100 protein-coding genes and 1 tRNA gene (2 of these 101 running past the window's edge) are annotated in these 115,343 nt (G+C 61.8%); 43 read left to right on the top strand and 58 right to left on the bottom strand.

All coding sequences use genetic code 11. The features are described 5' to 3' along the window. Together BGK68_RS14025 and BGK68_RS14020 are read right to left on the bottom strand one after the other, a co-directional pair. Positions 1-821, bottom strand: the 5' portion of a protein-coding gene (locus BGK68_RS14025; protein WP_198937206.1) for a DMT family transporter. 76 nt of this gene lie to the left of the window's left edge; the window shows 821 of its 897 coding nt (coding positions 1-821); its start codon is at positions 819-821; its stop codon lies off the left edge, out of view. Between the two features lie 25 nt (positions 822-846). Continuing rightward, positions 847-2,250, bottom strand: coding sequence for an MFS transporter (locus BGK68_RS14020; protein WP_075257611.1), 1,404 nt, complete (start codon positions 2,248-2,250; stop codon positions 847-849). Positions 2,251-2,399: 149 nt separating this feature from the next. Here BGK68_RS14020 and BGK68_RS14015 point away from each other — a divergent pair, with 149 nt between their 5' ends. Beyond that, positions 2,400-4,247 (top strand): chorismate-binding protein, encoded by a 1,848-nt coding sequence (locus BGK68_RS14015; RefSeq protein WP_075257610.1) that lies wholly within the window; start codon positions 2,400-2,402, stop codon positions 4,245-4,247. A gap of 84 nt (positions 4,248-4,331) precedes the next feature. On the opposite strand, the gene BGK68_RS14010 is transcribed toward BGK68_RS14015, so the two are convergent. The 5 genes from BGK68_RS14010 to BGK68_RS13990 all read right to left on the bottom strand — a co-directional run bounded on the left by BGK68_RS14010 (position 4,332) and on the right by BGK68_RS13990 (position 14,782). After that, positions 4,332-5,855: an efflux transporter outer membrane subunit gene (locus BGK68_RS14010; RefSeq protein WP_075257609.1), complete on the bottom strand. Its 1,524-nt coding sequence runs from the start codon at positions 5,853-5,855 to the stop codon at positions 4,332-4,334. A gap of 22 nt (positions 5,856-5,877) precedes the next feature. Further along, complete coding sequence (locus BGK68_RS14005) at positions 5,878-9,114, bottom strand: efflux RND transporter permease subunit (RefSeq protein ID WP_075257608.1); 3,237 nt, start codon at positions 9,112-9,114, stop codon at positions 5,878-5,880. 12 nt (positions 9,115-9,126) lie between these two features. Then, positions 9,127-12,273 (bottom strand): MdtB/MuxB family multidrug efflux RND transporter permease subunit, encoded by a 3,147-nt coding sequence (locus BGK68_RS14000; RefSeq protein ID WP_075257607.1) that lies wholly within the window; start codon positions 12,271-12,273, stop codon positions 9,127-9,129. 12 nt (positions 12,274-12,285) lie between these two features. Further along, positions 12,286-13,848, bottom strand: coding sequence for an MdtA/MuxA family multidrug efflux RND transporter periplasmic adaptor subunit (locus tag BGK68_RS13995; protein WP_075257606.1), 1,563 nt, complete (start codon positions 13,846-13,848; stop codon positions 12,286-12,288). A 394-nt stretch (positions 13,849-14,242) separates the two neighbouring features. Beyond that, positions 14,243-14,782: a Spy/CpxP family protein refolding chaperone gene (locus BGK68_RS13990; RefSeq protein WP_075257605.1), complete on the bottom strand. Its 540-nt coding sequence runs from the start codon at positions 14,780-14,782 to the stop codon at positions 14,243-14,245. 236 nt (positions 14,783-15,018) lie between these two features. Here BGK68_RS13990 and BGK68_RS13985 point away from each other — a divergent pair, with 236 nt between their 5' ends. Both BGK68_RS13985 and BGK68_RS13980 read left to right on the top strand, forming a co-directional pair. Continuing rightward, positions 15,019-15,756 carry a response regulator gene (locus tag BGK68_RS13985; RefSeq protein ID WP_198937205.1) on the top strand — a complete coding sequence of 246 codons (738 nt, stop codon included), beginning with the start codon at positions 15,019-15,021 and terminating at the stop codon, positions 15,754-15,756. Further along, positions 15,753-17,141 carry an ATP-binding protein gene (locus BGK68_RS13980; protein WP_075257603.1) on the top strand — a complete coding sequence of 463 codons (1,389 nt, stop codon included), beginning with the start codon at positions 15,753-15,755 and terminating at the stop codon, positions 17,139-17,141. Before BGK68_RS13985 ends, BGK68_RS13980 begins: the two co-directional genes overlap by 4 nt. 78 nt (positions 17,142-17,219) lie before the next feature. On the opposite strand, the gene trpS is transcribed toward BGK68_RS13980, so the two are convergent. The 3 genes from trpS to BGK68_RS13965 all read right to left on the bottom strand — a co-directional run bounded on the left by trpS (position 17,220) and on the right by BGK68_RS13965 (position 19,494). Beyond that, entirely contained in the window at positions 17,220-18,254 is a 1,035-nt protein-coding gene (trpS, locus tag BGK68_RS13975) for a tryptophan--tRNA ligase (protein WP_013233532.1), read from the bottom strand. Between the two features lie 270 nt (positions 18,255-18,524). Beyond that, positions 18,525-19,088 (bottom strand): glycine zipper family protein, encoded by a 564-nt coding sequence (locus BGK68_RS13970; RefSeq protein ID WP_069373559.1) that lies wholly within the window; start codon positions 19,086-19,088, stop codon positions 18,525-18,527. A gap of 76 nt (positions 19,089-19,164) precedes the next feature. After that, entirely contained in the window at positions 19,165-19,494 is a 330-nt protein-coding gene (locus tag BGK68_RS13965) for a hypothetical protein (RefSeq protein WP_075257602.1), read from the bottom strand. A 347-nt stretch (positions 19,495-19,841) separates the two neighbouring features. On the opposite strand from BGK68_RS13965, the gene BGK68_RS13960 reads away from it, so the two are divergent. Then, on the top strand, positions 19,842-20,279 hold the full coding sequence (locus tag BGK68_RS13960) for a hypothetical protein (protein WP_075257601.1): 438 nt from the start codon (positions 19,842-19,844) through the stop codon (positions 20,277-20,279). A gap of 119 nt (positions 20,280-20,398) precedes the next feature. Here the strand turns inward: BGK68_RS13960 and fumC are convergent, their stop codons facing one another. The 8 genes from fumC to rpsP form a co-directional block, all read right to left on the bottom strand. After that, the gene (fumC, locus tag BGK68_RS13955) at positions 20,399-21,787 is read right to left on the bottom strand and encodes a class II fumarate hydratase (RefSeq protein WP_075257600.1); all 1,389 of its coding nucleotides are present in this window, start codon (positions 21,785-21,787) and stop codon (positions 20,399-20,401) included. A 224-nt stretch (positions 21,788-22,011) separates the two neighbouring features. Then, the gene (locus BGK68_RS13950; protein WP_075257599.1) at positions 22,012-22,362 is read right to left on the bottom strand and encodes a DUF3579 domain-containing protein; all 351 of its coding nucleotides are present in this window, start codon (positions 22,360-22,362) and stop codon (positions 22,012-22,014) included. A gap of 327 nt (positions 22,363-22,689) precedes the next feature. Next, entirely contained in the window at positions 22,690-23,649 is a 960-nt protein-coding gene (locus BGK68_RS13945; RefSeq protein ID WP_075257598.1) for a CobD/CbiB family protein, read from the bottom strand. A 163-nt stretch (positions 23,650-23,812) separates the two neighbouring features. Continuing rightward, entirely contained in the window at positions 23,813-24,484 is a 672-nt protein-coding gene (locus BGK68_RS13940; protein WP_075257597.1) for a CoA pyrophosphatase, read from the bottom strand. Between the two features lie 106 nt (positions 24,485-24,590). Continuing rightward, the gene (gene rplS, locus BGK68_RS13935) at positions 24,591-24,974 is read right to left on the bottom strand and encodes a 50S ribosomal protein L19 (RefSeq protein WP_008327243.1); all 384 of its coding nucleotides are present in this window, start codon (positions 24,972-24,974) and stop codon (positions 24,591-24,593) included. Positions 24,975-25,139: 165 nt separating this feature from the next. After that, positions 25,140-25,913: a tRNA (guanosine(37)-N1)-methyltransferase TrmD gene (gene trmD, locus BGK68_RS13930; protein ID WP_075257596.1), complete on the bottom strand. Its 774-nt coding sequence runs from the start codon at positions 25,911-25,913 to the stop codon at positions 25,140-25,142. A gap of 84 nt (positions 25,914-25,997) precedes the next feature. Further along, positions 25,998-26,618, bottom strand: a complete 621-nt coding sequence (gene rimM, locus BGK68_RS13925) for a ribosome maturation factor RimM (RefSeq protein ID WP_075257595.1) — start codon at positions 26,616-26,618, stop codon at positions 25,998-26,000. Positions 26,619-26,688: 70 nt separating this feature from the next. Next, complete coding sequence (gene rpsP, locus BGK68_RS13920; RefSeq protein ID WP_075257594.1) at positions 26,689-26,943, bottom strand: 30S ribosomal protein S16; 255 nt, start codon at positions 26,941-26,943, stop codon at positions 26,689-26,691. A gap of 312 nt (positions 26,944-27,255) precedes the next feature. On the opposite strand from rpsP, the gene BGK68_RS13915 reads away from it, so the two are divergent. Next, on the top strand, positions 27,256-27,678 hold the full coding sequence (locus BGK68_RS13915) for an NINE protein (protein WP_083657810.1): 423 nt from the start codon (positions 27,256-27,258) through the stop codon (positions 27,676-27,678). Between the two features lie 81 nt (positions 27,679-27,759). On the opposite strand, the gene BGK68_RS13910 is transcribed toward BGK68_RS13915, so the two are convergent. The 11 genes from BGK68_RS13910 to BGK68_RS13860 all read right to left on the bottom strand — a co-directional run bounded on the left by BGK68_RS13910 (position 27,760) and on the right by BGK68_RS13860 (position 38,767). Continuing rightward, the gene (locus BGK68_RS13910) at positions 27,760-29,544 is read right to left on the bottom strand and encodes an acyl-CoA dehydrogenase (RefSeq protein ID WP_075257593.1); all 1,785 of its coding nucleotides are present in this window, start codon (positions 29,542-29,544) and stop codon (positions 27,760-27,762) included. Between the two features lie 95 nt (positions 29,545-29,639). Next, positions 29,640-30,569 carry an electron transfer flavoprotein subunit alpha/FixB family protein gene (locus tag BGK68_RS13905; protein ID WP_075257592.1) on the bottom strand — a complete coding sequence of 310 codons (930 nt, stop codon included), beginning with the start codon at positions 30,567-30,569 and terminating at the stop codon, positions 29,640-29,642. A gap of 2 nt (positions 30,570-30,571) precedes the next feature. Then, entirely contained in the window at positions 30,572-31,327 is a 756-nt protein-coding gene (locus tag BGK68_RS13900; RefSeq protein WP_075257591.1) for an electron transfer flavoprotein subunit beta/FixA family protein, read from the bottom strand. A gap of 220 nt (positions 31,328-31,547) precedes the next feature. Next, the gene (locus tag BGK68_RS13895) at positions 31,548-32,507 is read right to left on the bottom strand and encodes a 2-hydroxyacid dehydrogenase (RefSeq protein ID WP_075257590.1); all 960 of its coding nucleotides are present in this window, start codon (positions 32,505-32,507) and stop codon (positions 31,548-31,550) included. 163 nt (positions 32,508-32,670) lie between these two features. Next, complete coding sequence (locus BGK68_RS13890; protein ID WP_075257589.1) at positions 32,671-33,612, bottom strand: sugar kinase; 942 nt, start codon at positions 33,610-33,612, stop codon at positions 32,671-32,673. An 11-nt stretch (positions 33,613-33,623) separates the two neighbouring features. Beyond that, positions 33,624-34,367 (bottom strand): sugar phosphate isomerase/epimerase family protein, encoded by a 744-nt coding sequence (locus BGK68_RS13885; protein ID WP_075257588.1) that lies wholly within the window; start codon positions 34,365-34,367, stop codon positions 33,624-33,626. Then, positions 34,364-35,098 carry an amino acid ABC transporter ATP-binding protein gene (locus BGK68_RS13880; RefSeq protein WP_013233516.1) on the bottom strand — a complete coding sequence of 245 codons (735 nt, stop codon included), beginning with the start codon at positions 35,096-35,098 and terminating at the stop codon, positions 34,364-34,366. Before BGK68_RS13880 ends, BGK68_RS13885 begins: the two co-directional genes overlap by 4 nt. Then, a complete protein-coding gene (locus BGK68_RS13875; RefSeq protein ID WP_075257587.1) occupies positions 35,085-35,735 on the bottom strand; it encodes an amino acid ABC transporter permease in 651 nt (216 codons plus the stop codon). The genes BGK68_RS13880 and BGK68_RS13875 overlap by 14 nt, the downstream gene beginning before the upstream one ends. Beyond that, positions 35,735-36,430 (bottom strand): amino acid ABC transporter permease, encoded by a 696-nt coding sequence (locus tag BGK68_RS13870; protein WP_013233514.1) that lies wholly within the window; start codon positions 36,428-36,430, stop codon positions 35,735-35,737. The genes BGK68_RS13875 and BGK68_RS13870 overlap by 1 nt, the downstream gene beginning before the upstream one ends. 119 nt (positions 36,431-36,549) lie before the next feature. Beyond that, positions 36,550-37,353 (bottom strand): transporter substrate-binding domain-containing protein, encoded by an 804-nt coding sequence (locus BGK68_RS13865; RefSeq protein WP_075257586.1) that lies wholly within the window; start codon positions 37,351-37,353, stop codon positions 36,550-36,552. 313 nt (positions 37,354-37,666) lie between these two features. Next, positions 37,667-38,767, bottom strand: a complete 1,101-nt coding sequence (locus BGK68_RS13860; RefSeq protein ID WP_198937204.1) for a LacI family DNA-binding transcriptional regulator — start codon at positions 38,765-38,767, stop codon at positions 37,667-37,669. A gap of 282 nt (positions 38,768-39,049) precedes the next feature. Here BGK68_RS13860 and BGK68_RS13855 point away from each other — a divergent pair, with 282 nt between their 5' ends. The 8 genes from BGK68_RS13855 (at position 39,050) to BGK68_RS13820 (ending at position 47,491) form a co-directional block, all read left to right on the top strand. Continuing rightward, positions 39,050-41,185: a TonB-dependent siderophore receptor gene (locus BGK68_RS13855; protein WP_075257584.1), complete on the top strand. Its 2,136-nt coding sequence runs from the start codon at positions 39,050-39,052 to the stop codon at positions 41,183-41,185. Positions 41,186-41,277: 92 nt separating this feature from the next. Beyond that, a complete protein-coding gene (gene mchS3, locus BGK68_RS13850; protein ID WP_075257583.1) occupies positions 41,278-41,718 on the top strand; it encodes an MchS3 family protein in 441 nt (146 codons plus the stop codon). Between the two features lie 417 nt (positions 41,719-42,135). Next, positions 42,136-43,320 (top strand): acyl-CoA dehydrogenase family protein, encoded by a 1,185-nt coding sequence (locus BGK68_RS13845; protein WP_075257582.1) that lies wholly within the window; start codon positions 42,136-42,138, stop codon positions 43,318-43,320. Between the two features lie 114 nt (positions 43,321-43,434). Next, complete coding sequence (locus BGK68_RS13840; protein WP_075257581.1) at positions 43,435-44,394, top strand: ABC transporter substrate-binding protein; 960 nt, start codon at positions 43,435-43,437, stop codon at positions 44,392-44,394. Between the two features lie 3 nt (positions 44,395-44,397). Beyond that, complete coding sequence (locus tag BGK68_RS13835) at positions 44,398-45,195, top strand: ABC transporter ATP-binding protein (protein WP_075257580.1); 798 nt, start codon at positions 44,398-44,400, stop codon at positions 45,193-45,195. Next, positions 45,192-46,010, top strand: a complete 819-nt coding sequence (locus BGK68_RS13830) for an ABC transporter permease (protein ID WP_075257579.1) — start codon at positions 45,192-45,194, stop codon at positions 46,008-46,010. Before BGK68_RS13835 ends, BGK68_RS13830 begins: the two co-directional genes overlap by 4 nt. Positions 46,011-46,075: 65 nt before the next feature. Continuing rightward, on the top strand, positions 46,076-46,639 hold the full coding sequence (locus BGK68_RS13825; protein WP_075257578.1) for a nuclear transport factor 2 family protein: 564 nt from the start codon (positions 46,076-46,078) through the stop codon (positions 46,637-46,639). A gap of 39 nt (positions 46,640-46,678) precedes the next feature. Then, positions 46,679-47,491 (top strand): alpha/beta fold hydrolase, encoded by an 813-nt coding sequence (locus tag BGK68_RS13820; RefSeq protein ID WP_143433205.1) that lies wholly within the window; start codon positions 46,679-46,681, stop codon positions 47,489-47,491. Positions 47,492-47,524: 33 nt separating this feature from the next. On the opposite strand, the gene BGK68_RS13815 is transcribed toward BGK68_RS13820, so the two are convergent. The 3 genes from BGK68_RS13815 to BGK68_RS13805 all read right to left on the bottom strand — a co-directional run bounded on the left by BGK68_RS13815 (position 47,525) and on the right by BGK68_RS13805 (position 49,923). Continuing rightward, positions 47,525-47,848, bottom strand: a complete 324-nt coding sequence (locus BGK68_RS13815) for an antibiotic biosynthesis monooxygenase family protein (RefSeq protein ID WP_075257576.1) — start codon at positions 47,846-47,848, stop codon at positions 47,525-47,527. A 114-nt stretch (positions 47,849-47,962) separates the two neighbouring features. After that, on the bottom strand, positions 47,963-48,892 hold the full coding sequence (locus tag BGK68_RS13810) for a quinone oxidoreductase family protein (RefSeq protein WP_075257575.1): 930 nt from the start codon (positions 48,890-48,892) through the stop codon (positions 47,963-47,965). A gap of 110 nt (positions 48,893-49,002) precedes the next feature. Continuing rightward, positions 49,003-49,923 (bottom strand): LysR family transcriptional regulator, encoded by a 921-nt coding sequence (locus BGK68_RS13805; RefSeq protein WP_075259829.1) that lies wholly within the window; start codon positions 49,921-49,923, stop codon positions 49,003-49,005. A gap of 240 nt (positions 49,924-50,163) precedes the next feature. Between BGK68_RS13805 and BGK68_RS13800 the strand changes: the two genes are divergently transcribed. Further along, positions 50,164-50,664, top strand: coding sequence for a flavin reductase (locus BGK68_RS13800; RefSeq protein WP_075257574.1), 501 nt, complete (start codon positions 50,164-50,166; stop codon positions 50,662-50,664). A 34-nt stretch (positions 50,665-50,698) separates the two neighbouring features. On the opposite strand, the gene BGK68_RS13795 is transcribed toward BGK68_RS13800, so the two are convergent. The 7 genes from BGK68_RS13795 to BGK68_RS13765 form a co-directional block, all read right to left on the bottom strand. Next, positions 50,699-51,913, bottom strand: a complete 1,215-nt coding sequence (locus BGK68_RS13795) for a Fic family protein (protein WP_158035455.1) — start codon at positions 51,911-51,913, stop codon at positions 50,699-50,701. Between the two features lie 245 nt (positions 51,914-52,158). Then, on the bottom strand, positions 52,159-52,386 hold the full coding sequence (locus BGK68_RS13790; RefSeq protein WP_075257572.1) for a formate dehydrogenase subunit delta: 228 nt from the start codon (positions 52,384-52,386) through the stop codon (positions 52,159-52,161). 74 nt (positions 52,387-52,460) lie between these two features. Further along, positions 52,461-53,303 (bottom strand): formate dehydrogenase accessory sulfurtransferase FdhD, encoded by an 843-nt coding sequence (gene fdhD / locus BGK68_RS13785; protein ID WP_075257571.1) that lies wholly within the window; start codon positions 53,301-53,303, stop codon positions 52,461-52,463. Between the two features lie 73 nt (positions 53,304-53,376). Beyond that, positions 53,377-56,250, bottom strand: coding sequence for a formate dehydrogenase subunit alpha (gene fdhF, locus BGK68_RS13780; protein ID WP_075257570.1), 2,874 nt, complete (start codon positions 56,248-56,250; stop codon positions 53,377-53,379). Positions 56,251-56,310: 60 nt separating this feature from the next. Then, a complete protein-coding gene (locus BGK68_RS13775) occupies positions 56,311-57,873 on the bottom strand; it encodes a formate dehydrogenase beta subunit (protein WP_075257569.1) in 1,563 nt (520 codons plus the stop codon). Next, entirely contained in the window at positions 57,873-58,349 is a 477-nt protein-coding gene (locus BGK68_RS13770) for a formate dehydrogenase subunit gamma (protein WP_075257568.1), read from the bottom strand. The genes BGK68_RS13775 and BGK68_RS13770 overlap by 1 nt, the downstream gene beginning before the upstream one ends. A 515-nt stretch (positions 58,350-58,864) precedes the next feature. After that, entirely contained in the window at positions 58,865-60,511 is a 1,647-nt protein-coding gene (locus BGK68_RS13765) for an OFA family MFS transporter (protein ID WP_075257567.1), read from the bottom strand. Positions 60,512-60,736: 225 nt separating this feature from the next. Between BGK68_RS13765 and BGK68_RS13760 the strand changes: the two genes are divergently transcribed. Beyond that, a complete protein-coding gene (locus tag BGK68_RS13760; RefSeq protein WP_075257566.1) occupies positions 60,737-61,804 on the top strand; it encodes a substrate-binding domain-containing protein in 1,068 nt (355 codons plus the stop codon). A 119-nt stretch (positions 61,805-61,923) separates the two neighbouring features. After that, complete coding sequence (locus BGK68_RS13755) at positions 61,924-62,835, top strand: LysR substrate-binding domain-containing protein (protein WP_075257565.1); 912 nt, start codon at positions 61,924-61,926, stop codon at positions 62,833-62,835. A gap of 196 nt (positions 62,836-63,031) precedes the next feature. Here the strand turns inward: BGK68_RS13755 and BGK68_RS13750 are convergent, their stop codons facing one another. Then, complete coding sequence (locus tag BGK68_RS13750; RefSeq protein ID WP_075257564.1) at positions 63,032-63,946, bottom strand: LysR family transcriptional regulator; 915 nt, start codon at positions 63,944-63,946, stop codon at positions 63,032-63,034. A gap of 171 nt (positions 63,947-64,117) precedes the next feature. Between BGK68_RS13750 and BGK68_RS13745 the strand changes: the two genes are divergently transcribed. The 10 genes from BGK68_RS13745 (at position 64,118) to BGK68_RS13700 (ending at position 71,701) form a co-directional block, all read left to right on the top strand. Next, positions 64,118-65,056 (top strand): D-hexose-6-phosphate mutarotase, encoded by a 939-nt coding sequence (locus BGK68_RS13745; protein ID WP_075257563.1) that lies wholly within the window; start codon positions 64,118-64,120, stop codon positions 65,054-65,056. A gap of 223 nt (positions 65,057-65,279) precedes the next feature. Continuing rightward, the gene (locus tag BGK68_RS13740) at positions 65,280-66,359 is read left to right on the top strand and encodes a tartrate dehydrogenase (RefSeq protein ID WP_075257562.1); all 1,080 of its coding nucleotides are present in this window, start codon (positions 65,280-65,282) and stop codon (positions 66,357-66,359) included. A gap of 314 nt (positions 66,360-66,673) precedes the next feature. After that, positions 66,674-67,102: a surface-adhesin E family protein gene (locus BGK68_RS13730; RefSeq protein ID WP_407645687.1), complete on the top strand. Its 429-nt coding sequence runs from the start codon at positions 66,674-66,676 to the stop codon at positions 67,100-67,102. Between the two features lie 78 nt (positions 67,103-67,180). Continuing rightward, positions 67,181-67,265, top strand: a tRNA-Leu gene (locus BGK68_RS13725). A 136-nt stretch (positions 67,266-67,401) separates the two neighbouring features. Then, the gene (locus BGK68_RS27505) at positions 67,402-67,758 is read left to right on the top strand and encodes a hypothetical protein (RefSeq protein WP_141107057.1); all 357 of its coding nucleotides are present in this window, start codon (positions 67,402-67,404) and stop codon (positions 67,756-67,758) included. 65 nt (positions 67,759-67,823) lie between these two features. After that, on the top strand, positions 67,824-68,120 hold the full coding sequence (locus BGK68_RS13720) for a hypothetical protein (protein WP_075257560.1): 297 nt from the start codon (positions 67,824-67,826) through the stop codon (positions 68,118-68,120). Between the two features lie 137 nt (positions 68,121-68,257). After that, positions 68,258-69,124, top strand: a complete 867-nt coding sequence (locus tag BGK68_RS13715) for a hypothetical protein (RefSeq protein WP_143433050.1) — start codon at positions 68,258-68,260, stop codon at positions 69,122-69,124. Further along, positions 69,114-69,548 (top strand): hypothetical protein, encoded by a 435-nt coding sequence (locus tag BGK68_RS13710; RefSeq protein WP_075257558.1) that lies wholly within the window; start codon positions 69,114-69,116, stop codon positions 69,546-69,548. Before BGK68_RS13715 ends, BGK68_RS13710 begins: the two co-directional genes overlap by 11 nt. A 109-nt stretch (positions 69,549-69,657) precedes the next feature. Then, positions 69,658-71,472, top strand: coding sequence for a MobA/MobL family protein (locus BGK68_RS13705; protein WP_075257557.1), 1,815 nt, complete (start codon positions 69,658-69,660; stop codon positions 71,470-71,472). A gap of 7 nt (positions 71,473-71,479) precedes the next feature. After that, a complete protein-coding gene (locus BGK68_RS13700; protein WP_075257556.1) occupies positions 71,480-71,701 on the top strand; it encodes a hypothetical protein in 222 nt (73 codons plus the stop codon). Here the strand turns inward: BGK68_RS13700 and BGK68_RS13695 are convergent. Both BGK68_RS13695 and BGK68_RS13690 read right to left on the bottom strand, forming a co-directional pair. Next, positions 71,690-72,466, bottom strand: coding sequence for an IS3 family transposase (locus BGK68_RS13695; RefSeq protein ID WP_075255802.1), 777 nt, complete (start codon positions 72,464-72,466; stop codon positions 71,690-71,692). The two genes, BGK68_RS13700 and BGK68_RS13695, sit on opposite strands and share 12 nt — an antisense overlap. 41 nt (positions 72,467-72,507) lie before the next feature. Then, a complete protein-coding gene (locus BGK68_RS13690) occupies positions 72,508-72,822 on the bottom strand; it encodes a transposase (RefSeq protein ID WP_017455550.1) in 315 nt (104 codons plus the stop codon). Positions 72,823-72,960: 138 nt separating this feature from the next. On the opposite strand from BGK68_RS13690, the gene BGK68_RS13685 reads away from it, so the two are divergent. Further along, positions 72,961-73,899, top strand: a complete 939-nt coding sequence (locus tag BGK68_RS13685) for a hypothetical protein (RefSeq protein ID WP_075257555.1) — start codon at positions 72,961-72,963, stop codon at positions 73,897-73,899. 84 nt (positions 73,900-73,983) lie between these two features. Here the strand turns inward: BGK68_RS13685 and BGK68_RS27500 are convergent, their stop codons facing one another. From BGK68_RS27500 to BGK68_RS13670, 5 genes are all read right to left on the bottom strand, one after another. After that, a complete protein-coding gene (locus tag BGK68_RS27500; RefSeq protein ID WP_143433049.1) occupies positions 73,984-74,286 on the bottom strand; it encodes a hypothetical protein in 303 nt (100 codons plus the stop codon). A 20-nt stretch (positions 74,287-74,306) separates the two neighbouring features. After that, positions 74,307-74,711 (bottom strand): hypothetical protein, encoded by a 405-nt coding sequence (locus BGK68_RS27495; protein WP_143433048.1) that lies wholly within the window; start codon positions 74,709-74,711, stop codon positions 74,307-74,309. A 124-nt stretch (positions 74,712-74,835) separates the two neighbouring features. Then, positions 74,836-75,408, bottom strand: a complete 573-nt coding sequence (locus BGK68_RS13680; protein WP_075259828.1) for a 3'-5' exonuclease — start codon at positions 75,406-75,408, stop codon at positions 74,836-74,838. A gap of 175 nt (positions 75,409-75,583) precedes the next feature. Further along, the gene (locus BGK68_RS13675; protein WP_075257554.1) at positions 75,584-75,841 is read right to left on the bottom strand and encodes a hypothetical protein; all 258 of its coding nucleotides are present in this window, start codon (positions 75,839-75,841) and stop codon (positions 75,584-75,586) included. Positions 75,842-75,843: 2 nt separating this feature from the next. Beyond that, positions 75,844-76,941 (bottom strand): site-specific integrase, encoded by a 1,098-nt coding sequence (locus BGK68_RS13670; RefSeq protein WP_083657809.1) that lies wholly within the window; start codon positions 76,939-76,941, stop codon positions 75,844-75,846. Positions 76,942-77,325: 384 nt separating this feature from the next. Between BGK68_RS13670 and BGK68_RS13665 the strand changes: the two genes are divergently transcribed. Genes BGK68_RS13665 through BGK68_RS13655 form a run of 3 tightly spaced genes read left to right on the top strand, consistent with a single transcriptional unit; the run spans position 77,326 to position 79,505 of the window. Then, positions 77,326-77,583, top strand: coding sequence for a hypothetical protein (locus BGK68_RS13665; RefSeq protein ID WP_143433046.1), 258 nt, complete (start codon positions 77,326-77,328; stop codon positions 77,581-77,583). A 33-nt stretch (positions 77,584-77,616) separates the two neighbouring features. Next, the gene (locus BGK68_RS13660) at positions 77,617-78,621 is read left to right on the top strand and encodes a DUF2515 family protein (protein WP_075257552.1); all 1,005 of its coding nucleotides are present in this window, start codon (positions 77,617-77,619) and stop codon (positions 78,619-78,621) included. Positions 78,622-78,653: 32 nt separating this feature from the next. Continuing rightward, complete coding sequence (locus tag BGK68_RS13655; RefSeq protein ID WP_233149314.1) at positions 78,654-79,505, top strand: hypothetical protein; 852 nt, start codon at positions 78,654-78,656, stop codon at positions 79,503-79,505. Between the two features lie 507 nt (positions 79,506-80,012). Here the strand turns inward: BGK68_RS13655 and BGK68_RS13650 are convergent. Continuing rightward, complete coding sequence (locus BGK68_RS13650) at positions 80,013-80,921, bottom strand: LysR family transcriptional regulator (RefSeq protein WP_083657808.1); 909 nt, start codon at positions 80,919-80,921, stop codon at positions 80,013-80,015. A gap of 103 nt (positions 80,922-81,024) precedes the next feature. Between BGK68_RS13650 and BGK68_RS13645 the strand changes: the two genes are divergently transcribed. The 3 genes from BGK68_RS13645 to BGK68_RS28610 all read left to right on the top strand — a co-directional run bounded on the left by BGK68_RS13645 (position 81,025) and on the right by BGK68_RS28610 (position 85,187). Next, positions 81,025-81,813, top strand: coding sequence for a substrate-binding domain-containing protein (locus BGK68_RS13645; protein ID WP_075257549.1), 789 nt, complete (start codon positions 81,025-81,027; stop codon positions 81,811-81,813). 38 nt (positions 81,814-81,851) lie between these two features. After that, complete coding sequence (gene tcuC, locus BGK68_RS13640; protein WP_075257548.1) at positions 81,852-83,150, top strand: MFS transporter; 1,299 nt, start codon at positions 81,852-81,854, stop codon at positions 83,148-83,150. Between the two features lie 408 nt (positions 83,151-83,558). Further along, positions 83,559-85,187, top strand: coding sequence for a methyl-accepting chemotaxis protein (locus BGK68_RS28610; RefSeq protein WP_075257547.1), 1,629 nt, complete (start codon positions 83,559-83,561; stop codon positions 85,185-85,187). A 52-nt stretch (positions 85,188-85,239) separates the two neighbouring features. On the opposite strand, the gene BGK68_RS13630 is transcribed toward BGK68_RS28610, so the two are convergent. The 5 genes from BGK68_RS13630 to gshA all read right to left on the bottom strand — a co-directional run bounded on the left by BGK68_RS13630 (position 85,240) and on the right by gshA (position 94,334). Then, on the bottom strand, positions 85,240-85,713 hold the full coding sequence (locus tag BGK68_RS13630; RefSeq protein WP_075257546.1) for a hypothetical protein: 474 nt from the start codon (positions 85,711-85,713) through the stop codon (positions 85,240-85,242). 131 nt (positions 85,714-85,844) lie between these two features. Then, positions 85,845-87,620: a dihydrolipoyl dehydrogenase gene (gene lpdA / locus BGK68_RS13625; protein ID WP_075257545.1), complete on the bottom strand. Its 1,776-nt coding sequence runs from the start codon at positions 87,618-87,620 to the stop codon at positions 85,845-85,847. 30 nt (positions 87,621-87,650) lie between these two features. After that, complete coding sequence (gene aceF, locus BGK68_RS13620; RefSeq protein WP_075257544.1) at positions 87,651-89,318, bottom strand: dihydrolipoyllysine-residue acetyltransferase; 1,668 nt, start codon at positions 89,316-89,318, stop codon at positions 87,651-87,653. A gap of 164 nt (positions 89,319-89,482) precedes the next feature. Beyond that, on the bottom strand, positions 89,483-92,179 hold the full coding sequence (gene aceE / locus BGK68_RS13615) for a pyruvate dehydrogenase (acetyl-transferring), homodimeric type (RefSeq protein WP_075257543.1): 2,697 nt from the start codon (positions 92,177-92,179) through the stop codon (positions 89,483-89,485). A 559-nt stretch (positions 92,180-92,738) separates the two neighbouring features. After that, positions 92,739-94,334 (bottom strand): glutamate--cysteine ligase, encoded by a 1,596-nt coding sequence (gene gshA / locus BGK68_RS13610; protein WP_075257542.1) that lies wholly within the window; start codon positions 94,332-94,334, stop codon positions 92,739-92,741. Positions 94,335-94,598: 264 nt separating this feature from the next. On the opposite strand from gshA, the gene folD reads away from it, so the two are divergent. Both folD and BGK68_RS13600 read left to right on the top strand, forming a co-directional pair. Then, positions 94,599-95,444, top strand: a complete 846-nt coding sequence (gene folD, locus BGK68_RS13605; RefSeq protein ID WP_075257541.1) for a bifunctional methylenetetrahydrofolate dehydrogenase/methenyltetrahydrofolate cyclohydrolase FolD — start codon at positions 94,599-94,601, stop codon at positions 95,442-95,444. Between the two features lie 69 nt (positions 95,445-95,513). After that, complete coding sequence (locus BGK68_RS13600; RefSeq protein ID WP_075257540.1) at positions 95,514-97,589, top strand: M3 family metallopeptidase; 2,076 nt, start codon at positions 95,514-95,516, stop codon at positions 97,587-97,589. 107 nt (positions 97,590-97,696) lie between these two features. On the opposite strand, the gene BGK68_RS13595 is transcribed toward BGK68_RS13600, so the two are convergent. Together BGK68_RS13595 and BGK68_RS13590 are read right to left on the bottom strand one after the other, a co-directional pair. Continuing rightward, complete coding sequence (locus tag BGK68_RS13595) at positions 97,697-98,467, bottom strand: hypothetical protein (RefSeq protein WP_233149313.1); 771 nt, start codon at positions 98,465-98,467, stop codon at positions 97,697-97,699. A gap of 81 nt (positions 98,468-98,548) precedes the next feature. Beyond that, on the bottom strand, positions 98,549-99,550 hold the full coding sequence (locus BGK68_RS13590; protein ID WP_075257538.1) for a DUF2515 family protein: 1,002 nt from the start codon (positions 99,548-99,550) through the stop codon (positions 98,549-98,551). A 277-nt stretch (positions 99,551-99,827) separates the two neighbouring features. On the opposite strand from BGK68_RS13590, the gene BGK68_RS13585 reads away from it, so the two are divergent. The 7 genes from BGK68_RS13585 to BGK68_RS13550 all read left to right on the top strand — a co-directional run bounded on the left by BGK68_RS13585 (position 99,828) and on the right by BGK68_RS13550 (position 108,282). After that, the gene (locus tag BGK68_RS13585; RefSeq protein WP_075259826.1) at positions 99,828-100,247 is read left to right on the top strand and encodes a DNA polymerase III subunit chi; all 420 of its coding nucleotides are present in this window, start codon (positions 99,828-99,830) and stop codon (positions 100,245-100,247) included. A 30-nt stretch (positions 100,248-100,277) separates the two neighbouring features. Then, positions 100,278-100,718 (top strand): hypothetical protein, encoded by a 441-nt coding sequence (locus BGK68_RS13580; protein WP_075257537.1) that lies wholly within the window; start codon positions 100,278-100,280, stop codon positions 100,716-100,718. 192 nt (positions 100,719-100,910) lie between these two features. Continuing rightward, positions 100,911-102,221, top strand: coding sequence for a D-amino acid dehydrogenase (locus tag BGK68_RS13575; protein ID WP_075257536.1), 1,311 nt, complete (start codon positions 100,911-100,913; stop codon positions 102,219-102,221). 443 nt (positions 102,222-102,664) lie between these two features. Beyond that, entirely contained in the window at positions 102,665-104,035 is a 1,371-nt protein-coding gene (gene ltrA / locus BGK68_RS13565) for a group II intron reverse transcriptase/maturase (RefSeq protein ID WP_075257535.1), read from the top strand. A 380-nt stretch (positions 104,036-104,415) separates the two neighbouring features. Beyond that, positions 104,416-105,315 carry a lipid A hydroxylase LpxO gene (gene lpxO / locus BGK68_RS13560; protein ID WP_013233465.1) on the top strand — a complete coding sequence of 300 codons (900 nt, stop codon included), beginning with the start codon at positions 104,416-104,418 and terminating at the stop codon, positions 105,313-105,315. Positions 105,316-105,816: 501 nt separating this feature from the next. After that, complete coding sequence (locus BGK68_RS13555) at positions 105,817-106,896, top strand: GGDEF domain-containing protein (protein WP_198937203.1); 1,080 nt, start codon at positions 105,817-105,819, stop codon at positions 106,894-106,896. 315 nt (positions 106,897-107,211) lie between these two features. Continuing rightward, on the top strand, positions 107,212-108,282 hold the full coding sequence (locus BGK68_RS13550) for an asparaginase (protein WP_075257534.1): 1,071 nt from the start codon (positions 107,212-107,214) through the stop codon (positions 108,280-108,282). Between the two features lie 204 nt (positions 108,283-108,486). On the opposite strand, the gene BGK68_RS13545 is transcribed toward BGK68_RS13550, so the two are convergent. Then, positions 108,487-110,808 carry an FdhF/YdeP family oxidoreductase gene (locus BGK68_RS13545; RefSeq protein WP_075257533.1) on the bottom strand — a complete coding sequence of 774 codons (2,322 nt, stop codon included), beginning with the start codon at positions 110,806-110,808 and terminating at the stop codon, positions 108,487-108,489. A 167-nt stretch (positions 110,809-110,975) separates the two neighbouring features. Further along, a complete protein-coding gene (locus tag BGK68_RS13540) occupies positions 110,976-112,361 on the bottom strand; it encodes a YihY/virulence factor BrkB family protein (protein ID WP_233149312.1) in 1,386 nt (461 codons plus the stop codon). Between the two features lie 301 nt (positions 112,362-112,662). On the opposite strand from BGK68_RS13540, the gene BGK68_RS13535 reads away from it, so the two are divergent. Continuing rightward, the gene (locus BGK68_RS13535) at positions 112,663-114,096 is read left to right on the top strand and encodes an NAD-dependent succinate-semialdehyde dehydrogenase (protein WP_075257532.1); all 1,434 of its coding nucleotides are present in this window, start codon (positions 112,663-112,665) and stop codon (positions 114,094-114,096) included. A 113-nt stretch (positions 114,097-114,209) separates the two neighbouring features. Here BGK68_RS13535 and BGK68_RS13530 read toward each other — a convergent pair whose 3' ends face one another. Further along, positions 114,210-115,343, bottom strand: partial view of a DNA translocase FtsK gene (locus BGK68_RS13530; RefSeq protein WP_075257531.1) — the end only. The gene runs 1,845 nt beyond the window's last position; 1,134 of the gene's 2,979 nt are visible here — the last part of the coding sequence; its start codon lies beyond the right edge, outside the window; the stop codon is at positions 114,210-114,212.

The raw sequence follows: 115,343 nt of genomic DNA, 5'->3' as shown, positions 1-115,343 counted from the left end.
CCGCCCACGGCATGGTAGCCATGCAATTGCTCACCCAGCGCCAGCACGGCAATGATGACAGTAAATACCGGCATCAGGTTCACGAAGATGGCGCAGCGGCTCGCCCCCAGATACGCCACGCCGCGCATCCACAGGAACTGCGAAATGATGGAAGCGGCAATGCCGGCATAGAGCAGGATGGGCAGGTTCTCGCGCGTGAGCGGCGAGTGATGGCCCAGCACGAAACCGGGAAACAGCAGCACCACCGCCATGAGCACCTGCATGTACAGCAACTGCCAAGTCCGCAGCGGCAAGGCCCAGCGGCGCAGCATCACGCCATACAGGCCATAGGCGATGGTGGCCAGCAGCATGAGCAGGTCGCCCGTGACCACGCCCTGTTCGAACAGCGCCAGCGGATGGCCGCGCCCGATCAGCACCGCCAGGCCCAGTAGCGAAAGAATACCGCCGCCCAGGGTGCCCACGGTGGGCGGTTCGGACAGCAGCTTGATGCTCAGCACGAGGGTCAGCAGCGGCATGAGCGAAGCGATGATGCCCATGCTGGTGGCCGAGGCCGTGGCGGCGGCGAAGTAGGCCAGGCTCTGGAACAGCACCATGCCCAGCAGCGCGAGCACCACGATCTTGCCCAGATGAGGCCGGATCTGCGCGCGTGCGGCCCAGGTCTGGCGCGCCAGGAAAGGCGACATCAGCAGCGCCGCCAGTACCCAGCGATAGAAGGAGATGTCTTCCGGCGCAATGACGCTGGCCGACATCTTGCTGATGACGGTATTGCCGGCCCAGATCAGCACCGCGCCGAGGGGAAACCAGAGGTGTTTATAGTGCATCGTTATCCTCAATGTTCTGTAGAACTCAGGCTGGACGGCTCTCGTCGCGCCCGGCCATCTCGGCCCCGGCGTCATGCGGCAGCTGGCGCAGCATCAGCAGCGCGCAGGCCGCCACCGCCCCCACCACCAGGAAGGCCGGCCAGAAATCCTGCGCCACCAGCGTGGCATGGCCCTGGATTTCGTTGGACATCTGCAAGGCAAACCCGGCCAGCACCACGCCCATGCCGATGGACAGCTGCTGGGCCACGCTGGCCATGCTGGTGGCCTGGCTCAGGCGCAGCTTGTCCACATCGGCGTAGGAGATGGCATTGAGGCTGGTGAACTGCAGGGAGCGGAAGCAGCCGCCGATCAACAGGATCACCACCATCAGCAGGTAAGGCGTCTGCGGCGTGAAGGTGGCGATGGCCCACAGGCCCAGCACGCCCAGCGCGCCATTGACCAGCAGCACGCGACGGAAACCGTAGCGGCGCAGGAAACGCGCGGCGATGGTCTTCATGAACATGGCCCCCGCCGCCGAGGCGCAGGTCAGCATGCCTGAATGGAAGGGCGTATAGCCAAAGCCCAGTTGCAGCATCAGCGGCAACAGGAAGGGAATGGCGCCGATGCCCACGCGATAGAAGGAACCGCCGAAGACGCCCGCGCGCAAGGTGGGAATCTTCAGCAGCGCCAGGTCGATCAGCGGCGCGCTGGCGCGGCGCGCATGCCAGACATAGCCCGCCAGGAAGGCCACGCCCGTCAGCACGCAGGCCAGCGCCACCTCGCCGGAGACCAGATGGCGTCCTGCCGTGGCCAGTCCCATCATCAGCAGCGAGCAACCCAGCGCCGAGAGCAGGAAGCCCTTCAGGTCCAGCGGCGCGACCTGCTCGGCCTTGAGGTCGGGGATGAAGCGCGTGGCCAGGTAGAGGCCGAGGATGCTGATGGGGATGTTGATGAAGAAGATCCAGCGCCAGTGGAAATAGGTGGTGATGAAGCCGCCCAGCGGCGGCCCCAGCACGGGACCGAACAGGGCCGGAATGGTCAGGTAGGACAAGGCCTTGACCAGGTTGACCTTTTCCACGCTGCGCAGGATCACCAGCCGCCCGACCGGCACCATCATGGCGCCGCCCATGCCCTGCAGGAAGCGGGCCGCCACGAATTGCGGCAGGGTCGAGGAGACGCCGCACAGTATCGAGCCCAGCATGAAGACGCAGATGGCCGAGCGGAAGATGGTGAGCGAGCCGAAGCGGTCCGCCATCCAGCCCGAGATCGGGATGAACACGGCCAGGCTGACCAGGTAGGAAGTCAGCGCCAGCTTGAGCGAAATGGGATCGACGTTCATGTCCAGCGCCAGCGCTGGCAGGGAAGTCGAGATGACGGTGGAATCCATCTGTTCCATGAACAGCGCACAGGCGACGATCAGGGGAATGATGAAGGTGCGTGGGATAGGCATGGGCAAAGGTGTGGATGAAGCCGCGATGGCGGCCTGCAGCGCAAATGACCGGCATTGCAGAACGCCCGGCAAGCCTTCAAGTATACCTTTTACGCTATCATGCTGCCGGCGGCCGTCCTGGCCGCCGCTCTCATCGCTGCCCACGCTTCATGAACGATTGCTTCGCCCTCCTCGACGACCACCAGGCCAGCCCGGCCGACCCGCGCTCGCGCCTCTATACCGGGCACGTGCGCACGCTCTGCTGCACCGATGCGGCGGGCTTTGCGGGCCTGCTGGACGAGATGCAGGCAGCCCTGTGCGGTGGCCTGCACGCCGTGGCGCTGTGGAGCTATGAACTGGGCGCGGCGCTGCAGGGCTTGCCGCATCATCGGTTGCAAGGGCCATTGGCGCGCGTGCTGCTGTTTGCCCGCTGCGAGCGCCTGGCCGCTGCCGAGGTCGATGCCTGGCTGGCCGCATCGTGTCAGGCGGACGGTGCCGATATGTTCACGTCAGGCGGCATCGCCAACCTGCGCAGCAGCGTGGACGAAGCCGCCTTCAGCGCGGCCATCGCCCGCATCCGCGACTACATCGCCGCCGGCGACACCTACCAGGTCAACTACACGTATCGCCTGCATGGCGACGTCCACGGCGACGCCATCGGCCTGTATCGCCGTCTGCGCGCGCGTCAGCCGGTGCCGTATGGCGCGCTGGTGCGCGATGAGCTGGGCGGCATGGTGCTGTCGTGTTCACCGGAGCTGTTCGTCTCGCACCAGCAGGGCGTGCTCAAGGCCAAGCCCATGAAGGGCACCGCGCGCGCCGTGCCACCCGAGCAGGAAGGTGCAGAAACGGTCAACGCGCAACGCGCCCTGGCGCTGGCCGCCGATGAAAAGAACCGGGCCGAGAACCTGATGATCGTCGACCTGCTGCGCAATGACCTGGGCCGCGTGGCCGTGCCGGGCTCGGTGCAGGTGCCGCATCTGTTCGACGTGCGCCGCTATGGGCAGGTGCTGCAGATGACCTCCACCATCCGCGCCCGCCTGCGCGAGGACGCCACGCTGGCCGACACCATCAACGCGCTCTACCCCTGCGGCTCCATCACCGGCGCCCCCAAGCGCCGCACCATGGAAATCATCCACGAACTCGAGAGCGAGCCGCGCGGACTCTACACCGGCGCCATCGGCTGGTTCGACGCGCCCCGCGCAGGCGGCCCGGCCATCGGCGACTTCTGCCTGTCAGTACCGATCCGCACACTGGAGCTGCAAGCGCCGCACGCAGGCCTGCGCAAAGCGGTCATGGGGGTAGGCGCCGGGATCGTCCATGACAGCCAGGCCGCTGCGGAATTTGCCGAATGCCAGCTGAAGTCCTCCTTCCTGACCGGTCTGGAAAAAGACTTCGGCCTCTTTGAAACCCTGCACGCCAGTCAACAGGGCTGCCGCCATCTGGATTTGCACCTGCAACGCCTGCAAGGCTCGGCCGCTGCGCTGGGTTTCCCTTACGACGAAGCAGCGATCCGCCAGCAACTGGCCGCCACCTGCACTGGCCTGCCCGCCGATACGGCGCATCGTCTGCGCCTGGCGCTGGATGCGCAGGGCCGCATCACTATCCAGCACGCAGCGCTGACGCCATTGGCGGGACCGGTCAAGATCTTCCTGGCCGAGACCGCCACCGACAGCCACGACCTCTTCCTGCGCCACAAGAGCACGCGCCGCGCCCGCTACGACGCTGCCTGGAAAGAGGCCGAACAGCGCGGCGGCTTCGACATGCTCTTCTTCAATGAACGGGATGAATTGACCGAAGGCGGACGCAGCAATGTCTTCGTCAGGATCGCTGGCCGCTGGTGCACGCCGCCCCTCCCCTCGGGCGTGCTGCCGGGCGTGATGCGGCGGGTGCTGCTGGCCGATCCCGCCTGGGATGCAGTGGAAGCCGTGATCACCCGCGCCGACCTGCTGGCGGCGCAGGAGATCGTGGTCTGCAATGCCTTGCGGGGAGCGCTGCCGGCTGTGCTGGTGAGGCCCTAGTTACTTCTTGGCTACCCTTTTGTTACGCTTCATTCACGCGTAACTTGCTTACCGATTACTCAACTCAACTCAACTCAACGCAACTCAACGCAGCGCGGCATTCTCTTTCAGTGCTTTGGCTTTTTCTGCACTTTGCTGTTGCAGCGGCCCCAGGTCGTCCAGGCTGTGCTCGTCCCAGCCCCCGCCCAGCGCCTTGGCCAGCAGCACGCTGGCGGCCATGCGGCGGTTGAGGATGTTCAGCGAGGTCAGCTCGGCCGACAGCGCCGTGGCCTGGGCGGTGATGACATTGACGTAACTGACGGTACCCGCCTTGTACTGGTTGTTCACCAGCGTCACCGCCTGGCGCGCGGCCTGCAGCGCCTCACCCTGCACCGCTGCTTCCTGCTCCAGGATGCGCAGCGCGGCCAGGTTGTCTTCCACTTCCTGGAAGGCGGTCAACACGGTTTGCTTGTAGGTGGCCACGGTGCCGTCATAGGTGGCGATGGCCTGGTCGGTAGCCGCAGCGCGCGCGCCGCCATCGAAGATGCTCTGCGCCAGTTGCGGTCCCAGTGACCAGACGCGGCCCGGCAGCGTGAACCAGTCAGCGAAGCTGGAGCTTTGGTAGCCGCCCGACGCTGACAAGGTCAGGCTGGGAAAATACGCCGCCTTGGCCACACCGATCTTGGCATTGGCCGAGGCCACCCGGCGCTCGGCAGCGGCCACATCGGGACGGCGTTCCAGCAGCATCGAGGGAAGGCCCTGCGGCACCGGTGGCGCAACGGCCGCCAGCGGAGCGCGCGGCAGCGCGAATTGCGCCGGTGTCTTGCCCACCAGCAGCGCGATGGCGTGCTCGACCTGGGCGCGGGTAACACCATTGTCCAGCGCCGAGGCCTGGGCCGATTTCAATTGCGTCTGCGCCTGGATCACGTCGGACTTGGCCACCATGCCGGCGGCATACTGGTTCTGCGCCACCTGCAAGGAACGCTCGTAAGCCTGCACCGTCTCTTCCAGCAATTGCTGCTGGGCGTCCAGCACGCGCAGTTGCAGGTAGTTCTGCGCCACCTGTGCCTGTGCCGACAGGCGCGCTGCGGCCAGGTCCGCCGCACTGGCCTGGGCGCTGGCCTGGCTGGATTCGACATCGCGCCGCACCTTGCCCCAGATATCCGCCTCCCAGGCAGCGGTCAGCGAGAAGGTATAGGAATTGCGCACGCTCCCCGCGCTGCTGCCCGAGGCAGCGCTCGAGGAAGACGAGCCTGCCGACCCCGAGCTCCCCCGCGACGCCCCGGCCGAGGCCGACAGCGTGGGCGAATAGGCCGAGCGCGAACTTTGCACCAGCGCCACGGCGCTGCGGAAATTGGCTTCGGCCAGGGCCAGGTTCTGGTTGGAGATATCCACCTGGGCCACCAGGGCATTCAATTGCGGATCGCCGAACATCTCCCACCACTTGCCATCGGCCACCAGGTCGCGCGGCTGGGCCGGCTTCCAGTTCTGGCCTTCCTTGAAGACGGCAGGTCCCGTGTCCATCTGCGGGCGCACGTAGTCGGGGCCGACCGAGCAGGCGGCCAAGGCCAGGCTGGCCACCAGCACCGCCAGCAGGGGCTTGAGTTTGAAGAGGTCTTGTTGCGTCATGCGTTTCTCCATCACGGCAGCTTCAGGCGGCCGAGGTTTCTGTCTTGTTCTTGCGGCCGAAGCGGCGCTTGCTCCAGCTGCTCAGGCGTTCCATGTAGAGGTACACCACCGGTGTCGTATAGAGCGTGAGCAACTGGCTCACCACCAGCCCGCCGACGATGGAAATGCCCAGCGGCTGACGCAGCTCTGCGCCGTCACCATGGCCGATGGCCAAGGGGATCGCGCCCAGGAGCGCCGCCATGGTGGTCATCATGATGGGGCGGAAGCGTAGCTTGCAGGCCTCGAAGATGGCGTCGCGCGGCGACATGCCGCGATTGCGTTCGGCATCGATGGCGAAGTCCACCATCATGATGGCGTTCTTCTTGACGATGCCGATGAGCAGGATCACTCCGATCAAGGCGATGAGACTGAAGTCGGTCCCCGTCACCATCAGCGCCAGCAGCGCCCCCACGCCTGCCGAGGGCAGCGTGGAGATGATGGTGATGGGGTGGATCAGGCTTTCATAGAGGATGCCCAGCACGATATACACGGCCAGCAAGGCGGTGAGGATCAGCAGCGGCTGGCTGGACGTGGACGACTGGAAGGCATTGGCCGTGCCGGCAAAGGTGCCCAGCACATTGGTGGGCACGCCCAGTTGCGCCATGGCGCGGTCGATGGCCGCCGTGGCCTGCGACAACGAGACCCCTTCAGCCAGGTTGAAGGACAGCGTGGACGCCACGAACTGTCCCTCGTGGCTGACCGACAAGGAGGTGGTGGTCGGCTCGAAACGCGAGAAGGCCGCCAGTGGGATCTGCCGTGACGGTGCGGTGGAGATGGTCTGGGCCAGGCCGGTATTGGCGTTCAACTTGCCCGAGGCCGACAGCGCCGGCGGCGTGGACAGGCTGGAAGTAGTCGGCGAGAGGTTGGAAGAACCGGCCAGGCTGACATAGGTATCGCGCAGGGTTTCCGGGCTCTGCCAGTATTGCGGCGCAGCTTCCATCACGACGTGGTACTGGTTCATGCCGCTGTAGATGGTCGAGATCTGGCGCTGCCCGAAGAGGTCAGACAGAGTGGAATCGATCAACTGCGGCGTGACGCCTGCGCGCATGGCGGTCTCGCGGTCGATGGTCAGCGTGGTCTGCAGGCCGTTGTCCTGCTGGTCGGTGCTGATGTCTTCCAGCTCCTTGAGGTTGGACAGGGCCAGGCGGATCTTGGGCTCCCAGATGCGCAAGAGGCCCACGTCATCGGACTTGAGGGAGTATTCATATTGCGAATCGCTCTGCCGCGCGCCGATGCGGATATCCTGCACCGGCACCAGGAACACCCGCGCACCAGCCACCTTGGCGGTCTTGATGCGCAGGCGCGCCACCACCTTGTCGGCACTGTCCTTGCGTTCGCTCAGCGGCTTCAGGGTCACATACATGAAGCCGCCATTGCGCCGCTGCCCGCCGGTGAAGGCCACCACATCGGAGACGGCCGGATCGGCCCGGACAATGTCGATGAATTCATTGAGCTTGGTGCGCATGGCCTGGAAGGAAATCGCCTGGTCGCCACGGATGCCGCCCACCAGCCGGCCGGTGTCCTGCTGCGGGAAGAAACCCTTGGGAATGGCCTTGTACAGGTACACGTTCAGGGCGATGGTGGCCAAGAGGATCAGCATCATCAAGGGCGCCGCCCGCAGCGCCCAGGCCAGCGTGCGCTGATAGGCCAGCAGCATGTCGTCGAAGATGGCCGCGCTCTGGTCGGCGATCTTCTGCAGCCAGGGATGGCGGCGCTGGCGACGCGCTTCGTCAGCGGCGGGATCATGGCGCAGCAACTGCGCGCACATCATCGGCGTGGTGGTCAGCGAAACCACCAGCGAGACCAGGATGGCCACCGACAAGGTGATGGCGAACTCGCGGAAGAGCCGACCGACTATCCCTTCCATCATCAGGATGGGAATGAACACGGCAATGAGTGAAATGCTCATGGACAGCACCGTGAAGCCCACCTCGCGCGCGCCCAGCAAGGCGGCCTTGTAGGGCTTCATGCCCGACTCGATGTGGCGCGAGATGTTTTCCAGCACCACGATGGCGTCATCGACCACGAAGCCGGTGGCGATGGTCAGCGCCATGAGCGAGAGATTGTCCAGGCTGAAGCCGGCCAGATACATCACGCCAAAAGTGCCGATCAGCGAGACCGGCACCGCCACCGCCGGGATCAGCGTGGCGCGTGCATTGCGCAGGAACAGGAACACCACCATGATCACCAGCGCCACCGAGAGGATCAAGGTGAACTCGGTTTCCTTCAACGAGGCGCGGATGGTGGGGGTGCGGTCCAGCACCACCTTCATGTCGATGGCCGAGGGAATCGAGGCCTGCAACTGCGGCAATAGCTCGCGCACGTTATCGACGGTGTCGATGATGTTGGCGCCGGGCTGGCGATTGATGATGATCAGCACCGAGGGCTTGCCATTGGACGAACCGGCATTGCGCACATCAGCCACCGAATCGCGCACCTCGGCCACATCCTGCACCCGCACCGGCGTGCCGTTGCGGTAGGAGACGATCAGCGGCGCATATTCAGCGGCGGTCTTGGCCTGGTCATTGGCGTAGATCTGCCAGTTGCGGTCCTGGTCTTCCAGCAGGCCCTTGGGACGATTGGCATTGGTGGCCGCCACGGCGGTGCGCACGTCGGCGGTGCCGATACCGTACTTGTTGAGCGCGGTCGGATTCAACTCGATGCGCACCGCCGGCTGCGAGCTGCCGCCCACGCTGACCTGCCCTACCCCGCGCACCTGCGAGAGCTTCTGCGCCACGATGCTGTCGGCGGCGTCATACATCTGGCCCTGGGTCATGGTGTCGGAGGTCATGGCCAGGATCAGGATGGGCGCGTCCGCCGGATTGACCTTGCGATAGGTCGGATTGCTCGGCATGCCAGTGGGCAGCAGGTTGCGCGCCGCATTGAGCGCGGCCTGCACGTCGCGGGCGGCGCCGTCGATGTCGCGACTCAGGTCGAACTGCAAGGTGATGCGGGTGGAGTTCTGCGAGCTGGTCGAGGTCATCTCGGTCACGCCCGCAATCGCCCCCATGGCGCGTTCCAGCGGCGTGGCGACGGTCGCGGCCATGGTCTCGGGACTGGCCCCGGGCATCGAGGCCGAGATCGAGATGGTCGGATAGTCCACCTGCGGCAGCGGCGACACCGGCAGCAGGCGGAAGGCCACGATGCCGGCCAGGGCGATGCCGATGGTCAGCAGCGTGGTGGCAATGGGCCGCTGGATGAAGGGAAGCGAGATATTCATGCGTCGATCCGCTTACACCGCCGGCGGCAGGGCGGCCGGCTTGCCTTCGTCATCATCGCCGCCCGGCCCTGGCTCACGCTGGCCGAAGCGCGCGCGCAGGCGGCGACCCAGGCTGTCGAAACCGAGGTAGATCACCGGTGTGGTGAACAGCGTCAGCACCTGCGACACCAGCAAGCCGCCCACCATGGTGATGCCCAGCGGCTGGCGCAGCTCGGAGCCCACACCGGTCCCCAGCATCAGCGGCAGCGCGCCCAGCAAGGCCGCCATGGTGGTCATCAGGATGGGACGAAAGCGTAGCAGGCAGGCCTGGTAGATCGCCTCGCGCGGGCTCTTGCCCTGGCGCCGCTCGGCTTCCAGCGCAAAGTCGATCATCATGATGGCGTTCTTCTTGACGATGCCGATCAGCAGGATGATGCCGATGATGCCGATGATGCCCAGGTCGGTGCCCGAGATCATCAGCGAGAGCAAGGCCCCGACCCCTGCCGAGGGCAGCGTGGAGAGGATGGTGATGGGATGGATGTAGCTCTCATAGAGCACGCCCAGCACGATGTACATCGTCACGATGGCCGCCAGGATCAGCCACAGCGTATTGGACAGCGACGCCTGGAAGGCCAGCGCCGCGCCCTGGAAGTTGGTGACGGTGGAGGCCGGCATGCCGATCTCTTCTTCGGCGGCCTTGATGGCCTTGACCGCCTGGCCCAATGACGCGCCCTTGGCCAGGTTGAACGACACGGTGGCCGCCGGGAACTGGCCGATGTGGTTCACCACCAGCGGCGCGGTGCGTTCGGTCACCGTGGCAATCGACGACAAGGGGACCTTGCCGCCGCCGGAGGTGACCAGGTAGATGCTGTCCAGCGCTGCCGGGCCGTGCTGGAACTCGGGCTTGACTTCCATCACCACGCGGTACTGGTTGGATTGGGTATAGATGGTGGAAATGAGGCGCTGGCCGAAGGCGTTGTAGAGCGCATTGTCGATGGCCGCGGTGGTAATACCCAGGCGCGAGGCGGCATTGCGGTCGATCTCGATGTAGGCCTGCAAACCCTGGTCTTGCAGGTTGGTGGCCACATCGGCCAACTCGCTCTGTTGTTGCAGCCGGGCGATCAGCTTGGGCACCCAGGTGCTCAGCACAGCGGGATCGGCGTCTTCCAGCGTGAACTGGTATTGCGTGCGCGAGACGCTATCCTCGATGGTCAGGTCCTGCACCGGTTGCATGTAGAGCGTGATGCCCGGCACCTCAGCGGCCAGCTTGGCTTGCAGCCGGCGGATCACGTCCGGGGCCGAGACGTCGCGCGTTTCATGGGGCTTGAGGTTGATGAGCATGCGGCCACTGTTCAGGGTAGCGTTGGCGCCATCCACGCCGATGAAGGAGGTCAGGCTCTCCACGGCCGGGTCTTGCAGCACGACCTTGGCCAGTTGCTGCTGCTTCTCGGCCATGGCGGAAAACGAGATCGATTGCGTGGCCTCGGAAATCCCCTGGATGACGCCGGTGTCCTGCAAGGGGAAGAACCCCTTGGGCACGAACACGTACAGCAACACCGTCAAGCCCAGCGTGGCCGCGGCCACCAGCAGTGTCAGCTTCTGGCGCGCCAGCACCCATTGCAGCATGACGCCATAGCGGGCAATGATGCGGTCGAAGAACTGCTGGCTCTTGTGATAGAACCAGCCTTGCTGTTCTTCCGGCTGATGGCGCAGCAGGCGCGCACACATCATGGGCGTGAGCGTGAGCGAGACCACTGCCGAGATCAGGATGGACACGGCCAGCGTGACCGCGAATTCATGGAACAGGCGGCCCACCACGTCGCCCATGAAGAGCAAGGGAATGAGCACGGCGATCAACGAAAAGGTCAGCGAGATGATGGTGAAGCCGATCTGTTCGGCCCCCTTCAGCGCGGCCTGCATGGGCTTCATGCCCTCTTCGATGTAGCGCGAGATGTTCTCGATCATCACGATGGCGTCATCGACCACGAAGCCGGTGGCAATGGTCAGCGCCATGAGCGTGAGGTTGTTGATCGAGAAGCCGGCCAGATACATGATGGCAAAGGTCCCCACCAGCGAGAGCGGCACCGCCACGCTGGGGATGAGGGTGGCCGGCACATTGCGCAGGAAGACGAAGATCACCATCACCACCAGCGCCACCGAGAGCAGCAGCTCGAACTTCACATCGTCCACCGAGGCGCGGATGGTGGTGGTGCGGTCGGTCAGGATGCGGACATCGATAGCGCCCGGCAGGCTGGCCTGCAGCTGCGGCAGGATCTTCTTGATGCTGTCGACCACGGCGATCACGTTGGCGCCGGGCTGGCGCTGGATGTTCACGATCACCGCCGGCTGGGTATTGGCCCAGGCGCCCAGGCGCACGTTTTCGGCCCCATCGACCACATCGGCCACATCCGAGACGCGGATGGGCGCGCCATTCTTGTAGGCGATGATCAGATTGCGGTATTCATCGGCAGAACGCAGCTGGTCATTGGCATCGATGGTGGAGGCGCGCGTGGGACCGTCGAAGCTGCCCTTGGCCTGGTTGACGTTGGCGTTGCCGATGGCGGTGCGCACATCATCCAGGTTCAGGCCCAGCGCTGCCACGGCGCGCGGATTCAACTGCATGCGCACAGCCGGGCGCTGGCCGCCCGACAGGCTCACCAGGCCCACCCCGGACAGCTGCGAGATCTTCTGGGCGATACGGGTATCGATCAGGTCTTGCACCTTGGGCAGGGGCATGGTGCTGGAGGTCACCGCCAGCGTGATGATGGGTGTATCAGCCGGGTTGACCTTGCTGTAGACCGGCGGCATCGGCAGGTCCGAGGGCAGGAGGTTGCTGCCGGCATTGATGGCGGCCTGCACTTCCTGTTCGGCGATGTCCAGGCTCAGGTCGAGGTTGAATTGCAGCGTGATCACCGAGGCCCCGCCGGAACTGGTGGAGGACATCTGCTTCAAGCCTGGCATCTGGCCGAACTGGCGTTCCAGCGGCGCGGTGACCGAGGAGGTCATCACATCGGGACTGGCGCCGGGATAGAGCGTGACCACCTGGATGGTCGGGTAATCGACTTCGGGCAGGGCCGACAACGGCAAGAGCCGGTAGGCCACGATGCCCACCAGCAGGATCGCCAGCATCAGCAAGGATGTGGCGACCGGCCGCAGGATGAACTGGCGCGAGGGATTCATGCGTGGCCCTGGTTATTTGGCGGCATTGCCACTGCCGTTGCCATTGCCGGCGGCTTCACGCTGGCGGCGCAGCTCCATCATCTTCTGGCGGCGCTGGTCTTCGGGCAGCTTCTTGATCTCTTCGCCGAATTCGCCGGCGTCGATGCGCTTGTTGAGTTCGGCCCAGCGCTTCTGGCGCTCTTCCGGGCTCATGCCGCCCTGAGCGCCCTGCCCTGCATCACCGCCAGCGCCAGCCTGCGCACCCTGATTGCCCTGGCCGCGCTTGCCATGGCGGCGTTCGGGATTCTCGGTGGTGAGCTTGTTGGCCGGATCATCCGCACCGCCTCGCGCCACCGCTTCCACCTTCGCGCCTTCACGCAGACGGTCGATGCCATCGATGACCACGGTCTCGCCCGCACTCACGCCATCGGTGATGACGGTCAGGTCATCCTGCACTGGACCGGTCTTGACCGGCCGCACAGTGACGCTGCTGTCGTCCTTGACCACGTAGACGAACAGGCCCTTGGCGCCGCGCTGGATGGCTGCCGTGGGAATGACGGTGGCGCCCTGCTCGGTGTTGAGCTGCAGGCGGATATTGACGAACTGGCTGGGGAAGAGCGCGTAATCGGTATTGGGGAACTGGGCCTTGAGCTTGACCGTGCCGGTGGTGGCGTCGACCACGTTGTCGATGGTCAGCAGCACGCCATCGGCCAGCTTGTTCTTCTGCTCACGGTCCCAGGCCTGGGCCGGCAGCTTGCGGCCGCTCTGCAGTTGCTGCAAGACCTTGGGGATATTGTCTTCGGGGATGCTGAAGATGGCCGTGATCGGCTGCAACTGGGTGATGATGACCAGGCCGTTGGTATCGCTGGTGGTGACGTTGTTGCCCACGTCGGCCTGACGCAGACCCAGGCGGCCGCTGATGGGCGCGGTCACGCGGGTGAAGGAAAGCTGCAGGCGGGCGCTGGCCACGTTGCCTTCGTCGGCCTTGACCGTGCCTTCGTATTGCTTGACCAGGGCGGCCTGGGTATCGACCTGCTGGCTGGCGATCGAGTCCTGCGCCAGCAGGGTCTGGTAGCGCTTCAGGTCCAGCCGGGCCGAAGCCAGCAAGGCGCGGTCGCGCGCCAGTTGGCCTTCGGCCTGAGTCAGCGCCGCCTGCAGCGCGCGCGGATCAATCTCGGCCAGCAGGTCGCCGGCCTTGACGACCTGGCCTTCCTTGTAGTGCAGCTTCATCAATTGGCCATCCACGCGCGCCCGCACGGTAGCGGTGGCCGTGGGCGTGACCGCACCCAGGCCGTTGAGGAAGACATTGACGTCTTGCAGACGCGCCTTGGCCACGCCCACCGGCATGGTCTGCGCGCCGAAGGCGCCGGGACCACCCGGACGGCGTGCACCCGCTCCCCCCGGACCCGGACGGCCACCCAGCCCGCCCATGGCCGCCATCTGCTCTTGTTCTGCCTTCTTCTTGGACCACATCTTGTAGCCGCCACCGGCCGCCAGCGCCGCCACCAGCACCCAGAACCACCAGCGGCGCAGGATGCTGCCCCGGGCGGATGGGTTGGAGGGAGATGGCGGGTGGGGATTGGGAGTATTTGTCATGTCAGGGAAACCAGTGGACCGATCACGTCATCAAGTCATCACGTCAACGGGCCGCCACCATGGCGGCCCGCCAGAATTTGTCTGCTGTATCTGCTTGCCTGCTCGCAGCGCCGGGAGCAACCCGAAAGCCTAAGGGATGGCAGCGCCCCAATCGGGTCGGGCCGCCGCCGTTATTCTCTCCGAACAGGCTGACGGGCGTGCAACATTGTCAGCATGCCGCCCAGCATCCAGGCTGGCACGCAGTGTACCCAGCTATTGCGTGTATTGCACGATGTGCCAGCCAGAACAAACGGGAACAGCCTTGCGCGGGTTACGCAAGGCTGCGGGGTGACACTGCCCGAGACGCCGGCATCGGGCATGCGCCGGCGTGAGAGCATCTCCTGCCGGACCTGGATCAGTTGGCCGGAGGAGCAACCGGAGCCGGGTTGCCGTCATGGGGCGGGCCCTTGCGATCACCACGACGCATGTGCTCCATCTTTTCCCAGCGATGGCGTTCCATCTTGGCGTGCTCGGCGTCGAAGATCTTCTGCTGTTCCGGCGACAGGGTGGCGTAGAAGTCCTTGGTGGCGGCGATACGCTGTTCGGCGAAGGCTTCACGCTTGCGCATCATGTCCAGTTGCTTGTCCAGGCGTTCCGGGGTGGACAGCTTGGCCCATTCGTCCTTGTCGGGACGGCCAGCCTGGTCGAACGGGGCCGGTTTGGTCTTGTCCAGGAAGAGCTTCCAGGCGGCTTCCTGGGAAGCGGTGATCTTGAGCTTGTCGTGCAGCTCGGCCTGGTGCTTGGCGCGCATCTGCTCGAACTTGGCGACCTGCTGGGGGCTGGGCGGATGGCCTTGCGGGCCGCCCGGGGGCATCTGGGCGAAGGCCGACAGGGTCACGGCGCTGATGCTCACGGCGGCGATGCCGGAGAGGATACGGTTCTTGATTGTCAACATGGCTTGCTCCTTTCAGGGGTGATGCTCTGTAATGCGTTGGACGGCGACATGCCGTCTTGGCACGGTTCCCATTAAACCGGCGGCGTGTATCGGGGATTTTTCCGCTGTGGCGTCATTTGTATCGTTTTGTATATACGCAGGCCGCCCAGGTATCGTTTTATTTCTACCCCGCGCCTTGTAAAGACCCGATACAAATCCACCCTGCACGCCCGGACAAGTTCGGCATAATGCGACCCATGGATACAAATACTCACATCCTCGTCGTCGATGACGACCGCGACATCCGCACCCTGCTGGCCGAATACCTGGACAGCAACGGCCTGCGCACGCTCACCGCCACCAATGGCAGCGAAATGCGCCGCGTGCTGGAAGAGTCGCGGGTAGACCTGATCGTGCTGGACCTGACCCTGCCCGGCGAAGATGGGCTCACGCTCTGCCGCAACCTGCGCGCCAGCTCATCCGTACCGGTCATCATGCTGACCGCGCGTGGCGAGCCGCTGGACCGCATCCTGGGGCTGGAGATGGGCGCCGATGATTACCTGGCCAAGCCCTTCGAACCACGCGAGCTGTTTGCCCGCATCCGCAGCGTCCTGCGCCGCACCCAGGCCTTGCCGCCCAACATGGCCCAGCCGGACGTGGCCACCATGCGCTTTGCCGGCTGGACCCTGGAGCTGACCGCGCGCCACCTGATAAACAAGGATGGCGTGGTAGTGGCCTTGTCGGGCGCGGAGTTCCGCTTGCTCAAGGTCTTCCTCGACCATCCCAACCGGGTGCTCAACCGCGACCAGTTGCTGGAACTGACCCAGGGCCGCGAATCCGATCCCTTCGACCGCTCGGTGGATATCCAGATCAGCCGCCTGCGCCAGAAGCTGGGCGATGATGCACGCACCCCCACCATCATCAAGACCGTGCGCAACGAGGGTTATGTCCTGGCCACCACTGTCACCACGGAAGGCGCGGGTCGCTCGGCATGAAGAATTTCCTGGGCTCCATCGGCAACCGCATCTTCTTCCTGCTCCTGGGCGGGATCGTGGTGGCGGTGTTCGCCACCAACTGGCTGGCCAGCAACGAACGCCGCAACACCCTGCGCGAGCTGCGCTTCCAGCACCTGGCCGACCGCGTCGAACAGATCGTCCAGGCGGTAGACCACATCCCCCCGGCGCAGCGCCCCATCGTGCTGCAGGCCGCCAGCAACTTCGGTTTCGAGGCGCGCATGGTGGAGGACATGAACGACGCCATCGGCCCCGATGCCAGTCCCAGTCCCAGCACCAGCCCCTTGACCGAGATGCTGCAGGCGCGCCTGGGCGAAGACCGCAAGATCGCCGTGCAGCGCGAGAGCGAATGCCCGCCCCTGCGCATCGATGACGTCCGCGCGCCGCGTCGTGATACCTGCCGCGTCATCTACATCAGCCTGCACGACCAGGCGCTGATGCGCCTGCGCCTGCACCAGCCGGGCGAGCCTCCTGCCCTGCGCGAACGTGGCGGGCCGGCCAGCCTGTTCGGACTGCAATACATCCTGCTGTTCCTGGTATTGATCGCCATGCTGGCCTGGCTGGTGGCGCGTATGGCCACCCGTCCCATCCGCCAGCTGGCGCAAGCGGCCTCGCGCCTGGGCAGCGACATCGACCACGCCCCGCTGGCCGAAACCGGACCGACCGAGATCCGCCAGGCGGCCCACGCCTTCAATGCCATGCAGGCGCGCATCCGCCGCCAGATCCAGCATCGCACCCACATGCTGGCGGCCATCACGCATGACCTGCAGACACCGTTGACGCGCATGCGGCTGCGGCTGGAAAAGGTCAGCGATCCTGGCTTGCAGCAGAAGCTCATCGATGACCTGGGCGTCATGCACGGGATGGTGCGCGAGGGGCTGGACCTGGCGCGCAGCATGGATTCATCGGAGAAGATCCAGGCGCTGGACATCGATTCCCTGCTCGACAGCGTCTGCGCCGACGCCGCCGATGCCGGCCAGGACGTGGCCCTGCAAGGCAGCACCCGCGCCTTCGTGATGGCCCAGCCGGGGGCCTTGCGGCGCTGCCTGACCAACCTCATCGACAATGCCTGCAAGTATGGCAAGTGCGCCCGCGTCTCCATCGCACTGGAACAGCAGAAGATCGCCATCCGCATCCGTGATCAGGGACCGGGCATTCCGGAGAGCGAGCTGGATGCGGTCTTCGAGCCCTTCTATCGGCTGGAAGCCTCGCGCTCCCGCGATACCGGCGGTACCGGCCTGGGGCTGACCATTGCGCTCAACATCGCCGAGAACCACCAGGGGCAGCTGCGCCTGCGCAACCTGCCCGAGGGCGGGCTGGAAGTCTTGCTGGAACTGCCGCAGATGACGCCCGCCAGGAACCGCTGAGCGCTTTCACGCCGGCATGAAAAAACCGCCGCATCCCCTGTCGGGATGCGGCGGTTTTCATTGATCGGTCAAGCTGACTTAGCCGAAATAGTTCAGACCTAGCGCAGCATTGACTTCCGACATGGTCTGCGCGGCCACGGCGCTGGCGCGCTCGGTGCCCCGCTTCAAGATGGCCAGCACTTCACCGCGGTCCTTGGCGAACTCTTCGCGGCGGGTGCGGATGGGTTCCAGCATTTCCTGCAGGATGCCTTCCAGGCGGCGCTTGACCACGCTGTCGCCCAGGCCGCCACGGGTGTAATGGGCCTTGAGTTCGGCCACGGCGTCGCGGTCAGGGTCGAAGGCATCCAGGAAGGTGAAGACCACATTGCCCTCGACCTGGCCGGGATCATCCACGCGCAGGTGGTTGGGGTCGGTGTACATGCGGTGCACGGCCTGCTTGATCTCGGCCGGCGTGGCACCCAGCGCGATGGAGTTGCCCAGTGACTTGCTCATCTTGGCCTTGCCATCGATGCCGGGCAGGCGGCCGGTTTCGGAGAGCACTTCCTTGCATTCGACCAGCACTTCGCGGTCCACGGTAGCGTTGAATTTGCGCACCAGTTCATTGGTCTGCTCGATCATCGGCAACTGGTCGCTGCCCACCGGCACCAGTTGGCCCTTGAAGGCGGTGATGTCGGCCGCCTGGCTGACCGGATAGGTCAGGAAGCCGGCCGGAATATCACGCTCGAAGCCGCGCAGGCGGATCTCTTCCTTGATGGTCGGGTTGCGCTCCAGGCGCGAGACCGTCACCAGGTTCAGCAGCACCATCGACAGTTCATACAGTTCGCGCACCTGGGACTGGATGAAGATGGTCGACTTCTCAGGATCGATGCCCACGGCCAGATAGTCCAGCGCCACTTCGAGGACGTTGTCGGTGACCTTCTGGTGGCGTCCCACGTTGTCGGTCATGGCCTGGGTATCGGCCAGCAGCAGGAACTGGCGCGAGGTCTCCTGCAGCGCCACGCGCGACTTGAGCGAGCCGATGTAGTGGCCCAGATGCAAGGGGCCGGTGGGACGGTCGCCGGTGAGAACGACGGGCAAGGTGCTGGAGGTGGAGCTAGTGGCGTTCGAAGACATGGTCATTCCTGATCGTTAATCTCTGGAATGCCGCCGCTCCCGACGCTGAAGAAACAATGCCGCCGGAACCGGCGGCATCATGGTCACATGGTCAAGCTGTGTGAAAACGGGCCGCCTCGTTCAGGCGCGCCACCAATGCTGGGTTTTCGCAAGTTGATTTTTTCGGAAAAGCATGGCGGCGAGTATAGCACCGACAGCGCACCGGCAGCGCGCCATGTTGCGCCGTATAAGAAAAAACCGCCTGCAAGGAGGCGGTTTGGACGCGCGGACTCAGTAAGCGCCCGGCGGGGGGCCGTAATACACCGGTGGCGGGCCGTAATAGCCCGGGGGCGGCGGCGGTGCGTAATAGTAGTAACGCGGATGGTAGGTATAGACGGTGGTGGTCTGCACCGGCTGCTGGACCTGGTTGCCCTTGCTGTACATGCATTGGGTATAGGTCATGTCGTAGCGCTGCTGCATGGAGTAATTGCCACCTGCCGCGGCATTGCTGCCGGCGGCGCTGCCCACCAGCAGGCCACCACCTGCGCCGATGGCGGCACCCGCACCGGCATTGCCTGAGGCGGCGCCGATGAGCGCGCCGGCCACCGCGCCGACGGCGGTGCCCACGGCGGCGCTGTTGGCGGCATTGTTCTGCGTCTGCGCCGCCTGGCCACCGATGGCGTCCTGGGCGTATTGCTGGCATTGCTGCTGGTCGGCGCGGAACTGCTCATAGCTCTTGCCCTTGCCGGGCATGGCCATCACCGAAGGGCCGGTGGGCACGCTCACGCAGCCGCCCAGCGCCACCATCGCGCCCAGGGCGCAGACCGTCGCGGCGCGCTTGTTGATCGGATTCATGGTGCTTCCTTTGCGCCACCGGCGAGGTGGCATCGGGTTGATACGGAGACTGGCGGTACGGAAGAACTGCCCGGCCTCACGGCGGCGGCCCGCCCGGCCCGGACGGGTTGGTATTGGGAACCACCTTCATCCACTGGCTGGGGCAGCTCTGCACGTAGGGATAGTAGGCGCGCGATTCCTGGCAGTAATACCAGTAATCCTGGCGCGGTTGCTCGATATAGACCGGCGGCGGTACGCGCTCGACATAGACCGGTGGCGGGTAGTAAAAAACAGGCGGCGGCGCCCAGATCGGCCCGCCGATCACCACGCCGCCATAGAAGCGCCCGTGCGCATACGCCGATGCGCTGGCCGCCAATCCTGCCACGGCGAGGACGCCACAGACACCGATTGCCGCAATTCTCTTCATGTGATCGCCCCTGGAAGTTTCTTTTCCTTGCCAGAGTGCATCATTCCCGAAGTCATCCGCTGAACCGGAACTCCTTTACCGGCGTGGGCTGCAGGCGCATCTGGCGCATGAAAGCAATATACGCCGGGAGTTGCTCGAATTGCTTCGATGTTTCAATTCGTAACCCGAATCAATATTGATATACATACGGTTGAGGATGCTTTGCAATTGGAGTATTTCCGCCATCCGAGAAAGTCATTTTATTCGAGACCGGCCACCTGTTTACAGATGAATAAGCTAGTTGCAGCGGAGGGAAGGATGAGCAATGACTATAATTTCATTGAGGGAATTTTCATGATCCGCGTCAAATGCCTTTATACGCTGACAGCCACTCCCTTATCCGCACCAATCTCCAACTCATCGCCTGTGGCGAGCGTCCCAAGGTCGTCCCGATCGGCAAGCTGACCGCCTTGCAACATGCCGCGATCAATGCTCAACGCCTTACGGAAGGACGTCCGCCCTTGATGGATGCAGAAATTCTCTTTCTCGGCAAACACCTCTTCAATAGTCGCCATGCCGACGGCTATTCGATTGACGATATGGTGGCACAGATCGATAGCGCACTTAGTGCCCAATCCGAAGTCTTACCTACGAAAAAAATGTCGGCGTTATGTAATCTGCACCGAAGAGCCGACGGTTATGGAAATCACGTCAACGATGTCGCAGTACTTGAATTGTCGGCGCGCAGGCCGAAGGCTGAGCTTTTTTCCACTATCCCGCGAGGCGATCTGATAAAGCCCGCGTAGCGCGCATCGTAACCGAACGCCAGAAAAACAAAACGGCCTTTTTCAAGGCCGTTTAGCGTCGCAGTCCTGGGTAACTTAAAGCTTCCAGCGCTCCTGCAACGCTGAAATCATATCACGATTCAACCCGGCCGCGTCATCTGCTCCGGCTTGATCCACTCGGCAAACTGCTCTTCTGTGACGTAGCCCAGCGACAGCGCCGCCTGCTTCAGGGTAGTGCCGTCGTGGTGCGCCTGCTTGGCGATCTTGGCGGCCTTGTCGTAGCCGATATGCGGCGCCAGCGCGGTCACCAGCATCAGCGACTTTTCCATCAGCTCGCCGATACGGCTGTGGTTGGCCTCGATGCCGCGCGCGCAGTGCTCTTCGAAGCTGGCCATGCCATCGGCCAGCAGGCGCACGCTCTGCAGGAAGTTGTGGATGATCAGCGGCTTGAAGACGTTGAGCTCGAAGTTGCCGCTGGCACCGCCGATGTTGAGGGCCACGTCGTTGCCAAACACTTGCGCGCACAACATGGTCATCGCTTCGCACTGAGTGGGATTGACCTTGCCCGGCATGATGGAACTGCCCGGCTCGTTCTCGGGAATGGTGATCTCGCCCAGGCCCGAACGCGGACCAGAGGCCAGCCAGCGCACATCGTTGGCGATCTTCATCAGCGCCGCCGCCAGGGTCTTCAAGCCGCCGTGGGAAGCCACCAGGGCGTCATGGCCAGCCAGGGCCGCAAACTTGTTGGGCGCCGTCTTGAACGGGAAACCGAAGAACCTGGCCAGCTCGGCCGCGACACGTTCGCCGAATTCGGGATGGGCGTTCAAGCCCGTGCCCACCGCCGTGCCGCCCGCGGCCAGCTCGGAGATGGCGTTGAGGGTGCCGATGACGGCCGATTCGGCATGTTCCAGCTGGGCCACGTAGCCCGAGAATTCCTGGCCGAGGGTCAGCGGCGTGGCGTCCTGCAGGTGGGTGCGTCCGATCTTGACGATGTCGGCGAACTGGGTGGATTTCTCCGCCAGGGTGCCGCGCAGCGTGTGCAGCGCCGGGATCAGGTGGGTCGCCACGGCCATGCAGGCGGCCACGTGCATGGCGGTGGGGAAGATATCGTTGGAGGACTGGCCACGGTTGACGTCGTCATTGGGGTGGATGAGGCGATCCTCGCCACGCACGCCGCCCAGGAGTTCCGAGGCGCGGTTGGCCAGCACTTCGTTCATGTTCATGTTGCTCTGGGTGCCGGAGCCGGTCTGCCAGACCGACAGCGGAAACTCCAGCGGATGCTTGCCGGCAATGACTTCATCGGCGGCGGCAATGATGGCCTCGGCCTTCTTGCCCTCCAGCTTGCCCAGGTCGCGGTTGACGCTGGCACAGGCGCGCTTGACGGCAGCCAGCGCCACGATCAGCTCGGTGGGCATGCGCTCGGTGGAAATGTGGAAGTGGCGCAGCGAACGTTCGGTCTGCGCGCCCCACAGGCGGTCGGCCGGCACTTCGATCAGACCAAAGGTATCGCGCTCCATGCGGTGGTTCATGATGCTTCTTCTCCGTGATAAGACGGCCACAAGCGGCCGGATGATTCCCCGGCCCGGGCAGAGGTGCATCCGACGCAGGCGGGGTGACTGAAGATCAACGAGCTAGTGTAACTGCTGGCGGGGCCGCCTGCAGGAGCGGGCGGCGGGAAGCTGGCGGGATGGTGCAAAGACGGCGCTGTCAGCGCCATTTCAAGCGGGATCAGGGCAAGGATGCGGCACAGGCCTCAAGCGCCCTTGTTGTCCTTGGGCGGGTCGGGCAGCACACAGGCCTCGACCACCTGCAGGTCATTGTCCTTGGCGAAATTGAGCACGAAGTGATAGGCCAGCGGCTCCAGCTCACGCAGGGCTTCGTTGACCACCACCGAGCGCACGCCATCGATATGGGTGGGCAGCACGTAGGGAGAATACTTCAGGTGGGCATTGCGTCCGCCACTGCCCTCGGGACGGAAACAGGACATCACGCCGCACAGGCGCTCAGCCCAGTCGCTGGGGCGAAACTGCCGGCCATCCGAGGTCTTGCCAAGGATGATGAATTCCTTGGCCGGTGCGTTTGCGGGTTTGATGGGATCAGCCATACATGCAGTTCTTCTAAAGCGCTTGCAACCGAATGCCCTGGTCCTGGTGGAACCTGAGCCCTGGATTCCGCGGTGCCTGCGCGATGTTCTGCGTTGGGTGCCAGCGGTGTTGAGTATTATATCTTATAGAAGACTTGGCTTCTACCGGTCTCCTCGCCTCCACCCAGCCCTGCATGTCGCCCGTGCCTGCCCTGCTGCTGATGCTGCCGGGCAAGGTGCGATCTTGATCTTTTGATGATGCGAAGCCGGGAGTATACCGGGTTGGCGCCTTTCGCGTTTCCAAAAATAAAGCGGGCCAGAGCCCGCTTCTTGCCAGACTGCCCGCTTCTAGCCCATCCACACCGCCACCGACAGCAACAGCAGCAGGAACATCCACAGCAGCAAGGCGCGCCAGACCAGGCCCACGGTGCTCTGCAGGGTACGCGGCGAGGGCGTGTCGCCGGGCAGGCCGTCGGCTTCCTCGGGCATGGAATCGACGGTTGCGGCATCGGCCGGCAGGATGATGCCGGCTGCGGCTTCCTTCTCGGTGCCAAAGCGCACACCCATGGCGCCGCCGCCGGCGGCCAGGATGATCCCGGCGCTCTCGTCATCCCAACGGCTGGCGAAGTTGCGCCAGGCATAGATGGCGTCTTCGAAGTTGCCCACCACGGCAAAGGCGGCGGCGGTCAGGCGAGCCGGGATCCAGTCGATCCAGTAGAAGGCCTGGGCGGCGAAGCGACCGAAGGCTTCGAACTTCATATGATCGGGCTCATTCCAGGCCCGCGAAAGATACTCGGCCACGCGATACATCACGGCCAGCGCCGGGCCGGCCGGCATCAGGAACCAGAAGAACACGCCAAAGACGTGACGATGCGTCGTGATGAGGGCGCGTTCGGAGGCGATACGGGAAATTTCGCTCACATCCATGCCGGTCGTATCCTGCCGGATCCATTCGGACAACAGGGCGCGGGCGGTCATTTCATCGCCGCTGTTGAGGGCCAGCTGGATCGAGGTGAAGTAGTGGCTGTAGTGACGGAAACCCAGCGTGAGATAGACCACCAGCACGTTCCAGGCGAACGCCGCCACCAGGCTCACATGCAGCAGCAACCAGTAGATCAGCGCCACCGGCACGGTCAGTGCGCCGACCATGGCCACCCAGCCCAGGCGGCCATGATGGACCTGGCCGGCATTGAACCAGCCTTCTATGGTCGCTGCGAAAGACTTGATCGATGCATAAACGGGATTGTCTGCGCGCAGCGGTTTGAGTTGTTCGATGAGCAGCGCAAAGAGAATGGAAAGAAATGTCATCAAGCAGCCTTATGGGTCTCTGTAGCCCGTACGATAACGCAGTGCAAGATGGGAATCAAACAATAGATTCGTTGACCGAAATCAACAAGAAATTTCACCTGCTTTTACACCGATATGCAGACTTGATCGGCTGACATCGTTTTGAAGCTGCGCCCTGCCCCACTCAGCTGCGCAGGAAGTGGAACAGGTTGCGCAACATGCCGGCGGTCGCCCCCCAGATGAAGTAACGGTCATACGGCATCGTGTAGAAACTGCGCCGGCCCACCGGAGCCGGCAGCTCTACCGAACGGCGCTGGTGGTTGACGCCATCCATGAGGAAGGCCAGCGGCACCTCGAAGATCTCGGCCACTTCGCGCGGATCGCCGATGGCCTCGAAGGGCGGCTGGATCAGGCCCGCCACGGGCGTGACGCGATAACCCGTGCCGGTGAAATAGTCCGGCAGGGAGCCGATGATCTCGATGTGCTGGCGCGCCAGGCCGATTTCTTCCTCGGTCTCGCGCAGGGCAGTCTCGATGGCCGAGCCGTCATAGTCTTCACGGCGACCGCCGGGGAAGCTGATCTGCCCTGCGTGATCCCTCAGATCTGCAGTGCGTCGCGTGAACAGTATCGTCATCCCCTGCTCACGCAGGACGATGGGGATCAGCACCGAAGCCAGCCGGAAGCGCCCCTTGGATTCGGCCAGGCGCGCCATCTGGTCGCCGCTGTGCTCGGGCTCCCAGCGCGGTGGGTCGGCGAAGCGCTGGCGCAGCCAGTCGGCATTGAGGCGCGCAGCCTCCAGCGCGCCTTCACCGGCGACGGCGTCCACAGGCAGATTGACGGGATCGAAACTGGCCACGTTGTGCTCGCTTCATCGAGGTTGGCAGAACATTAATGCAGTAGACGGAAACGAAAAAGGGGCGTCGTAAGACACCCCTTTTCCTGACGCATCAACAGGCGACCGATTACTCGGCAGCAGCAGCCTTTGCCGCACGGCTGGGCAGCTTTTCCTTGATACGTGCCGACTTGCCCGAACGTTCGCGCAGGTAGTACAGCTTGGCACGACGCACGTCACCACGACGCTTGACTTCGATCGAGGCGATCAGCGGCGAGTACAGCTGGAAGGTACGCTCAACGCCTTCACCCGAAGAAATCTTGCGGACGATGAAGTTGGAGTTCAGACCACGGTTACGGCGGGCGATGACCACGCCTTCGTAAGCCTGAGCGCGCTTGCGGGTACCTTCAACCACGTTCACGTTGACAATCACGGTGTCGCCGGGGGCGAAGTCGGGAATGTTCTTGGCGAGACGCGCGATCTCTTCTTGCTCGAGTTGCTGGATCAGATCCATTTTTTGCTCCTGTAACCATCTTGCCGGCGCCGTTGCCACGAGGGCTGATTGTATAGCCCGGTAGAGGATGGGGTTTCAAACACGGTGGCCTGGACCACCGCACGGTGCAAACCCATTGCTGGGCCTGCGGTACTACATTTGCTGCTAATTTGCTGCCATTTGCTACTAAGACTTCGGGTTAGCGGCCTGCTGCGGCAGACTGCCCAGAAACTTTTCATCGGCCTTGCTCAACAGCCCCTGCTCCCTCGCCCTGACGATGAGGTCGGGACGCTTGGCCTGGGTGGCTTCCAGCGCCCGCTGCCGGCGCCATTTCTGGATCTCGGCATGGTGTCCCCCCAACAGGATGGAGGGCACCGGTTCACCTTCATAGACTTCCGGACGCGTGTAATGCGGTGAATCCAGCAGTCCATTGACGAAGCTGTCTTCCACCGCCGAGGCGCTGTCGTTGAGCGCCCCCGGCAACAGCCGGATCACGGCATCCATCAGCGCCATCGCCGGCAGCTCGCCGCCGGAGAGGACGAAGTCGCCGATACTGATTTCCTCGTCCACGCACTTGTCGAGCAAGCGCTGGTCGATCGCTTCATAGCGTCCGCACAGCAGCACCGCCCCGCTGTCCTGCGACAGCCGCACCACGCGCTCATGCGTCAGCGGTGCGCCTTGCGGCGACAGGTAGATCACACGCGGCTTGGCCAGGCCCAGCGCCCGCTGACGCTGCTGCGCCGCCTCGATGGCGGCCTGCAGCGGCTTGGCCAGCATCACCATGCCGGGGCCGCCGCCATAGGGGCGGTCATCCACGGTACGGTGATTGTCGGTCGTGAATTCACGCGGATTCCACAACTGCAAGCCCCAGCGCTGCTGCTCCAGCGCCCGACGGGTAATGCCGGACTGCGTGAGCGCAGCGAACATCTCGGGAAACAGAGTGACGACGTCAAACTGCATCACGCCTCCATTTCCTGATATCTCTTGAATCTTGTGAATCCCTTGACATCAGCGAGCCGGAAAAGCAAAAACTGACCTCGAAGGTCAGTAATCCTTGTCCCAGTCGACGATGATCTTTTTTTCGCTCTGCTGCACCGTCTTGACGAACTGATCGACAAACGGAATCAGCAGTTCGGGTGTCGCCGCAGATTTCTCCTTGGCACCCTTCTTCGGCTTTGCGTCGGCAGCGGGTTCCGGTTGCGGCTCGGGCGCAGTTTCCTGCACCGGGGCCTTCACCACCAGGATGGGATGAGCGCCGTTGTCCATCATATCGGACACCACGCCCAAGGCTTCACCCTGGAGATTTTCCACTGCCGAGCCGATCAGATCGACCCAGTAGAATTCATTGTCATCCAGCGCCGGGAAGTGCTTGCGGGAGATGGAAACCACCGTTCCCTTCATCGCTTCGGCCGCATTGCGGTCGGCGACCCCGGTCAGGCGCGCAACGACATCGCCGCTGTGCCCCTTGGACTGCATGACATCGACGTCCTGCTTGGGCTGGCCGGACTTCTCCAGCCACCAGGTCTTGGCATTCAACAAGGCATCTGCCTCAGAAGAATAAGGGCGCACGCGAATCCAGCCCTGGATTCCGTAGGCTCCGGTCACATGGCCGACGGTCACGAGATCGTCGGGTGCGGAGAACCCCGCCTGGGCTGGATGAGTCATGAGTACACCAGACCTGTTCTTCATCCGTGCGCCAGCAGGACTGACGCGGAATCAGACAGGAAAACCTGTATTAGGCAGCAGCCTTGGAACCGGCTTGAGCGACCAGGCGAGCAACGGTCGGCGACAGTTGTGCGCCAACGCCTTGCCAGTGAGCCAGACGGTCAGCAGCGATACGCACGATTTCTTCCTTGCCGGAAGCGACCGGGTTGTAGAAGCCGATGCGCTCGATGAAACGGCCATCGCGACGATTGCGCGAGTCGGTTGCAACGATGTTGTAGAAGGGGCGCTTCTTGGCGCCGCCACGAGCTAAACGAATAACGACCATAATGGTTCCAGTAAGAATACGGACACGGAAAAGCCGCAGATTATAACGGACTTCCGCACACCCGGGCAAGCTGCTTGGCGCTTTTGTGCAGCAGACCAACGCATTGCCCCAATAAAAAGCGCCGAAACTGATGTCAAATCGCATCAGAAAACACCAGAACGGCTCCCCACCCCGCCTCAACAGCCAGTCATGACATGTCCAGCGGGAAATTCCTGCACGCCCCAGGCTCGGCTATACTGCCTCGATATCCTGAGAACAACATTGCCAGGGCTTCATCTCCCATGGCACAAACCAGAACAAAGAGACATCAGCATGCCCCCAGACCACCGCCACAAGAACAAGACCCTGACGACCTTCCTGGCCACCACGCTGGGCAGCATCGGCCTGCATCGCTTCTATCTCTATGGCGCGCGCGACCGTTTCGGCTGGCTGCACATCCTGGCCATTCCGCTGTCGCTGGGCCTGATGGCGGCCCAGCCGGAAGCGCCCCGGCTGTTCACCGCCCTGCCCTTTGTGCTGTCGATGCTCATCGCCTGCCTGGAAGCGCTGGTGATCGGCCTGACCCCGGATGACAAATGGGATGCCCGCCACAACGCCGGCAGCGGCAAGAGCTCGGAATCGCACTGGATCCTGGCCGTGATCCTGGTGCTGACCGTGGGCCTGGGGGCCATGGGCGTGATCGCCCTGCTGGCGCGCAGCTTCGATCTGCTCTTCACCGGCGGCGCCTTCGGCTGATCCCCTGCCCCATCAAATAGACAAGCCCGGAACACCGCTCTGCGGTGTTCCGGGCTTTTGTTTGCGCCAGAAATCAGGAAATCAGAACTGCTCCTCGGCCAAGGCCATCACCGCCGCACCGCAATCGACGATGGCCGTACGATAGGCCAGCGCCTGCGGCAGGATCTGATCGGCATAGAAACGCGCCGTGGCCAGCTTGGCCTCATAGAACTTGCCATCACCCTCGCCCGCCTTGAGCTTGGCCGCAGAGACAGCTGCAGCACGCGCCATCTGCCAACCGCCCAAGACCACACCGGCCATTTTCAGATACGGGACGCTGCCAGCAAAGACCGCCTTGATATCGCTCTTGACGTTGGCCACCACATAATCGACCACCTGCTCCAGCGCATCGGCCGCCTCACCCAGGCGCGCCGCGATGGGCTGCAACTGGGCATCACCTTGCAGTTCGGAGACCGTCTTGCGCACCTGGGCGAGGATGCCCTTGGCCACGGCGCCGCCATCACGGGCGGTCTTGCGGCCCACCAGGTCATTGGCCTGGATGGCGGTGGTACCTTCGTAGATCGGCAGGATGCGGGCGTCACGGTAATACTGGGCCGCGCCAGTTTCCTCGATGAAGCCCATACCGCCATGCACCTGCACGCCGGTGGAAGTCACATCGATGGACATCTCGGTGATCCAGCCCTTGACGATGGGCACCAGGTATTCGTAGAAGGCCTGGTTGGACTTGCGGGTGGCCTCGTCATCGCTGAAGTGGGCCGCATCCGAAGTGGCGGCCGCCACATAGGACAGCGCACGTGCCGCCTCGATCTGGGCGCGCATGGACATCAACATGCGGCGCACGTCGGGCTGGTGGATGATGGCCACAGGACCGGGTGAACCGGCCAGGTCGCGCGACTGTACGCGATCCTTGGCATAGGCCACAGCCTTCTGATAGGCCCGTTCCGACACCGACAGACCCTGGATGCCCACGGCAAAGCGCGCCGCATTCATCATGATGAACATGTATTCCAGGCCGCGATTCTCTTCGCCGACCAGGGTGCCGATGGCGCCGCCATGGTCGCCGAACTGCAGCACGGCGGTCGGACTGGCCTTGATGCCCAGCTTGTGTTCGATGGAGACGCAATGCACGTCATTGCGCGCGCCCAGCGAACCGTCGGCGTTGACCAGGAACTTGGGCACGATGAACAGCGAAATGCCCTTCACCCCTTCGGGCGCATTGGGCGTGCGGGCCAGCACCAGATGGACGATGTTCTCGGCCATGTCATGCTCGCCATAGGTGATGAAGATCTTGGTGCCGAAGAGCTTGTAGGTCCCGTCACCCTCCGGCACCGCGCGGGTACGCACCAGCGCCAGGTCGGAACCGGCCTGAGGCTCGGTCAGGTTCATGGTGCCGGTCCACTTGCCGGAGATGAAGTTGGCGATGAAGGTTTCCTTCTGCTCCTGGGTGCCGGCGGTCATCAGCGCTTCGATGGTGCCATCGGTCAGCAGCGGGCACAGTGCGAAGGACAGATTGGCCGAGTTCAGCATTTCGATGCAGGGCGTGGCCAGCAGCTTGGGCAGGCCCTGGCCGCCGAACTCCACTGGATGCTGCACGCCTTGCCAGCCAGCCTCGCCGAACTGGCGGAAGGCTTCCTTGAAACCGGGGCTGGTCGTCACCTTGCCGTCGGCCCAGCTGCTGGGCTCCTTGTCGGCGGAGTGATTGAGCGGGGCCACTACCTCACTGCAGAACTTGGCGTTTTCCTCGAGGATGGCCTCGGCCGTTTCCGGCGTGGCGTCTTCGCAGCCGGGCAACGCATTCACAGCCGCCAGGCCGGCCAGCTCGTTCATGACGAACAACATATCCTTCACGGGCGCGGTGTAACTCATCTCCAACCTCCATTGCGGACCGCTCTACCGGCGTTCCTTGCTTGCACGAAAACACCCCGGCCTGAGCCGGGGCGGATACTACGGTTCAACGGGCATCAGCCAAGCTGCTTGACCAGCTCCGGCACGACCTCGAAGAGGTCGCCCACCAGGCCATAGTCAGCCACCGAGAAGATCGGCGCTTCCTCGTCCTTGTTGATGGCCACGATGACCTTGGAGTCCTTCATGCCGGCCAGGTGCTGGATCGCGCCGGAGATACCGACGGCGATATACAGCTGCGGGGCGACGATCTTGCCGGTCTGGCCAACTTGCCAGTCGTTGGGCACGTAGCCCGCATCGACGGCGGCGCGGGAAGCGCCCATGGCGGCGTTCAACTTGTCGGCCAGCGGCTCGAGGATCTTGAAGCTTTCGGCAGAACCCATGCCACGGCCACCGGAGACGATGATCTTGGCAGCGGTCAGTTCCGGACGATCCGACTTGGCGACCTCACGGCCAACGAAGCTGGACTTGCCCGAATCAGCCACAGCGGGGATGCTTTCCACGGCAGCCGAGCCACCAAGTGCGGCCGGATCGAAACCGGTGGTCCGCACGGTGATGACCTTGATCGGGTCGATCGACTGCACGGTCGCAATGGCGTTGCCGGCGTAGATGGGACGTTCGAAGGTATCGGCCGACTCCACCTTGGTGATGTCGGAAATCTGGCCCACGTCCAGCTTGGCGGCCACGCGCGGCAGGATGTTCTTGCCGTAGGCGGTGGCGGGCGCCAGGATGTGGCTGTAATCCTTGGCGATGGCCAGGACTTGTTCAGCGACATTCTCGGCCAGGCCATCGGCGAACTGCGGGGCATCGGCCAGCAGTACCTTCGCCACGCCTGCCACTTGGGCGGCTGCGTCAGCGGCGGCCTTGGCGTTGGCGCCGGCCACCAGGACGTGGACATCGCCACTGGCTTGCGCTGCGGCGGTGATGGTGTTGAGGGTGCTGCCCTTCAGGCTAACGTTGTCGTGTTCAGCAATAACGAGTGCGGTCATGATCAGATCACCTTGGCTTCATTTTTCAGTTTGGCGACCAGGGTCGCGACATCCGGCACCTTCACGCCGGCGCTGCGCTTGGCGGGCTCAGTGACCTTCAAGGTCTTCACGCGCGGGGCGACGTCCACGCCCAGCTCTTCGGGCTTGACGGTGTCCAGTTGCTTCTTCTTGGCCTTCATGATGTTGGGCAACGTGACGTAACGCGGCTCGTTCAGGCGCAGGTCGGTGGTGATGATGGCCGGCAGGGTCAGGGCCAGGGTTTCCAGGCCGCCGTCCACTTCGCGGGTCACGGTGACCTTACCCTCTTCCAGCACGACCTTGGAGGCGAAGGTGGCTTGCGGCCAACCCAAGAGCGCCGCCAGCATCTGGCCGGTCTGGTTGCAGTCGTCGTCGATGGCCTGCTTGCCCAGGATGATCAGTTGCGGCTGCTCCTTCTCGGCCAGGGCCTTCAGGATCTTGGCCACGGCCAGCGGTTGCAGTTCGACATCGGCCGCCACTTCGGCCAGGATGCCGCGATCGGCGCCAATGGCCATGGCGGTGCGCAGGGTTTCCTGGCATTGGGTCACGCCGGCGGAGACGGCGATCACTTCGGTGACACGGCCAGCCTCTTTCAGGCGCACGGCTTCTTCCACCGCGATTTCGTCAAACGGGTTCATCGACATCTTGACGTTGGCGATATCGACGCCGCTGCCGTCGCTCTTGACGCGCACCTTGACGTTGTAATCCACGACGCGCTTGACTGGTACTAATACTTTCATCGCATGGCCCTTGCAAAAAGGAATTGACGTAAACGTAAACTTCCGCAGGATTATAAAAGCAAAACGGGGTGCCTACCGGTTTTTAGCACGATCGTTCTTTTTAATGTTCGCAGCATACACCAAAGATTCACGTGAGCGGAAGAGGAAATGAAGAGAAGCTGAAAAAAACTTCACGCCGCGGAATTGAAGCGCGGCCTGCCCGCAGGCAACACCGCGCTGTTCAGACCGCCAGGTGGGGCACCGGTTCGCCGCGCAGACCGGCCAGCAGATTGGAGACAGCCAGCTCGGCCATGGCCAGGCGGGTTTCATGAGTGGCCGAGCCGATATGGGGCAAGGCCACCACGTTGGGAAGTTGCAGCAGGGGCGACTCGGCTGGCAGCGGCTCGACCTCGAACACATCCAGGCCGGCGCCATAGATGGTCTTGTCCTGCAGGGCCGTAATGAGCGCCGCCTCATCGACGATGCGCCCGCGTGAGGCATTGATGAAGATGGCGCTGCGCTTCATCATCGCAAATTCGCGCGCGCCGATCAGGCGTTCGGTATCGGCGTTCAAGGGCAGCATCACGCAGACGAAATCCGCCTGGGCCAGCAATTCGTCCTGGCTGACGTAGCGCGCATCGAGTTCGCGCTCGGCTTGCGGATCGGGGCGGCGGTTGTGATACAGGATGGGCATACCGAAACCATGATGCGCCCGCCGCGCCACCGCAGAGCCGATGCGACCCATGCCGATCAGGCCCAGCGTCTTGCCGTGCACGTTCACGCCGAACTGGGCCTCACCGATGCTGCCCTTCCAGCGACCGGCCTTGACGAACTCGGCCAGTTCCACCACGCGGCGTGCAGTGGAGAGGATCAAGGCAAAGATGGTGTCAGCAGTGGCTTCGGTGAGCACACCGGGCGTATGGGCCAGCATCAGAGCGCGCCGGCGAAAATAATCGAGGTCGAAATTGTCCACGCCCACCGAGATGGTGGAGACGATCTTCAACTGCGGGGCAGCCTCCAGCATGGCGTTGGTGATGGGCAGGCTGGCGCCGATCATGCCGTGGGCGGTCTTCAAGGCCGCGAGGAAATCGGCGCGGTTGTCTTGCGTAATACGGTCGAACAGCGTCACATCACATTCCGCTTGCAGGCGTTGCAGCAGATGTTCGGGCAATTTTTTGTAGACGACTACGTGCGGCTTCATGACGATTCCTGTCAGATAAAAGAGTGCGCCAACTTTGATCACCCAACTACCGTTCGGGCTGAGTAGGCCCGCAGAGCCGTATCGAAGACGCGCCGTCGGAGCACCTTCGATACGCGGCTTCGCCGCTACTCAGTCCGAACGGGGCGAGGGTTTCGGACAAGCGCTAGGACGCTGCCTCCAGTTCGGCCCGGGTGGGCAAGCCTTCCATGTCTCCCACCACCTGGATAGCGAACGCCCCGATGCGGTTGCCGCGCATGACGGCTTGCGGCACCGGCAAGCCTTCCAGCATCCCGCTGATGACGCCCACCGCGAAACCGTCCCCGGCCCCCACGGTATCGACCACTTCCTTCACCGGCACACCGGCCACCCTGCCCTCGCCTTCACTGTTGCGCCAGTAAGCGCCCTCGGCACCCAGCTTGATGACCACCATCTTCACGCCGCGCTCCAGGTAGAAGCCGGCAATGGCGTGCGGATCTTCATATCCGGTCAGCAGCGTGCCTTCCGACAATCCCGGCAGCATCCAGTCCGCCTTGAAGGCCAGCGCATTCAACTGCTGCGCCATGACTTCGCGCGAGGGCCACAGCATCGGCCGCAGGTTGGGGTCGAAGGAAATCGTCTTGCCCTGCGCGCGCATGAAATCCATGGCCTGATGGGCAAAGGCCATGGTCGTAGGCGACAAGGCCGGTGCAATGCCGGTGGCATGCAAGTGACGCGCCGCGCCGAAATAGCCGGCATCGAAATCGTCCACCGACAGATGGCTGGCCGCCGAACCCTTGCGGTAATACTCGATGGCGGGATCGGCCCCACCGACGGCCTTGGCCTTCAACTGGATGGCAGTGCGAAATTCCATGTCGGTCAGCACGCGGCTGACATCCACCCCCTCCTGCGCTACCCGCTGGCGGATGAAGCGGCCGAAGGCATCATTGCCCACGCGGCTGGCCCAGCCCACCTTCAAGCCCAGGCGCGCCAGGCCGATGGCCACATTGGTCTCGGCGCCGGCCAGGCGGCGCGTGTATTTCTCCACTTCCTCAAACGGGCCGACCTCATCGGCTACCAGCAAGGCCAGGGCCTCGCCCCAGGTCACCACATCCAGTTGCATCGTCATTGTGCTTGTCCTCAGACGGCCGCCAGCATCGCCACGTGGCGGCGCGTCGTTTCTTCCAGGTCGCTGCCGACCAGCGGGAATTCGATGGCGCGCAGGATGCCTGTGGGGAAATGCGCCAGCATCTCCTGCCAGTGGCTGTCCTGCGCCTGCAGCGGCACGGCCTTCAATTTGCCATGACTTTCCTGCACGCCCTTGCAATGCACATAGCGCACGTGCGGCGCCAGCGAACGCGCAGCCGTCTCGGGATCGACACCTTGCCAGCGCCAGTTGCCCATGTCGAAGGTCATGCCGAAGGCATAACCATTGCCGGTACACAGGGCCAGAAAACTGACGATGGGTTCCAGCCGCCCGCCCTGCGGGGTCTGGTCGTTTTCCAGCAGGACTTCGATGGGGGAATGCGAGAGGAAGCGCAGCAGCGATTGCAGATCGCTGCCTGCAGAAAAATGGCCGAGCGATACTTTCAGGAAACGTGCGCCGATCTCCTCGGCCTCGCTCATCGCCTGGCCGATCTGCTCGCGATCAAATCGCCCATCGGCGCGGAACAATTCAAACGGCGCCGAATAGACCGAAAACAGCTTGTGCTGCGCCAGCAATTCCCGCAAGGCCGGCAGATCCTGCGGACCATCGAACAGCTCGCGCCGTATCTCCAGCCCCGCCGCGCCGGCCGCCGCCACCATCGGAACCAGATCGGCATGGCCCACCCGCCGCACCAGATCGGCCCCATAGGCCGAGGCGGCGACCAGGACCGGGCTCATTTGATGGCCCCGGCGCCGATGAACTGCCTGGCTTCCGGCGTCTGCGGATCGGCGAAGAATTCCTCCGAGGGGCGCGCTTCCCACACCTTGCCCTGGTGCATGAACACGGTGAGGTCAGCCACCCGGCGCGCAAACTCCATCTCGTGCGTCACCAGCAGCATGGTCATGCCGCCGCGCGCCAGCTCTTCCATCACCTTCAGCACTTCGGCGGTCAGTTCCGGGTCCAGCGCCGAGGTCACTTCATCGAACAACATCACCTGCGGCTCCATGGCCAGCGAACGGGCAATGGCCACCCGCTGCTGCTGGCCGCCGGAGAGCTGCTCGGGATAGGCGTCGCGCTTGTGGTCCAGGCCGACCTGCTTCAAGACCTTGATGGCGGTCTCGCGGGCAGTCTCGGTGGCGGTCTTCTTGACGATGCGGGGTGACAGCATGATGTTCTCCTCCACGGTCAGGTGCGGAAAGAGATTGTAATGCTGGAACACCATGCCCACATCCTTGCGCAATTCGATGAGGTGTTCATGCTTGTGGGTCAGCTTGTGGCCAGCCACCGTAATACTGCCGCCATCAATGGTCTCCAGGCCGTTAATGCAGCGCAGCATGGTGCTCTTGCCAGAGCCCGACCGGCCGATGATGGCCACCACCTGGCCGCGCTCGACCGACAGCGAAATGCCGTTCAACACCTGGTTGCTGCCGAAGCGCTTGGTGATGTTGTTGATCTCAACGATGGGCATGGTATTTCCTCTCTAAGGCAAAGGCGAAGCGCGACAGCGGATAGCAGAAAACGAAGTAGATGCCGGCCACGATGGGGAAGACCAGGAAAGGCTGGAAGGTCGCATTGCTGACCAGCTTGCCGGCCTGCGCCAGTTCCACCAGGCCGATGATGGAAGCGATCGAGGTGTTCTTGACGATCTGCACCAGGAAGCCCACGGTGGGCGGCAGCGAGATGCGCACCGCCTGCGGCAGGATCACGTAGCGCAGTTGCTGCCAGCGCGTCATGGCCAGGGCGGTTGAGGCTTCCCACTGCGGCACCGGCACGGCCTCGATACAGCCGCGCCAGATCTCGCCGAGATAGGCGCTGGAATAGATCGTCATGGCGATGGTCGCCGCCACCATAGGCGGGAGCTTGTAGCCGAAGATCGCCAGTCCGTAGAACGACAGGAACAGCAGGATCAGCACCGGCGTGCCCTGGATGATCTGGATATACACGGCCGAGAGCAGCCGCAGTGGCGCCAGGTGCGAGGTGCGCATCAAGGCCACGATAAAGCCGGCGATGCCGCCGCCAATGAAGGCCAGGGCTGACAGCAGCAGGGTCCAGCGGGCTGCTTCCAGCAGGAACACGAAGTTGTCGAAGGAAAATTCAGCGAGCATCACATCCTCCTCGGACGAGCCACGCCCAGACGGCGACGGCGTTTGAAGACCACCAGCCCGATCAGCCAGAAGGCCAGGCGGAACAGCAAGGCCAGCAGGATGTAGAGCACCATCACCACCAGATAGATCTCGAAGCTGCGGAAGGTCTCGGCGTCGAGCAGGTTGGCCGTGGCGGTCAACTCTTCAGCCGAGATGGCCGAGACGATGCTGGAGGCCAGCATCATCAGCGTGAACTGGCTGGCCAGGGCCGGATAGACTTTTTCCAGCGCCGGCGTCAACACCACATGGCGGATCACCTGCCACCGCGTCATCGCCAGCGCCTGCGCCGCCTCGATCTGCGAAGGGTGGATCGCCATCATGCCGGCCCGCACGATCTCGGTGGAATAGGCCCCGAGGTTGACCGTCATCGCCACCAGCGCGGCGATATTGGCATCGACCTGCACGCCAATGGAAGGCAGGCCGAAGAAGATGATGAACAGCTGCACCAGGAAAGGCGTACTGCGGATCAGCTCGACATAGGAGGTGACCGCCAGGCGCGCTGGCTTGCTGCCGTGGATGGAAATGATGGCGCCGAAGATCCCCACCGCCAAACCGCAGATCATCGATAGCGCGCTCAGCCGTATGGTGAGCAGCGCGCCGACCAGCAACTGATCCAGGTGCTGGAAGATGAACGCGAACTGAAAATCGTATTGCATCGTGTGCTCCTCCGCCAAACCCGCGCCGCCCGTTCATCCCCTGAGCGGCGCGTGATCTGTTCTTCCAGGTGGCGCACGCGATCCGTGCGCCACCGCTTCTGCAAGACAGTTTCTAGGGATCAGAACACCGGCAGGTTGGGCAGCGGACCAGCCCACTTGCGCGAGATCGCATCCAGTTCGCCGTTGAGCTTGACGTAGTAGATGAAGTTGTTGAGCCACTGTTGCAGCTCATACGAACCCTTGCGCACGGTCATCGAATTGGGTTGCACCGAGTACGGGAACTTGACTTCGATCTTGCCCTGGCCACGGCTCTTGACGATCTCATTGGCCATGGTATTGGGAATGGAAATGGCATCGACCTGGTTCGACAGCAGCGCCTGGGTCACCGTGGAGTCATCCTCGAAACGCACCAGCACCGTCCCCGGAGGGGCCAGGCGGGTCAGCGCAGTGTCGTTGGTGGAACCGCGCGAGACGCCCACTTTCTTCTTCACCAGATCTTCCAGCTTCTTGTAGTTGCTGCCCACCGGGCCGACGATGGAGAGCTCGAAGCCGCTGTAGGGAATGGTGAAGAGCACCGACTTGGCGCGCTCAGGGGTAGGTGCGAGGGTCGCAGCCAGCATATCGACCTTGCCCGACTCCAGCGCCGGGATGCGGGCCGGCGGCACCAGCGGCACGATCTCCACCGGCAGGCCGAGATACTTGCCGATCAGGTTGGCCACATCCACGTCATAGCCGATGGGCGTGCCCTTGGCATCGACCGAGCCGAACGGCGGCGTGCCGCTGACCACGCCGATGGTGATCTTGCCCTTCTTGGTCAGCTCGGCAATGCTCTGCGCGCTGGCCTGCGCAGTGGTGGCCACTGCGCAGGCGGCGGCCAGCGTCAGTGCGAGGAACTTGGCGTTGAAAATCTTCTTGATGCTCATCCTGGTCTCCTGAAAATTTGCCGTGGTGACGGCAGTCCATTGGCTCCATGGAATCCATGGGCTCCAATTTCCGATTGGCCTCGAACCCCTCCCGCAGATTGCCGGATGAGTCCTCCCGCCCTCTTTGCTGCTGCGCCTGCTCTGCGTCAGGTTGGCTTGCGGCCCCGGGGCCGCGACTGCTGAAACTGCTTCTGGCACGTTCGGCTCCGGCGAGGTGGCGCAGAGGCGAACTGAGCTGTCCTGTTGCAAGGTCTTACCAGTGGGGCGAAATAGCCCTTAAAAACGTTGGTACCGGTTCCAGCTGCGCGGCTTTTCAGCCCGTCGCGCCCAGCTTGGCGGCCAGGCGCGCACTGCAGGCACGTCCTTCCTGCGCAGCCACCGCTGCTGTCGAACCCCGGCTGATCAGGCGGCCATCCAGCAGCATTTCCATGCGCACCGAGCGTTCGCCCTGGATGCGCACCAGCAGGCGCTCGATAGCCGTAAAGCCGATTTCATACGTAGGTTGTTCTATCGTGCTGATGCCGCTGCCCACCAGCGGCGACCAGGCCAGTTCGTCAAAGCAGAGCAATCCCACGTCATCGGGGAAGCTCAGCTTCATGCTCTGCAAGGCCAGCGCAATTTGCAGCGACACCATGCCATTGCCCGCCAGCAGCGCCACCCGACCGCCACCGCTGGCGCGACGCAGGAAGAATTCGCGCAGCACCGTGGCCACGTGGCCGGGCTGTTCCACGTCCACCTCCAGCGTCTGGCCATGACAATCGCGCCGCTCCGACATCGCCTGCAGGAAACCCGCCTGCCGCCCCTGGCGCGAACTCACGCCATACAGCGACTGCACCACCAGGGCGATATCGGTATAGCCCTGCGCCAGCAGATGGCGGGTAGCCACTTGCGCCGCCTTGACGTTGTCCAGGCCGACCAGGTCGAAGTCACAGCCTTCCACGTGGCGGTCCAGCAGCACCACCGGAAAGGCGGCCTGCCCCAGCTCATGCAGCGGCGTCACATTGCGCCCCTGGGTATTGAACAGCAGCCCTTCCACGCTATAGGAATGCAGCGCCGCCAGCGATTGCTTCTCACGCGCCTCGTCGTTACCGGTATTGCAGAGCATGAGCGTGTAGCCATGCTTCTGGCAGGCCGCCTCGGCCCCGTGCAGCACCGCCACCGAATAGGGATTGAGGATATCGGCCACCAGCATGCCGATGAGCCGCGTACGCCCACCTTTGAGGCCGCGCGCCATCTGGCTGGGCTGATAGCCCAGGCGCGCAATGGTCTTGCCGATCTGCTCGCGCAGGCGCACCGAGAGCGCGTCGAACTCGCCGCCCAGATAACGCGAAACGCTGGTCTTGGACACGCCGGCCTCCCGCGCAACCTGCGCGATGGTGACCCGGTCGGTGCCGGTCTTGATGCTTTGTCTCACTCTTGCCCGCCAAATCGTTGAACTGCGTCGGTTGATTTGTCCTGCCGGTTCCGGGCTGCTCTTTATATGAATCTTTTGGAACCGGTTCCAAGATAGCAGTCACTTCCGCCCGGGTCAAACCCATTTCAGATGAAAAATTTACAAGCCAGGAATGAAGCCTGGATAGGTTCTCACCATGTAAGACGGTCTTGGCAAGACCTGAGCGGCCGAGCAGGAAATCCTATTGTTTCACCTCCGGATGCGATATCATGAATAAAAACCATTCTCATTAATATCAGATTCATGCCCTCGCTGACTCCAGGCGCCCGCGCCATCCTCCTCGCTTTTTCTGCTTTTTCCACCGTTATCACCAGTAGTTCCGCCCTGGCCCAGACCGCAGCAGCGCAGCCTGCGGACGGCGCCAGCACGGCCCTGCCCACAGTCAGCGTGACCGCTGACGGCTATACCGACAGCAAGTTCAAGGCCACGCAGACCCAGGTCAACAAGTCCGACACGCCTCTGTCGGAAACACCGCAATCGATCTCAGTGGTGACCCGTGCCATGATGGACAGCCAGCAGGCCGTATCACTGTCGGATGCGCTCAAGAACGTCAGCGGGGTGGTCGCGCAGCAATACGGCCGACGCGGCTGGGATGACCTGATCATTCGTGGCCAGGTCGCCTCGGATTCACTGTATCTGGACGGCCTGCGCACCACCGCCAGCAGCCGGGTGGCCGAGCAGTTGTATGGCTTGCAACAAGTGGAAGTGCTCAAGGGGCCGGGTTCTCTACTCTATGGGCTGGTATTGCCAGGCGGCCTGGTCAACATGGTCAGCAAGCGCCCGCAGGGCGGCGACTTCGCCAACGTCGACGTGACCGTTGGCAGCCACGACCTCTACCAGAGCACCGTGGACCTGAACAAGTCGCTCTCCGAGAATGGCAAGCAGGCCTTCCGCATCAATGGCCTCATCTCCAATTCGAACGACGCCACCGACCATGTCTGGTTCAAGAACCGCTACATTGCCCCTTCCCTCTCGCTGGACCTGGGTGCGCGTACCGACTTCACCATCTTGACCAGCTACCAGGAACGCAACTACGTCCGTCAGCAAGGCTTGCCGCTGTCTGGCTCGATCACGCCCAACGCCAGCGGCCCGCTAGCGCGTAGCCTGTTCATCGGCGAGCCGGGCGCACGACCCTATGCTGCCAACGAGACGCGCATCGGCTATTCGCTCACGCACCGCTTTGACGATGGCTGGACGCTCAACAACAACCTGCGTTACCAGCAGTTCACCATGAGCGGCCAGCTTATTTCGATCAACAACCTGACCGGAACCAGCCTCACCCGCAGCGCCATGGATCAGACCTTCGAAGGCCAGACCTTCACCATGGATACCAATGTCCAGCGCAGCTTCGCCACCGCCTGGGGCAAGCACGAAGTCACGCTCGGCACCGACTACATGAATTCACGCGAGCTGGAGCGCACGCTCACCTGTAGCGTGACGCCCCTGAGCAATATCTACAATCCGAGCTACGGCGCCAGGGTGGTCTGTCCCACCCAGCTGACCTCGACCAATGCCAAGCTCAACGACACCTCGGTCCGTGACACCGGCTTCTATGCCCGCGACAAGATCAGCCTGGGCGAGCGCTGGCAATTGCTGGCCGGCGTGCGCCAGGATCGCGCAGCGACCTACACCACCAGCGCTCTCACCGGCAGCCACTCCGACAACGCCTCCAGCGCCACCACCGCCTCGGCCGCCATCATGGTGGAGCTGTGGCACGGCGTACGTCCTTACCTGAGCTACGCCACCTCGTTCTACCCCAACAGCGGTACCGCCTTCGACGGCAGCATCTTCAAGCCCGAGACCGGCAAGCAATGGGAAACGGGCGTGAAGGTCGATCTCGACGAGGGACGCACCAGCATCAACTTTGCCCTCTTCGATCTGCGCCGACGCAACGTACTGGTCACGGACCCTGACCACACCAGCTACAAGATGGCCATCGGCGGACAACGCTCGCAGGGGGGCGAAATCAGCGTGACTTCGGACTTGCGTAATGGACTGAGCCTCAACGCCGCTTATTCCTACACCGCCGCCATCGTCATTGACGACGGCGGCCAGCGCAGCACCACGGTAGGCCAATGGCTGGACAATGTCCCGCGCCACAACTTCACCACCAGCGCCCGTTACCGTTTCTCGGGCGAACTGAGCGGCTGGGAACTCAATGGCGGCGTACGCGGACAGAGCATGATGCGCACCAATGGCTATACTTTGCCAGGCTATGTGCTCGCCGATATCGGCGTGGCCTACAACGCCGAGCGTTGGCGGACGGCGTTGAATGTGAAGAATGTCTTCAATACCGAGTATTATGCCGGCGGGCTGGGCAAGGCGGTCGCGCTGGGGGATGACAGGACGGTGATGCTGACCTTGGGTTATCGATATTGAGCACAAATTAATCGAATGGCCGCAGTTCAGATGCGGCCATTTTTTTGGTTCAATGTGGGGCGAACTTGACCTTACCTGAGGCTGCTACACCGATGAACACATCTTCGATTGCCTGTCTTCTCGTGACATTGATCGTGACGGGATGCGCCACTTCAACTGACGCCGATACCAATGTCGTCCAACTCAGTCGCACTCCCATCTTCGCCCTCGGCCAGGTCGGCTTCATCGGCCACATCAGCCAGAGCGAGCAACACTATCGCCACCTGCTCAAGTCCAGCGATGCGCTGGCCGTCTTCACGCAACTGGTCGATGCTGAGCAAGCCACGCCGGAAGCGCGGCTCTATGCGGCTTGCGGCATCCATGCACTGGCGCCGGCGCAATTCGATGCCGCCACGCGCAAGCTGCGCGATTCTGGCTTGCAGGTGTCCGTCTTGCGCACCGACATCCTCCAGCGCGAACCCGTCGCCCGCAAGCTGGAGCATATCGCGCAGCATGGCTGCGACAGCGCCTACTGGCAATCCGCGAGCCAGTAGCACAGATCATCAGGAACAACGAAAAGAGACGGGTCTCCTCACGGAGCCCGTCTGAAAAGAAGGCCAGAAGGAGCCTCTGCGAAACTGAACGATGGTCGTTTCAATCTGCGTTCCGATAGTAGTCAGGCTTATAGGCAAGAGGCAAATCCGCATCACGGATAAGCCCCATCAATACTTCAAATAATCTGCCGCCGGTGTAGCCAGGCCTCGCAAGTTTGGTGCACGACACCCCGCAATCCCGCTCCCCTGGCGGACTTTCGCCTCATGCAAGTGCATCGACCCGAAACCGCGTGCGCCATCGCGGCGCGTCCTACTGATTATTACTAATATTCATTGCGTCAATTCCTAAATAGAATTTGACCCTACTTTGACCGAGGATGACACTCAGCTACCTCCGTTCAACCAAAGTGGTGCGCCATGAATTCGATCACGCTCGATGTCTATCCCGTCCAGAAAAAAGTCGTCACGGCGCTGCCGCCGCATGCTGACTCGCCCGAGATGGACACCCTCATCGCCGAGGTAACGGCGCGTCGCGATGAGTTCGACCAGTTGGGCCATGTGCCGCGCGACTTGATCGCCACGATGAAGCAGGCCGGCATCTTCCGCTCCAGCACGCCGCGCCGCTTCGGTGGCGAACCGCTGGCGCCCGCGCCCTTCCTGGCCATGGTCGAACGCATCTCGCGCGCCGATGGCTCGACCGGCTGGGTGGCGGCCTTCGGTTCGGCCAATACCTACCTGGCCGCCCTGCCCATCGAGACGCAACGACAGATCTACGCCGACGGCCCCGACCAGGTCTATGCCGGCGGCCTCTATCCCCTGCAGGAAGCCAAGCCAGTTCCCGGCGGCTGGAACATCTCGGGACGCTGGCACTTCGCCAGCGGCTGCAAGGGGGCGGACTGGATAGGCGTGGGCATCAAGGATGGCCGCGGCGACGATGGCGCACCAAAGCCCGCCCTCATGGCCGTCATGCCGGCAGCCGAAGTGGAAATCATCGACAACTGGAACGTGGTCGGCATGCAAGGCACCGGCAGTCACGACACGCGCCTCAAGGACAAATTCGTCGCCCACGAATGGACCTGTGCACGCGGCGCGCCCGGGCTCATCGACGAACCACTGTATCGCTATCCGGCGCTGGCCTACCAGGCTGAAGTGCATGCGGCAGTCAATATCGGACTGGCGCGCGCGGCATTGGACATCGTCACGGACATGGCCGGCGGCGCCAAGATCATGCCGGGCGCCTTGCGGCTGGCTGACCGCGCTTATTACAAGATCAAGCTGGGCATGTCCGAAGCCAAGTGGCGCAGCGCCCGCATGTTCTTCTATGACGCCTGCGAACAGGCCTGGGAACAGATCCTGGCTGGCAACCCCATCAGCGAAGAGACCGACATGATGCTCAAGCTCTCGGCCACCTATGCGGCGCGCGTCTCGATGGAAGTGGTCAACGACGCCTACCAGTCCGCCGGCATGGCGGCCATCCAGCGCACCCACCGCCTGCAGCGCATCGTGCGTGATGCGATGGTGGTGACGCAGCACGCGGCCTTGTCCGAGCTCAATTACGAAAGCGCTGGCGCACTCTTTGCAAAGCTGGGCATCAGGCGCTGAAAGGCGCTTCTCCCAGCGGCGCAAGACATACCTGTTCTGCATGTGCTGCTCTGTAGTTGCTGTCCCCCGCCATCTCCACTGGCGTTCCACCCACTGACAAAGAGGACCAAGCTCGTGACCCATTCCACTCCCTCGCCCCATCGCCGCAAGCTCCTGCTGGGCGCGGCTTCCATGCTCGCCGCAGGCGCCCTGCCTGCCGTGCCAGCCCTGGCGCAAGGCGCACCCGTGACCATCGGTGTGGGCGCCGACCCGGTGTTTACCGCCTTCTTCGTGGCGGCCAATGAAAAGCTCTTCGCCAAGCACGGCGCGCCCAACGTCAGCGTGCAGTCCTATACCGACGGCGGCGAAGCGCTCAATGCGCTGGTGGCCAACCAGGTCAACCTGGGCTGCGCGGGAGAACCGACCCACATCGTGCGCCTGGCGCGCGCCGAACTGCGTCCGCTGGCCGTGACCTACCAGTCACGCACCTACCTGAAACTGGTGGCGCGCAAGGACATCGCCTCGGCCGACAAGATCAGAAAATTCGGCATCGTCGCCGGCTCGGTCTCGGAATACGTCACCGGCCTGACCATCCGCCAGCTCAAGCTCGATGCCAGCAAGATCGAGATGGTGCGCTCCGGCCCGCCGGAATTGCCGGCCCTGCTGGCGCGCGGCGACATCGACGCCTACTTCGTCTGGGAACCCTGGCCCACGCTGGGTGTGCAGCAAGGCGGCCATATCCTGATGACCTGTGGCGATGTCGGCTACACCAGCACGCTCTGGCTCTCGGCCACCGCCCCCTGGCTGGCGGCCAACAAGGAGGTGGCCGGCAAGATCCTCAAGGCCCTGGCCGAAGCCGCCGAGATCACCCGCAAGGACCCGCCACGCGCGGCCCAGTCGGTGCAGGCCATCACCCGCATCCCGATCCCGCAGACGCTCAATTCGCTCAAGGACATGGAGCCGGTGGTGCGCGACTTCAGCGACGCCGATCTGGCCACCGCCAACGCGATCGGCGAATTCCTGCTGTCACGCCAGGCCATCAAGGCTCCGGTGGACATGAGCAAGGTGTTGCAACGCGGCTTCTACAAGGGGTAAGCCATGGCGCACGGATCTTCTGTTTCCCTCAAGCGGGTGGGCCTCACCATTGGCAGCAATGACATCATGGCCGGCATCGATCTCGATATCCGCGCCGGGGAATTCGTCTGCCTGCTCGGCCCCTCCGGCTGTGGCAAGTCCACCCTGCTCAACGCGATTGCCGGCTTCCAGGATGTCAGCGGCGAGATCAGCGTGGACGGCAAGCGCGTCAAGGGTCCGGGACTGGACCGTGGTGTGGTGTTCCAGTCATCGGAGGCGCTGTTTCCCTGGCTGAGCGTGCGCGAGAACGTCGAGTACGGCCTCAAGCTGCGCGGTGTCGCCAGCGCCGAGCGGCGCGCCGCGGCCGAACGCTATGTCTCGCTGGTAGGCCTGAAGCACGCCATCGACAAGTTCCCCGCCGAACTCTCGGGCGGCATGCGCCAGCGCGCGCAGATTGCACGGGTGCTGGTCAATGAGCCTTCGGTGGTCTTGATGGACGAGCCCTTCGGCGCGCTGGATGCGCAGACGCGGGAGGTCTTGCAGAGCGAGCTGGATCGCATCTGGAAGAGCACCAGCTGTACCATCGTCTTCGTCACCCACGACATCTGGGAAGCCATCCTCCTGGCCGATCGCGTAGTGACGATGACCGCCGGTCCACGCGCCCACATCAAGACCATCGAAGAGGTGCATCTGCCGCATCCACGCGATCCGGCCGACCCCGCCTGCATGGCGCTGTATGCGCGCATCCGCGACGACATCGGTGCGGAAGTCACGCGCGTATTGCGCGCCCAAGGTTTGCTCGAGGAGGAAACAGTCAAATGACGCAGTACACACAGACAGCCACGCCGACGGCGCAAGAGTCGGCCATGCCATCCAACCTGGGCCGTCGCCTGAAAGCCGCCCGGCCCTTCCTGATCTCGGTGATCGCCATCGTCGGCGGCCTGGTGCTCTGGCAACTGGTCTCGATGACCACCTCGCCGCTGTTCCTGCCATCGGTCTCGATGACCTGGGCGGCGGCGCTGGAGCTGATCAGCGACGGCACCCTGCAGCAATCGGTGCTGGCCTCCTCCGGCCGCATCCTGGCCGGCTGGGGTGCGGGGGTGGTGATTGGGGTGCCGCTGGGTATCTTCATGGGCCGCTTTGAAACGGTGCGGCAGTTGCTCGATCCGTACATCGAGTTCTTCCGTTTCATCCCGCCCATCGCCTTTGTCACGCTGGCGGTGATCTGGCTTGGCCCGGGCGAGCTGTCCAAGATCGCGCTGATCTTCTATACCACCGTCTTCATCGTCACCTTGAACACCATTGCCGGCGTGCAGGCCGTGAACCCGCTGCGCCTGCGGGCGGCCGCCTCGCTGGGTGCGGGACAGTGGAAGATCCTCAGCACCGTGATCCTGCCCTCGACCGTGCCATTCATGGTCACCGGTGCGCGTATCGCCATGGGCAATTCCTTCCTCACCGTGGTGTCGGCCGAGATCGTCTCGGCCCGCGAAGGACTGGGCGCCTTGATCTGGACGGCGCGCAACTTCAGCCGCACCGAGTGGGTGTTCGTGGGCATCATCGCACTGGGCATCCTCGGCTACCTGTTCGACCGTGTATTGCGCGTGGCGACCCGCAAGCTGCTGGCGCGCTATCTTTGACCGCCGGCGCAGGCCGGCGGTCGGTTGCATCTTCATCAACAAGACAGACTCAGAGACACATCACCATGACCGATCTCCACCAGGAAATCCTGCAACTCAAACGCCGCCTCGACGTGCTCGACGCCGAAGCCGACATCCGCCGCATCCAGGCCCGCTACATGTTCCTGTGCGACACGCCCTGCCCCGAACCGGTAGCCGATGATGCCGAGCGCATCGAGAAGATCCTCGAACTCTATGCCGAGGACGCCATCTGGGAAGGCGTGGGCGCCTACTACGAAGGCCAGTTCGGCCAGGCCGTCGGCAAGGACGCCATCCGCAAGCACTTCCAGGCCTTCTGGGGCCAGAAGAAGGATCCGGCGCTGCTGCTGAACGTGCATTACCTCACCTCGGAACAGATCCACGTCAATGCCGAATGCACCCAGGCAGATGGCCAATGGGTGCATTGCCAGCCATGGATCTTCGGAGATGGGTCGTCGCTGCTGCGTTCCAGCCGGCTCAACAATCTGTTCAAGAAGGTCGATGGCGTCTGGAAGATCGCCCGTACCCGCACCGAGAATGTCTTCGTCGCGCCCTTGACCTCGGGTTGGGCCAATAATGTGCCGACTTATTCGGTGCTGATGAAAGACTAATTTTTTATATCATTTAGTGCCTTAGCGTCATTCATGTCGATGCATCCCAAGCCACCCGCCATCCGCCGCCAGTTCATCGACACCAGCGCCGGCCCATTGCACCTGGCCAGCGCTGGCGAGGGCTTCCCGGTACTGCTGCTGCACCAGACGCCCCGTTCCTGGGACGAGTTTCGCGACGTGCTGCCCCTGCTGGGACAGCGCTACCGCGCGCTCGCCCTCGATACGGCGGGCTTTGGAGATTCCTGCAGGCTGGCTTTGCACGAGCACTCTATCGAGCGCTGGGCGCAACTGGCGCTGGAGGTGATGGATCAGCTGGAGATCGGCAAAGCCGCCGTGGTCGGCCATCACACCGGCGCCGTCACGGCCATGGAGATCGCAGCGGCAGCGCCCGATCGGGTGGCGGCGCTGGTGCTGTCGTCCTGCCCGTTCAACGATGCCGCCCGCCGCACTGCTCACGCGGGCCAGCGCACCATTGACGATGTGCCGGTACGTGAGGATGGCGGTCATCTGCAGGAATTATGGCAGCGCCGCCAGCCCTACTATCCGGCGGGCGATACCGACCTGCTCTCGCGCTTCCTGGTCGACGCGATCAAGGCGGGACCGATGGCCGCGCACGGCCATGTGGTGGTTCGCAATTATCGGATGGAAGAACGCATTGGACTGGTGCGCGCCCCCACCCTGGTGCTGCGCGCCGGACGTGATCCGCACGCCGCGCCTTATGGTGAACGGATCGCCCGAGCTATTGCGGGGAGTCAGATACAGACGCTGGAAGAAGGCATGGTGCCCATGCCCGACCAGATGCCTGAACAGTTTGCCCAGGCGGTCATGGCCTTCCTGCAACGCACTTGCTGAAGGCCAGGCGCTGGCGCGCAGGCCCCATGGGATTCAATCGCGGGAAAAGGCGTAGTCCCGTTCGACCTTGCAGATACGCGTCTTGTAGGCCTGGTACCACTGCTCGCGGCCCAGGCGCTGGGCCATCTGGTGATCCAGGTCGCGTTTCCAGGCGGAGATGGCTTCCAGGCTGGACCAATAGGACACGGTGATGCCCAGTTCTTCGCGCGCCGATTCCACGCCCAGGAAGCCTGGCTGGCGCGAGGCTGCTTCCACCATCGCCTCGGCCATCTGGCCGTAGCCATGATCGCCCTCGGTGCGCAGCGAAGTAAAGATGACGGCGTAATAGGGAAGATCTCCGGTGGCGGCAATGCGCATGGTCTGGCTCCAGGAAATGAGTATCAGCGGGGGGAAAGTTACGTACGCTCCCGCCCGAGGGCGTCATTGTGACTGTTTTCAAGCGCCTGCGCTGACCGCAACCTTACCCTATAGCTAACCGATATCCAGCACCAGCCGCCCGCGCATGACCTCGCCGGCTTCGATCATCTGGTGCGCCCGTGCAATCTCCTGCATCGGCAACACTCCGCTCACGGCAGGACGCCAGACGCCTTGCTGCGCCAGCGCCGCTACCTGTTGCAAGATGGACTGATCCTCATGGATCAGCGCGCGCCTGACGCAGACACCGAACTCCTCCCCCCTCTCCCGTATCGGCGCGGCCACCAGCCAGACCAACTGCCCGCCCCGTCGCAGCATGCGATAGGACTGGTCATGCGCGGCCCCGCCCACCAGATCGATCACCACATCCTGGCCGCGCACACTGCCCAGCCCATCGCGATCATAAGCGAGCACGTGCGACGCGCCCAGCGCGGCGACGTACTCGACATTGCTGCTGCGGCAGCTCGCCGTCACCTCGGCGCCCAGGTGCGCCGCCAGCTGCACCATGAGACTGCCCACCGCACCCGAACCTGCATGGATGAAGACCTTCATGCCGGCCGCAATGGGGGCGGTCTGCATCAGCGCAATCCAGGCGCTGCAAGCCGGCTGCAACAGCGCAGCGGCTTGCTGCATGGACAGCACATCGGGCTTGCGCACCACCTGTTCCTGCGGCAGCACCAGCTCGGCCAGCGTCGTGCCGCGTCCCGACATGGACGGCATGACGCACACCGCCTCACCGACTTGCAGCGTATGCACGCCTTCACCCAGCGCCGTGATGACGCCCGCACCATCGCGACCCGGCACCTTGGGCAAGTCCAGCGCTACCAGATGTTGCAGCAGGCCCGCGCGCAGCTTGGTATCCACGGGCGCCACGCCGGCAGCCTGCATGGCCACGCGCACGTGGCCGGGCGGCAAGGGCTGTTCATCGAGGTCGCACAGATGGAGTACGGAAGGCGGTCCGTAGTGGTGATAGCAGATGGCGCGCATGGCGGTAGGTAGAAAGATCGGTCTGGCCCGTAGTGTCGGGCCACCCTCACCGATGGTCAAATCAACGCAACTGATGCGCCCTATCGGGCGCGATCATCATGGCTGTCGTGCTAGGCTTCGGCGCGTCCGAACATCTCGATCAGCAGACTCCGTAGCCACTGGATGCCGGTGTCACCCGAGAAGCGCGTGTGAGTGTAGATGCTCACCGGAATGCGCGGCATCTCCAGCGGCAGGTCCAGCAGCACGAAGGCATGATCGAGGTTGTTGCGCTCGGCGATGCTGCGCGGCAGGAACAGCGCCAGGTCGGTGATGCGGACGATCTGCGGCGCTACCGTGAAATGCGGCATGCGCAGCGCCACGTCGCGCTTCACGCCCGCATTGCGCAGCACATCCTCGGCCAGCTGGTGGCCGGTGGTGTTGGTGACGGTGTAGACGTAGCGCAACTGCAGCAGGTTCTCCAGCGTCAGCGGACCTTGGGCCAGCGGATGTTCCCGGCGCAGCATGCAGATGTAATCGTCATAGAGCACCAGCTGGCTCTGGCAGTCTTCCGGCAGGCCGGGCAGGTAGCCGAAGGCCAGGTCGACATCGCCATTGCGCATGGCTGCACCCAGGTTTTCCATGGCCATCTGCTGCACCTCGATCGACACATGCGGCGCGGCATGGGCCAGCTCTTCCATCAGCAGCGGCAGCACGTGGCTGCACGACATGTCCGACATCACCAGGTGGAAGGTGCGGGTGGCCGTGGCCGGGTCGAACTGTGCGTGGGTGTGCAAGGCCTCCTGCAGGATGTCGAGCGCGCGTGCGATGGGCTCATGCAGGCGAATGGCCGTTTCGGTCGGCACCATGGCGCTGGTGCTGCGCACGAACAGCGGATCATCGAACATCTCGCGCAGGCGGCGCAGTGCATGGCTCACCGCCGGCTGCGTCAGGTGCAGGCGCTCGGCGGCGGCGGTGAGGCTGCGCAGCTCCCAGATGACGATGAAGGTCTTGAGCAGGTTCAGGTCGGCTGCGGCGATATTCATTTGCTTCATGCGGAACATTCCAGACAATCATTTGACCCGTGATTTGCTCAGGGTCTATTGTTCATCCCAGGACGCAGGCTGTTGCAAGCGCTGCGTTCTCCCTCTCACCGGCTGGCCGGCATGCGCCAGATAGCGCTGCAGACGCTGCTGCTGATGGCGCTACTGATGGCGCTAATAATGGTGTCAGTAATGGCGCAAAGGATACGAAGCCTGGTGCCGGATGTCACCTCATTTTTGGATGGACCTACCATGAAGCAAGACTTTCGCGACGCCATGGCGCGCCTCTCAGCGGCCGTCAACATCATCACCACCGACGGTCCCGCAGGCCGTGCGGCAATGACGGTCAGCGCCGTCAGCTCGGTCTCGGATGACCCGGCCACGGTTCTGGTCTGCATCAACGTCAGCAGCGCAGCGCATCCTGTCCTCGTCGGCAATGGCCGCCTGTGCATCAACATCCTGGCCGCGCATCACGAAGAGGTGGCGCGCATCATCGCCGGCATGACCGGGCTGGCCGCCGAGGAACGCATGGCGCAGGTGCGCTGGGAGATGGGTGACTACGGCCAGCCGGTGCTGCCGGATGCGCTGGCGGTGCTGGAAGGGGATATCGTGTTGCAGCAGCAGGCGGGGACGCACAGTGTGCTCTTCGTGGAGATCCGGCGCATTCGCCTGGCGGCGTCGCAGGCCGATGGACTGGCTTACTTCGGGCGCAGGTTTCATCGAATTGCGGCGGGGGTGCCGTTGGCGGCGTGAGGGGAACGAGGCAACTGCGCCTGGCTCACCTGCTTTACTCGCCTCCGACAGGCTGCATCTCCAAACCCTCCACCTCAGGCCACAATCCCGGGAAGAGATAACGGAAACTGCCCATGGGGAAGCCCGGCTGCAACACCGCCATCCGTCCTTCGGAGACAATCAGTCGCTGCTCCAGCAAGCGACTGATGAGTCGCGTCGCAGTGCGATCCGAAATATCGAGTGCGGCCTTGAACTCGCTACGCTCCATTTGCCCGGCGCGGAACAGACGATACAGGACCTTGCCCAACAGTTCGGGCCGCAGGATGCTGCGGTGATGCTGTACCGGCTCCCGGCCAAAACCATGCGCGAACAGCAGTGCCAGATTGACGTAGCGGGCTTCCATTTCCGGAAACCGCAAGAGTTGCCCCATGAATCGAACCTGATCCAGGCAGGTATCAAGCCAAAAGCGGATGAAATCGGCCAGTCCCTTGGAACTTAACTCACCCCTGCCATCGGTGGCGTTGCGACGGGGCAAGTCCGCCTGATGCAGGGCGCCGTAGTAGGCCTGCTGGTTACGCGCCAATCCACGCATGGGTGACCACAGCCCATCCATCAATCCGAGGTGATGCAACAAAACATGGTTTTGCAGACGGCTGACGCGTCCATTGCCATCCATGAAGGGGTGTATCCACGACAGCCGATGCAAGGATGCGCCAGCGACGATGATCTTGCTGACATCGCGGTATTGCACCTTGCCGTAGCGATCGTGGAAGTGCGCCAGCAGATCGGGGAGCAGTTTGTGCTCAGGTGCCGTATGCGCCCCGACTTTCACGGCGTGCCGACGCAGAGCCCCCGGCTGAAAGCGCCCGCGTTCACGGCCATTCTGATCAAGCACGATGGTGCTTTCATCATGCAGCCGTGCGTACAGCGACGCATGCAGATCGCTTATCCACTCCTGAGTGAACATGAAATCCCACGGCACAGTCTGCGCACGCGATTCGAACTCCTCTTCCACCGCCATGTGCGCCAACGCCAGGACCTGACGCTTGTGGATCTCGGCATCGGCTGAAAAATGGCGGTGCAGCGCATCTTCAAGATCAGCGGGATAGGTATGTTGGCCCTCGATCTTGTTAGAGTAGTATGAATTCATCGCGCGCAACATACTCGCCAACACCTGCCGGGATTGCTCCCCGACATGCGAGAGCAGCACGATGGACTCGGCCCGCAGATCCGAGGCCAGCTCCAGCAAGGGGACCAGATCCGAGTTCATGGGCAGTACCGGTTCTATCTTTCCAATGGCGGGCATTTGGCGGACTTTCGTGATTTAATTGCCGTCAATTTTATCCACTTAATCAATAACTTAACAACTCATTTTCACACCTATTGGCGTTCTATTGGCGCAATACCGAAAATTTATTGGCGGACTATCTCACTTACCACCGCGCGCAAGCCGCTGACAAAAAAACCGCCCAGCAAGCTGAGCGGTTTCAATGAATCAGCAAAGGCGCCGCAGCGCTACACCGCCAACTGTTGCAAATGCCGATTGACCGCCTCCAGCACGATGGCGTCCACGCCCTCCCCTTGCGTCTTCTCGATATGTTCCAGGAAGGCCTTGCGCATGCGCGGCTCCCAGAAACGCTTGAGATGGGTGGCCAGGTCGGCGATGGCCTGGTCGCGGTCGGGCATGGTGGAAAAGAAACTGCCAATCTGGTTGGCCATCTTGACCAGGTGTTCGGTATTCATAGGGGTCTCCTCCTGCTCTGTTCGTCAATCCGTCAGTCCATCAGTCCAACAATCGGTTCGCCCAGGCCAGCGATTCATCGCAAGCGATGCGGCCGTGCATACACCACATGCCCCTGCTTGCGCACAAAGCCCAGCAGCGTCACATCCGTCTCTTCGGCCAACCGGATCGCCAATGCGGTCGGGGCTGACACGGCGGCGATGAAACCGATGCCCACCGTGGCCGCCTTCTGCACCATCTCGTAACTGGCGCGGCTGGTGATGATGGCCGCGCCCTGCGCAAAATCCGCACCCTCTTCCGCCAATGCGCCGATGAGCTTGTCCAGCGCATTGTGGCGGCCCACATCTTCGCGCACCAGCACGATGCGCCCGGAGGCATCCATCCACGCCGCCGCATGCGTCGCGCCCGTGGCCTGCAGCAATTGCTGCCCCGCCTGCATCTGCTCGAAGGCCGCATGCACCTGCTGCACCGAGAACGAGGCAGCGCCCTGCACCGCCTGCGGATGTCGCACGGCCTGCTCCAGCGTCTCGGCCCCGCACAGGCCGCAGCCGGTGCGGCCAGTCAGGTTGCGGCGCTTTTCCTTCAGCGCCACGAAGCGCTCGGTGGCAATGCGCATCTGGACCTGCACACCTTCGCAGCCGGGCACGATCTCGCATTCATACAGCTCGCTAGGATCGGCCAGGATGCCTTCGGTGAGCGAGAAGCCCAGCGCGAAATCTTCCAGGTCAGCGGGCGTGGCCATCATCACGGCATGCGAGATACCGTTGTATTCCAGCGCGATCGGGACTTCCTCTGCCACTACATCTTCCACGGTCTCGCGCTGGCCGTCGCGCCAGCGATCCACCTGCACGCGGGTGAAGGTGGCGTAGTCGCCGGTGCTGTCGTCGATGAGGGGGCTGCTGGGCTTGCTGGTGTTCATGCTGTCCTGCTGGGTAGGTTGGGCTCGTGTCTGCGGAAATCATGGCAGCACGAGCCCGCCGGGGCTGCGTTGCCTACTTCGTCACCAAGGGCTCGGCCTGCACCTCGCCCTTGAGCAGATCGAGCTGCTCGCGGTTGAAGCGCTCGTAATGCTGCTGCCATTGCGAGGGCTGCGTCACCGGCATCACCTGCACCGCCGTCACCTTGTACTCGGGGCAGTTGGTGGCCCAGTCGGAGTTGTCGGTGGTGATCACGTTGGCGCCCGATTCCGGGAAGTGGAAGGTGGTATAGACCACCCCCGGCTGCACCTTCTCGGTCACGGTCGCCCGCAGCACGGTCTGGCCTGCGCGCGACTCCACACCGACCCAGTCACCCTCGCGGATGCCACGGTCCTCGGCATCGTGCGGGTGGATCTCCAGCCGGTCTTCGCTATGCCATTGCGAGTTCTCGGTGCGGCGCGTCTGCGCGCCCACGTTGTACTGCGACAGGATGCGGCCGGTGGTCAGGATCAGCGGGTAACGCTGCGTCACCTTCTCGTCGGTGGCGAAGTATTGCGTGTTGATGAACTTGCCCTTGCCACGGATGAAGCTGCCCACGTGCATGATGGGCGTGCCTTCCGGAGCGGACTCGTTGCAGGGCCACTGGATGCTGCCGAGTTTTTCCAGCTTGTCGTAGCTCACGCCATGGAAGCTGGGCGTCAGGGCGGCGATCTCGTCCATGATTTCCGAGGGGTGATTGTACGGCATCGGGTAACCCAGCGCTTCGGCCAGCGCCACCGTGACTTCCCAGTCGGACTTGCCGGCCTTGGGCGGCATCACCTTGCGCACGCGCGAGATGCGGCGCTCGGCATTGGTGAAGGTGCCATCCTTTTCCAGGAAGGACGAACCAGGCAGGAAGACGTGCGCATACTTGGCCGTTTCGTTCAGGAACAGGTCTTGCACCACGATGCATTCCATGGCCTGCAAGGCCGCGGCGACGTGCTGGGTATTCGGGTCCGACTGCACGATGTCCTCGCCCTCGCAGTACAGGCCCTTGAAGCTGCCATCGAGGGCCGCATCGAACATGTTGGGAATGCGCAGGCCCGGCTCCGGGTTCAGCGTCACGCCCCAGGCCTGTTCGAACTGACCGCGCACGGTGGAGTCCGAAATGTGGCGATAGCCCGGCAGTTCATGCGGGAAGGAACCCATGTCGCAGGAACCCTGCACATTGTTCTGGCCTCGCAGCGGGTTCACGCCCACGCCTTCGCGGCCGACGTTGCCGGTGCACATGGCCAGGTTGGCGATGCCCATCACGGTGGTCGAACCCTGTGCATGCTCGGTCACGCCCAGGCCGTAGTAGATCGCGGCGTTGCCGCCGGTGGCGTAGAGGCGAGCCGCGCCACGGATGATGTCGGCGGGTACGCCCGTAATGGCGGCCATGGCTTCGGGGGAATTGTCTTCGCGCAGGACGAATTCCTTCCAGTCCTTGTACGACTGCAGGTCACAGCGTTCCTGGATGTAGGACTCGTTCTGCAGGCCTTCGGAGAGGATCACGTGGGCCAGAGCGGTGATGATGGCGGTGTTGGTGCCGGGGCGCAGCTTGAGGTGATAGTCGGCCTGGATGTGCGGCGACTTGACCATCTCGGTGGTGCGCGGATCGATCACGATCAGCCTGGCGCCCTGGCGCACGCGGCGTTTGATCTGCGAGGCAAACACCGGATGGCCCGCAGCCGGATTGGCGCCCATGATGAGAATGACGTCGGACTTCATCACCGATTCAAACGTCTGGGTGCCGGCCGATTCGCCCAGGGTCTGCTTGAGACCATAGCCGGTCGGCGAATGGCACACGCGCGCGCAGGTATCGACGTTGTTGTTGCCGAAGGCGGCGCGCACCAGCTTCTGCACCAGATAGGTTTCTTCATTGGTGCAGCGGGAGGAGGTGATGCCGCCGATGGAATCCTTGCCATGCTTGGCCTGGATGCGGCGGAACTCGCTGGCCGCGTAGGACAGCGCCTCTTCCCAGGACACTTCACGCCACGGGTCGTTGATGCTCTTGCGGATCATGGGGTTGAGGATGCGGTCCTTGTGGGTCGCGTAGCCCCAAGCGAAACGGCCCTTGACGCAGGAGTGGCCCTGGTTGGCCTTGCCATCCTTGTACGGCACCATGCGCACCACTTCATTGCCCTTCATCTCGGCCTTGAAGGAACAACCCACGCCGCAATAGGCGCAGGTGGTGACCTTGCTGTGCTCGGCCTGGCCCAGCATGATGACGGTCTTCTCGGTCAGCGTGGCGGTCGGGCAAGCCTCGACGCAGGCGCCGCAGGAGACGCATTCGGATTCCATGAAGGCTTCCATCTGCCCTGCCGACACCCGCGATTCGAAGCCACGGCCATTGATGGTCAGCGCAAAGGTACCCTGGGTTTCTTCGCAGGCCCGCACGCAGCGGTTGCAGACGATGCACTTGGAGGGGTCATAGGTGAAGTAGGGATTGGATTCATCCTTCTTCATCGTGGTGTGGTTCTCGCCCTCGTAGCCATAACGCACTTCGCGCAGGCCGACCACACCGGCCATGTCCTGCAGTTCGCAGTTGCCGTTGGTGGGACAGGTCAGGCAATCCAACGGGTGGTCGGAGATGTAGAGCTCCATCACGCCGCGCCGGATCTCGGCCAGCTTGGGGGTCTGCGTCTGCACCTTCATGCCCGGTTCGCAGGGCGTGGTGCAGGAGGCCGGATAGCCCTTCATCTTGCGGCCATCCTTTTCGATCTCCACCAGGCACAGGCGGCAGGAACCGAAAGGTTCCAGGCTGTCGGTGGCGCATAGCTTGGGCACGTTGATGCCGGCCTCGACTGAGGCGCGCATGACCGAGGTGCCGGCTGGCACGGTGACCGCCACGCCGTCGATCTCCAGCGTGACCATGTTTTCCGAGGCACGCGCGGGGGTGCCGTAATCCGTTTCATTGAGCTGGTTCATGTGCAACTCCTTGCATTCGCTAATTCGCTAATTTGCTGGTTCGCTACTTCGCTGATGGGATCAGGCCGCCTGTTCGCTGGGCGCGCCGAAGTCTTCCGGGAAATGGTTCAGGGCCGACAGCACCGGGAACGGCGTCATGCCGCCCATGGCGCACAGCGAGCCATTGACCATGGTGTCGCACAGGCTCTTCAACAGGTGGATCTGTTGCGGCCGTTCCTCGTTGGCGATGATCTTGTCGATCACTTCCACGCCGCGTGTGGAGCCGATGCGGCAAGGGGTGCACTTGCCGCAGGATTCCACGGCGCAGAACTGCATCGCGTAGCGTGCCTGCCGGGCCATGTCCACACTGTCATCAAAGGCCACCAGGCCACCGTGGCCGATCATGGCGCCGATGGCGGCAAAGGCCTCATAGTCCAGCGGCGTATCGAACTGCGAGGGCGGCAGGTAGGCGCCCAGCGGGCCACCCATCTGCACTGCGCGAATCGGCCGGCCACTGGCGCTGCCGCCGCCGAAGTCTTCCAGCAACTGGCGCAGCGTGAGGCCGAAGGCCTTCTCCACCAGACCACCCTGGCGGATGTTGCCGGCCAGCTGGAAAGGCAGCGTGCCATGCGAGCGGCCTACGCCATAGTTCTTGTAGAAGTCCGCGCCCCGCGCCAGGATCACCGGGACCGAGGCCAGCGAGATCAGGTTGTTGATCACGGTGGGCTTGCCGAACAGGCCTTCGATCGCCGGCAGCGGCGGCTTGGCGCGCACCACGCCGCGCTTGCCTTCCAGGCTTTCCAGCATGGCGGTTTCTTCGCCGCAGATGTAGGCCCCGGCGCCCTTGCGCACTTCCAGGCGGAAGGACTTGCCGGAACCCAGGATGTCATCGCCCAGGTAACCCTGTGCATGGGCAATGGCGATAGCTTGCTCCAGGGTGGCAATCGAATGCGGATATTCGGAGCGCACGTAGATGTAGCCTTCGGTCGCGCCCACGGCGAGACCGGCAATGGTCATGCCTTCGATGAGCGTGAAGGGATCGTCTTCCATGATCATGCGATCGGAGAAGGTGCCGGAGTCCCCTTCGTCGGCATTGCAGACCACGTACTTCTGCGCCGATTGCGCGCGCAGCACGGTCTGCCATTTGATGCCGGTCGGGAAGGCCGCGCCGCCCCGGCCACGCAAGCCGGAAGCTATCATCTGCTGGACGATGGCCTCGGGCGTCTTGGCCAGCGCATTCTTCAGGCCCACGTAGCCTTCGTGGGCCAGGTAATCTTCCAGCGAGAGGGGATCGATGATGCCCACGCGGGCGAAGGTGAGGCGCTCCTGGTTCTTCAGGAAGGCAATCTCTTCGGTCAATCCCAGGTGCAGCGCATGCTGGCCGCCTTGCAGCAGGCTCGCATCGAACAGCCCGGCGACATCCTCGGGCGCCACCGGCCCATAGGCTACGCGGCCCGCCGCAGTGGCCACTTCCACCAGCGGTTCCAGCCAGAACATGCCGCGCGAACCATTGCGCACCAGCCTGATGGACTGGCCGCGTTTGTGCGCCTCGGCGGCGATGGCGGCGGCCACTTCATTGGCGCCCAGCGCCAGCGCGGTGGAATCACGCGGGACGTAGACGGTCACGGTATCGTTGGTGCTCATCATGCCTCCCGCTTGGCCTGGATCAGGCGCTTGAACTTGTCGGCATCGACGCGGGCGTGCAGCTCGTCATCGAGGGTGAGGTTGGGACCGATGGCGCACTGGCCCAGGCAATACACGGACTCCAGCGTGAACTGGCCATCGGCGCTGGTTTCATGGAAGCCGCAGCCCAGCACGTTCTGCGCATGCTCGGCCAGGGCTTCGCTGCCGCGCGCCTGGCAGGCTTCGGCGCGGCAGACCTGCACCACGTGCCGGCCCGCCGGTTCCTGGCGGAAGAAGTAATAGAACGAGATCACCCCATGCACCTCGGCACGCGAGACATTCAACTCCCCCGCGATCATCGGCACCGCATCGGCGGGGATATAGCCGACCTTTTCCTGGATGCCATGCAGGATGGGGAGCATGGCGCCGGCCATCTCCTTGCGCTCGGCGATGATGCCGCGCACCGCCGCCACGTCGAAAACCTGTTGCCTCTTCATTGATGCCTCCTGTGTTGCCTTGATGCGGACCTTGTCCCTCTCCCGGAGGATCTTCTGTGGACCGCGCAAATGACGAATGAAAGGGATGGAACCGCGCCTAGGGAGGCGCAGCCTGCGGAAAGCAGATCAAGGGATGGGAAGAACAATGCAGCGGCATGACGCTGCCCCGGTGAAGGGCGCGCACCGCCGTGCGTGACGAACCAGCTAGTCTCCGTTGTTGCATGTTCTCCCTGCCTTTAGGGGTTGGTCTGAACACTGTGGATGCTGGCCTGCCCTTACCGGGTGGGCAGGCCATGCTCCTGTTTTTTTGATAGTCGCTGACACAAGCTGCCCTGGTTCACGTGGCCATGGCAGCTTGTGTCAGCGGCTTTCGCCGCTGTGGTCTTGCGTGCAGGCCGGGTGGAGCCGGCCTGCGGGTAAAACGAAATGACTGAATTACTGAACTACCGAAATACTTAACTACAAGATCACCAAACTACGTAACTACTTAATTACGTAACTACGTTAGCAAGTGATCAACGGAACAGCACCGCCGACTTCTGCAGCACCAGGGTGATACCCCAGATCAGCGGAATACCGACAGCCGCCCAGGCCAGACCGATCATGACCGGGTTGCCGCCGCTGCCGATCTGGGACATATCGCCCGAACCGGCAGTGACCGCTGCATCGGCCGCCGACTTTTCATGGGCCAGTTTCTTTTCATGGGCCAGTTCTTCCGGCGTCATGAAGTGCTTGGCCGCGACCGGGCGGATCAGCAGGTTGCAGATCAGGCCCAGGATGAGCATGCCGGCCAGGATGTACATGGTGGTGTTGTAGACCTCGTTCTTGGGCATGCCCTGGGCCAACTGGTACTCACGCATGTAGTTCACCACCACCGGACCGAGGATGCCGGCGGTCGCCCACGCAGTCAGCAGGCGACCGTGGATGGCGCCCACCATCTGGGTGCCGAACAGGTCGGCCAGGTAAGCCGGCACGGTAGCGAAGCCGCCGCCATACATCGACAGGATGATGCAGACCGCACCCACGAACAGCGGGATGTTGCCCGACTTGGCCGACCACGGCAGGCTCACGTACAACACGAAGCCCAGCACGAAGAAGATGGCGTAGGTCATCTTGCGACCGAAGAAGTCCGAGCACGAAGCCCAGGCGAAACGGCCACCGATGTTGAACAGCGAGATCAGGCCCGTGAAGCCGGCAGCCAGCGCCGCGATGGCGGTCTTCTGCTCGACCGAGAGGTCATTGAAACCGATATTCACGCCCAAGAGCTTGCCACCGAACACTTCCTGCAGCATCGGCGAAGCAATGCCGATGACGCCGATACCCGCCGACACGTTCAGGCAGAGCACCAGCCACACCAGCCAGAACTGGGGAATGCCCCAGACCTTGGAGACGTGGACGTGATTCTGGGTGATCATGGTCGCCGAGGACTTGGCCACCGGCGGGGTCCAGCCAGCCGGCTTCCAGCCGGTGGGCGGTACGCGGTAGCCGAAGGCGCCGGCCATCATGAAGACGAAGTAGATGACGGCCATGACCACGAAGGTTTCCCACACGCCCACCGAAGTTGGGGTGGCGAACTTCTTCATCAGCGCATCGGCCAGCGGCGTGCCGACCAGCGCACCACCGCCGAAGCCCATGATGGCCATGCCGGTAGCCATGCCGCGCCGGTCAGGGAACCACTTGATCAGGGTCGACACCGGCGAGATATAGCCCAGGCCCAGACCCACGCCGCCGATCACGCCCGAGCCCAGCCACATCAGCCAGATCTGGTGCGTCTTCACGCCCAGGGCCGAGATCAGCAGGCCGCCGCACCAGCAGATGGCGGCAACGACACCGGCCTTGCGGGGACCGGCATGTTCCAGCCAGCCACCCCAGAGGGCCGCGGAGATGCCCAGGAGGACGAAGAACATCGTGTACATCCAGCCCAGCATGGAAATCTTCCAGTCACAGGAGGACGAGAAGACCTGGGCGAAGAAACCGACATCGGCGCCGCAGGCAATGGGCGCGGTCACGCCCAGGGCCTTCGACAGCGGCAGCCAGAACACGGAAAAACCGTAGGCCATGCCGATGCACAGGTGGATTGCGAGCGCCGCTGGCGGGACCAGCCAGCGATTGAAGCCAGGCTTGGCGACTGTGTGTTCCTTGTTCAGGAAATCGAAAGCCATTATTCCTCCGAATATTTTATGAGTGATGTGTGTAGGCAAAAACGAAGGAGGGAAGTCGCGGCAAAGCCGGCAGGAACGGGTCGTGAAACCGTTCCATCTTTGCGACGATGTCCTCCTCTTGTATTTATATATGTACAACGCCGCATATATTTTCTATCATTTATGCGGAGTGACGCGAAATTATCACCGATAAACGGGCGTTTCAATATGCTTTATTTTTCTTAAATGTACAAAGTCCACATCAAACCTCACTGGGAAATCGCCTACGACAACGAGGCGCCACTGGACACCGCCAACCTGCTGATGTTGCTCACCGCCATCCAGCAAAGCGGTTCCATCGCCCGCGCGGCGCAGTTGACGCGCTACTCCTACCGCCATGCCTGGGGCCTGTTGCGCGAGGCCGAGCGACTGTTCGGCAATGCCCTCATCGAGAGCGGACGTGGCCGTGGCACCACACTGACCGATTTCGCCAGCAAGCTGCTGTGGGCCGATCGCCTGGTGACGGCGCGCCTGTCCCCGACGCTGGACAGCCTGGCCTCGGAACTGGAAGTCGAACTGGGCAAGACCGTCGAGGGCAAGGCCGAGAAAGTACGCCTGAACGCCAGCCATGGTTTTGCGGTGGCGGCACTACTGGGCAAGATCAACGAGGCGCGCCTGCCGGTGGAAGTGCGCTATCGCCACAGCACCGACGCCGTGGCCGCGCTGTCGCGCCAGGAGTGCGACCTGGCCGGCTTTCATGTACCGCTGGGGGAATTCGAGAAACCAGCCGTTTCCGCCTACACCAAATGGCTCAACAAGCGCAGCGACTGCCTGATCCACCTGGCCATCCGCAACCAGGGCCTGTTCGTGGAACCGGACAATCCCAAGGGCGTGCGCAACCTCACTGACCTGATCCGCACCGACCTGCGCTTCGTCAATCGCGAAGCGGGCTCCGGCACGCGCATGCTGCTGGAACTGATGCTGGCCGGCGCGGGTATTCCGCACAAGAAGATCAACGGTTTCGAGAACACCGAGTTCACCCATTCGGCGGTGGCTGCCTTCATCGCCAGCGGCATGGCCGACGTCGGCTTCGGGGTGCAGACCGCCGCCCACCGCTTCGGACTGGGCTTCATCCCGCTGGTGCGCGAGCGCTATTTCTTCGCCCTGCCGGCGGCTTCGCTGCACGATCCGCTGATCCGCGCGGTCATCGACATCCTGCAATCGGACAGCTTCCGCAAGGTGGTCAACAACCTGGCCGGCTACGACGCCACCGAGATGGGCAAGATCCAGACCATCAAGGAAGCCTTCGGCTGATCCCCGTGTCTGGCAGCCGCCCGCGCCGCTCTTGAAGGCGCGCGGCGAAGCGGCTACACTGCCGCCCCTGACCCGCAACCGCCCGGCTGCGGGTCGTTTCTTTTCTGCCTGATCGCTTCATGAACCTCGCTGCCCTCGACACCCGCCTGCTGCAATTGCTCGACGCCGTCCTCGACGAAACCCACCTGGCGCGCGCCGCCGCGCGCGTGGGCATGTCCTTGCCGACCGCAGCCAGCGCACTGGAACGCTGCCGCCAGTTGCTGCGCGATCCGCTGCTGGAAGATGGCGGCCAGCAGATGCAACTGAGCCGCACCGCCCAAGCCCTGCGCGAACCGCTGCGCCAGGCGCTGGCCGAACGCCACGCCGCATCGGCCAGTGCGGGCGCAAGCAGCCAGCCGCAGCGGGTGCGCATCCTCATGCCGGACTATCCGGCGCAGGTGGTGGCGCAGCCGCTGTACCGTGAGCTGGCCGGCAGCGCCGGCGCGCTGACACTGGAATTCCAGCCCTGGCAGGGTGACGCCCATGCCGCCGCCAGCCTGGAAAGCGGCCACACCGAACTGGTGCTGGGAGCCATCAAGCCCAATGCATCGCTGCGCGGGCGCGACGTCCTGCAAGAGCGCTGCGTGGCCGTCATGCGGCGCGACCATCCGGCCGCGCAAGGACTGACGCTGGCCAAATGGCTGGCCCATCCACAGTTGCGCATCTCTAGTCACGACACCTTGAATCGCATGCTTGATGAGCAGTTGGCCACCCAAGGCCACCGGGCCCGCATCGGCATGGTGATCCCCAATTTCCTGATGGCCCCGGCCCTGCTGCACGGCTCGGACCTGATCGCCATCATGCCCATGCACTGCGTGCCTGCGGCCAGCGCGGCCCACCCGGTGGCACTGAGTTGCCTGCGCCCGCCCCTGCCGCTGGATGCACCGCCGCTGCGGCTGCTGCACCATCGCCGCCATGCCGAGGACGCCGCCGTATCGCAGGTGGCGCAAGCGCTGGAGCGCATCGTGCGGCAGCATCTGGATGGGCGTTGAGCATTGAACATTGAGCGCGGAGTGTCGAGCAAGGAGCCATTGCTCCCACCTACCGTTCGGACTGAGTAGCGCCGCAAGGCGCGTATCGAAGGCGCGGCGGACTTGGCGTCTTCGATACGCCGCTCACGCGGCTACTCAGTGCGAACGGGAGGGGGATGCGCACACCGCCAACCTCAGCCTCCCCCTTTCCTCCCTATCAAGCCATGGCCGGCAGCCCCGCCACATCCAGATGCTTCTGCAGGAAGCGCACGCATTCGCGCACCTTGGCCGAATTCTTCAACTGCAGGGGATAGACCGCACACAAGTCAGCCTCCTGAAAATACTGAGGCAACACCCGCACCAGCCGGCCGCGCTTGAGGCTGTCAGCCACATCCCAAGCCGAGCGCAGGATGATGCCATGACCATCGACAGCCCACTGATGGATGATCTCGCCGTGATTGGAGGCCAGCATGCCCGAGACCTTGACCGTCTCCACTCCCTTGGGTCCCATCATGCGCCAGATGCCAAAGGACTGGTTGCGCTCGCGGATCACCAGACACTGGTGCTGGCGTAGCGCGGCCAGGTCCGCAGGCAGGCCATGCTTCTTGAGATAGGCCGGGCTGGCGCACAGCACCCGCTGGCTGGGCAGGATGCGCTTGGAGAACAGATGCGGCTCATGCCCCGCCCCCACGCGGATATCCAGATCGATCCCCTCATTAACCAGGTCGATCTGCCGGTCCACCAGTTCCAGCTGTATCTTCAGTTCCGGATGTTCGCTGGCAAAGCGCGACAGCAACGGCGAGACCACCTTGCGCCCCAGCCCGAAGCTGGTGCTGATCTTGAGCAACCCGCGCGGCACGCGCTTGGCGCTGCTCACCGTCTCCATCATCTGCTCGACGTCATCCAGGATCCTGCGCGCCCATTCATGGACATTGCCGCCGTCTTCGGTCATGACCACGCTGCGCGTGGTGCGATGGAACAGCCGCACGCCCAGGGCCTGCTCCAGCAGGGCGATGCGCTTGCTGATATAGGCAGGTGATGCGCCCACCTCGCGCGCCGAACCCGCAAAACTGCTGTGGCGCGCCACCACGCAAAACAGGCGCAGATCTTCCAGCAAGGGAGTATTGTTCACGATATGTAGCCATTGAAATCCACGATCCGTGGATTATAGCCCCGCCAATGATCCGCACCACCGGCCTGGCGAGACACGTCGCATCGCCTGCCAACCCGGTCAGATCTCCCGCAACTGGCTGAAATGTGGCAGTCTTGCAGCATCGCAACGAATTCTCTTGGAGACATCGGCATGAGCCTCATTGACGAACAGGAAGTCCCGCCCGATCTTCCCCACATCCAGCGCATCGAAGTCAACCAGCTGCAATGCCTGCGCGTGCAGACAGCGCGGGCAGAACTGCTCATTGCCGAACAGGGCGCGCAGGTGCTGCGCTATCAGGAGCATGGACAGCAACCGCTGATCTGGATGAGCGAAGAAGCCGCCTTCGAGGCCGGCAACTCGGTGCGCGGCGGGATTCCCGTCTGCTGGCCCTGGTTCGGCGACCTGATGCGCAACCCGCCGCAGGTGCAATCGCTGCACTCGGGCGGCCGCCTGCCCGCGCACGGCCTGGTGCGCGGCATTCCCTGGCTGCTGATGGAGAACGCCATCGAGGGTGACAGCGTGCGCCTGGTGCTGGCCATTCCCCCCACCAGCGAATCGCCGGCGCTGCGCCACCTGCCGCCGGGCATCGAGCTGCGCCTGGAGATCCTGCTGGACGACCGCCTGCACCTCAAGCTCACCACCCGCAATGGCAGCGAGCAACACCTCGCCCTCACGCAGGCGCTGCACAGCTACTTCGCCGTCAGCAGCATCCACGACGTCACCGTCGAAGGCCTGGAAGGCCACCGCTATATCGAGACCCTGGAAGGCTGGGCCGAGCGCGAGCAGAAGCGCGCCCTGGTGGTCAGCAGCGAAACCGACCGCATCTATCTGGACCTGCCGCCGCGCCTGTCCATCCGCGACGATGGCTGGAACCGCCGCATCCAGATCGAGGCCAGCGGATCGAGCTCGGCCGTGGTCTGGAACCCCTGGGTGAGCAAGGCCCGTCGGCTGTCGCAGTTCGCCGACGATGCCTGGCAACGCATGCTGTGCGTAGAAACGGCCAACGTGATGGAAGACCTGGTGGAACTGGAGCCCGGCGCCGAGCACACCCTGGGCGTGACGCTCTGGAGCGAGACGCTAGCTGGCTGATCGGCTCTCCTCCCGGCTCCGCTGATGAGGCGCTGACCGTTCTGGTAGCGCCTTTTTGCTGGCTGGCGTTTTCGGCATCATTCACGATTCGTGTTTTATGGAATCACCAGTTCGTGGATGATCGCAACAGGGAAGCGCTCTATGATGAAGCCCATGACGAGCCCGTCATGAGCCCGCCTTCCATCGTCCAACATCGTCCAGTCAGATCAGAGGAGCACAAGAGATGAGCAAGACCCACAAGATCGCCGTCATCGCCGGCGACGGCATCGGCCAGGAAGTCATGCCCGAAGGCCTGCGCGCAGTCCAGGCCGCCAGCAAGAAATTCGGCATCGACATTGAATTCACCCACTTCGACTGGGCGCACTGCAACTACTACGCCCAGCACGGCAAGATGATGCCGGACGACTGGTTCGAGCAGTTGAAGGGATTCGAAGCGATCTACTTTGGCGCCGTCGGCTGGCCGGCCACGGTGCCGGACCACGTCTCGCTGTGGGGTTCGCTGCTCAAGTTCCGGCGCGACTTCGACCTCTACGTCAACCTGCGCCCGGTGCGCCTGATGCCCGGCGTGCCCTGCCCGCTGGCCAACCGCAAGCCCGGCGACATCGACTTCTACGTCGTGCGCGAGAACACCGAAGGCGAATATTCCTCCATCGGCGGTCGCATGTACGAAGGCACCGAGCGCGAGACCGTCATCCAGGAATCGGTGTTCAGCCGCAAAGGCACCGACCGCATCCTCAAGTTCGCCTTCGACCTGGCGCAAAGCCGCCCCAAGAAGCACCTCACCTCGGCCACCAAGTCCAACGGCATCGCCATCACCATGCCCTACTGGGATGAGCGCGTCGAAGCCATGGGCGCGAAGTATCCCGACGTGCGCCGCGACAAGTACCACATCGACATCCTCACCGCGCACTTCGTGCTGAACCCGGATCGCTTCGACGTGGTGGTGGCCTCCAACCTGTTCGGCGACATCCTCTCCGACCTCGGCCCGGCCTGCGCCGGCACCATCGGCATTGCGCCCTCGGCCAACATCAACCCCAGCCGCGAACTGCCCTCGCTGTTCGAGCCCGTGCACGGCTCGGCCCCGGACATCTTCGGCAAGAACATCGCCAACCCGGTAGCCATGATCTGGTCGGGCGCGATGATGCTGGACTTCCTCGGCGGCGGCCAGGGCAAGTACCGCCAGGCCCACGACGCCATGCTGGCCGCCATCGAGACCGTGCTGGTCAACGGCCCCACCACGCCCGACCTGGGCGGCAAGAGCAACACGGCCGAGGTCGGCCAGGCGATTGCGGCAGCGATCTGAGCGGCGCTGGCCGGACCTGGCGGCGCGGGTCCGGTCAGCCGCCCTGCCCTTGCCCTTGCCTTTGCTTGAGGCCGTATCCGGCGATTTCGCTGAGATTGCAGCATGTCAATTTGCGAAGACATGTTAGGATTACTGCAACTCAATTTCTCGCGATCGGCAGGTTGGACATGGTGGCAAGGCTGGACACGGCAAAGCACTGGGTGCTGGCGCAACTGCTCTTCTGGAGCATCGTGCTGATCCTGATGCTGGAAGACGATGTCGCCATGCTGGCCATGATGATGAGCTGACGCGACGCCGGCCCCGATATGGATAGCGTGTTTTCCTTTTTTTCTGCGCAGCGCGCAGCGCTGCTGCTGGGCGCTGTGCTGGCCACGACTGGCCTGACGGCCCATGCCGAATGGTTGCCGCTGGGTGAGAACAGCATTGGCAGCTTCTTCATCGACAAGAGCAGCATCGTCACTACGCGCAGCGTGCGCCAGGCGCAGATCCTGCTGAACTGGCACCGGCCGCAACTGTTGATGGGCCAGGGCAGCAAGACGTATTACCTGTCCGAGATCTCGACGGCCTACTTCGATTGCGGCAACCGCCAGCTGGGATTTGGCAGCCGCAAGATGTATGCGCAGGCCGATGGGCGTGGCCAGTTGCTGCTGGCGCCGCAGCTGGCGTATTCGGACGTCAAATTGCAGGATCCCATCCCTGGTTCCACCGGTGAGCGGGCCATCGAGGCGGTGTGCGGTAAATAATTTCCACGCCCGGCATGGCTGACCGTGTTGAGGGCTTGCTCCTCGGCGCGAAATCATACATAATTGCCGGCTTGCGTCGCCGGGATGGCGGAATAGGTAGACGCACGGGACTCAAAATCCCGCGCCGCAAGGCGTGCCGGTTCGATTCCGGCTCCCGGCACCAGTAGATTTCAGGGATTAGGTATGAAGGAAGATATCCGATTATACCGAGTCACTCCCTAAAAGTTGACCAATTTTGACCTGGTCAATCTTCAAAAGGCGCCTGAAGTAATTCGGTATATTTCGGTACATCGAGCTTCTTGCTTGCATATCTGCAAGCTGATAAATTACTTCGCATGCGGGCTTCCTCTCCTCAACTGTCGACCAATCAAAAGCGGGCTATCGGCCTCTACAAGCTTTATGGCTTGCTGATGACGCTTGTCTTTGTAGCATTGGTGCTGGGAAAGCTCGGATTTCTTGTCACTGCGATTTCGCCTGTTTTGCTGGTAATGGTGGTGACGCTGGGCTGCTTAATTTTTTCCTACGCGTACCGCCTTTCCAGGTCCAACTTACTGGTGCTACGCCGTCGACCAGCCGCACCGGTCTCGCCCCATTTCCCCCCTAACGCTCACCCCGAGCAGGCCGAACGGCCTCCCCGCTCCGCTCCTAAGAAATGATTTAGCGCATCCGTTGGGATGCACGAATTAATTCGTGCCGCACTTTTGCGGCATAAGGAGCATTCATGCAACAAATCTCTACCCTGGATCTCGTCTTGCGCAGCTCCGGCGGCGCCCTGCTCGTCCCACTGAAGAAAACCGCAGACATTCTCGGCCTCGAGCCGCAGACCATACGAAATCGACTTTGTGCGAAGACTTTCGAATTGGTGCCCGTCAGGATCGGTCGCATGAACTATTTCAAGATCGCGGACATCGCTTCGCTCATCGACTCAACGGTAGCCATATCGGGAGGCAAACGTAAGCCTGGTCGGCCTCGCAAATCAGAGGCGCAACGCGCAAGCCTCCATCAGAGAGGTGCCTAAGTATGGGGCGCTCTCGCATATTTAACACTGCCTTCTGGAAGGATCCCGATCTCACGGATCTGACAACAGAGGAGCGATTCACTCTTTTTCTATTCCTTACGTGCGAAGAGAGCGGTGTCATAGGCGTCTACCGAGTAATGTGGCGCGCAGTGGGTGTCGGTGCCGGTTGGACTGAGCCCCAAGTACTCAACGCGTTAAGACATCTTCAAGACAAAGGTCTAATCGAATTCGATGAAGTTTCAGGCTGGGTCTGGGTAAAGGAGTGGTGGAAGCACAACTCTTTGAAAGGAGCCTTTACCGGAAATGTGCAAAAAAAAGCCTATGAAGAATTAGGCTGCGTTCCAGCCATGTGGCGCGACGGCGTTATTCAATGGCTAAAGAAATATGACCCAGATGGCGTCTTACAAGGACTGAGCACCCCCTCCGAAGGGTATCCGGACGGGGTTCCAAGCACATCCGAAGAGGCAGGCGGTAACCCTAACCCTAACCCTATCCCTACTTCTATTTCTACCACCACCAACCCGGTTGGTAGTGGGATCAAAACAATCGAAGATCTTGAAGATCTGATTGAGGCTGCAGTTTGGATTCAGCGCAAAAAGAAGCCGATGACCAACGAGCCACGATTTCGCGAGGTAGTCAGGGCGCGCATTATCAGCGACGGTGCCAACAGTAGTGACCTGAATTCGCTTGAAAAATGGCGTTCCGAATTCGCAGCTCGCCATGAGCTTGAGCAAATACAGCACCAAGAACAGCAAGCTAAAGCTGAACAGCAAGCAAGAGAGGCCGCAGCTCATGCGGTCGCGTACGCCCATTTCGAGTCATTAAATGAAGATACGAAACAATCGGTAATTACGGAATTCGGCGCCTTTCTCGAGCAAAACAATCGTCCGGTCTTCAACCTCTATAGAAAAGACGGGCTGGCATCGAAATTTGTGCGCACTGACTTCACGAAATTTCTGGCAGCAAACATGAATGCATCTCAAGGGAACAAGCATGAGTTATGACAAAAATCAGCGACTCGCTTGGATGACGTCGCTCGCCAAAAAGACATCAGATCAGGAAATGATCATTCAGCTCTCAGCGAAAGAAGAAACTACTCCAGTAGAAAAGAAGCTGCTGGATAGTCTCTGGGCGGCAGACAAACTTAAATTTAAAGCTCGAGAGGCCGAGCGTAGAACAAGCGAAATCTTCCGCACGGTTCAGGACGCAAGCAGGAAGCGCCAGAATCACGCCAAGATCTGCATCGGAATTGCTGCCCTACAAATTGCTTCAGAAAACGCCACTGTCACGATGGCATTGCTTCAGAAGTTGAAGAACATCGAAAACGTTGATGAGGAAGCGGTCGTAGATGTTCTACGTGCATATCACGCGAGGTTCCCTGAGAAAAAGGCATCCGAATCGCCAGCATCCAGCGGCCAGGCCTCATGACTCAACAGCATGACAATGCGCGCTTAGTAGTTTCTCCACAAAGTGGAGAAACGCGCGGCCTTGCAGGCGGCACGCTCACGTCGTGAGCGTAAGGTTCGGATCCAAGTAGATGAGTCCACTAGGCCACTATCACTTCAGGGTTTCGGTAGGCGACCGTAAAGGCGGCGGACGGATCGACGCGCACCTCAAGTATCAGTACAACTTTCGCACTGGACGCTATCAGGACCTGAATCGGCAGCGGAACGCACGTGCTGGTAACGATGAAACCCTTCTCTATTCGCAGAGTGGGAATCTACCATTATGGGCGTCAGATAACGCCGAGTCTTTTTGGCGTGCCTCACATGAATTCGAACGGAAGAATGGGACGCAATATCGAGAATTCGAAGCGTCACTTCCTCGAGGCCTATCACTGCAAGAACAGATCGGCTTGGTACAGAGTTTCGTCTCGGCCCATTTTTCTCGCCACCCATTCAGTCTAGCAGTGCATTCGAAACGACAGAGCGACGGGATGCCGGCCGCACATGTACATATCCAGATCTCAGAACGACTGAATGATGGAATTGACCGCTCACCCGATAGATTTTTCAAGAGATATAACGCAAAAGATCCTGCGGGCGGAGGTTGCAAAAAGGACTCCATGGGAACACGAGATCGTCTGCAGGCATTCAGGCAATCTTGGGCGGAGCACTGCAACACGTCGCTCGAAGCCGTCGGACGGCTGGAGCGCGTCGATCATCGCTCATATAAAGACCGGCAGATTGATCTCCAACCGGAAAAGAAAATGGCAGGGAAGAAAGCCCGCACGCTGACTGAGATGGATTCTATACGTATCAATGAGTCGCGATCTGCTCGGCGTTCATACATCGAGGCTTTGATGAGAACTCAAAACTTAAGAAAGGAGTTAACAATGTATGGCACATTAAAAAACATTGCGGCACATTCCAATACAGCAAAACACAGTAGCGCACATTTTTCACGCCCTGCCCCGAGCAACCCAAATAATGTTTTTTACATTAACAAGCTTCGAGAAGACGCCGCTGTTTTGGAGAAAGACCTAAATTCGTTCTTAAGAAATCCGTCGAAGCAGGAAGCGAAATTACTGTCAGATAGGCTTATTGAATTGGCACAAAAGACCGAAATTGACAGAAAAGAAGAGCGTACCAGGACAAATAGTGCAGACGTTTCTGCGTCCCACGAAATTGTTTCGGAACTACTAGAAGCGATTCGGAGAGGACTCAATTTCATTCTGCGTATTTTCGGCATTGAAGAGATTCCCCCGTTTTTTCCGTCTGCTACGAAGTCGTTGCAACATGCTGGAGACCCTCCAGCCAGCGCCAGATCTGCTTTAGGGTCCACAGTCGCAGCATTACGGCGTCAAGAGCTGCTCTTAGACAAGTCTCCCATTGTCAGTAGAAGCGAGATTCGTACTTCACTCCTGGAGAAAATGATTACTAGTTCGGACGCGGCACCAGAGTTCAAAAAGCTGAGAGCTCAACAAACCGCGCTTGCCAGAGCTGCTGGTGAGCAGCGCGAAATTCAAACGAAACTACGTGATCAATTGACTAACTCGACATTTATCGCTCGTAATCGCTTGACCAAACAGATGGCGGACTTGGATATAAAGATTATAAATACCGATCGCAAAGCTACGGGTGTTGACAATGCTCTGGATCGCCTCCTGCAAAAATTTGAGGAAGAACATAAAGAGGCCATTGACATGAGGACCAATAGCGTCCTGGAGATTCAACGTGAACAACAAGAGTTCCGTCAGCGCTTGCGACGCGCAATAGAGGAGGCTGGGCAACAGGACAAGCTCGATACAGGGATGAAACCGTCGTCCGAACCAGAGTTGGGGCTTACCACACGGAACGGCCTCGAAAAAGAAGTTTCAACTCGCGCTGGCTTCAACCCCAAAATGAATTGAACGGGCAATGTCTTCTGATGCCGCCAGACTGAATCGCCGCGATCCAGAGCTTGAAGCGCTGAAACGGGGTAACCCTGATCTCTCCAATGCCGTAGATCTGCAGCTCGCGCGCGCAGCCTCGTTGGCGAACCGCGAGGCCGCGTATCTCGTTGAGATCGAGATTTGGACACTATTTTTTCAATGCACTTTTGTAATGACCCAGCGAAACCTGCTCAAGTTATGCGGCTAAAGCAAACGCCTCAGCCGGTGTCTTCATGCCCAGCGCCTGATGCGGCCGGCGGTGGTTATAGAAGCCGATCCAGTCACCAATGATGCGACTGGCGTGCTGCAATGTTTCGAAGCGATGTCGATGAGCGCATTGCTCCTTTAGGGTTCTGATGACGCGTTCGACCATGCCATTCTGCTGTGGGCAATGCGGCGTGATGAACTCTTGCTGAAGCCCGTAACTGCGGACCAACGCGGTGTAACTACGGCTGGTGAACACCAAGCCGTTATCTGAGCGCAGCAAGAACGGCGCCGTCACGCGACCCAGTGAGCCATAACGCGCGATCAGCGCTTGCTCCAAGGCCGACTCTGCCGTCTTCGACTTGCCCGAACGCGACAGATGCCAGCCCAGTAATTCCCGCGTGTGGCAATCAATCACCAAGGCTAGCACCGCCCAGCCATCTCGCCCTGTCCAGATCCGACACAGATCGGTTGCCCAGCGCTGGTCTGGTCCTGTGGCTACCGACGGCAAGGCCTTCACCCTGGGCCGGAAACCAATAGGACGCTTCTTGACCTGCCAACCTTTGATCTGGAAGATCCTCTGCACCGTGTTCTTATTGAACCCGAGCAGGCCAGCCACCGTGCGATAGCCGAAGGACGGCTCTTCCAGGATCATCTTGCGAATGGGTTCGGCAAAGCGCTCCTGCACCTTGGGCTCAGCCTTCACCGGCTTGTAGTAAGCGCTGCGCCTGGCAATCCCAAACCACGCGCATATCTTGCTGACAGCCACATCGAAACCGTCTTGTTTGAGTCCCTGGCGGATGGTCTCGATTACTTGTCTTCCTCGCCCAACAGGGACGCCAATTTTTTTCTGGCGCGCAGCTCCAGCATGGCTTCTCCGTAGGCTTCCTGCAGCTCCTTGAGTTGCCGCTCGTACTGTTCTCTCACATCCAGCGGCTTGGCGCGCAGGGCGTTCTCCATCCCTTTGCGGCCTTCATCGACCCATTCTTCGATCTCGGATGGCGGGATATCAAACGACCGGCTAGCCTCGGCTACCGTCGTCTTTCCCTGGATGATTTCCATCACCAGCGCCGCTTTGCGCTTGGCTGTCCAACGTTTGAATTCTTCTTCCATGACCTTGCTCATTTTGATTCCCTTTTAGGATTATCTACTGAGCAGGTTTTTAGTGGGTCATTACACTTTGGGCCTCTCCATTGGCGACGCCGCCATCTTAGCTCGCGCCACAGTTTCGATTCCTCCAAAAGGTAGCAAGCCCTCGAACTCATGAACATACTCAGGCAGCTGATTGACGAGAATCCTCCCGCTATCCTTACCAGCACACTGACTTCCGAACTATTTGAAAGGCTGAGGATGCATCCGTATCCAGCAATCTTAATCAATCGCCAGCGCTCCGCGAACTGGGGTGGCTTCTGCTCATACCTCGACTATACGGAGGCCGGTGAAGTCGCAATCAGTAATCAACTAGTTCAGCGCACGGATTTGTCAGAAGAAATGCACAGAAGGCAAATCCTTGCGCTCTACCTGCATGAGTGCGCTCATCGTATTTGCGGCGGAGAGTTCGGCCATGGGGAGATCTTTTCAGCCATGGTCCTTATTCTCTACATCAGAGCAGGTTCATTCTGCGGCAGACCTCTGTATCACTCATTCGCGCTCTACGATATTGACGAAGGACACGATGACCTGCAGGGCGTCCCTCAGGCAATCACCTGGTCAATCAACCAAGCTAATGAGCTTGCGAAATCTTCGCTCTCTGCTGAGGAGTGCGCAGCAAGCCTGGTGGTCCGGCATGCTGAATGGCTGGAGGAATTACGGCAAAGAGATAGTGAAAAGGCCGCCCTTGAATCTCGCCGAAAGCAAAATATGATGAGGTGGAATCAGCTTAAATCTGATGTTCGTCGCTGGAAATTTTTAGCTATCACTGCGGGGATCGCATTTCTCACGCTGTTCGTTACTGTGACGTCGTATGCAGACGAAATAGATCAGAAAACCCAAGCGGAATTCGAGACATACAAACGATCGAAGATGGTGTGGACGTGTGATTGTGTGGGCGGGCGGGAGGTGTGGTCTTGGAAATCCGTAAAACAACTAGAAGATGAAACGCTTGCTAAACAGCGAGAGGTAGACTCATTGATAGCGAAAAGAGGATGGACTACGCCCATACCCGCTGCCGCAAGATTTGCCTTGCAGTCAACGTGCAAATAATGCAAAGAGAATCCCAGGTTTTCTTGAAGGACGCCAATTGATGAGATTCTCTTCGCGGCTTGGCGCAGGCACGCCAGTACAACGTCACGGCATTCTGGCTTCTGAAATAATATCAAGTAGCTGATCAATGACCAGGTCGGCGTCTTTACGATGGAACAGGTTTAAGCTGGGATGATATTGCCCGGTCGACGTACGCACAACAATACTGTATTCCGTCGATGGATCATCGCCTCCCCCAAAGCACACGCTCCTACGTACCTCTTCTATGAGATCAAGCCGAATCCAGGTTGGCTTCTGCTCATTAGCTGATGGTAACCGATTGGCTTCAGAAGGAACTACTCGTATCCAACGGAAACGTCCGTCAAAAGATTTTGTAATCAGGTCCATATTGTTTTCAGTGGTGAAATTTAAGTCGGGAGAGCCCAAATAGCTTGGACTTTAGCATTCCAATGTTCCGCTTGCTGTGCCGACGTGCAGCGAACTTTGATCAAAGGGCATACAACATTGTTCATCCTGAAATGCAGGAAATTGCGCTCCTTCCTTCCGTTCCGATCAACCCAAAGCCATTGGATTTCCGCCATTTCATCAAAATTGAATAGCTGCACGCCTTTAGCAGTTGCGAATGCTACCCGATGACTATTTGAGTCAAAAGCCACGTAGTGGGAGCCACCTTCCAGTAGGTGCTCGCTACTGAAATTTTGTGCTCGAAGCCCGTCCAAAAGCTGCCTTCGTGAACGATCCTCTCGACGATAAAGCGACCAAAGGCCATAGATTATCAATCCAACAACCAATACAAAAACGAAGAAGAACATCATTGCTCCCACAGGATTATTTTTTAATTATCAAAACAAAAATACTCTATGTAGCCGAAGGAATAATTGGGCATATCCAACTATTCCTTCAGGAAATAATACTACAGGCTTCTTCGCATCCTTCTTAGATTGCGGGATTTTTTGACTTCCTCAGGTGGCTATGTCCCAAAATAAAAGGTAACAGCCTGGCGATGTTAACTGCATCATCAAGTCCTCGATGATGTTGGCCTAACAAACTAAACCCGGCTAACTCGCAAGCCTTTGCCATGCCGACTTCTTTACCGATCTTTTGATTTTTCGCAAACATCTTTTTCGCGTTCTGATGCGGGAAAGCAATCGGGAACTTCACCTGGTGCAAAGACGAATCTCTCACCAATTGCTTCTGGTCATATGCTCCCCAGCTCATCCAAACAGCCTGGGGATCGCTATGCTCTTCTGCAAACAAAAATAATTTTTCGGCGGCAGTTGCAAACAACGGCGCTGTATCAACGTCGTGTTGAGAAATACCTGTCAAGGCCCTACAAAAAGGTGTGAGGGCCGGATTTACCAGCGGTTTCACAAACTGCTGGAACCGCTGGAGCACCTCACCTGACGGCGACGCCCAACAAGCTCCAATTTCAATAATTTCCATGTTCTCGGCCGTGATGCTGCCGTCATCGGAACACGTCGCCTCAAGATCTACTACCAGGTACTTCATATCAATCCCCCACAATGAGGTTATTTGGTGGCGCCCCTCCCGTTCCTCATGGGGGAAGGAGCAGTTTGGACTGCCCCTCCCCCCACGAGCCAGGATGTCCTTTCCGCGCGCCGTCAAGGAGCTTTCGCGGCATAAACGCGGTACCCGCATTTATTCCACGGTCTCCTTGACGGAGCTACATAACGGCGTCGTACATATGCCGGCAATGCAAAATCCCCGCGAGATAGCCACTGAGAACACCCAACTGAGCTTCGGTCTCAGTCAGGCCAATTAGCGCTTGCAACCGATCAAGCGCCATGATGAACGGATCTTCATCCTCCAAAATAATCAAAATCTCATTTATTTTTTTGGAAACCGATTCCTGACTTTCATCAAGTGTCGCTTCGATCAACGGTCGAAGAATAGTGCCCAATTCAATCATAGAATTCATCATTATTAGCCCAGTTTTTTTGCAAGGTCGCTTGCTCTCAAGTGTGTATAGCGCTTCAACATTTGCAACGTTTTATGGCCCGTAACCGATGCCACTTCCATCAAGTCCAACCCCCGTTCAAAAAATCTACTGGTTGCCTCTCGTCGGAGGTCATGGAATCGTAGTCCCGTGATATAGCCAGGGTTCAACGCAATTTCTTTCTCAGCGCATTCTTTTTCGTATTCCTTGCGCGCCCTTCGCTTTGCGGCTTCCCACGCGTCCCTCAGCTGTTTTTCATTCACAGCAAATACATTTTCAGAGGAGGGATCGGGCAGCTCTTTAATGATTCCAACCGCTCTTCCGCTGAGCGGGATCACTCTGTCTTCACCATTTTTTGTGTCTCGAAGAACCGCAGTATGCGAAAGGATATTCACGTCTTTCCGACGAAGGTTAAGAATCTCTCCCCTACGCGCACCCGTCTCCACTGCAAATTCAAACAGAGAGGCGACGTAGGGATTTCGAGCCCGCTTCAGTTGCACGAAGATTCGCTCATATTCCCCGACCTCCAGTCTGCGATCACGAGCCTTACCGTTCGCAGGAACCTGAACCGTTCGCACAGGATTTTCCAGGCTCATACCCCAACGCCGAATTGCGGTTTGAAAGACGCTTGATAGCAGCATCAAATATTTGCGTAAATTATTTTCCGACCAACCTTCATTTCTGGCAGTGGCCATGAATCGGGAGACAGCATCGCGACCGACCAGAGAGATGGGCAATCTAGAAATTGGATATCTCTTGAGCTTGCCAATTTTCGTTCGCTCCACCGCGGCCCCTTTCTTAGCCGGTGTGATCTCTCGCTCGTACCGATCAAGCAAGGCACCAAGCGTCATCTGGGCAGCCTCCTGCTTTCGCTGTTTCGCCTCAAGTACAAGTCTGTGCGTGGGATCGATCGTTGCATCCGATTTCATTCGATCCCTGTAGGCACGTGCATCTTGTAGAGAATCGAAGGTTTCATCAATGCGTAGACCTTTGATTGTCAGGCGTACACGGAAGGAATAGCCGTCGCATCTGACGGTAATGTTCTTGTCGATGGTTCGTTCAGAGAGTTTTTTGAGAGCTGGCATACAGAGTTAGATTTGACCAAATTTGACCTAGAAATACGATAAACCGCATCTCTCCCTCTGTCTAAGCCCGTGATATACTCGTTTTTACCGAATTAGTGTCGCTAGCCTCAAAATCCCGCGCCGCAAGGCGTGCCGGTTCGATTCCGGCTCCCGGCACCACACAGTATTGAAAGTATTGAACGAAGTCCGATGATGTTCTTAAACCCGCATGTCTGCCGACACAGCGGGTTTTTTATTGTCTGCAGGATTGGCTAACTTCTTTCAGCATCCCCCCCCATCCTCCGTGTTTCGAACACCCTCGCAGCCGGCGAGAACTTTTTCCCCGGCTGCCTGTCTCTAAGTCGCCTATGCCAGCAAGGCGCACCGTCACCGCAACATTTGTCTTTGCGCAAACAGGTCACAAACAATCCATCGCCCGCCGATGGGGATAATGACAACGACAATGAGGCCAAGCACATGATTCCCGCTTCCCCAAACTCTTCGGACCAAGGTCTGCTGCCATTGAACCTGGCCACTTCGGAGGCCCCCTCCGCTGTCCTCGCACCCCTGTTCGGCGCTGACCTGTCGCAGAGCGCGCCTGATCACCACGAGGACGCGAAATTTGCCATGGAGCGGCTCAAGGTCGTTGCGACCAAGAGCTGATCTCGAAACAGATAAATCAACAGGACACACCCAATGGGCGCTCCGGACAAAGTAGAGTCGCAGACCAATACGACGGAAAAATCCTGCAAGGAACTGAAGTGTGACTGCAACCTCATGTGGTCGATGATCCAGCAGATGAGCACCAAGCGCCTGTGCACCCTGCATGGACGCAACGAAGGCTCCATCATCCCGGTCTTCAGTGATCGCGCCCGGCGCATCTCCGCCACGTATGCTCGCTTCTATCTGGAGAAGGAAGACTATGGCGAGCCGACCAAGAAGGGCCGCTTCTACTGGATGGCGCTGGGCGCCTTCGCCAGCAAGACGGTAGCCTGTTCGCTGGACGATCTGCGGGTGCCGATCATCGATCCGGTATTCAAGGGCCTGGCAAAAGGCAATCTGTGGCTGTTCTATGACATCAGCGGATGGCACTGGTATTACACGCGCTTTCGCAACAGCTTCGATCAGTGCGTCTCGTGTCGGGACGCCTCTGCCTATATCAAGCCGGTCAAGGACCAGGTCGCCAACTATCCCTGGAAGGATGAAGCGCTGCCCAAGATCGCCAACATGCACAGGCACGACCACATCGTCGAGGCATTCGACCTGGTCAAGCAGATCGAATCCACCAGGCCCGGCGAAGACCAGGAACGACTGAAGTACCAGCATCTCATCGCCATTGCCAATCATGAGCAAGGCGTGATATTGCAACCCCTGATCTACGATGACGCCTGTTTTGCAGGTTGGGTATGGGTGCAGCGCTTGCGCGGCATCCGCTCGCTCTCGCCCAAACTCCAGATGGCCTTCACCAGCGCCTGCGACATCGACGACCAGAAATTGAAATCAGAGGCGCCCAAGGAGACCGTTCTGGAAGACTTCCAGAGCCGTATGCAATGGATTACCAGCGTCGCCGATATCTTCCATGACCTGATGCAAAGGCAAGGAGCGTACATGGAAAGCCAGTTGAATGCGATGGCGGACTGGGTCAACATGGACCAAATGCAGAACTATCAACCGACCTACATGTTTGGCGCACCGCTCTGAACGCCACCACTGCGATGATACGAAAACGCCTCATGCGCCTTGGCGCGACCTTGTCTGCAGCCTTGCTCGTCACACTTGTCAGCGCTTGCTCACCCGACCACAACGAGAACGTCCAGAAGATGCCCGAAACCATCGAAATCACGCCCAACCAGTCCGGCAAGGCATTGCTTGCGCGCTACCCGCACCAGATCAAATTGCTCAACCGGCCGCCCAACGTCAATTTCTATTCGGTGGACTGGCCGCGCAATGCACTGGGGACCGTCCAGATCAAGACTGGAAATCACGTCGCCGTAATCAACGACGTGCTCGGCATTTCGGGAAGCGATGATCCCAACTTTGCCGGTGAAGATATTGTCGAGTGGCACGTGTATGCAGGTCTGGCGACCGAAGAGGAAATACCGCATGACCTGGCGCGTCAGCGCTTCCTGGCGCTGCTGCAGGAAATCCGCAAGGCGGGCTGGCAACGTTATGTGGGACGCGGCCATCCGCGCCTCAAGGGCAGCGCTGCTTTGCGCTATGCATTGAGCTCCCCCACCTATGCTCTGGATCCGGACTATCCGCTCTCGCTGCAAGAGTGGATGAGCATGCCGGACGACACCATGTGGCGCTTCCAGCTGGAGAACGCCTATCTCAGGTTGACCTTGACCCGGGACGCCCAGCGCAAGGATGTCAACAAGAAGGGAGCGTATTTCGTCAAACTCTCCCTGAACGGTGCCAACGAGGAGGCCCGCCGGATCGTCGGCCCGGCCAGGAGAGCCGACTGGCAAGCCGCCTTGCCGGAAGAACTGAAGTTGCTCAAACAGGACAGGGAGCGTGCAGAGCAAGTTCTCAAACAGCAAGGGGTGGCAATCGACGAGAGCTACCAGGACCCCAGGCTGCCCTGATCTCTTCACGCTGACTGGATTGCCTGCCGTGAACACCTCCTGTCTGCAGGGCAAAGGAGGGATCATGCACGAAGCAGGCTACCCGTTCACCCAGGAACATCCGGCGGCTTCTCCGCGAAAATAATTTTCTGCCGTCGACGTATCATTTTTTTTATCCAGGCTATATAATCGCCCCCTCTCCGAAAAAAGACATTTCGGAGAGGATTCAAAAAACCCGGCCAGAACGGTTTTTTGAAGGCAAGGCGAGAACCGGCAACACCAATCCACATTGCCCGGACTGCAACGAATACATCTGAAAATGGCTCTCGCATGCGAGGGCCTTTTTTATGGCCTGCAGTTTTGCAAATAATTTGCGCAACCGCTCCCAAAGCCCCGTCCCTACAGGAAACTTATCCCCGATTTGTGTGCATAAACCTGTGGATAAGCGATTTCGTCGCAACGCTAGCGCCGGTCCCGCCTGCCCTCCCAATAAACCGCACAAAAAATAAGCAGCAACCGCGCAAAAACCTACTTGCCCGACCTTGTCGAAATGGCATCGCGCAGGGCTTGCGCCAGGGTCGCGGCAGCCGGCTTCAACACCCTGCCCTTCAAGGTGATCAAGCCCATGGCGCGGCTCAACACGGGGCTGGTCACAGGACGCGCCACGATGCCCTTGTAGGGCGCATTGCGGATGGCCAGTTCCGGCAGCAGGGCCACCCCCAGCCCGACGGCGACCAGGCTGATGGCGCCGGCCACGTGATTGGTCTCGTACTGGATCACCGGGCGCTGCGGCACGCGCGAGAAGGCGTTGTCGATCAGGCTGCGGTTGCCGCTGCTGGACGAGACCGAGACCAGCTTCTCGCCCGCCAGTGACTTCCAGTTCAGGCTGGCGTGCGCGGCCAGCGGATGGTGCGTCGGCATGACCGCCAGATAGCGCTCGCGCGTGAGTTCGGCAAAGTCGATCTCGGCTTCCTGCGCACCGATGAAATTGACGCCAAAGTCGGCCTCGCCCTTGCGTACGCTCTCCAGTACATCGGCCGCACTCTCGTCGATGATGCGCACGCGCACGTTGGCGTGGCTGCGCGCGTAACGCTTCAAGACCTGCGGCAACAGATTATTGGCCACCGAAGGGACGCAAGCCACGGTGACGTGCTCGCGCCGCTGCGCCATGCGCTGCTCGACACTCTTGACGGCCAGCTCCAGCTCTTCCATCACGGCCTGGGCATGGACCAGGAAGAGCTCGCCAGCGGGGGTGAGCGAGACGCGCCGGGTGGTGCGGTCGAACAGGCGCTCCTGCAGGGCCTGCTCCAGGTTCTCGATGCGGCGGCTCAGCGCCGGCTGGGTGATGAACAAGCCCTCGGCCGCGGCGCGAAAGCTTGACTGGCGGGCGACGGCGATGAAGGCCTGCAATTCGGCGGTCTCGATATTGATGCGCATTATTTATCAATCCTTAGATTAAATGCATTTAACTTTTCAAAGGATACTCCGCAAACTGCCGTGTTTTAAACCGAAAAACGATACCGACCAATAGGAGATCCTCATGAAAAGCCTTCTGTCCTCCAAGACCCTGCAGCGCAGTGTTCTCGCCCTGCTCATCGGCGCCACCAGCGCGCTGGCCGCAGCGGCCGACATCCACGTGGTCAGCTCGGGTGGCTTTGCCGCTGCCTACAAGACACTGGTGCCGGAATTCGAAAAGAAGACCGGCCACAAGCTCATCTCCGGCTGGGGCCCGTCCATGGGTGAAACGCCGCAAGCCATTCCCAATCGCCTGCAACGCGGGGAGCACATCGATGTGGTGATCATGGTCGGCGATTCGCTGGACAAGCTGGTGGCCGCAGGCAAGGTCTCCAAGACCGAGCACAAGCTGCTGGCGCTCTCGCGCATTGGCCTGGCCGTCAAGGCCGGCGCGCCGCGCCCGGATATCTCTACCCTCGACGCCTTCAAGCGCACCCTGCTCACGGCCCACTCGGTGGTCTATTCGGATAGCGCCAGCGGCGTGTTCCTCTCCACCAAGCTGTTCAAGCGCCTGGGCATCGACCAGCAGATGGCCTACAAGGGCAGCATGATCCCGGCCGAGCCGGTGGGTCAGGTGGTGGCGCGCGGTGATGCCGAGATCGGCCTGCAGCAGATCTCCGAGCTCAAGCCGGTCAAGGGCATCGACATCATCGGCCCCATTCCCGAAGAAGCCCAGCAACTGACGCCGTTCTCCGCCGGCGTGGTGGTCGGCACGCACGAAGCCGAAGCGGCCAAGGAACTGCTGCACTTCCTGGCCTCGCCTGAGGCACAGGCGGCGATCAAGGCTTCTGGACTCGATCCCGCGCCGCGCTGAGCACGGGTCCAGGCAAAGAGAGAACGAGAGAGACTGACATGACCACAACCACTACAAACGCCAAACACTCCAAGCTGTCCACGGTCCTGCGGGTCACCAGCGGCAATTTCCTGGAGATGTTCGACTTCTTCCTGTACGGCTTCTACGCCAGCTACATCGCCAAGACCTTCTTCCCGTCGGACAACGAGTTCGTTTCGCTGATCCTGACCTTCGGCACCTTTGGTGCGGGCTTCCTGATGCGTCCGCTGGGCGCCATCATCCTGGGCAGCTACATCGATCGCGTGGGCCGTCGCCAGGGCCTGATCGTGACGCTGGCCATCATGGCCATCGGCACGGTGTTGATCGCCTTCGTGCCCGGCTATGCCACCATCGGCGTGGCCGCGCCGATCCTGGTGCTGACCGGACGATTGCTGCAGGGCTTTTCGGCGGGGGTCGAGCTGGGTGGCGTGTCAGTCTATCTCGCCGAAATGGCCACGCCCGGCAACAAGGGCTTTTACGTGAGCTGGCAATCGGCCAGCCAGCAGGCGGCCATCATGGCCTCTGCCCTGATCGGCTATCTGGTCAGCCAATCCCTGTCGCCGGTGCAGATCAGCGACTGGGGCTGGCGCATTCCCTTCTTCATCGGCTGCATGATCGTGCCGGCCATCTTCATCATCCGCCGCTCGCTGCAGGAAACCGAAGAATTCCTGGCGCGCAAGCGTCATCCCAGCTTCGGCGAAATCATGACCTCCATCGCGCAGAACTGGAAGATCGTGGCGGCCGGGATGATGATGGTGGTGATGACCACCGTGTCGTTCTACCTGATCACGGTCTACACGCCGACCTTCGGCAAGAACGTGCTCAAGCTGTCGGCCTCGGACAGCCTCATCGTGACCTTCTGCGTGGGCCTGTCCAACTTCTGCTGGCTGCCCATCATGGGCGCGCTGTCCGACCGCGTGGGACGTCGTCCGGTACTGGTGGCCTTTACGCTCTTGACCTTGTTGACGGCCTATCCGGTGATGTCCTGGCTGGTCTCCGACATCAGCTTCAAGAACCTGTTGATCACCGAACTGTGGCTGTCCTTCCTCTATGCCAGCTATAACGGCGCGGCGGTGGTGGCGCTCACCGAGGTGATGCCGGCGCATGTGCGCACGGTCGGTTTCTCGCTGGCCTACAGCCTGGCCACCGCCATCTTCGGCGGCTTCACGCCGCTGGTCTCGACCTGGCTGATCGAAACCTCCGGCGACAAGGCTGCACCGGGCTACTGGATGAGCTTTGCCGCCGTCTGCGGCCTGCTTGCCACGCTGGTGCTGTATCGCGGCAAGAGCGCAGCCGCCACGGTCAGTCCGACCGCCTGACTCCACGCCTCCGGCGCCACCTGCGGCAGCCGGAGCCCTCTCCCATCCACCCAGCCGCCGCGCCTGATCCTGTCAGGATTGCGCTGCGGCTGCAGCGACCCCCTCTTCCCCCGCCGACGCCGCACGCCCCCCCTTGCTTTCCCCTTCCCGCCCCCCCTCCTGCACAGCGGGCCAGCCGCTCGACACAAAAAATAATCACGTCGTGATGGATCTTTTTCGGACGAGCCTGATCAATAACGTTACAACTCCAGTGCAAAACGTTTGAAAACAAGAAAATACTTGTACAAACCACATGCATTTAGAGGAAATAGCGAAACGAGTTGGCATAAAACCATCTCTGTATCGCTTATATACGGGAAAAATTAGAAATCGCGCAGGGCAGCACAACTCATCTACAGGGGAATTTCCATGAACAAACTGAAGGTATCCACCCGCCTGGCGCTAGGATTTGCCAGTGTCGTCGTTCTGCTGGTCATCATCTCGCTGGTCGGACTGTGGGGTATGGCCACGGTCAAGGGCAATTTGTCCGACATCGTCGCCAACAACCAGCAAGGCGGCTTGGCAGACGTCATGAACAACAGTGTGCGCATCCGCGCGCTGGCCATCCGCAATATCGCGCTATTCCAGGAGCCGGCGCTGATCGCCCGCGAAATCGAACGCATCAAGGTGCAGGAAAAGGCTTATCAGGACGCCAGCCAAAAACTCGGCAAGATGTTCGAGCAACCCGATACCACACGAAGGGAAAAGGAATTATTCGACCTGATCGCGCAAAACGCGGCCGACACCGAGCCCCTGATGAACCAGGCCCTCGCCCTGGCGCAGCAGGACAAGACCGCCGAACTGACCAGCCTGCTGAGCCAGAAGATCCGTCCGGTCCAGGCCAAGTGGCTGGACAACCTGGATGAACTGGGCCGTTTCGAGGATGAACTCAACAGCCAGGCTTCCGCCGCAGCCGACACCACCTACCGAAGCATCCTCACGACTACCTGGGCGCTGGTGGCCGGTTCGGTGCTGCTGGCCGTGGCTGCCGCTTTCCTGATCGTGCGCAGCGTGCTGCGCCAACTGGGCGGCGAACCCGCGCAGGCCCAGGAACTAGCCGCCCAGATCGCCCAGGGCAACCTGGCGGTGAACATCCCCCTGGCCAAGGGGGACCAGCAGAGCCTGATGGCGTCGCTGGAGAACATGCGCGCCCAGTTGACCAGCATCGTCGACGGCATCAAGCACTCAGCGGAGTCGATCTCCACCGCCGCCAGCCAGATCGCGGTCGGCAACCTGGATCTGTCGCGCCGGACCGAAGAACAGGCGGCTTCCCTGGAAGAGACCGCTTCCAGCATGGAAGAGATCACCTCCACGGTCGAGCAAAACACCCAGAACGCCGGCCAGGGCCACCAGCTGGCGCGCTCGGCCTCCTTGCATGCGCAAAAGGGCGGTGAAGTGGTCGAGCGCGTGGTCGGCACCATGAAGGATATTTCCCAGAGCGCCTACAAGATCACCGAGATCATCGCCACCGTGGAGGGCATCGCCTTCCAGACCAATATCCTGGCTCTCAATGCCGCCGTCGAAGCGGCCCGCGCCGGAGAACAGGGCCGCGGATTCGCCGTGGTGGCAACCGAGGTGCGCTCGCTGGCCCAGCGCAGCGCCTCCTCCGCCAAGGAGATCCGGGGCCTGATCGAATCCTCGGTGCAGCATGTGGAAGCGGGCCAGAAGCTGGTCGATGAGGCTGGCCAGACCATGGACGAGGTCGTGCGCTCGATCCAGCAGGTCAATGACCTGATGAGCGAAATCACGGCCGCCTCCAACGAGCAGAGCTCGGGAATCAACCAGATCAACATCGCCATCTCGCAGATGGATGAAGTGACCCAGCAGAATGCGGCGCTGGTCGAAGAATCGGCCAGTGCAGCGCAATCGATGGCGCAGCAGGCCAACAGCCTGCGCGATGCAGTCGCGGTATTCCGGATCGAACAGCCGCAGCCTGCCGTGGCCTACCCGCGAGAACAGGTGATCCATCCGACGATGGGATTGCTCAGCGCAGCCTGAGCCCCCTGCCCGCTCCCGCCCACACTCCCGGCATCGCCGCCCGCCTCTGCTGCTACGCAGCCTGGCGAGCTTTTTCTTTCAGGCGCGCCATGTTCATGCCGATGGCGACTACCACGGCAGAAGCGCTCCAGCACCAGAAGGCTGGATGGCGCGCGAATTGCTGATCGGGTGTGAAGGGTATCCACATCGTGTCCAATGCCACCAGGACAAAGAAGACAGAGGTCGCGGGCCGGGTCAGCAACTTGTCGCCCAAGGCAATGAAGAGGGAGGCAATCAGGCTCAAGTTGACGACGCTGTAGAACGACATTGCCAGGCCCAGCCAACTGGGCTTGTCGAACAGGAAAAACGGCATCATCAACGAATAGATGAAGGCCAGCGCGCCAGGCTCGTCGCCCAGCACAGGCAGCACCAGCGAGAGCATGAACAAGCCCCAGCCGGCCATGATGACGCGGCGGGCGACCTTCAGGTGGGGAGCTGTGTCCGGCTTGGCCGGGTTGACGATGAGGTCGGCAAGAGACTTGGACATGGACTTTCCTGCTTGAACGTAATGGAGCGAGAAGTGAAGGCAAACGCACACGGACGATGCCGCCCCCCAAAAGACAAACGGCGAACCCGAAGGTTCGCCGCCTGCCTTGCTGCCGCCGGGGGCAGGAAGCCTTACTTCTTGCGCTGTGGCGGCAAGTCGGTGCAATGACCTTCCGCCACTTCGGCGGCCATGCCCAGCGACTCACCCAGGGTCGGGTGCGGGTGGATGGTCTTGCCGATATCGACGGCGTCCGCGCCCATCTCGATGGCCAGCGCCACTTCGCCGATCATGTCGCCTGCGTGCGTACCGACGATGCCGCCACCGATGATGCGATGGGTCTCGGCATCAAAGAGCAGCTTGGTGAAGCCTTCCGAACGGCCATTGGCCACGGCGCGGCCGGAAGCGGCCCACGGGAAGTGACCCTTCTCGATCTTGATGCCACGGGCCTTGGCTTCGTCTTCGGTCACGCCGACCCATGCCACTTCCGGATCGGTGTAGGCCACCGAGGGGATCACGCTGGCATCGAAGAAGCTCTTCTCGCCGGCAATCGCTTCAGCGGCCACGTGGCCTTCGTGCACCGCCTTGTGCGCCAGCATGGGCTGGCCCACCAGATCGCCGATGGCGAAGATGTGCGGCACGTTGGTGCGCATCTGCTTGTCCACGGCGATGAAGCCGCGATCCGAGACGATCACGCCCGCCTTGTCGGCCGACAGCTTCTTGCCGTTGGGGCTACGGCCCACGGCCACCAGCACCAGGTCGTACAGTTGCGGCTCGGGTGCAGTCGCACCAGCCTCAGCGGCTTCGAAGCTCACCTTGATGCCTTCCGGCAGGGCTTCCACGGCCACGGTCTTGGTCTTGACCATGACGTTGTCGAAGCGCTTCTCGTTGAACTTCTGCCAGACCTTGACCATGTCGCGGTCCGCGCCTTGCATCAGGCCATCCATCATCTCGACCACGTCGATGCGTGCGCCCAGGGTGGAATAGACGGTGGCCATTTCCAGGCCGATGATGCCGCCGCCGATGACCAGCATGCGCTTGGGCACCTGGCGCAGTTCCAGCGCGCCGGTCGAATCGACGATGCGCGGATCCTGTGGCACGAAGGGCAGGTTCACCACGGACGAACCGGCCGCAATGATGGCGTGCTTGAACTGCACGACCTTCTTGCTGCCATCCGCTGCAGTGACTTCGATGTGGTTGGGGCCGGCGAACTGGCCGTTACCATTGACCACCTGCACCTTGCGGGCCTTGGCCATGCCGGCCAGGCCACCGGTCATGGTGCCGATGACCTTGTCCTTGTAGGCGCGCAGCTTGTCGATGTCGATCTCGGGCTTGCCGAAGGTCACGCCGTGCGAGGCCATGGCGGCGGTCTCGTCGATCACGGCCGCCACGTGCAGCAGCGCCTTGGAAGGGATGCAGCCGACGTTGAGGCAGACGCCACCCAGGGTCGCATCGCGCTCGACGATGACGGTATTGAGGCCCAGGTCGGCCGCGCGGAAGGCAGCCGAGTAACCGCCAGGACCACCACCGAGCACCATCACGTCGCACTGCACGTCGGCGCTGCCGCCGAAGCTGGCAGCGGCCGGTGCAGCCACCGGTGCGGCGGGCGCAGCAGCAGGCGCGGCAGCCGGAGCGGGTGCTGCGGCCGGTGCCGGTGCGGCAGCAGCTTCACCAGCGGCTTCCACCATCAGCAGCAGAGAGCCTTCGGCGACCTTGTCACCGACCTTGACCTTCACTTCCTTGACCACGCCGGCCTGGCTGGACGGGATTTCCATGCTGGCCTTGTCGGATTCGACGGTGATCAGCGACTGATCCACCTTGATGGTGTCGCCGACCTTGACCATCACCTCGATGACTTCGACTTCCTTGAAATCCCCGATATCGGGGACCTTGACTTCAGAGAGACTCATTGTCCTGACTCCGTAATGTTCGGTGGTGGCTTAGAGGAGCGACTTGCGCAGATCGCCCAGCACGTCGGCCAGATAAGCCGAGAAACGTGCGCCCATGGCGCCGTCGATGACGCGGTGGTCATAGGACAGCGAAGTCGGCAGCATCAGGCGCGGCACGAACTGCTTGCCATCCCACACCGGCTTGGTGATCGACTTGGACAGGCCCAGGATGGCCACTTCCGGCGCATTGATGATGGGCGTGAAGGCGGTACCGCCAATGCCACCCAGCGAGGAGATGGTGAAGGTCGCGCCTTGCATGTCGGCCGGCTTCAGCTTGCCGTCGCGGGCCTGAGCGGACAGTTCGCCCATTTCGGTAGCGATCTGGCCGATGCTCTTCTGGTCGGCGTTCTTGATGACCGGCACCACCAGGCCATTCGGGGTATCGGCGGCAAAGCCGATGTTGTAGTACTTCTTCAGGATCAGGTTCTCGCCCTTCTCGTCCAGGGACGCATTGAAGGCCGGGAATTTCTTCAGGGCCGAGACGCTGGCCTTGATGACGAAGGCCAGCATGGTCAGCTTGACCGGCGACTTGGCCTTGGCGAAGGCGTCGTTGGAGGTCTTGCGGAATTCTTCCAGCTCGGTCACGTCGGCTTCGTCGAACTGCGTCACGTGGGGAATCATGACCCAGTTGCGATGCAGGTTGGGGCCGCTGATCTTCTTGATGCGCGACAGCGGTTGCAGTTCGGTTTCACCGAACTTGCTGAAGTCCAGCGACGGCCACGGCAGCAGGTTCATGCCCGAGCCGCTGCCATTGGTCGCCGGTGCGGAAGCGGCCACCGAGGTGGAGCCGGCCATGACGCCCTTGACGAAGTTCTGCACGTCCAATTGCAGGATGCGGCCCTTGGGACCGGTAGCCGGCACGCGCGACAGATCCACGCCCAGTTCGCGTGCGAACTTGCGCACGGAAGGCGAAGCGTGGGCCTTGCCGCCGGTGCTGGTGGCCGAAGCGGTAGCGATGGCGGGCACGGCAGCAGCGGCCGGCGCGGGTGCTGCAGCGGGAGCCGGTGCAGCTGCCGGAGCGGCTGCAGGCGCAGCGGCGGCGGCAGGAGCAGCGGCAGCAGCCGGTGCGCCGCCAGCAGCTTCGATGGTGGCGATGATGCTGCCCTTGGCGACCTTGTCACCCAGCTTGACCTTCAGCTCCTTGATGACGCCGGCGTGGCTGGAGGGGATCTCCATGCTGGCCTTGTCGGATTCCACGGTCAGCAGGGATTGCTCGGCCTTGACGGTGTCACCCACCTTGACCATGACTTCGATGACTTCCACTTCCTTGAAGTCGCCGATGTCGGGGACTTCGATCTCGACGGTGCCGCCGGCAGCAGCTGCCGGTGCAGCAGCAGGGGCCGGCGCCGGGGCCGAAGCCTGAGCGGCTGCGGGCGCAGCGGCGGCGGCTTGCGGTGCGGCGGCAGGCGCGGCAGCAGCGCCCTCGCCTTCGACGATCACCAGCAGCGAACCTTCGGCGACCTTGTCGCCGACCTTGACCTTGATTTCCTTGACCACGCCAGCCTGGCTGGACGGGATTTCCATGCTGGCCTTGTCGGATTCAACCGTGATCAGCGACTGGTCGACCTTGATCGTATCGCCGACCTTGACCATCACCTCAATGACTTCGACTTCCTTGAAATCGCCGATGTCCGGGACTTTTACTTCGACTTGACTCATCTGATGCGCTCCGTTGTTCTGTTCCCAGGCGCTGGGCCGGGAGAAGTATTCGCTTAGGGCAGGTGCTGCCTGAGCAGCGGACCTCCCCCGTTGGGGTGGCTTTCCAGACACGACACATCCCCGCGATCAGCAGGCTGAGGCGGGGATGGTCGGTCAGGCAGTCCTTACAGGGTCACCGGGTTGGGCTTGTTCGGATCGATGCCGTACTTGGCGATGGCTTGCGCCACCACTTCCGGCTTGATCTTGCCTTCATCGGCCAGCGACTTCAGGGCGGCCACGGTCACGAAGTAACGGTTCACTTCGAAGAACTCACGCAGCTTGGCGCGGGTGTCCGAACGGCCATAGCCGTCGGTGCCCAGCACCTTGTAGGAGCGGCCCTTCGGCACGAAGGCGCGGACCTGCTCGGCGTAGGTGCGCATGTAGTCGGTGGAGACCACGATCGGGCCTTCGCTGCCTTCCAGCGATTGCTCGAAGTAGCTCTTCTTCGGAGCCTCGGCCGGGTGCAGCATGTTCCAACGTTCCACGTCCTGGCCATCACGGGCCAGCAGGGTGAAGGACGGTGCGGACCAGACGTCGGCGTCGACCTTCCAGTCATCGCGCAGCAGGTCGGCCGCAGCGATGACTTCGCGCAGGATGGTGCCCGAACCCAGCAGTTGCACGCGCAGCTTGTTTTGCTTGCCGCCTTCGTTCAACAGGTACAGGCCCTTGATGATGCCCTCTTCCTGGCCCGGCTTGATGCCAGGGTGGCCGTAGTTCTCGTTCATCACGGTGATGTAGTAGAACACGTCTTCCTGGTTGGCCACCATGCGGCGCAGGCCGTCATGGATGATCACGGCGACTTCGTGGGCGAAGGTCGGGTCGTAGGGGATGCAGTTCGGGATCGCCGAAGCGAACACGTGGCTGTGGCCGTCTTCGTGCTGCAGGCCTTCACCGTTCAAGGTGGTACGGCCGGCGGTACCGCCGATCAGGAAGCCGCGAGCGCGCATGTCACCGGCTGCCCACGCCAGGTCGCCAATACGCTGCAGACCGAACATGGAGTAGTAGGTGTAGAACGGAATCATCACGCGGTTGTTGGTCGAGTACGAGGTCGCCGCAGCGATCCACGAGCTCATGCCGCCCGCTTCGTTGATGCCTTCCTGCAGGATCTGGCCGGCCTTGTCTTCGCGGTAGTACATCACCTGGTCCTTGTCGACCGGTTCGTACAACTGGCCGACCTGGCTGAAGATGCCGATCTGGCGGAACAGGCCTTCCATACCGAAGGTACGGGACTCGTCGACCATGATGGGCACCACGCGTTGGCCCAGGTTGGGGTCGCGCAGCAACGCGGTCAGCACGCGCGAATAGGCGGCGGTAGTGGAGATCTCACGGCCTTCGGCAGTGGGTTCCAGCATGGCCTGGAAGGCCGACAGTTCCGGCACCGGCAGCTTTTCGTCGGCGTGGACGCGGCGCTGCGGCAGGTAGCCACCCAGGGCCTTGCGGCGCTCGTGCAGGTATTGCATTTCCGGCGTGTCGTCGGACGGCTTGAAGAACGGGATGTTGGGCAGTTCAGCGTCCGAGATCGGCAGCTGGAAGCGGTCGCGCATGGCGCGGATGGCTTCGTCGTCCAGTTTCTTGGTGTTGTGCGCGGTGTTGCGCGCTTCGCCAGCCTTGCCGAAACCATAGCCCTTGATGGACTTGGCCAGGATCACGGTCGGCTGGTCCTTGGATTCCTGGGCGACCTTGAAGGCAGCATAGATCTTGTGCGGGTCGTGGCCGCCACGGGTCAGGCGCCAGATGTCGTCGTCCGACATCTTTGAGACCATTTCCAGCAGCTTGGGATGCTTGCCGAAGAAGTGCTTGCGCACGAAGGCGCCGTCCTTGGCCTTGTAGTTCTGGTACTCGCCGTCGACGGTTTCCATCATCACCTTCTGCAGGATGCCGTCCTTGTCCTTGGCCAGCAGCTCGTCCCAGCCGCTGCCCCAGATGACCTTGACCACGTTCCAGCCGGCGCCGCGGAAGTCGGACTCCAGTTCCTGGATGATCTTGCCGTTGCCGCGCACCGGGCCGTCCAGGCGTTGCAGGTTGCAGTTGACCACGATGACCAGATTGTTCAGCTTTTCACGGCCGGCCATGCCGATGGCGCCCATCGATTCCGGTTCGTCCATTTCACCGTCGCCACAGAAGGCCCAGACCTTGCGGTTGTCGGTCTTGGCGATACCGCGGGCGTGCAGGTACTTCAGGAAGCGCGCCTGGTAGATCGCCATCAAGGGGCCCAGGCCCATCGAGACGGTCGGGAACTGCCAGAATTCCGGCATCAGCTTGGGGTGTGGGTAAGACGACAGACCATGGCCATCGGCTTCGCGGCGGAAGTGGATCAGTTGGTCTTCGCTCAGGCGGCCTTCCAGGAAGGCGCGCGCGTAGATACCGGGCGAGGAGTGGCCCTGGATGTACAGCAGGTCGCCGCCGTGGTCTTCGGTCGGGGCGTGCCAGAAGTGGTTGAAGCCGATGCCCAGCATGTTGGCCAGCGACGCGAAGGAAGACAGGTGACCACCCAGGTCGCCATCCACACGGTTGGCCTTGACCACCATGGCCATGGCGTTCCAGCGCATCCACGAGCGCAGGCGCTCTTCATATTCCAGGTTGCCCGGGCAGTGCTCGCCCTGATCGGCGGGAATGGTGTTGACGTAGGCGGTATTGCTGGAGAAGGGGATGTGGGCGCCACGACGGCGGGCCAGATCGACCATGCGTTCCATCAGGTAGTGGGCGCGATCCGGGCCTTCCTTTTCGATCACGGCTTCGAGGGCGTCGAGCCACTCCTGGGTTTCCATCACATCGGGATCGTTGGCGGCCTGCGCCAGAACTTGATCGATTTGGGCTGACATGTCATGTCTCCTGGTTGTTGAGAGATCCGTCTGGTCGGATAAACCAGGCGGGTCGGTCGGGTCATTCGGTACGCGATGCCGCCGGCAGGTGATGCAGGAAAACCCATCATATTGCCTGCGCTGCAACCCCTTCCCGGCCCTTGGGGCAAGGTGTTGGAGGCGGAACAGGCTTAAATGTACGGTCTTCCAGCCGTGTGGACGACGAATTTTATCAGGGAATTTTCAATTTTCAAATTACGATAATCGATTTCATAATGCGGAAATATGCTGCAAAGCGGCATAAACAGGGGCTTTCCGGGCCTCGTATTTTTACGATATCACTGCTGGAATGGCGCTTTCTTGAGTTGTTTGCAATGCCGCAAAGAGGTCTGAAAGCGCCCTGAAGCTGCTCTATGGGACGACAACGTGAAATATATTTCACATATAAAAGAAGCAATAAAGCAGCCAGAAAGGGCCTGACGGCCGCCGCTGCCGGCGCACCTGCAGAACAGCTTCTAGCTTTTATATAGAACAGTGGGTGGATAGAGGAACCGGCCCGCAATGGCCGGCCCTCATCAGATCAGATGGCGATATTGCCCAGAGTACTGGCACGGTAGGCCGCAACGAAGGTGTCGAAGTCACCTTCCTGGGTGCGCTCGATGGCGCGCTGGGCGTCCAGGGAGGCCTGGGCGATGGCCACGAAGTCGGCCGTGGTGGCCGCCGGCAGCGGGCGGGCCATCAGTTCGGCGGCCTGCCGCTGGCTGCTGGCCAGGGTGTAGTCGGCGAAGGAATTGCCGCTAGCGCGAATCTCGCGCAGCACCCGCGCCGACGGCGTGCTGTCGGGCTCGGCCAGCTTGGCGCGCTGGGCCTGCAGGCTGTCGCGGTGCTGGCTGCCGCCGCGCTGGCGATCCAGCAGGTCGGCCACCGGCGCCATGCGCTCCAGCAACTGCTCGCCCCACTCCTTCAAGCCGATGGCCGCGCCCTTGAAATGCAATTGCAGTCCCGGACGACGGCCTTCCTTGACGGTGGCCAGGAAGTTGGCGCGATTCTCGGCGCCCTCCTCGTCCGACGTCAGGCAGCTCGATTCCAACGCCAGGAAGTGCAGGAACACATCCAGGAAACGCGCTGCCTCCAGGCCGATGCCCAAGGGGTTGAAGGGATCGATGTCCATGCAGCGCACTTCCACATACTGGACGCCGCGCGCCGAGAGCGCCTGCACCGGGCGCTCGCCACTGTTGATGACGCGCTTGGGGCGGATGGACGAGTAGAACTCGTTTTCGATCTGCAGGATATTGGTATTGATCTGCACCCATTGACCATCGCGCTTGGTGCCAATGGCTTCATAGGGCGGATAGGGCTCGCTGACCGCATGCGAGAGGCTGCGGATATAGGCCGGCAGGTTGTTGTAGTGTGGCGTGATATTGGCCTGGGCGTGATTCTGGTAGCCCAGGTCGCTCATGCGCAGGCTGGTGCCGTAGGGGAGATAGAGGGTGTCTTCGGAGAGCGTTTCCAGCTGGTGCGGACGGCCGCGCAGGAAATTGGTCGCGACGGCCGGCGAAGCGCCGAACAGGTACATCAGCAGCCAGCTATAGCGGCGGAAGTTGCGGATCAGCGCAATATAGCGCTCGGACTGGTAATCGCGGCGCGACAGCGAGAGGTCCACACTGTCACCCCCCTCGCGCAGCACTTCCCACAGGTCTTCACTGAGCGAGAAGTTGTAATGGATGCCGGCAATGCATTGCATGGTGCGCCCGTAGCGCAAGGCCAGGCCGCGCCGGTAGACGTGCTTCAACATGCCGATATGTGAATTACCGTACCAGGCGATGGGAATCTCGTCTTCCGGCGGCAGCACGCAGGGCATGGAAGCATTCCACAGGAACTCGCCCTCCAGCTTGGCATAGGCAAAGCGGTGGATCTCGTCCAGGCGCTGCAGGGCGTCGGCAATGTCGGGCATGGCCGGGGTGATGAATTCGAGCAGCGCCTCGGAGTAGTCAGTGGTGATGAGCTCGTTGGTCAGCGCCGAACCCAGCGCCGGCGGATGCGATGTGCGAGCCAGATGGCCTTGGGCATCCACGCGCAGCGTCTCCCGTTCGATACCGCGCAAGCCCTGCCCCAGCAACGCCAGATGTTGCGGCTGGGAAAGCTGTTGCAGGCGGCGGTTCAGGAGATCGGTCATGCGGTAATCCTTGTTCAATCGGGGGCTGGCTTGCTTGGTTGCGGGAGCATAACCGAAATTGGAAATTCCCGTCGTGCGCTGCCCCAAAGCCAGAGGGTGACATAAACGACGACATTCGTTTTCAAATCGACAACGCCAATACCGGAGTGCGCATTTCGTCGCTCCTGCCGGCTGGCTTTATAATCACGGGTTCCGGCGCTTCGCGCCCCAGCCGCCCCGGCCCGCCGGGAGCCTCCTTTCTATTCCTGCCTTAGCTTATCTGCCATGCCTGCTCAACTGATCGACGGAAACCTGCTCTCCCAACAACTGCGTGCCGAAGTCGCCAAGCGCGCCGCCGCCCTCACCGCCCAGGGCAAGCAACCTGGCCTGGCCGTGATCCTGGTGGGCGACAGCCCGGCTTCCCAGGTCTATGTGCGCAACAAGGTCAAGGCCTGCCAGGACAATGGCCTGCATTCCGTCCTGGAAAAGTATGAAGCCTCGCTGACGGAAGCCGAGCTGCTGGCCCGCATCGACGCCCTCAACCAGGATCCCAAGATCAACGGCATCCTCGTGCAGCTGCCGCTGCCGGCCCATATCGACGCCCACAAGGTGATCGAAGCCATCGCCCCGGAAAAGGACGTGGACGGTTTCCACGTCAGCAACGCCGGCCTGCTGATGACCGGCCAGCCGCTGTTCCGCCCCTGCACCCCTTATGGCGTCATGAAGATGCTGGAATCCATCGACTACCCGGTGCGCGGCGCCAATGCGGTGGTGGTGGGAGCGTCGAACATCGTCGGCAAGCCGCAGGCGATGTTGCTCTTGCAAGCCGGCGCCACCGTCACTATCTGTAACTCCAAGACCCGTGACCTCGGCCATCACACCCGCCAGGCCGACATCCTGGTGGTGGCCACCGGCAAGCGCAACATCGTCACCGCCGACATGGTCAAGCCTGGCGCCGTCGTCATCGACGTCGGCATGAACCGCGATGACAACGGCAAGCTGTGCGGCGACGTCGATTTCGCCAATGCGAAGGAAGTCGCCGGCTGGATCACCCCGGTGCCGGGTGGCGTGGGTCCGATGACCATCACCATGCTGCTGGTCAATACCATCGAAGCCGCCGAACGCAGCTGATCGGCCTTCACTTAGCGCAATACCCTCCGGCAGCCTGGCTGCCGGATGTTTTCAGAGAAACGAGAGCCCATGACCACCACCGACATCGCCGCCAATCCCCTGCTCGATTTCTCGGGCTACGCCCAGTTCGACGCCATCCAGCCCGAGCACGTCACCCCGGCGCTGGACAAGCTGCTGGCCGACGCCAGCCGCCTGGTGACCGAACTGGAAGCGCCGATGGCCGAAGTCACCTGGGACAATTTCGTCGAACCGCTGGAGTCAGCCACCGAAAAGCTGGGCCGCGCCTGGAGCGTGGTCGGCCACCTGAACTCGGTCATGGACACCCCGGCCCTGCGCGCCACCTACAACGAGAACCAGCCGCGCCTGGTGGAATTCTGGACCTCGCTGGGCCAGAACCTGGCGCTGTTCGAGAAGTACAAGGCGCTGCAGGCCAGCCCGGCCTTCGCTTCCCTGTCGGCGGCGCGCCGCAAGGTGGTGGACAATGCCGTGCGCGACTTCCGCCTGTCCGGCGCCGAACTGGCCGAGGACCAGAAGGAACGCTTCGCCGAGATCCAGGAAAAGCAGGCCATGCTGACCACCCGCTTCTCCGAGAACGTGCTGGACGCCACCAATGACTTCGCCCTCTTCGTCGAAGACGAGGCCGAACTGTCGGGCCTGCCGGCCGATGTGAAGCAAGCGGCACGCGCCGCCGCCGAGAAGGATGGCAAGCCCGGCTACAAGTTCACGCTGCACTTCCCCTCTTACTTCCCCGTTCTGCAATATGCAGATAATCGCGCGCTGCGCGAAAAGATCTACCGCGCCAACGCCACCAAGGCCTCCGAGCTGGGCGTCAAGCCCGAATGGGACAACAGCGGCAACATCGACCAGATCCTGCAACTGCGCAAGGAAGAAGCGCAACTGCTGGGCTATGCCAACTTCGCCGAAGTCTCGCTGGTGGCCAAGATGGCCAAGTCGCCCAGCGAAGTGATCGCCTTCCTGGAAGACTTGGGCCAGCGCGCCCGCCCCTTCGGCCAGAAGGATTATGAAGAACTGAAGACCTTCGCCCGCGAAAAGCTGGGCCTGGATGAGCTCAAGGCCTGGGACAGCACCTACGCCTCCGAAAAGCTGCGCGAGCAACGCTACGCCTTCTCGGAACAGGAAGTGAAGCAATATTTCCCCGAGCCCAAGGTGGTCGGCGGCCTGTTCCAGGTGGCGCAGCAACTGTTCGGCGTACAGATCAAGCCCGATAGCGCCCCGGTCTGGCACAAGGATGTGAAGTTCTTCCGCATCGAACGCGAGGGCCAGCTGGTGGGCCAGTTCTATCTGGACCTGTATGCCCGCTCCGGCAAGCGTGGCGGCGCCTGGATGGATGACGCCCGCGCCCGCCGCCTGACCGCGCAAGGCGTGCAAACCCCGATCGCCTACCTGGTCTGCAACTTCACCGAACCCGCCGTGGTCGATGGCGTGACCAAGCCGGCCCTGTTCACCCATGACGAAGTCATCACGCTCTTCCACGAATTCGGCCATGGCCTGCACCACATGCTCACGCAAGTGGATGAAGTGGGCGTGTCCGGCATTTCCGGCGTGGAATGGGATGCGGTGGAACTGCCCTCGCAGTTCATGGAAAACTTCTGCTGGGAATGGGATGTACTGCAGCAGTTGACCTCACATGCCGACACCGGCGAGCCGCTGCCGCGTGCGCTGTATGACAAGATGATCGCCGCCAAGAACTTCCAGTCCGGCCTGCAGATGCTGCGCCAGGTGGAGTTCTCGCTGTTCGACATGCTGATCCACCACGAGTATGAAGTGGGTGGCAACCAGACCGTGCAGCAACTGCTCGACAGCGTGCGCGACCGCGTCGCCGTGATCCGTCCGCCCGAATTCAACCGCTTCCAGCATTCGTTCTCGCACATCTTCGCGGGCGGTTACGCGGCCGGTTATTACAGCTACAAGTGGGCCGAAGTGCTGTCAGCTGACGCCTACAGCGCCTTCGAAGAGGCGGCTGCCGGCAGCGGCAACGTGATCTCGCTGGAAACCGGCCGCCGCTTCCAGCAGGAAATCCTGGCCGTGGGCGGCTCCCGTCCGGCCATCGAGTCCTTCAAGGCCTTCCGTGGCCGCGAACCCAGCATCGATGCGCTGTTGCGGCATAGCGGCATGGCGGCTTAAGCCTCTGGCCAGCTTGTCCGCTAACCGCTAAGGATGGCCCGCCTGCGTGCGGGCCTTTTTTTCATCCAGGCGCTCAATGAGCAGCAGATTGCGCGCCTGGAGCAGGCCTAGCGCTGGGGCGCGGGCGGATCCACATATCCTTCATCGATGCTCGCCCCCTTCAAGCGCCACTCCTTTTCCGCCTGCTGCCGTTGCGCCTGCAACTCCTTGAGAGTGGCGGGAAGCAGCTCTTTCCAGCGATCCCGGTCCTTGGGAGCCACGTAGGTGCGGAAATGCTGGTTTTCACTCATCAAGGTATAGGTCAGCAGATAAGCGCCCGGCTTGTCAGGATCGCGCAGGCTGGCTTCCCTCTTGAAGGCGACCGAGAGGTAGGCGTGATCAGCATAAAAGGTCCATCTGGAAAGGTCTTCCAGTTGCATCCACTCCGCCAGGGTGGGCTCGTAGTCCGGGTCGAGGCTGCTGGCCGAGGAGCTCTTGAGCACGTATTCGAGCCGCTGCCTGCCCCGTATGCGCGGATCATCACGATCGATGAAGGGAGTCCAGCCAGCCTTGCGAATACCTTGCAAAAGCGCGAAGAACTTCTGGCGCGCCTCATCATGACCGATCAGGTCAGGGCCGGTGATACCAGCGAATATCTCGTATTGCACCAGCCCCTCAGCCGGCGCGCCGGTTTCCTCCACACCTTGCAGGCCCAGGACATAGGGGATGGTGAACTGGAATTTCCCGGGCTGAATCGTCACGGATCCAGGCGACTGCTGCGCCCATTGTGCGGTGTAGAAATTGACGCCCGGCCCCTGCTTGACGACCTTGATCTGATCACCGTGCTCACGTAGCAGTTTTTCGGGAGAGGCATTGATGGAAACGACAAGAGAAGACATGGGAGCGTGTTCCTGATGAGAGGGGCTGCAAGCCGAAAGCAAGACGGTGAAAGCCGCGCGGACGAAGATTGATTTCATTTATCAGAAAGGCTGCATATAGGCAGGATCGAGTTCTAGTCCGTCATCGGACAAGTTGACCCAACCCGCAATGGTATGCAGCTCCTTTTCCATATAAGCGGTCTGCGTTTGCATGAGATGGTGAAACTTGCTTGCTGCGGCAGAAATCCAGAACATCCGGCTCTTCAAGTTTTCCAGGACAGTGTCGTCAGGCGCGACCGATTTGAGCAAGGCATCCTTGGTATCGCAAGCATGGTTGAAAACCAGTTGCAGATCAGGACTGGCCCACTGAATGAGCATGCAACGCTGACGTCGAACCCACTTGGCGAAATCGGGATCCGCGTAAATCAGCGGCTGCAGGATCACGCCCTGCTCATGGTCGGCAATGGCCTGCAAATTGGCCATCTGAATTGGCGGCCGTTTGGAGACATTCTTCTGGCCCTCGAACTCACTCGTCTTCTGGAATGCGACCTTGATGTAGGTGCAATCGCTCATGTTATTGATCTTGGGAAGCGCTTCATCTTTCCACGGGTAGAAATTCATCTGCTCCTGCACCGGCTTCAAATACTTCGCCGCGTTGCGTTGATTGACGCACAAATCGAAGCTCTGCCGGTATTTATTGTAGTAATAGTGCCAACCACTGATGTCATAAAACAGCCAGAGATTATCCTTGCCCAGGCCCTGAAAGACCGTTTGCAGCGTCTCTACCCGCAGCATGTCCAGCGAACAGGCCACGGTCTTGCTGGCGAACGCACCCAATGCCATCCAATAGTGACGGCCTTTGAAGTCGGGATTGCCGCCATCTTCGGTTTCCAGATAAAACCGCGCATAGGTCGCTGCGATCCGCTTGGCCCGCGTGCTGTAGGCCTGCAAGATTTTTCCGCTCCCCTTCCCCTTCTGTTCGCACAAGCGGATGGTGCTGAATTGTTGCACGATGGACCACATATCATTGCAATCGCATGCGACTTCCGTGCAGGATTTCTCCGTCGTGTTGGTTGGTGCTACCGTCTTGACCAGGTCACCCATGTGAGACGCCTTTTATATGATGTGCGCGCTCCCGAACCGAGGGCGCATGATGAGATCGCAGTTCACTGCGGCCCTGTCAGGCGACATTGGCCGGCATTTTCCTTGTAGTCGTATGCATCGCATTCTTGGCGGGCCCGCGATCTGCGAAAGACCGCTGCAGTGAAGAAAAGTTCTTGAAATGTGAGAGAGAGATGTTGCATCTTTGTCAATGCAGCACCAAGCTTTTGTTTGTCGCCCGCAGATGGCATGCGGCAGCGCCAGCCACTATACTGGCGGCATGACCCGAATCGACTTTCACAGCAACGTCCCGCAAAAGATCACCTACGTCTGCCGCCTGGTGCGCAAGGCGCGCGCCACCGGCGTCAATATCGTCGTGCGCAGCCCCGATCCCGCCCAGTTGCAGCAGCTGGACCAGGCACTCTGGAGCTTTTCCGAGCAGGACTTCCTGCCCCACGTCATGGCCAAGGACCCGCTGGCCGCCCAGACCGCCATCATCCTCACCAGCGACGACGCTGCCGAATTGCCGCATCACCAGCTGCTGATCAACCTGGGGACGGACACTCCGGCCCATTTTGCCCGCTTCGAGCGCATGCTGGAAATCATCTCCGCCGACGATACCGACAAGGCCGCAGGCCGTGACCGCTATCGTTTCTACAAGGAACGCGGCTATCCGCTGACGCACCATGTGGCCGCCTGAGCGACCTGAGCCCGCCTGCCACGCATTGCCATGAATCAAGACGACAACAGCATCCCCCTCCTGACCGAGGTCATCCCGCTGGCCCCGGCCGCGCCTGCACACGCCCCGGCGCGCGCGCCCGACTACGCGCCCCCGGCCCGTCCCGGCGCCTTCCACACCCAGCCGACGGCCACCAGCTACCAGGCCACTCCACCCGGCGCGCCCATCGTCGCGCTGCTGCCGGTGACGCCTGCGGCGGAGCAATACCGCCAATGGGAACAGGAAATCCGCGAAAACGTCCTGCAAAGCCTGCTTGAACAGGTCGATACCGTCCTGCAGCAACAGCTGCAGGACCAGATGGCGCTGGTGCTGGACAATCTCTCCACGGTGCTGACGCAGCGCATCAGGGACAGCCTGCATGAAGCCCTGGCTGAAACCGTCACCCGCGCCGTCGCCGAAGAGATGGCGCGCTTCGCATCCACAAAAAACTAAATATGAGGCTGGTTTTCTTTTCTTTTTGAATAAAAATCGACAGATCGCTTTTCATCGAATAAAAAAACAAGCCAGTATTGATCACATTGGCAATCCCGCTTTTCTTACAATGCATGCATCGTTCGCATTCCTCCAAGGCCATGCGAACATCCGAAAAACACCAGCAGGTTCATGCAAAACCGGGAGAGTGAGATGAAAGTGATCGTATTGGGCGCAGGCATTATCGGAACCGCTTCGGCCTGGTTCCTGAAGAAGCAGGGCTACGACGTCACCGTCATCGACCGCCAGCCCGGCGCGGCACAGGAAACCAGCTTCGCCAACGGCTGCCAGATCTCGGTGTCGCACGCCGAACCCTGGGCCAACCCGGCAGCGCCCATGAAGGTCCTGAAGTGGCTGGGCAAGGAAGACGCTCCGCTGCTGTATCGCTTCCGTCCCGAATGGCTGCAATGGAAGTGGGCCGTGGCCTTCCTGCGTGAATGCACCGCCGCCCGCACCGACGAGAACATCCGCAACATCGTCGCCCTGTGCGAATACAGCCGCCAGACCCTGCAAGCCGTGCGCGCCGAGACCGGCATCCAGTACGACCACCTGACCCGCGGCATCCTGCACTTCTATACCGAAGAAAAGGAATTCCAGGATTCCCTGCCCGCCGCCAAGCTCATGCGCGACCTGGGCTGCCCACGTGAATCCATCGGCGCCGATGAAGTCGTGCGCATCGAACCGGCGCTGGCGTCGATCCGCAACAAGATCGTCGGCGGCGACTTCACCGCCACCGATGAATCGGGCGATGTCTTCAAGCTCACCACGGGCCTGGCCAAGAAGAGCGAAGAAGCCGGCGTCGAATTCCGCTACTCCACCAGCATCACCCGCTTGATCACCGAAGGCGCCGGCGCCTCCGCCCGCGTGACCGGCGTGGAAGTCATCAACCCGGACGGCCGCCATGAAGTCCTGAAGGCCGATACCTTCGTGGTTGCCATGGGCAGCTTCTCGCAGCAACTGGTCAAGCCGCTGGGCATCGACCTGCTGCTCTACCCTGGCAAGGGCTATTCGGCCACCTACCAGATCACCAATCCGGACGCCGCTCCCACCGTCTCGCTCACCGACGACGGCTACAAGCTGGTGGTCTCGCGCCTGGGCGACCGCCTGCGCGTGGCCGGCACCTGCGAACTGAACGGCTACACCCGCGAACTGAACACCACCCGCTGCGAAGCCATCACCCGCCGCACCCGTGAACTGTTCCCAGATGGCTGCGACTACGAGAACCCGACCTACTGGACCGGCCTGCGTCCGCTGACCCCGTCCAACGTTCCCTACGTGGGCAAGACCAAGTTCGCTAATCTGTACCTCAATACCGGCCACGGCACCCTGGGCTGGACCATGGGTTGCGGCTCGGGCCGCGCCATTGCCGAGATCGTCGCCGGCCACGTGCCGGAGATCGACTTCGCCTTCACCGGCCTGCCGCGCTGGAACCGGGCGCGCCAGGTCGTGACCCAGGCGGCCTGATCACCCTATTGCCGCACCTTGCCGCAACACCGACGGACCGGGATTTCCCGGTCCGTTTTCTTTGTGCGCCCAGCATGGGCGCACTCCTGCGGGTGCAAGTCCCGCCATGAGCTGGTCACAGTGAATGAAGTGAAGCGCAACTGCATGAGGGCGACCAAGTGTGGGAAGGAAGCGTGGAGCGTAAATCGCGAGCCGATGAACAAGAATCGCATAGAAGGCGCTGCCGAGCAGGGCGAGCGGGCAAAGAACCGCGAAGCTCTTGTGACCAAGGCGAAGCGGCGTAAATGCGGCGGTTGTGCGATGAAGGAGTGCGTTCTTACCTGGGGAGACCTCGCCTCACGCCTGAAAGGGCGACGGTGTGAAACCGGAGCGAGGAGTCAGCAGAGGCCATAGTAGCCGCCATTTGGGGGTGAAGGGCCGAACGAGTAGGAGGACCGAAGGCCATGTTGCTCGGAGGTGCATTGCATCAGAAGCCTGCGCAAGCAGGGCGCGACGCGGTAAGGCGAGGTGAAGCCACGCCCGAAGGGTTGCGTGATGAAGCACAGACGGCGCATCAAGACACCGGAGGTCCGGGGCGAGCAGGCCTGCTGGAGCAGGTGCTCGCCAGAGCCAATCTGGTGAAGGCGTGGAAGCGCGTCAAAGCCAATGGCGGCAGTGCCGGGGTGGATGGGAAGTCGATCACTGAGACGGCGCAAGACCTCAAAACGCAATGGCCTAGGATACGGGAAGCGTTGCTGGATGGCAGTTACCGGCCGGAGCCGGTCAGACGAGTCCAAATCCCGAAACCTGAAGGTGGCCTGCGTGAATTGGGGATCCCGGCGGTCAGGGACAGGCTGATCCAACAAGCTCTGTTGCAAGTATTGCAGCCCATGATTGATCCGAGCTTCTCGGAACACAGTTACGGCTTTCGTCCGGGACGGCGGGCACGGGATGCGGTGCTGAAGGCACAGCAGCATGTGCAGGCTGGCTACCGGGTGGTGGTCGATGTGGATCTGGAGAAATTCTTTGATCGGGTCAACCACGACATACTGATGGAAAGGCTATCGAGGTGGATTGCGGACAAGGCCGTACTGCGGCTGGTACGTCGCTACCTGGAGGCTGGGATCATGGATGGCGGGGTGGTCAGCGAACGCTACGAAGGTACGCCGCAAGGCGGGCCGCTGTCGCCGCTGCTGGCCAATGTGGTGCTGGATGAGGTGGATCGAGCATTGGAGAGACGGGGACACCGCTTCGTGCGCTATGCCGACGACTGCAACGTGTATGTACGCAGTTTGAGCGCGGGTGTACGGGTGCTGGAAGGCCTGCGCAAGCTCTATGGGCGACTCCACCTGAAGGTCAACGAAGCCAAGACAGCGGTGGCGCGTGCGACTGGCCGCAAGTTCCTGGGATATGCCCTATGGCAAGGCCGGGACGGACAGATCAAATGCGCGGTGGCGGGCAAGGCGATGAAGACCTTCAAACAGCGTATCCGGGAGTTGACGCGTCGCACGTGCGGGCGCAGCCTGTCGGAGGTAGCGGAACGGCTGCGGACCTATATGCCGGGTTGGAAGGCATACTTCCAGCTGGCGCAGACGCCACGGGTGTTCCGTGAACTCGACGAGTGGATCAGGCACCGGCTACGCGCCTTGCAACTCAAGCACTGGCGTCGAGGGCCTACGATATACCGGAAATTGCGGGCGCTGGGCGCCTCGGAGGCGGACGCCGCCAAGGTGGCGGCCAATAGCTGTCGATGGTGGCGCAACAGCTACCATCGACTGAACCGAGCCATGCCCATCGCTTACTTCGACCGGCTCGGGGTGCCTCGGCTCTGTTGACCTCAACGACTCGAACCGCCCGGTGCGGACCCGCACGCCGGGTGGTGTGGGAGGGGATCGGCCAGGTTCTGGCTGCCCCTATCCCGATTGGGCGTTTGATATGGGTCAGGGCAGGATGAATATGTATCTTCATTCATATAGAAGCCATCCGGTAGCTTACAAATGCTCACATCCCCTTGGTGTAGAATCCCCGCTTGCTCTGCGCGAACGCCGGTACGGCCGGTTCCCGCAGCCCCCGGGAATAGGACTCAACAGCCTGCATCTTGCGCCTTGCGGCTGCCTTTGCCGTTGATCTTTCCCCAATCGACTCCATCTGGGCGGATATCCGCCCGTGCTTTTCCTTCACCTGGAAGAGCTGGCAACATCAAGAGGACCATGCAATGAAGTGGGCGATCGTTTCCATCTATCTGTTTTCCATCCTGTTCATCCACTTCCGTGGACGCGTCAGGCTGCCCTTCCTGCGCCAGTTCTTCGACCACTCGTCGATCATGTCGCCCATCAACCTGTTCATGTACGCGTTTTCCCGCGTGCCAGCGGTCCCCTATCCTGCCGTGAAGGAATTCAAGGACCTGGCCATCATCGACCAGAACTGGGAAGTCATCCGCGACGAAGCCGTGGCCCTGCGCGAAATGGCCAAGATCAAGGCGGCGGAAAAGAATGACGACGCTGGCTTCAACTCCTTCTTCAAGGCCGGCTGGAAACGCTTCTACCTGAAGTGGTACAACGCCAGCCATCCCTCGGCCGAGAAGTTCTGCCCCAAGACGGTGGAAATCCTCAAGGGCATTCCCTGCGTGAAGGCGGCCATGTTCGCCGAACTGGCCCCCGGCGGCACCCTCAATCCGCACCGCGACCCCTTCGCCGGCTCACTGCGTTACCACCTGGGCCTGGTCACCCCCAATGACGATCGCTGCTTCATCGAAGTCGATGGCCAGCGCTACAGCTGGCGCGATGGCCAGAGCGTGGTATTCGACGAGACCTTCATCCACTGGGCGCAGAACGGCGCCGAGAGCAACCGCATCATCCTCTTCTGCGACGTCGAGCGTCCGCTGCGCTACCGCTGGGCCGAAGCGATCAATGGCTTCCTGGGCCGCACCATGATGACCGCTGCCGCCTCGCCCAACGAAACCGGCGACCAGACCGGCCGCGTCAACAAGCTGTTCCGCTTCGTCTGGCTGGCTGGGCAATATCGCCGCCGCTTCAAGAACTGGAACAAGACCGTCTACAAGCTCACCAAGTTCGGCCTCATCATCGCCGTGGCCCTGCTGATCATCTACGCATGAAGGCGCGCGTGACGATCCGCTGCGGCTCGTCACGCAATGATCAGATAGCGGCAAATCGCCGCAAATAGTGGAAATGATATAAATCAAATCGCCGGTGCAAGCCGGCGATTTTTTTATAAGTATTCGCAACGGGCCATCCACACCCATTACGCAGCCCATGAGAATGGAAAGCGCCATTCTGATAGCAGGCAAGCTGCGTCAAAGCCAATACAGGCGCGGCGATGCAGCCCATGGCGAAATTCCGGGTGCAAACGGACAGTCACGACACCAGCAAATACGCACGTAATCGAAAATCACGTTAACTAAATATTTCCACATGGAAACCAAAGTGATTTTTTCGGCACCTGTTTGCAGAAACTGCTTCTTCCTAGCATATGCCAGCGTGTAAAATCCTTGTGCTTCGCTGCCCGGACCATGGCGTGATTCTTGCATTGGTTCCGACATTGTCTCAATGGCGAAGTACGCAAGACGAGTACCGACCATACATACAACAATGGGCTCATGCAGGACATCGACGACGAGATGAAAGAACCGCTGCTCAAGCATCTGGTAGAGATCACGGCCCACCGGGAACATTCCCGCCTGGCCATCTCGGTCGTCTCTGCGCTGTACCAGCTCACTGACGTGAAGACCATTCGCATGCTGGATATCTTCACCATGCGCGACGAGCATTACGTGCAGGAGAAGATGGTCATCCGCGACGGCACCCTGCATACCATCGACGAGCATACCGTTGATGATCCCAAGGAATTGCTGAGCGCCTACCCGGCCATGATGGCCTGCATCCGCAACCATCTCAACGAATACCTGGAAGCCACGCCGGACGGCCTGCATGTACTGTGGCTGCCGGTCTGGCTGCATGGCAAGATGAACTCCTGCCTGGAGATCCGCAGCCAGCAGCCGTTCGCGCCGCAGATGATGGATGTGATCCATGGCATCTTCCACGTCTTCTGCAATTACCAGAGCCTGCTGGACTACAGTGAGCGCGATGCGCTCACGGGCCTGTTCAACCGCAAGACCTTCGACGAACAGTTCACCCGCTACGCCTTTGCCATTGCCCCGCACGAAGCGCATTCGATGGAGCAGGACGAGCGCCGCCACGACAGCGCCGAAGCCCAGGACGACGAGCCCAAGGGTCACTGGCTGGCGGTGGTGGACATCGACCACTTCAAGCAGGTCAACGATCGCTACGGCCATCTCTATGGCGATGAAGTGCTGATCCTGGTGGCCAACATCCTGCGCGCCTCTTTCCGCAGCCATGACCGCATCTTCCGTTTCGGCGGCGAGGAATTCGTGATCCTGCTGCGCTCGACCACGCTCTCGGACGCCCGCAAGATCTTCGACCGTTTCCGCCAGAACGTGCAGGAATACGATTTCCCGCAGGTCGGCAAAGTGACGGTGAGCCTGGGCTTCGTGGGCATCGCCCGCGAAACGCCGGTGGTGATCCTGGGTCATGCCGACCAGGCGCTGTACCACGCCAAGAAGACCGGTCGCAACCGCATCTGCTACTACCAGGAACTGGTCAACTCGGGCGTGCTGCGCTCGGGTATCGCCACCAACGACACGGTGGAATTCTTCTAGTCCCGCTTGCCGGGCATGCTGGACGGGGCCGCGCATGCGGCTTTTTTTACGTCGCTTGCCCATGACGTTGTCACGTATGACCTGACTCTATCCCCTCCACCACAGCGGCCCGTAGCCCCTACGCCAGCTCATGCAGGAGATGCATCCATTCATGTTTTAAAAGCATGAGACAGCGCTGTCGCGCTTTCGTATGATCGCCTTCGTTCGATGCCATCCGCACGAATCACTCCGCCCGATCCGCTCGGGAAAGACGACCATAACAACGAGCGCGATGCGCGTAGCGGCCATCCATAGCACACCAGGAGACTTATAAAAATGCAGCAGGCACAATTCAAGAAAATCGGCGCTGTGATGATCCTCTCGCTGGCCTGCGCCTTCTCGGCGCAAGCACAGGACAAGAAGCCCAACGTCGTCGTCATCGGCACCGGCGGCACCATCGCTGGCGCCGGTGCATCCAGCGTCAATACCGCCGCCTATCAATCGGCCGTGGTGCTGGTGGACAAGATCATCGCGGCCGTGCCCGAGATCAGCAAGATCGCCAACGTGCGCGGCGAACAGATCTTCCAGATCGGCAGCGAAAGCTTCAACGACGAACGCCTGATCAAGCTGGGCAAGCGCGTCTCCGAACTGTTGAAGCAGAGCGACGTGGACGGCATCGTCATCACCCACGGCACCGACACCATCGAAGAGACGGCCTATTTCCTGAACCTGGTGTTGAAGAGCGACAAGCCGGTGGTGGTGGTCGGCTCCATGCGCCCGGGCACCGCGCTGGGCGCGGATGGCGCGCTGAACCTGTATGACGCCGTGCTGGTGGCGGGCAGCAAGGAAGCCGCTGGCAAGGGCACCCTGGTGGTGATGAATGACGAGATCCATTCCGGCCGCGACGTCACCAAGAGCAATACCTTCAAGGTCGAGACCTTCCGTTCGCCCTATGGCCCGCTGGGCTATGTGGTGGAAAACAAGCTGAGCTTCTACCGCCTGCCGGCACGTCCGCACACCACGCAGACCGAGTTCGACATCGACAAGATCAGCAGCCTGCCGCGCGTGGACATCGTCTACAACTACGGCAACGTCAGCCGCACCGCCTATGACGCCTTCGTGGCTGCGGGCGCCAAGGCCATCATCCATGACGGCACCGGCAACGGCAGCGTGGCCGAGCAGATCGTGCCGGTGCTGCAGGAAGTGCGCAGCAAGGGCGTGCAGGTGATCCGCGCCTCGCGCACCGGCAGCGGCGTGGTCATCCGCAATGGCGAACAGCCCGATGACAAGTTCGACTGGGTCGTGACCGACGACCAGAATGCCCAGAAAGCGCGCATCCTGGCTGAACTGGCGCTGACCAGGACCAATGATCCCAAGGAACTGCAAAAGATCATGTGGAAGTATTGATCGTATTGATCGTATTGATCATATTGATCATCTTGATCTCTACATGCATCGCAGAGAGAGTTTGCGTTGTTGTTGCACGACCGGGTTCACCCGGTCCCCTCTTGGCCCCGCTTCGGCGGGGCTTTTTTCATCCTGGCCAATCGGTGAAGCAAGCGGTTTCGGAAAATGCGCCGCGCCCCTGCGTGGAAACTCTCCGGATAGGCCTCAAGACAGCGAGGGTTCACGCAACTCCGGGATCAAGCGGATCGGCACCGACTTGGCCGCCGGCACCTTGCTGCCGCGCGCATGGTGGAACAAGGGAATGAGCCGGTTCAGTTCGGGGAAGTAACCCATCACGCAGCCCACCGGGATATCGAAGGGCTCCACCCGCAGATGCGGGACACGGCGCTCTACGCCATCGTCGCTGACCGTTTCGGCACACACGAAGTCGCCCGCCGCCAGCCCGTGCTGTTGCAGGTCGCGCAGGTTCATCAACAACACGCGCCGCGTTCCCCAGACGCCACGGAAGCGGTCATCCAGGCTGTAGACGGTGGTGTTGAACTGGCTGTCGCCGCGCGTGGTCATCAGGCGCAGGACGTCGGGAGCGTCACCGGGCATGTCCGGATCAGGATCGAAGCCATCGGGCGTCATGAAATTGGCGCGGCCGTTCGGCGTCTTCCATTGTCGCTCGCGCGCCGCCAGGGGCCGGGCGAAGCCGCCTGGATGCCACATGCGTGCATTGAAGTCGCGGAAGATGTCGGGATAGGTAGCCTCAATGGCGTCGCGGATGCGGGCGTAATCGCCCACCCAGCCGTCCCAGTCCACCTGCGCATTGAAGGGCAAGAGCCGCTTGGCCAGCTCGGCCACGATGGCCGGTTCCGACAGCAGGTGCGGCGAAGCTGGCTCGGCCCGTCCGCGTGAGCCGTGCATGCAGCCGGTGCTGTCTTCCACCGAGACGGCCTGCTCGCCGCCGCGCTGGCGATCGATCTCGATGCGGCCCAGGCAAGGCAGCACATAGGAGGTCTGGCCGTGGATCACGCAGCTGCGGTTGAAGTGCGTCACCACCTGCACCGTCAGCGGCAGATTGCGCCAGGCTGGTTCCATCACGCCATGATCGGGAATGGCCCGCACGAAATTGCCGCCCAGCATGAAGAAGGCCGACAGCTCGCCATCACGGATCTTTTCGCAGGCCTCGACGGTATTGAGGCCCTTCTCCATCGGCGGCTCGAAATGATAGAGCCCGCGCAGCTTGTCATTGGGCACCAGCTCAGGCTTTTCGGTGATGCCCACGGTGCGCTGCCCCTGCACGTTGGAATGGCCGCGGATCGGGCAGATGCCCGCGCCCGGCTTGCCGATGTTGCCACGCATGAGCAGGAGGTTGGTCAGCATGTGGATGGTGCGCACGGCTTCACGATGCTGGGTCACGCCCATCCCATACATCAGCATGGCGCGCTCGGCCCCCGCATAGGTATCGGCGGCCAGCTCCAGCTCGGCGCGGGAGACGCCGGCATGGCGCTCGAGCTCGTCCCAGGGCGCCGCGCGCGCGGCCTCGGCGAACTGCTCGAAGCCGCTGGTGTGTTCTTCGATGAAGGCCAGGTCCAGCAGGCGCGGCGAGCCTTCCTGGCGGGCCTTGTCATCCCGTTCGAGAATGCGCTTGGCCATGCCGATGGCCGCTGCGCTATCGCCGCCGATCTTGATCTGCAGGTACTGGGTGCTGATGTCGGTGTGCGCCGGCGTGACCATTTCCTTGGGCGATTGCGGATTGACGAAGCGCTCCAGTCCACGCTCGCGCAGGGGATTGAAGGTGATCACCGGCACGCCGCGCTTGCGCACCTCTTCCAGCGGATGCAGCATGCGCGGCGCATTGGTGCCGGTGTTGTGGCCGAAGAAGAGGATGCAGTCAGTCTGCCCGAAATCGTCCAGCGTGACCGTGCCCACCGGCACGCCGATGGTCTGGGGCAGCGCCACGGAGGTGGATTCGTGGCACATGTTGGAACTGTCGGGCAGGTTGTTGGTGCCATACATGCGCGCCATGAGCTGGTAGAGGTAGGAGGTTTCCAGCGAGGCGCGGCCCGAGGCGTAGAACACCACCTTTTTCGGATCCATGGCGCGCAGCTGCGCGGCGATATCATCGAAGGCCTCGCTCCAGCTGACGGGCAGATAGCGGTCGCTGGCGGCGTCGTACTTCATCGGCTCGGTGACGCGGCCGCTGGACTCCAGTTCGAGGTCATTCCAGGACTCCATCTCGGTCACGGTGTGCTGCGCAAAGAAGGCGGGCGTGGCGCGCTTGCGGGTGATTTCCCACGCGGTGGCCTTGGTGCCGTTCTCGCAGAATTCGAAGAGATGCGGATCGGCCGGCTTGGCCCAGGAACAGCTGACACAGGCAAAGCCCTCGGGCTTGTTCTGATGCATCAGGATGCGTGTGCCGCTGGCGATGACGTGCTCCTGCTGCAAGATAGCCCCCAGCGCCTTGACCGAACCCCAGCCACCGGCGGCGTTGTTGTATTCGTCAAAGGTGGCGTCTTCGGGAATGTCCTTGGTTTTCATGTCGCATCTCCGTGCTGGCTGAATCATGGATGGGCAATTGGCGCGGCGCATTCTGGCGTGCGTCCGGGATGCTCATGGTGAATTCTTCCAGGGCGGATGGCTGTAGGCCGCTGGCGCATTTACGGGCACAGCGCGTCCTACACACTACACACACAGTGGCGTCAAGCTCAGCGCTGGCCCTCGCTGGCGCGCACCACCTGCTGGGCTTGCTGCACGCTGACGTGATGATCTTCCACCGTAGTGACCAGCTTCTGGCGCAAAGCGCGCGAACCGAAATTGTTGGCGTAGATCCAGGTGAATTCCGCGCCCAGCAGGAATATCTGCGCCGAATAATAGATCCACAGCAACAGCAGCGCGAACGACCCGGCTGCACCGAAACCGGAAGTCATCCCGGTGCTGCCGAGATACAGGCCGATCAGATACTTGCCGATGATGAACAGCACCGTCGTGGCCACCGCGCCGATCCAGACATCGCGCCAGGACAGGGTGACGCGCGGCATGAACTTGTAGATCATCGAAAATAACGTGGAAAACACCACGAAGGACAACACGAAGTTAAGCAGTTGCAACATCAGCTGCCAGCCCTCGAACCAGCCGCCCCACCAGCGCCCCAGTGCTGCCAGCGCAGCGCTGACCACCAGCGAGATGATCAGCAGAAAGCCCAGCCCCAGGATCAGGCCGAAGGACAGCAGACGGGTGCGCGCCAGCTGCCACACGCCACTCTTGCGCTTGACCGCAGGAATGCGCCAGATGCGGTCCAGCGCGCTCTGCAATTCAGAAAACACGGCAGTCGCACCAATGACCAAGGTCACCACTGAAATGCCGGCGGCGATCATGCCCTCGCGCGGCTGGCTAACCGACTTGAGCAAGCCCTGGATGGCGAAGGCGCCCTCGGTGCCGACGATATCGCGGATCTGGTTGACGATCTCGCCCTGGGCGGCGTCGTGGCCGAAGAGCATGCCCGCCACGGCGATGGCGATCACCAGCATGGGGGCGATGGAAAAGATGGTGTAGTAGGCGATGGCCGCTCCCATGCTGGGAGCGAAGTCATCCAGCCAGGCGTTGATGGCGGCCATCGTCAACTGCCAGGCCTGCTGGGGGCGCGAGCCCCCACTGATCATCTTGACCTCGGCAGCGGGGTCCAGATAGTCCGAAGGCGCAGGCTCCAGCCTCGCCTTGACGATGTCCATGCGCGCCGGGGCGTCGGGAGAAGACTCGGCGAGCTCCCTGGCCTTGGCCTGCTCAAGCTTGGCGCGCGCCGTACCACGACGCCAGGCGGCCACCAGCGGCAGCAGCAGCGTGACCAGCCGCAGCGCGCGCTCCAGCCCTGAATGCAGAGGCGGCTGGGCGGTCGTCTGTGTGGCAGGCCGCACCTGCGCGGGCGGCACAACTAAGCACGCCGACTTGCGCTGGCGGCGTTTGCGCCCCAGCCATATTCCTACCCCGGCGCTGAGCAAGGTACCGGCCACCAGGGCTGCTGCATCCTGGGGGGCTGTGCCCTTGGTAGAGGCGGTGGAAGAAAGGTCGCGGACGTCGTCGGAAGAGCTGCTCATGGAGGCCTCTGCTTGGCGCATTGTTATGGCGATGTGACCCGCGCTTGCGAATGATTGTTCCGCCTTTGCGTGGCCGCTTCAGCCTTGTAGGACGCCGCTGTCAGCGGCATGGCCAGCCGCCGGGAGCCGACGGAAAAGACGCGCCCATGGTATAAAGGACGTCTTTGGACGACATGCCGCCACGCATGAACCAGAGCGGTTTGCACCGGTCTGTCCTGCTACTCCCCCGCCGCCGCGCCCGCCTTGCCTGTCAGGACAAGGCCGCGCGGCCTCCCCGCAACCTGACCAACAAGGATCGCACATGTATAAGGACGTACAGCTTTTCATCAATGGCGAATGGACCGCCAGCGCCTCGGGCCGCACCATCGACGTGATCAACCCGGCCACCGAAGAAGTGATCGGCAAGATCGCCCATGCCGACCGTGCCGATCTGGACCGCGCATTGGAAGCGGCCAGCAAGGGTTTCGAGACCTGGCGCAAGATGTCGGCCTTCGAGCGCTCCAAGATCATGCGCCGCGCCGCTGACCTGCTGCGCGAGCGCGCAGATGAAGTGGCGCGCCTGATGACCATGGAACAAGGCAAGCCGCTGGCCGAAGCGAAGATGGAAACCCTGGGCGCGGCCGACACCATCGACTGGTTCGCCGAGGAAGCCCGCCGCACCTATGGCCGCCTGGTGCCGGCGCGCGTGCCGGGCGCCTACCAGATGGTGATCAAGGAGCCGGTCGGCCCGGTGGCGGCCTTCACCCCCTGGAACTTCCCGCTCAATCAGGTGGTGCGCAAGCTCTCCGCTGCGCTGGCGGCAGGCTGCTCCATCATCGTCAAGGCGCCGGAAGAAACCCCGGCCTCGCCCGCTGAACTGATCCGCGCCTATGCCGATGCAGGCGTGCCGGCGGGTGTGATCAACCTGGTCTATGGCGTGCCGGCCGAGATTTCGGAATACCTGATCCCGCATCCGGTGATCAAGAAGATTTCCTTCACCGGCTCCACCCCGGTGGGCAAGCAACTGGCCGCGCTGGCGGGCCAGCACATGAAGCGCGCCACCATGGAACTGGGCGGCCATGCACCGGCGATGGTGTTCGACGACGCCGATGTGGATGTCGCCGCCAAGATGCTGGCCACGGCCAAGTTCCGCAACGCCGGTCAGGTGTGCGTCTCGCCGACCCGCTTCCTGGTGCAGAAGGGTGTCTTCAATGCCTTCGTCGACAAGTTCGTCACCTATGCCGAACAGCTGAAGGTGGGCAATGGCCTGGAAGCCGGTATCACCATGGGTCCGGTGGCCAACAAGCGCCGTATCCCGGCGCTGGAAGCGCTCATCGACGACGCCGTCTCGCAGGGCGCGCAACTGCGCACCGGTGGCAAGCGCATTGGTAACAAGGGTTACTTCTTCCAGCCCACCGTGCTGACCAATCTGCCGCTGCAGGCCCGCGCGATGAATGAAGAGCCCTTCGGCCCGCTGGCGCTGATCAATTCCTTCGAGACCCTGGATGAAGTGATCACCGAAGCCAACCGCCTGCCCTACGGCCTGGCCGCCTACGCCTTCGCCAAGTCGGCGCAGACCAAGCACGCCCTGGCCGCACGCGTGGAAAGCGGCATGCTGACCATCAACCACCTGGGCCTGGCGCTGCCGGAACTGCCCTTCGGCGGCATCAAGGACAGCGGCTATGGTTCCGAAGGCGGCACCGAGGCCATTGAGGCCTACATCAACACCAAGCTGGTGACTCAGCTGGATGTGTGATGACATAAGTTGATGGGCTGATCGCCCTGCGCGATCAAAAAAAATCGGCGGGCCTGCAAGGGTCCGCCGATTTTTATTTCACCGCCCGTTCGGACTGAGTAGGTAGATTCAGCCTATTCTTCAACACCACCCGAGGGCGGCACCAGGATATCGCGGCTGCCATTGCGCGACATGGCCGAGAGCACGCCTGCGGTTTCCATCTGCTCCACCAGCCGCGCAGCGCGGTTGTAGCCGATGCGCAATTGCCGCTGTACCGACGAGATCGAGGCCCGCCGCGTCTTGAGCACGAAGGCCACGGCTTCGTCGTAGAGCGGGTCGGCTTCCGGATCGCCGCCCTCGCCGTTGGCAAACATGTCGGCCTGGGCCGTGTCTTCGGAGATGGGCGGCGCCAGGATTTCTTCGATATAGCGCGGTTCGCCGAAGGACTTCAGGTATTCCACCACGCGGTGCACTTCCTCGTCGGAGACAAAGGCACCGTGCACCCGCTGCGGGTAGCCCGAGCCGGGCGGCAGGAACAGCATGTCGCCATGGCCCAGCAGCGATTCCGCGCCCATCTGGTCCAGCACCGTGCGCGAATCGATCTTGGAGGAAACCTGGAAAGCCACGCGGGTCGGGATGTTGGCCTTGATCAGGCCGGTGATCACATCCACCGAAGGGCGCTGCGTCGCCAGGATCAGGTGGATGCCGGCTGCACGCGCCTTCTGCGCCAGGCGGGCGATGAGCTCTTCGACCTTCTTGCCGACCACCATCATCAGGTCGGCCAGTTCGTCGATGACGATGACGATGGTGGGCAGCTTCTCCAGCGGTTCCGGCGCGTCCGGGGTCAGGCTGAAGGGATTGGGAATCTTTTCGCCACGGGCGGCGGCTTCGTCCAGCTTCTGGTTGTAGCCCGCCAGGTTGCGCACGCCCAGCTTGGACATCTTCTTGTAGCGGCGCTCCATCTCGTCCACCGCCCAATTCAGCGCATGGGCGGCCTCCCGCATGTCGGTCACCACCGGCGCCAGCAGGTGTGGAATGCCCTCGTAGATGGACAGTTCCAGCATCTTGGGGTCGATCATGATCAGGCGCACTTCCTCGGGCGTGGCCTTGTAGAGCAGCGAGAGGATCATGGCGTTGATGGCCACCGACTTGCCCGAGCCGGTGGTGCCGGCCACCAGCATGTGCGGTGCGCGCGCCAGGTCGGTCACCACGGGCGTGCCGGTGATGTCCTTGCCCATGGCAATGGTGAGATGGGAAGCCGACTTGCG

Origin of the sequence: Herbaspirillum camelliae (genome assembly GCF_001929405.1) — a bacterium.
GTDB lineage: Bacteria > Pseudomonadota > Gammaproteobacteria > Burkholderiales > Burkholderiaceae_D > Herbaspirillum > Herbaspirillum seropedicae.
This window is presented reverse-complemented; position numbering and strand designations above follow the sequence as displayed.

Bases quoted from the DNA above. Each gene is read 5' to 3' on its own strand.
- BGK68_RS13870 (WP_013233514.1), bottom strand. From the start codon at position 36,430: ATGCAATACGATTTTCAGTTCGCGTTCATCTTCCAGCACCTGGATCAG.
- rplS (WP_008327243.1), bottom strand. From the start codon at position 24,974: ATGGATCTGATCCAGCAACTCGAGCAAGAAGAGATCGCGCGTCTCGCC.
- BGK68_RS13770 (WP_075257568.1), bottom strand. From the start codon at position 58,349: ATGAAGAGGCAACAGGTTTTCGACGTGGCGGCGGTGCGCGGCATCATC.
- BGK68_RS13800 (WP_075257574.1), top strand. From the start codon at position 50,164: ATGAAGCAAGACTTTCGCGACGCCATGGCGCGCCTCTCAGCGGCCGTC.
- BGK68_RS13810 (WP_075257575.1), bottom strand. From the start codon at position 48,892: ATGCGCGCCATCTGCTATCACCACTACGGACCGCCTTCCGTACTCCAT.
- fdhF (WP_075257570.1), bottom strand. From the start codon at position 56,250: ATGAACCAGCTCAATGAAACGGATTACGGCACCCCCGCGCGTGCCTCG.
- BGK68_RS13740 (WP_075257562.1), top strand. From the start codon at position 65,280: ATGAGCAAGACCCACAAGATCGCCGTCATCGCCGGCGACGGCATCGGC.
- BGK68_RS13875 (WP_075257587.1), bottom strand. From the start codon at position 35,735: ATGCTCGCTGAATTTTCCTTCGACAACTTCGTGTTCCTGCTGGAAGCA.
- trpS (WP_013233532.1), bottom strand. From the start codon at position 18,254: ATGTCTTCGAACGCCACTAGCTCCACCTCCAGCACCTTGCCCGTCGTT.
- BGK68_RS13585 (WP_075259826.1), top strand. From the start codon at position 99,828: ATGACCCGAATCGACTTTCACAGCAACGTCCCGCAAAAGATCACCTAC.
- BGK68_RS13950 (WP_075257599.1), bottom strand. From the start codon at position 22,362: ATGGCTGATCCCATCAAACCCGCAAACGCACCGGCCAAGGAATTCATC.
- BGK68_RS13595 (WP_233149313.1), bottom strand. From the start codon at position 98,467: ATGTCTTCTCTTGTCGTTTCCATCAATGCCTCTCCCGAAAAACTGCTA.
- rimM (WP_075257595.1), bottom strand. From the start codon at position 26,618: ATGACTCATCCAGCCCAGGCGGGGTTCTCCGCACCCGACGATCTCGTG.
- BGK68_RS13960 (WP_075257601.1), top strand. From the start codon at position 19,842: ATGCCTTTATACGCTGACAGCCACTCCCTTATCCGCACCAATCTCCAA.
- ltrA (WP_075257535.1), top strand. From the start codon at position 102,665: ATGTTGCTCGGAGGTGCATTGCATCAGAAGCCTGCGCAAGCAGGGCGC.
- BGK68_RS13945 (WP_075257598.1), bottom strand. From the start codon at position 23,649: ATGACATTTCTTTCCATTCTCTTTGCGCTGCTCATCGAACAACTCAAA.
- BGK68_RS13970 (WP_069373559.1), bottom strand. From the start codon at position 19,088: ATGAATCCGATCAACAAGCGCGCCGCGACGGTCTGCGCCCTGGGCGCG.
- BGK68_RS13765 (WP_075257567.1), bottom strand. From the start codon at position 60,511: ATGGCTTTCGATTTCCTGAACAAGGAACACACAGTCGCCAAGCCTGGC.
- BGK68_RS13915 (WP_083657810.1), top strand. From the start codon at position 27,256: ATGCCCCCAGACCACCGCCACAAGAACAAGACCCTGACGACCTTCCTG.
- BGK68_RS13680 (WP_075259828.1), bottom strand. From the start codon at position 75,408: ATGAAGTACCTGGTAGTAGATCTTGAGGCGACGTGTTCCGATGACGGC.
- BGK68_RS13895 (WP_075257590.1), bottom strand. From the start codon at position 32,507: ATGAAGCCGCACGTAGTCGTCTACAAAAAATTGCCCGAACATCTGCTG.
- BGK68_RS13790 (WP_075257572.1), bottom strand. From the start codon at position 52,386: ATGAATACCGAACACCTGGTCAAGATGGCCAACCAGATTGGCAGTTTC.
- BGK68_RS13660 (WP_075257552.1), top strand. From the start codon at position 77,617: ATGGGCGCTCCGGACAAAGTAGAGTCGCAGACCAATACGACGGAAAAA.
- aceE (WP_075257543.1), bottom strand. From the start codon at position 92,179: ATGTCAGCCCAAATCGATCAAGTTCTGGCGCAGGCCGCCAACGATCCC.
- BGK68_RS14015 (WP_075257610.1), top strand. From the start codon at position 2,400: ATGAACGATTGCTTCGCCCTCCTCGACGACCACCAGGCCAGCCCGGCC.
- BGK68_RS28610 (WP_075257547.1), top strand. From the start codon at position 83,559: ATGAACAAACTGAAGGTATCCACCCGCCTGGCGCTAGGATTTGCCAGT.
- BGK68_RS13545 (WP_075257533.1), bottom strand. From the start codon at position 110,808: ATGAAAACCAAGGACATTCCCGAAGACGCCACCTTTGACGAATACAAC.
- BGK68_RS13650 (WP_083657808.1), bottom strand. From the start codon at position 80,921: ATGCGCATCAATATCGAGACCGCCGAATTGCAGGCCTTCATCGCCGTC.
- BGK68_RS13965 (WP_075257602.1), bottom strand. From the start codon at position 19,494: ATGAAGAGAATTGCGGCAATCGGTGTCTGTGGCGTCCTCGCCGTGGCA.
- BGK68_RS13835 (WP_075257580.1), top strand. From the start codon at position 44,398: ATGGCGCACGGATCTTCTGTTTCCCTCAAGCGGGTGGGCCTCACCATT.
- BGK68_RS13715 (WP_143433050.1), top strand. From the start codon at position 68,258: ATGTGGCGCGCAGTGGGTGTCGGTGCCGGTTGGACTGAGCCCCAAGTA.
- gshA (WP_075257542.1), bottom strand. From the start codon at position 94,334: ATGACCGATCTCCTGAACCGCCGCCTGCAACAGCTTTCCCAGCCGCAA.
- BGK68_RS13820 (WP_143433205.1), top strand. From the start codon at position 46,679: ATGCATCCCAAGCCACCCGCCATCCGCCGCCAGTTCATCGACACCAGC.
- BGK68_RS13630 (WP_075257546.1), bottom strand. From the start codon at position 85,713: ATGTCCAAGTCTCTTGCCGACCTCATCGTCAACCCGGCCAAGCCGGAC.
- BGK68_RS13670 (WP_083657809.1), bottom strand. From the start codon at position 76,941: ATGCCAGCTCTCAAAAAACTCTCTGAACGAACCATCGACAAGAACATT.
- rpsP (WP_075257594.1), bottom strand. From the start codon at position 26,943: ATGGTCGTTATTCGTTTAGCTCGTGGCGGCGCCAAGAAGCGCCCCTTC.
- BGK68_RS13880 (WP_013233516.1), bottom strand. From the start codon at position 35,098: ATGCCCATCGTTGAGATCAACAACATCACCAAGCGCTTCGGCAGCAAC.
- aceF (WP_075257544.1), bottom strand. From the start codon at position 89,318: ATGAGTCAAGTCGAAGTAAAAGTCCCGGACATCGGCGATTTCAAGGAA.
- BGK68_RS27500 (WP_143433049.1), bottom strand. From the start codon at position 74,286: ATGGACCTGATTACAAAATCTTTTGACGGACGTTTCCGTTGGATACGA.
- fdhD (WP_075257571.1), bottom strand. From the start codon at position 53,303: ATGAACACCAGCAAGCCCAGCAGCCCCCTCATCGACGACAGCACCGGC.
- fumC (WP_075257600.1), bottom strand. From the start codon at position 21,787: ATGAACCACCGCATGGAGCGCGATACCTTTGGTCTGATCGAAGTGCCG.
- mchS3 (WP_075257583.1), top strand. From the start codon at position 41,278: ATGAACACATCTTCGATTGCCTGTCTTCTCGTGACATTGATCGTGACG.
- BGK68_RS13745 (WP_075257563.1), top strand. From the start codon at position 64,118: ATGAGCCTCATTGACGAACAGGAAGTCCCGCCCGATCTTCCCCACATC.
- BGK68_RS13775 (WP_075257569.1), bottom strand. From the start codon at position 57,873: ATGAGCACCAACGATACCGTGACCGTCTACGTCCCGCGTGATTCCACC.
- BGK68_RS13690 (WP_017455550.1), bottom strand. From the start codon at position 72,822: ATGAGCAAGGTCATGGAAGAAGAATTCAAACGTTGGACAGCCAAGCGC.
- BGK68_RS13705 (WP_075257557.1), top strand. From the start codon at position 69,658: ATGAGTCCACTAGGCCACTATCACTTCAGGGTTTCGGTAGGCGACCGT.
- BGK68_RS13805 (WP_075259829.1), bottom strand. From the start codon at position 49,923: ATGAAGCAAATGAATATCGCCGCAGCCGACCTGAACCTGCTCAAGACC.
- BGK68_RS13990 (WP_075257605.1), bottom strand. From the start codon at position 14,782: ATGTTGACAATCAAGAACCGTATCCTCTCCGGCATCGCCGCCGTGAGC.
- BGK68_RS13885 (WP_075257588.1), bottom strand. From the start codon at position 34,367: ATGAGCCCGGTCCTGGTCGCCGCCTCGGCCTATGGGGCCGATCTGGTG.
- BGK68_RS13685 (WP_075257555.1), top strand. From the start codon at position 72,961: ATGAACATACTCAGGCAGCTGATTGACGAGAATCCTCCCGCTATCCTT.
- lpxO (WP_013233465.1), top strand. From the start codon at position 104,416: ATGAAGTGGGCGATCGTTTCCATCTATCTGTTTTCCATCCTGTTCATC.
- BGK68_RS14010 (WP_075257609.1), bottom strand. From the start codon at position 5,855: ATGACGCAACAAGACCTCTTCAAACTCAAGCCCCTGCTGGCGGTGCTG.
- BGK68_RS13995 (WP_075257606.1), bottom strand. From the start codon at position 13,848: ATGACAAATACTCCCAATCCCCACCCGCCATCTCCCTCCAACCCATCC.
- BGK68_RS13590 (WP_075257538.1), bottom strand. From the start codon at position 99,550: ATGGGTGACCTGGTCAAGACGGTAGCACCAACCAACACGACGGAGAAA.
- BGK68_RS13865 (WP_075257586.1), bottom strand. From the start codon at position 37,353: ATGAGCATCAAGAAGATTTTCAACGCCAAGTTCCTCGCACTGACGCTG.
- lpdA (WP_075257545.1), bottom strand. From the start codon at position 87,620: ATGAGTCTCTCTGAAGTCAAGGTCCCCGATATCGGGGATTTCAAGGAA.
- trmD (WP_075257596.1), bottom strand. From the start codon at position 25,913: ATGCAGTTTGACGTCGTCACTCTGTTTCCCGAGATGTTCGCTGCGCTC.
- BGK68_RS13905 (WP_075257592.1), bottom strand. From the start codon at position 30,569: ATGACCGCACTCGTTATTGCTGAACACGACAACGTTAGCCTGAAGGGC.
- BGK68_RS13675 (WP_075257554.1), bottom strand. From the start codon at position 75,841: ATGATGAATTCTATGATTGAATTGGGCACTATTCTTCGACCGTTGATC.
- folD (WP_075257541.1), top strand. From the start codon at position 94,599: ATGCCTGCTCAACTGATCGACGGAAACCTGCTCTCCCAACAACTGCGT.
- BGK68_RS13845 (WP_075257582.1), top strand. From the start codon at position 42,136: ATGAATTCGATCACGCTCGATGTCTATCCCGTCCAGAAAAAAGTCGTC.
- BGK68_RS27495 (WP_143433048.1), bottom strand. From the start codon at position 74,711: ATGTTCTTCTTCGTTTTTGTATTGGTTGTTGGATTGATAATCTATGGC.
- BGK68_RS13815 (WP_075257576.1), bottom strand. From the start codon at position 47,848: ATGCGCATTGCCGCCACCGGAGATCTTCCCTATTACGCCGTCATCTTT.
- BGK68_RS13600 (WP_075257540.1), top strand. From the start codon at position 95,514: ATGACCACCACCGACATCGCCGCCAATCCCCTGCTCGATTTCTCGGGC.
- BGK68_RS13645 (WP_075257549.1), top strand. From the start codon at position 81,025: ATGAAAAGCCTTCTGTCCTCCAAGACCCTGCAGCGCAGTGTTCTCGCC.
- tcuC (WP_075257548.1), top strand. From the start codon at position 81,852: ATGACCACAACCACTACAAACGCCAAACACTCCAAGCTGTCCACGGTC.
- BGK68_RS13760 (WP_075257566.1), top strand. From the start codon at position 60,737: ATGTACAAAGTCCACATCAAACCTCACTGGGAAATCGCCTACGACAAC.
- BGK68_RS13550 (WP_075257534.1), top strand. From the start codon at position 107,212: ATGCAGCAGGCACAATTCAAGAAAATCGGCGCTGTGATGATCCTCTCG.
- BGK68_RS13655 (WP_233149314.1), top strand. From the start codon at position 78,654: ATGCGCCTTGGCGCGACCTTGTCTGCAGCCTTGCTCGTCACACTTGTC.
- BGK68_RS13855 (WP_075257584.1), top strand. From the start codon at position 39,050: ATGCCCTCGCTGACTCCAGGCGCCCGCGCCATCCTCCTCGCTTTTTCT.
- BGK68_RS13720 (WP_075257560.1), top strand. From the start codon at position 67,824: ATGCAACAAATCTCTACCCTGGATCTCGTCTTGCGCAGCTCCGGCGGC.
- BGK68_RS13535 (WP_075257532.1), top strand. From the start codon at position 112,663: ATGTATAAGGACGTACAGCTTTTCATCAATGGCGAATGGACCGCCAGC.
- BGK68_RS13575 (WP_075257536.1), top strand. From the start codon at position 100,911: ATGAAAGTGATCGTATTGGGCGCAGGCATTATCGGAACCGCTTCGGCC.
- BGK68_RS14020 (WP_075257611.1), bottom strand. From the start codon at position 2,250: ATGCCTATCCCACGCACCTTCATCATTCCCCTGATCGTCGCCTGTGCG.
- BGK68_RS13755 (WP_075257565.1), top strand. From the start codon at position 61,924: ATGAACCTCGCTGCCCTCGACACCCGCCTGCTGCAATTGCTCGACGCC.
- BGK68_RS13540 (WP_233149312.1), bottom strand. From the start codon at position 112,361: ATGAGCAGCTCTTCCGACGACGTCCGCGACCTTTCTTCCACCGCCTCT.
- BGK68_RS13555 (WP_198937203.1), top strand. From the start codon at position 105,817: ATGCAGGACATCGACGACGAGATGAAAGAACCGCTGCTCAAGCATCTG.
- BGK68_RS13825 (WP_075257578.1), top strand. From the start codon at position 46,076: ATGACCGATCTCCACCAGGAAATCCTGCAACTCAAACGCCGCCTCGAC.
- BGK68_RS13710 (WP_075257558.1), top strand. From the start codon at position 69,114: ATGAGTTATGACAAAAATCAGCGACTCGCTTGGATGACGTCGCTCGCC.
- BGK68_RS13910 (WP_075257593.1), bottom strand. From the start codon at position 29,544: ATGAGTTACACCGCGCCCGTGAAGGATATGTTGTTCGTCATGAACGAG.
- BGK68_RS13985 (WP_198937205.1), top strand. From the start codon at position 15,019: ATGGATACAAATACTCACATCCTCGTCGTCGATGACGACCGCGACATC.
- BGK68_RS13980 (WP_075257603.1), top strand. From the start codon at position 15,753: ATGAAGAATTTCCTGGGCTCCATCGGCAACCGCATCTTCTTCCTGCTC.
- BGK68_RS13580 (WP_075257537.1), top strand. From the start codon at position 100,278: ATGAATCAAGACGACAACAGCATCCCCCTCCTGACCGAGGTCATCCCG.
- BGK68_RS13830 (WP_075257579.1), top strand. From the start codon at position 45,192: ATGACGCAGTACACACAGACAGCCACGCCGACGGCGCAAGAGTCGGCC.
- BGK68_RS13900 (WP_075257591.1), bottom strand. From the start codon at position 31,327: ATGAAAGTATTAGTACCAGTCAAGCGCGTCGTGGATTACAACGTCAAG.
- BGK68_RS14000 (WP_075257607.1), bottom strand. From the start codon at position 12,273: ATGAATCCCTCGCGCCAGTTCATCCTGCGGCCGGTCGCCACATCCTTG.
- BGK68_RS13795 (WP_158035455.1), bottom strand. From the start codon at position 51,913: ATGAACTCGGATCTGGTCCCCTTGCTGGAGCTGGCCTCGGATCTGCGG.
- BGK68_RS13700 (WP_075257556.1), top strand. From the start codon at position 71,480: ATGTCTTCTGATGCCGCCAGACTGAATCGCCGCGATCCAGAGCTTGAA.
- BGK68_RS14005 (WP_075257608.1), bottom strand. From the start codon at position 9,114: ATGAATATCTCGCTTCCCTTCATCCAGCGGCCCATTGCCACCACGCTG.
- BGK68_RS13890 (WP_075257589.1), bottom strand. From the start codon at position 33,612: ATGACGATGCAACTGGATGTGGTGACCTGGGGCGAGGCCCTGGCCTTG.